The organism is Chryseobacterium sp. CS3K3.1, assembly GCF_059515165.1.
Window position 1 is genome coordinate 1 of sequence record NZ_JCAKRV010000022.1, and the last position, 100,141, is coordinate 100,141.

Annotated in this window: 85 protein-coding genes and 1 pseudogene; 32 read left to right on the plus strand and 54 right to left on the minus strand. The window is 35.5% G+C overall.

From position 1 onward, the window contains the following. Nucleotides 1-38: 38 nt before the first annotated feature. The 5 genes from AC5YGI_RS18305 to AC5YGI_RS18325 form a co-directional block, all read right to left on the minus strand. Nucleotides 39-257, minus strand: a complete 219-nt coding sequence (locus AC5YGI_RS18305) for a hypothetical protein (protein ID WP_496169169.1) — start codon at nt 255-257, stop codon at nt 39-41. 64 nt (nt 258-321) lie between these two features. Further along, a complete protein-coding gene (locus AC5YGI_RS18310; RefSeq protein WP_496169170.1) occupies nt 322-837 on the minus strand; it encodes a hypothetical protein in 516 nt (171 codons plus the stop codon). Nucleotides 838-991: 154 nt separating this feature from the next. Continuing rightward, nucleotides 992-2,413 (minus strand): LuxR C-terminal-related transcriptional regulator, encoded by a 1,422-nt coding sequence (locus AC5YGI_RS18315; protein ID WP_446105635.1) that lies wholly within the window; start codon nt 2,411-2,413, stop codon nt 992-994. An 86-nt stretch (nt 2,414-2,499) separates the two neighbouring features. After that, on the minus strand, nt 2,500-2,943 hold the full coding sequence (locus AC5YGI_RS18320) for a hypothetical protein (protein ID WP_496169171.1): 444 nt from the start codon (nt 2,941-2,943) through the stop codon (nt 2,500-2,502). Between the two features lie 132 nt (nt 2,944-3,075). Next, nucleotides 3,076-3,273: a hypothetical protein gene (locus AC5YGI_RS18325; RefSeq protein WP_496169172.1), complete on the minus strand. Its 198-nt coding sequence runs from the start codon at nt 3,271-3,273 to the stop codon at nt 3,076-3,078. Nucleotides 3,274-3,785: 512 nt separating this feature from the next. Here AC5YGI_RS18325 and AC5YGI_RS18330 point away from each other — a divergent pair. Continuing rightward, nucleotides 3,786-4,124, plus strand: a complete 339-nt coding sequence (locus AC5YGI_RS18330) for a helix-turn-helix domain-containing protein (RefSeq protein WP_496169173.1) — start codon at nt 3,786-3,788, stop codon at nt 4,122-4,124. 298 nt (nt 4,125-4,422) lie between these two features. Here the strand turns inward: AC5YGI_RS18330 and AC5YGI_RS18335 are convergent, their stop codons facing one another. The 3 genes from AC5YGI_RS18335 to AC5YGI_RS18345 all read right to left on the minus strand — a co-directional run bounded on the left by AC5YGI_RS18335 (nt 4,423) and on the right by AC5YGI_RS18345 (nt 7,635). After that, nucleotides 4,423-5,994: a M20/M25/M40 family metallo-hydrolase gene (locus AC5YGI_RS18335; protein WP_496169175.1), complete on the minus strand. Its 1,572-nt coding sequence runs from the start codon at nt 5,992-5,994 to the stop codon at nt 4,423-4,425. 133 nt (nt 5,995-6,127) lie between these two features. Beyond that, a complete protein-coding gene (locus AC5YGI_RS18340) occupies nt 6,128-7,285 on the minus strand; it encodes a hypothetical protein (protein WP_496169176.1) in 1,158 nt (385 codons plus the stop codon). A gap of 173 nt (nt 7,286-7,458) precedes the next feature. Further along, nucleotides 7,459-7,635: a BF3379 family histone-like protein gene (locus AC5YGI_RS18345; protein WP_002978882.1), complete on the minus strand. Its 177-nt coding sequence runs from the start codon at nt 7,633-7,635 to the stop codon at nt 7,459-7,461. Between the two features lie 463 nt (nt 7,636-8,098). Here AC5YGI_RS18345 and AC5YGI_RS18350 point away from each other — a divergent pair, with 463 nt between their 5' ends. The 3 genes from AC5YGI_RS18350 (at nt 8,099) to AC5YGI_RS18360 (ending at nt 10,996) form a co-directional block, all read left to right on the plus strand. Next, entirely contained in the window at nt 8,099-8,614 is a 516-nt protein-coding gene (locus AC5YGI_RS18350) for a hypothetical protein (protein WP_330746677.1), read from the plus strand. A gap of 173 nt (nt 8,615-8,787) precedes the next feature. Further along, nucleotides 8,788-9,702: a helix-turn-helix domain-containing protein gene (locus tag AC5YGI_RS18355; protein ID WP_496169179.1), complete on the plus strand. Its 915-nt coding sequence runs from the start codon at nt 8,788-8,790 to the stop codon at nt 9,700-9,702. 88 nt (nt 9,703-9,790) lie between these two features. Further along, nucleotides 9,791-10,996, plus strand: coding sequence for an MFS transporter (locus AC5YGI_RS18360; RefSeq protein WP_496169181.1), 1,206 nt, complete (start codon nt 9,791-9,793; stop codon nt 10,994-10,996). 121 nt (nt 10,997-11,117) lie between these two features. On the opposite strand, the gene sph is transcribed toward AC5YGI_RS18360, so the two are convergent. Then, entirely contained in the window at nt 11,118-12,686 is a 1,569-nt protein-coding gene (sph, locus tag AC5YGI_RS18365) for a sphingomyelin phosphodiesterase (RefSeq protein WP_496169182.1), read from the minus strand. A 253-nt stretch (nt 12,687-12,939) separates the two neighbouring features. Between sph and AC5YGI_RS18370 the strand changes: the two genes are divergently transcribed. Together AC5YGI_RS18370 and AC5YGI_RS18375 are read left to right on the plus strand one after the other, a co-directional pair. Beyond that, complete coding sequence (locus AC5YGI_RS18370) at nt 12,940-13,416, plus strand: MarR family winged helix-turn-helix transcriptional regulator (protein WP_330746681.1); 477 nt, start codon at nt 12,940-12,942, stop codon at nt 13,414-13,416. Further along, the gene (locus tag AC5YGI_RS18375; protein WP_330746682.1) at nt 13,413-14,255 is read left to right on the plus strand and encodes a universal stress protein; all 843 of its coding nucleotides are present in this window, start codon (nt 13,413-13,415) and stop codon (nt 14,253-14,255) included. The genes AC5YGI_RS18370 and AC5YGI_RS18375 overlap by 4 nt, the downstream gene beginning before the upstream one ends. 15 nt (nt 14,256-14,270) lie before the next feature. Here the strand turns inward: AC5YGI_RS18375 and AC5YGI_RS18380 are convergent, their stop codons facing one another. Together AC5YGI_RS18380 and AC5YGI_RS18385 are read right to left on the minus strand one after the other, a co-directional pair. After that, nucleotides 14,271-14,867 (minus strand): Crp/Fnr family transcriptional regulator, encoded by a 597-nt coding sequence (locus AC5YGI_RS18380; protein WP_330746683.1) that lies wholly within the window; start codon nt 14,865-14,867, stop codon nt 14,271-14,273. A 109-nt stretch (nt 14,868-14,976) separates the two neighbouring features. Next, on the minus strand, nt 14,977-15,333 hold the full coding sequence (locus tag AC5YGI_RS18385; RefSeq protein WP_110011155.1) for a winged helix-turn-helix transcriptional regulator: 357 nt from the start codon (nt 15,331-15,333) through the stop codon (nt 14,977-14,979). Nucleotides 15,334-15,451: 118 nt separating this feature from the next. Here AC5YGI_RS18385 and AC5YGI_RS18390 point away from each other — a divergent pair, with 118 nt between their 5' ends. From AC5YGI_RS18390 to AC5YGI_RS18415, 6 genes are all read left to right on the plus strand, one after another. Continuing rightward, entirely contained in the window at nt 15,452-16,054 is a 603-nt protein-coding gene (locus AC5YGI_RS18390; RefSeq protein WP_330746685.1) for an FMN-dependent NADH-azoreductase, read from the plus strand. Nucleotides 16,055-16,208: 154 nt separating this feature from the next. Further along, entirely contained in the window at nt 16,209-16,634 is a 426-nt protein-coding gene (locus tag AC5YGI_RS18395) for a RidA family protein (protein ID WP_330746686.1), read from the plus strand. A 444-nt stretch (nt 16,635-17,078) separates the two neighbouring features. After that, nucleotides 17,079-17,525 (plus strand): hypothetical protein, encoded by a 447-nt coding sequence (locus tag AC5YGI_RS18400; protein WP_110011158.1) that lies wholly within the window; start codon nt 17,079-17,081, stop codon nt 17,523-17,525. Then, complete coding sequence (locus tag AC5YGI_RS18405) at nt 17,522-19,597, plus strand: GMC oxidoreductase (RefSeq protein ID WP_330746687.1); 2,076 nt, start codon at nt 17,522-17,524, stop codon at nt 19,595-19,597. Before AC5YGI_RS18400 ends, AC5YGI_RS18405 begins: the two co-directional genes overlap by 4 nt. A gap of 4 nt (nt 19,598-19,601) precedes the next feature. Beyond that, the gene (locus AC5YGI_RS18410; protein WP_496169186.1) at nt 19,602-21,056 is read left to right on the plus strand and encodes a ferritin-like domain-containing protein; all 1,455 of its coding nucleotides are present in this window, start codon (nt 19,602-19,604) and stop codon (nt 21,054-21,056) included. Between the two features lie 18 nt (nt 21,057-21,074). Then, nucleotides 21,075-22,601: a peroxidase, FMP-type gene (locus AC5YGI_RS18415; RefSeq protein WP_496169187.1), complete on the plus strand. Its 1,527-nt coding sequence runs from the start codon at nt 21,075-21,077 to the stop codon at nt 22,599-22,601. 66 nt (nt 22,602-22,667) lie between these two features. Here AC5YGI_RS18415 and AC5YGI_RS18420 read toward each other — a convergent pair whose 3' ends face one another. The 5 genes from AC5YGI_RS18420 to gnd all read right to left on the minus strand — a co-directional run bounded on the left by AC5YGI_RS18420 (nt 22,668) and on the right by gnd (nt 28,935). Beyond that, entirely contained in the window at nt 22,668-23,306 is a 639-nt protein-coding gene (locus AC5YGI_RS18420; protein ID WP_330746690.1) for a TetR/AcrR family transcriptional regulator, read from the minus strand. A gap of 689 nt (nt 23,307-23,995) precedes the next feature. Beyond that, nucleotides 23,996-24,625, minus strand: a complete 630-nt coding sequence (locus tag AC5YGI_RS18425) for a TetR/AcrR family transcriptional regulator (protein WP_496169188.1) — start codon at nt 24,623-24,625, stop codon at nt 23,996-23,998. Between the two features lie 662 nt (nt 24,626-25,287). Continuing rightward, on the minus strand, nt 25,288-25,998 hold the full coding sequence (gene pgl / locus AC5YGI_RS18430) for a 6-phosphogluconolactonase (RefSeq protein WP_496169190.1): 711 nt from the start codon (nt 25,996-25,998) through the stop codon (nt 25,288-25,290). Between the two features lie 25 nt (nt 25,999-26,023). After that, the gene (gene zwf, locus AC5YGI_RS18435) at nt 26,024-27,505 is read right to left on the minus strand and encodes a glucose-6-phosphate dehydrogenase (RefSeq protein ID WP_330746692.1); all 1,482 of its coding nucleotides are present in this window, start codon (nt 27,503-27,505) and stop codon (nt 26,024-26,026) included. A gap of 11 nt (nt 27,506-27,516) precedes the next feature. After that, nucleotides 27,517-28,935, minus strand: a complete 1,419-nt coding sequence (gnd, locus tag AC5YGI_RS18440) for an NADP-dependent phosphogluconate dehydrogenase (protein WP_496169191.1) — start codon at nt 28,933-28,935, stop codon at nt 27,517-27,519. A gap of 253 nt (nt 28,936-29,188) precedes the next feature. On the opposite strand from gnd, the gene AC5YGI_RS18445 reads away from it, so the two are divergent. Further along, nucleotides 29,189-29,548, plus strand: a complete 360-nt coding sequence (locus AC5YGI_RS18445; RefSeq protein ID WP_330746694.1) for a prevent-host-death protein — start codon at nt 29,189-29,191, stop codon at nt 29,546-29,548. A gap of 171 nt (nt 29,549-29,719) precedes the next feature. Here AC5YGI_RS18445 and AC5YGI_RS18450 read toward each other — a convergent pair whose 3' ends face one another. Next, a complete protein-coding gene (locus AC5YGI_RS18450) occupies nt 29,720-30,169 on the minus strand; it encodes a response regulator transcription factor (protein ID WP_496169193.1) in 450 nt (149 codons plus the stop codon). A gap of 627 nt (nt 30,170-30,796) precedes the next feature. Here AC5YGI_RS18450 and AC5YGI_RS18455 point away from each other — a divergent pair. Together AC5YGI_RS18455 and AC5YGI_RS18460 are read left to right on the plus strand one after the other, a co-directional pair. Beyond that, on the plus strand, nt 30,797-33,619 hold the full coding sequence (locus AC5YGI_RS18455) for a T9SS type B sorting domain-containing protein (RefSeq protein WP_496169195.1): 2,823 nt from the start codon (nt 30,797-30,799) through the stop codon (nt 33,617-33,619). A 50-nt stretch (nt 33,620-33,669) separates the two neighbouring features. Continuing rightward, on the plus strand, nt 33,670-34,107 hold the full coding sequence (locus AC5YGI_RS18460; RefSeq protein ID WP_330746697.1) for a hypothetical protein: 438 nt from the start codon (nt 33,670-33,672) through the stop codon (nt 34,105-34,107). A 65-nt stretch (nt 34,108-34,172) separates the two neighbouring features. Here AC5YGI_RS18460 and AC5YGI_RS18465 read toward each other — a convergent pair whose 3' ends face one another. After that, on the minus strand, nt 34,173-35,453 hold the full coding sequence (locus AC5YGI_RS18465) for a helix-turn-helix transcriptional regulator (protein ID WP_330746699.1): 1,281 nt from the start codon (nt 35,451-35,453) through the stop codon (nt 34,173-34,175). 393 nt (nt 35,454-35,846) lie between these two features. Between AC5YGI_RS18465 and AC5YGI_RS18470 the strand changes: the two genes are divergently transcribed. Continuing rightward, nucleotides 35,847-36,986, plus strand: coding sequence for a T9SS type A sorting domain-containing protein (locus tag AC5YGI_RS18470; protein WP_330746700.1), 1,140 nt, complete (start codon nt 35,847-35,849; stop codon nt 36,984-36,986). Nucleotides 36,987-37,167: 181 nt separating this feature from the next. Here the strand turns inward: AC5YGI_RS18470 and AC5YGI_RS18475 are convergent, their stop codons facing one another. After that, nucleotides 37,168-38,562, minus strand: coding sequence for a helix-turn-helix transcriptional regulator (locus AC5YGI_RS18475; RefSeq protein WP_330746701.1), 1,395 nt, complete (start codon nt 38,560-38,562; stop codon nt 37,168-37,170). A 240-nt stretch (nt 38,563-38,802) separates the two neighbouring features. Here AC5YGI_RS18475 and AC5YGI_RS18480 point away from each other — a divergent pair, with 240 nt between their 5' ends. Both AC5YGI_RS18480 and AC5YGI_RS18485 read left to right on the plus strand, forming a co-directional pair. Continuing rightward, complete coding sequence (locus AC5YGI_RS18480) at nt 38,803-41,802, plus strand: reprolysin-like metallopeptidase (RefSeq protein ID WP_330746702.1); 3,000 nt, start codon at nt 38,803-38,805, stop codon at nt 41,800-41,802. A 342-nt stretch (nt 41,803-42,144) separates the two neighbouring features. Further along, a complete protein-coding gene (locus tag AC5YGI_RS18485) occupies nt 42,145-43,380 on the plus strand; it encodes a PKD domain-containing protein (RefSeq protein WP_496169197.1) in 1,236 nt (411 codons plus the stop codon). A 243-nt stretch (nt 43,381-43,623) separates the two neighbouring features. On the opposite strand, the gene AC5YGI_RS18490 is transcribed toward AC5YGI_RS18485, so the two are convergent. Together AC5YGI_RS18490 and AC5YGI_RS18495 are read right to left on the minus strand one after the other, a co-directional pair. Beyond that, entirely contained in the window at nt 43,624-43,953 is a 330-nt protein-coding gene (locus AC5YGI_RS18490; RefSeq protein WP_496169198.1) for a helix-turn-helix domain-containing protein, read from the minus strand. A 244-nt stretch (nt 43,954-44,197) separates the two neighbouring features. Beyond that, the gene (locus tag AC5YGI_RS18495) at nt 44,198-45,622 is read right to left on the minus strand and encodes a helix-turn-helix transcriptional regulator (protein WP_496169199.1); all 1,425 of its coding nucleotides are present in this window, start codon (nt 45,620-45,622) and stop codon (nt 44,198-44,200) included. 697 nt (nt 45,623-46,319) lie between these two features. Here AC5YGI_RS18495 and AC5YGI_RS18500 point away from each other — a divergent pair. From AC5YGI_RS18500 to AC5YGI_RS18525, 6 genes are all read left to right on the plus strand, one after another. Further along, the gene (locus tag AC5YGI_RS18500) at nt 46,320-47,018 is read left to right on the plus strand and encodes a hypothetical protein (RefSeq protein WP_202838725.1); all 699 of its coding nucleotides are present in this window, start codon (nt 46,320-46,322) and stop codon (nt 47,016-47,018) included. 91 nt (nt 47,019-47,109) lie between these two features. After that, nucleotides 47,110-47,532 (plus strand): transposase, encoded by a 423-nt coding sequence (locus tag AC5YGI_RS18505; RefSeq protein WP_496169200.1) that lies wholly within the window; start codon nt 47,110-47,112, stop codon nt 47,530-47,532. 557 nt (nt 47,533-48,089) lie between these two features. Further along, the gene (locus AC5YGI_RS18510; RefSeq protein ID WP_330746709.1) at nt 48,090-48,677 is read left to right on the plus strand and encodes a TetR/AcrR family transcriptional regulator; all 588 of its coding nucleotides are present in this window, start codon (nt 48,090-48,092) and stop codon (nt 48,675-48,677) included. 94 nt (nt 48,678-48,771) lie between these two features. Continuing rightward, on the plus strand, nt 48,772-49,578 hold the full coding sequence (locus AC5YGI_RS18515; protein ID WP_330746710.1) for an SDR family NAD(P)-dependent oxidoreductase: 807 nt from the start codon (nt 48,772-48,774) through the stop codon (nt 49,576-49,578). Between the two features lie 271 nt (nt 49,579-49,849). Continuing rightward, entirely contained in the window at nt 49,850-51,148 is a 1,299-nt protein-coding gene (locus tag AC5YGI_RS18520; RefSeq protein WP_496169201.1) for an epoxide hydrolase family protein, read from the plus strand. Between the two features lie 42 nt (nt 51,149-51,190). Further along, a complete protein-coding gene (locus tag AC5YGI_RS18525; protein ID WP_496169202.1) occupies nt 51,191-51,649 on the plus strand; it encodes an organic hydroperoxide resistance protein in 459 nt (152 codons plus the stop codon). A gap of 107 nt (nt 51,650-51,756) precedes the next feature. Here the strand turns inward: AC5YGI_RS18525 and AC5YGI_RS18530 are convergent, their stop codons facing one another. Both AC5YGI_RS18530 and AC5YGI_RS18535 read right to left on the minus strand, forming a co-directional pair. Beyond that, complete coding sequence (locus AC5YGI_RS18530) at nt 51,757-53,556, minus strand: hypothetical protein (RefSeq protein ID WP_496169203.1); 1,800 nt, start codon at nt 53,554-53,556, stop codon at nt 51,757-51,759. A 121-nt stretch (nt 53,557-53,677) separates the two neighbouring features. Next, nucleotides 53,678-54,085: a 5-fold beta-flower protein gene (locus AC5YGI_RS18535; protein WP_496169204.1), complete on the minus strand. Its 408-nt coding sequence runs from the start codon at nt 54,083-54,085 to the stop codon at nt 53,678-53,680. 146 nt (nt 54,086-54,231) lie between these two features. Between AC5YGI_RS18535 and AC5YGI_RS18540 the strand changes: the two genes are divergently transcribed. After that, on the plus strand, nt 54,232-54,717 hold the full coding sequence (locus AC5YGI_RS18540) for a hypothetical protein (RefSeq protein ID WP_496169205.1): 486 nt from the start codon (nt 54,232-54,234) through the stop codon (nt 54,715-54,717). A 177-nt stretch (nt 54,718-54,894) separates the two neighbouring features. On the opposite strand, the gene AC5YGI_RS18545 is transcribed toward AC5YGI_RS18540, so the two are convergent. The 3 genes from AC5YGI_RS18545 to AC5YGI_RS18555 are packed head-to-tail and all read right to left on the minus strand — an operon-like array spanning nt 54,895 to nt 56,127. Next, entirely contained in the window at nt 54,895-55,227 is a 333-nt protein-coding gene (locus AC5YGI_RS18545) for a helix-turn-helix domain-containing protein (RefSeq protein ID WP_446105599.1), read from the minus strand. Further along, nucleotides 55,206-55,622, minus strand: coding sequence for a helix-turn-helix domain-containing protein (locus AC5YGI_RS18550; protein ID WP_496169206.1), 417 nt, complete (start codon nt 55,620-55,622; stop codon nt 55,206-55,208). Before AC5YGI_RS18550 ends, AC5YGI_RS18545 begins: the two co-directional genes overlap by 22 nt. Before the next feature lie 37 nt (nt 55,623-55,659). Beyond that, nucleotides 55,660-56,127, minus strand: a complete 468-nt coding sequence (locus AC5YGI_RS18555) for a hypothetical protein (protein WP_496169208.1) — start codon at nt 56,125-56,127, stop codon at nt 55,660-55,662. 481 nt (nt 56,128-56,608) lie between these two features. On the opposite strand from AC5YGI_RS18555, the gene AC5YGI_RS18560 reads away from it, so the two are divergent. Together AC5YGI_RS18560 and AC5YGI_RS18565 are read left to right on the plus strand one after the other, a co-directional pair. Next, a complete protein-coding gene (locus tag AC5YGI_RS18560) occupies nt 56,609-59,617 on the plus strand; it encodes a ligand-binding sensor domain-containing protein (protein WP_496169209.1) in 3,009 nt (1,002 codons plus the stop codon). Continuing rightward, nucleotides 59,610-60,248: a response regulator transcription factor gene (locus AC5YGI_RS18565; protein ID WP_330746720.1), complete on the plus strand. Its 639-nt coding sequence runs from the start codon at nt 59,610-59,612 to the stop codon at nt 60,246-60,248. Before AC5YGI_RS18560 ends, AC5YGI_RS18565 begins: the two co-directional genes overlap by 8 nt. 260 nt (nt 60,249-60,508) lie before the next feature. Here AC5YGI_RS18565 and AC5YGI_RS18570 read toward each other — a convergent pair whose 3' ends face one another. Beyond that, nucleotides 60,509-61,639 (minus strand): phage tail-like protein, encoded by a 1,131-nt coding sequence (locus tag AC5YGI_RS18570; RefSeq protein WP_330746721.1) that lies wholly within the window; start codon nt 61,637-61,639, stop codon nt 60,509-60,511. Nucleotides 61,640-62,833: 1,194 nt separating this feature from the next. Here AC5YGI_RS18570 and AC5YGI_RS18575 point away from each other — a divergent pair. From AC5YGI_RS18575 to AC5YGI_RS18595, 5 genes are all read left to right on the plus strand, one after another. Then, entirely contained in the window at nt 62,834-65,821 is a 2,988-nt protein-coding gene (locus AC5YGI_RS18575; protein WP_330746722.1) for a ligand-binding sensor domain-containing protein, read from the plus strand. Further along, nucleotides 65,814-66,449, plus strand: coding sequence for a response regulator transcription factor (locus AC5YGI_RS18580; RefSeq protein ID WP_330746723.1), 636 nt, complete (start codon nt 65,814-65,816; stop codon nt 66,447-66,449). The genes AC5YGI_RS18575 and AC5YGI_RS18580 overlap by 8 nt, the downstream gene beginning before the upstream one ends. 827 nt (nt 66,450-67,276) lie before the next feature. Next, the gene (locus AC5YGI_RS18585; protein ID WP_496169211.1) at nt 67,277-68,566 is read left to right on the plus strand and encodes a reprolysin-like metallopeptidase; all 1,290 of its coding nucleotides are present in this window, start codon (nt 67,277-67,279) and stop codon (nt 68,564-68,566) included. Nucleotides 68,567-69,119: 553 nt separating this feature from the next. Further along, entirely contained in the window at nt 69,120-70,793 is a 1,674-nt protein-coding gene (locus AC5YGI_RS18590; RefSeq protein WP_330746726.1) for an SGNH/GDSL hydrolase family protein, read from the plus strand. Between the two features lie 174 nt (nt 70,794-70,967). Further along, entirely contained in the window at nt 70,968-71,771 is an 804-nt protein-coding gene (locus AC5YGI_RS18595; RefSeq protein WP_330746727.1) for a hypothetical protein, read from the plus strand. A gap of 183 nt (nt 71,772-71,954) precedes the next feature. Here the strand turns inward: AC5YGI_RS18595 and AC5YGI_RS18600 are convergent, their stop codons facing one another. The 27 genes and pseudogenes from AC5YGI_RS18600 to AC5YGI_RS18730 all read right to left on the minus strand — a co-directional run. Beyond that, nucleotides 71,955-72,812, minus strand: a complete 858-nt coding sequence (locus tag AC5YGI_RS18600; RefSeq protein WP_330746728.1) for an EboA domain-containing protein — start codon at nt 72,810-72,812, stop codon at nt 71,955-71,957. 92 nt (nt 72,813-72,904) lie between these two features. Next, on the minus strand, nt 72,905-73,735 hold the full coding sequence (locus AC5YGI_RS18605; protein ID WP_330746729.1) for a hypothetical protein: 831 nt from the start codon (nt 73,733-73,735) through the stop codon (nt 72,905-72,907). A gap of 56 nt (nt 73,736-73,791) precedes the next feature. After that, nucleotides 73,792-74,370 (minus strand): hypothetical protein, encoded by a 579-nt coding sequence (locus tag AC5YGI_RS18610; protein ID WP_496169213.1) that lies wholly within the window; start codon nt 74,368-74,370, stop codon nt 73,792-73,794. Further along, entirely contained in the window at nt 74,357-74,917 is a 561-nt protein-coding gene (locus AC5YGI_RS18615; RefSeq protein WP_446105588.1) for a hypothetical protein, read from the minus strand. Before AC5YGI_RS18615 ends, AC5YGI_RS18610 begins: the two co-directional genes overlap by 14 nt. Before the next feature lie 20 nt (nt 74,918-74,937). Continuing rightward, nucleotides 74,938-75,492: a hypothetical protein gene (locus AC5YGI_RS18620; protein WP_330746732.1), complete on the minus strand. Its 555-nt coding sequence runs from the start codon at nt 75,490-75,492 to the stop codon at nt 74,938-74,940. 28 nt (nt 75,493-75,520) lie between these two features. Continuing rightward, nucleotides 75,521-76,108, minus strand: a complete 588-nt coding sequence (locus AC5YGI_RS18625) for a hypothetical protein (protein WP_330746733.1) — start codon at nt 76,106-76,108, stop codon at nt 75,521-75,523. Between the two features lie 46 nt (nt 76,109-76,154). Then, nucleotides 76,155-76,652: a hypothetical protein gene (locus AC5YGI_RS18630; RefSeq protein WP_496169214.1), complete on the minus strand. Its 498-nt coding sequence runs from the start codon at nt 76,650-76,652 to the stop codon at nt 76,155-76,157. Between the two features lie 21 nt (nt 76,653-76,673). Next, complete coding sequence (locus tag AC5YGI_RS18635; protein ID WP_496169216.1) at nt 76,674-77,534, minus strand: DUF4138 domain-containing protein; 861 nt, start codon at nt 77,532-77,534, stop codon at nt 76,674-76,676. Next, entirely contained in the window at nt 77,531-79,888 is a 2,358-nt protein-coding gene (locus tag AC5YGI_RS18640; RefSeq protein ID WP_496169217.1) for a TraG family conjugative transposon ATPase, read from the minus strand. Before AC5YGI_RS18640 ends, AC5YGI_RS18635 begins: the two co-directional genes overlap by 4 nt. 45 nt (nt 79,889-79,933) lie before the next feature. Beyond that, the gene (gene traM, locus AC5YGI_RS18645) at nt 79,934-81,106 is read right to left on the minus strand and encodes a conjugative transposon protein TraM (RefSeq protein ID WP_496169218.1); all 1,173 of its coding nucleotides are present in this window, start codon (nt 81,104-81,106) and stop codon (nt 79,934-79,936) included. 4 nt (nt 81,107-81,110) lie between these two features. Next, nucleotides 81,111-81,518 carry a M23 family metallopeptidase gene (locus AC5YGI_RS18650; protein WP_330746739.1) on the minus strand — a complete coding sequence of 136 codons (408 nt, stop codon included), beginning with the start codon at nt 81,516-81,518 and terminating at the stop codon, nt 81,111-81,113. Between the two features lie 133 nt (nt 81,519-81,651). Further along, nucleotides 81,652-83,340, minus strand: coding sequence for a type IV secretory system conjugative DNA transfer family protein (locus AC5YGI_RS18655; RefSeq protein ID WP_330746740.1), 1,689 nt, complete (start codon nt 83,338-83,340; stop codon nt 81,652-81,654). A 381-nt stretch (nt 83,341-83,721) separates the two neighbouring features. Next, complete coding sequence (locus tag AC5YGI_RS18660; RefSeq protein WP_330746741.1) at nt 83,722-84,411, minus strand: hypothetical protein; 690 nt, start codon at nt 84,409-84,411, stop codon at nt 83,722-83,724. Nucleotides 84,412-84,459: 48 nt separating this feature from the next. Continuing rightward, nucleotides 84,460-84,720 (minus strand): hypothetical protein, encoded by a 261-nt coding sequence (locus AC5YGI_RS18665; protein WP_496169219.1) that lies wholly within the window; start codon nt 84,718-84,720, stop codon nt 84,460-84,462. Nucleotides 84,721-84,925: 205 nt separating this feature from the next. Further along, complete coding sequence (locus AC5YGI_RS18670; protein ID WP_454511894.1) at nt 84,926-85,174, minus strand: hypothetical protein; 249 nt, start codon at nt 85,172-85,174, stop codon at nt 84,926-84,928. An 859-nt stretch (nt 85,175-86,033) separates the two neighbouring features. Next, nucleotides 86,034-87,014, minus strand: coding sequence for a hypothetical protein (locus AC5YGI_RS18675; protein ID WP_496169220.1), 981 nt, complete (start codon nt 87,012-87,014; stop codon nt 86,034-86,036). 1,648 nt (nt 87,015-88,662) lie between these two features. Continuing rightward, on the minus strand, nt 88,663-89,385 hold the full coding sequence (locus AC5YGI_RS18680) for a carbonic anhydrase family protein (RefSeq protein ID WP_496169222.1): 723 nt from the start codon (nt 89,383-89,385) through the stop codon (nt 88,663-88,665). Nucleotides 89,386-89,440: 55 nt separating this feature from the next. Continuing rightward, nucleotides 89,441-90,076 carry a peroxiredoxin gene (locus AC5YGI_RS18685; RefSeq protein WP_496169224.1) on the minus strand — a complete coding sequence of 212 codons (636 nt, stop codon included), beginning with the start codon at nt 90,074-90,076 and terminating at the stop codon, nt 89,441-89,443. A 230-nt stretch (nt 90,077-90,306) separates the two neighbouring features. Further along, nucleotides 90,307-91,317 (minus strand): NAD-dependent epimerase/dehydratase family protein, encoded by a 1,011-nt coding sequence (locus AC5YGI_RS18690; protein ID WP_496169226.1) that lies wholly within the window; start codon nt 91,315-91,317, stop codon nt 90,307-90,309. Nucleotides 91,318-91,381: 64 nt separating this feature from the next. Continuing rightward, complete coding sequence (locus AC5YGI_RS18695) at nt 91,382-91,957, minus strand: Crp/Fnr family transcriptional regulator (protein WP_446105574.1); 576 nt, start codon at nt 91,955-91,957, stop codon at nt 91,382-91,384. A 95-nt stretch (nt 91,958-92,052) separates the two neighbouring features. Further along, complete coding sequence (locus AC5YGI_RS18700; protein ID WP_496169227.1) at nt 92,053-92,700, minus strand: response regulator; 648 nt, start codon at nt 92,698-92,700, stop codon at nt 92,053-92,055. Then, nucleotides 92,697-93,431 (minus strand): sensor histidine kinase, encoded by a 735-nt coding sequence (locus tag AC5YGI_RS18705; protein WP_446105573.1) that lies wholly within the window; start codon nt 93,429-93,431, stop codon nt 92,697-92,699. Before AC5YGI_RS18705 ends, AC5YGI_RS18700 begins: the two co-directional genes overlap by 4 nt. A gap of 604 nt (nt 93,432-94,035) precedes the next feature. Continuing rightward, nucleotides 94,036-95,469, minus strand: coding sequence for a hypothetical protein (locus tag AC5YGI_RS18710; protein WP_496169229.1), 1,434 nt, complete (start codon nt 95,467-95,469; stop codon nt 94,036-94,038). 10 nt (nt 95,470-95,479) lie between these two features. Then, a complete protein-coding gene (locus AC5YGI_RS18715; protein ID WP_496169231.1) occupies nt 95,480-98,284 on the minus strand; it encodes a COG1470 family protein in 2,805 nt (934 codons plus the stop codon). 9 nt (nt 98,285-98,293) lie between these two features. Next, a complete protein-coding gene (locus AC5YGI_RS18720; RefSeq protein WP_496169233.1) occupies nt 98,294-99,094 on the minus strand; it encodes a fimbrial biogenesis chaperone in 801 nt (266 codons plus the stop codon). A gap of 79 nt (nt 99,095-99,173) precedes the next feature. Beyond that, nucleotides 99,174-99,719, minus strand: a complete 546-nt coding sequence (locus tag AC5YGI_RS18725) for a peptidoglycan-binding protein LysM (RefSeq protein WP_496169235.1) — start codon at nt 99,717-99,719, stop codon at nt 99,174-99,176. 82 nt (nt 99,720-99,801) lie between these two features. Next, nucleotides 99,802-100,141 (minus strand): annotated as a pseudogene (locus AC5YGI_RS18730) (peptidoglycan-binding protein LysM); the annotation flags it as partial.

Consider the following 100,141-nt stretch of genomic DNA (forward strand, 5'->3'; position numbering starts at 1 on the left):
TTTAAGCTCAAATAAAATTATTAAACACTATAATTTATCTACTTTAGTCGTCGTAAAGACATTTGGGTAACAGGACCGGATCCTGTAGAACCTGAGCTTAAATATCTGACGATTACATCCACTGTATTAGACAGTCTGAAAGAATAGGTATGAGAAGCTAACATAGGAATTGAGGTAATAAGAGTATAGGTCTGCTTTGGTCCACCTCCAACTGAAGTTGATGATCCTGCCCAATAAACATCATTAACACGCGCCACCCAGCTACTACTTGTATCGTCCCATATGCCTATTACTGGAATCGTAGGTTGATTACTACTATCATTACTTGTTGATACTACTATCATTACTTGTTGATAACTGCGCATTCATCATTATCTGATATACTCCATCTGCAGAAACTTTAAATGAATTAGTGGATGGTGAACCTGTATACAGATTTTCATTATCTACAATTTCATTATTTAAACTTCCTATAGCAACCGGAATACCACCATTGGAACCAGCTGTATACGTAAAATCATTAGTCATTTGTACTATGATTTCCTGGGCGACCATAAACTGACCGTTTACAACAATCACCGTTCCTGTAGAACTGGGAACACCCGCAATAGATTGCCAGGTAGGAGCATTACCCGGTCCATTAGACTTAAGTACCTGCCCGGCAATTCCTGCCGAACCTGCGGTGGAAGCAGTCCCTCCCACATTCAGTTCATTGACAACCTGCAAAGCTCCGTTAACATGCAGGGACTTCATAGGAGTAGAGGTATTAATTCCAACTTGGGAATGATAAAATAAGGAACCAAAGATACTGGTTATAAGGATGGCTTTCTTTTTCATAATATTGTATTTTAAATTGTATGCAAAACTAGAACACAACACCGCTTTTACAGCATAAAACCACATACATCACAGGTACATCATCCAACAACAACATTTATAAAGCTCTAAAAATCAACACCTGTACACCTTAAGAAAAACAGCAAATCTATTTTTACGTACTACTGTCATCCTGGTCATGAGAAAGGTTTTTAAAGAAAAAATACAGATCAACATCTGAAGAAATATTCAATTTTTTCCTGAGTCTATGCTTTTTATTCTGGACAGACCGATGTTCCACAAAAGTATATTGTGCGATTTCTTTTGATGTAAACCCCAACCAGATCATTGCACAAAAAGCCAGATCAGATTTTGACAAATTAGAATTGATTAAAAGTAATTCTTTTATAAAGTCCGGATGTGCTTCCTGAAATTTATTGAGAAAAACAGGGTCATTTTTTTTAGCCAGCTCAATAATACAATCGTAGGAATTATTAAGTTTCTCCTTTAAAACATCTGTTTCAAATTCTTTTTGTTTTATGATGTCTTTATTCTGTTGACAGTGGATGAAGGCTAAAATCAGAATAACAATAAGACTAAAAACTACACTATTATAAACAAAAAATATATTCTTCTTTGAAATATTTGCTGATTCTTTTTCCTTCATCATGTCATCAACAGAAATATTGATACTTTCATTACAAACCCTCCTTAAACTGTCATTTAGCCTTGTATATTTTTCAAGGTATTCTCTTTCTCTCTCCAGATCATTTAAAACCCGATAAGTATCGGCTATTTTTTTGTACAGGAGAGGAATATTACAAACTCTTTTGGTTCTTTCTAAAATGGCTACAGACTTTGTATAGTACAACAGCGCTTTTTTGTACTCCTTTTTTTTATTAAGAAAATTACCATACAAGTAGTAAGTCTGCCCTCTTTGGACATTCCAGTAATCCATTTTCTGCAGCAGTTTCAATGCATTATTCAAATAATATGAAGACGAATCTGTATTCTCCTTATAAACCATATAATGATTTGCTATCGATGAATTAATTACCGGAGTCGATTTTATATTTAATGCTTTATGCAAATAAATCAGTGAAGAATCATGCCGATGGATATCATATAAGAAATCTGCCCTGTTGGCAAAAATACCTGATAATATTTCCTTTTCATTGGGATTGGAAATCAGCTTACCATAGTAAATAGATTGCGAATTATATTTCAAAGCTTTTGTATATAACCCAATAACATAATTAATCTGTCCATATTCGTGATATAGCCTGGCAGATAAATAAACATCATTAATTTTTTTGATTTTCCTTTCAGCTTTCTGAAGATAATAAAAAGACTCTTTATAGTCACCAATAGCTGCGTAAATATTGGCAATATTGATATAACCTAAAATCTCTCCTTTCAGATAATTTTGATTTTGGGAAATAATAATATATTTTTCATTGAAAGAAATTAACTCTTTTTTTTCACCTCTTAATCTTAATTTCTCGGATTTAATTATTAATGCATTGTCTATTTGGTCCGGAGTATAATTTTGAGAATATAAGACAGTAAAAATAGACAAATGGGCAAATACCATCATTAAAAATTGAAATATTCTTTTTATGCTCACTCTGATCATATTGTATATTCAATTGCTGTTCCGTTGTTACTAGCAGATAAATCTGCTTATTCTTGTACTTTCTGAAAAATTATTTTTTTTGAATCAGGTTTTTGAATGATAACAATGGTGTTGGGGATAGTCATGAAACTCCGCTGACCTCCTTTAATCACTTTATAAGAGTATACTATATTCTGACCTTTCTGCTGAAGGCTGACAGGGATAATCTCCACTTCCAGATTGGTTTTCGGGTAAATAAGAGCAAGTACATTTTCCTTTGAAAAATCAATAAGTGTTGGTTTCCCACTCATGCCCATTGTTGTTGCGGCCCCAAAAATCAAATCAAATTCTTCCTGTGAAGTAATTATTTTTTCAGTTAATTCTTTTTGATCAGTGGTATTTTTAACAAAATATTTCTTTGCTGATGTATAGGGAATATCTTTTTGAGAAACATTTACAGCACACGAAAAAGCTATTAGAGTACTTATTAAAGTCATGATGAAATTTTTCATTTTTTTCCAATTTATTATGTGTTAAAAGCTATTGTAATTACTTAAACAGATAGTAATCAAAGCCGGGCCCGAGGGATTACTTAGAAAATATTAGATAATCCGATAAAAACACATCCTGTTTCTATAATCGTATTACAGCTTGTAAGAAAGGATAATTTTAGTCTGGGCGGCAGTAATTCTTGGTAACAGGATACCATCGTTGATAGATGACTGGGTTGAATTTCCCGTTACATTTATAGTAATTTTAGAATTTGAAGTATTAATCCCGCCCTGAGAATACATCTCCAGCGACAATAATACAAGCAAGGTTAATACAATCTTTTTCTTCATAATGTTTTTTGTTTCACCGTAAAAGTATAAAATAAGCATTATGCTGCATTAAATGACACATACATCACAGATACAGCACGATGGAACATGCATTATTTCAAGCAAATACTCCTGACTTATACTAAAAGACAAACAACTGTTATCTGTAAGCAATTTTTGTGTTTTTTGACATTCACTAAAAGCTGTATAGATGATGTATACAAAATATTGCAGCGTATAGAACAGTACCTATATTTTTGCAAAAAACACAAACTATATACTTTCTATTAACTCACAAATCATTTAGTTGATATTAAGACCAGATACTAGAGTTGTAACTGACATTAAAGAATAAACTATTGTAAAATTCAAAAACAATTTTACTTTATTATTTGGAATATTAAAAGCATTCTTTTAATTGGTTGAGACACTCTCTTTAATTAATTTATAAACTCTAGTATTCTTTTTATTAGATAGAGCTCACTGAAAAGAAAGAGCTATAAAAACGGAAAATTTATATTATTATATTACAAATGGATCATCACAAGCAATCTCACTCAATGACGCCTGATTATAAAAAGATTTATATTGATCTTGTCGACCTGAAATATCCTGAGAAAAAGGATGAGTGTGCAAAAATTTTATCGAAGCAAAACCTTTCAGCGTTTGATGTAATAGAAATTAACAGAATAATATTTAATTATAACCAGGACATCAAGACAAATCAGTCTCATCGTTCTTACAATGAAGAAACGATACACAAAATCCTTGAATATCAAAAAAAGAATTATCTTAATAATACGCAGCTGGCCCTGCATTTTAAGTTGAGTCGTAATACCGTTGCAAAATGGAAAAACTTATTCAGTATGTAATCAATTCACGTCCTCTATAAATTTATTATGACATTCATTCCTGATTAAAATACTGTGCTTTTATTGGCTTGTTTAAAGGGTATATTGAGGATATAGCAGAACCTTAGCACTTCCGATTATTCTGTGAGGGATATTCCTTTTTGGGAAAATTCATAATAACAAATGCCGTTATTGACTACAACATATATAACTACAAATATATGTTGTAAGCAATAACGGCAAAAAGAATATACCAGAATATGGTGTGATATGTAGAGATTTAAAACCAGCCTTCTTTAATGTTTTTTCAAAGAAAGAACTATTTATAATCTTTGGAACTTCTTCGAGGTTCTTTTACTTCCGGCCATTTTACCGCCTCTCCTTTTTCGTCTTGGGGCATTACTCTTTTTTCTCTGTTACTGAATTCAGGATCCTCGGAAGCCATATAAGCCAATGCCGCTGTTAAAATCACATTATTTTTCACCTCATCAAAAACGATCTTGTCATAGGTATCTTTCGTAGTATGCCATGTATATCCGAAATACCCCCAGTTCAGAGAACCTAAAGAAATTCCGGGCACTCCTGCTGCCACGAAAGAAGCATGATCGGAGCCTCCACCACCAGGCATTCCTGGAAAATCTGTCTTGATGTGGCTTCTTACAGCCTTTGGAACTCCATCAAGCCATCTTCCCACATAATCATAAGCTTTTACAAATCCTTGTCCACTGATATTAACCACTCGTCCCGTTCCGTTATCCTGATTAAAGGCAGCCTGTACCCCTTTAATAATCTGAGGGTTGTCTGCAACAAAACCTCTTGAACCGTTTAATCCCTGCTCTTCACTACCCCAAAGCCCGATAACAATAGTTCTCTTGTTATCAGGATAATATTTTTTCAGAATTCTCATGGCTTCCAGCATGGTAATCGTACCGGTACCATTATCTGTAGCTCCCTGAGCTCCGTCCCATGAATCAAGGTGAGCAGAAAGAATTACATATTCATCAGGTTTTTCTTTCCCTTTGATCATTCCGATCGTATTAAAGCTTTTGGCTTCGGGAAGTATTTTTGACTGGGCATCAATTTTAATTTTAGGCCGAGTTCCTTTTTCTGCCATTCTGTAAAGCATTCCATAGTCTTCCAAATCGATATCGATCATTGGAATTTTGGTAGTTTTTGCGCCGAATATTCTGTTAGCTCCCATAATACCCGTCCAGTTTGAAATGGCAATGCCTGCCGCTCCTGCTTTTTCCAATGCTTCCGGAAGGCTGTTATTATCATAGCCGATATTCTTTATATAGGCTGCAAAATCTTTGACAGCCTGATCTTTTTCGGCTTTAAGTTTTTCATACAATTCCGGGGTTGCAAATTCTTTGATCTGTTCATCAGAACGTCCGATTTTCTGGTATTGAGCCATCAGCACAATTTTTCCTTTCACTGAAGGAAGCCATTGATCAAACTCAGCTTTAGAAGACACTTTCGGAAGAGTAATTACTTCTGCTTCAATGGCTTTTTTTGTAGCCGGACTCCATGCCAGCTGAGTTGCTGAAAGAGATTTTATGCGCGGATAGGTCATATCAACATGAGTGGTTCCTCTCTGCCATCCTTTCCATGTTCCGAATTGCTGAAGATTGGCATCTACTCCCCAGGAGCGAAGTTTATTAACACTCCATTCATTTGCTGCCAGCATTTCGGGAGTTCCCACAAGACGAGGCCCGATGCCATCCAACAGTTCAGATGCCAGGTTTTCAAGCTGGGAATTATTATTGACTTCATCTACAAAACTTTTTACGATAGGGTCTAGTCTTTCTTTTGGATCAACCTTTATCTGAGCCCATGAAAACTGGGCAGCCAGCACTACTGCAGGCACTGCAAAAAATCTATTTATCCTCATAATATATATTGATTGGTTTAAAGATAGTAGAAATTGGGGAAATGAAAGCAAAAAACTCTTTAAACAATATACTTTAAAGAGTTTTTTATATAATAAATTAAATTGATAAAGAATATAATTAGAAATATTTCTGCTATTTGGATCCAAAATCAGGTAATTTCCTATCGATAAAAGCTTGCTCTTCCCTGGAAAGTAAAATTGTATTATTTTTATTTTCTTTCACCTGAACATTATCCCAAATATTTTTAGTAAAATCCACTTTAGGGACAAGTCCTTTTTCTTCTGATTTTTTAAAGGTATTGTATATAAGCTCCCTACTGCTCTTTCTTTCATGTTTAACCCCTTTGTAATATGCAACATATTTATTCCCTTCAAGTCTGCTCATCGCAGGAACATACATTCCATCATTTTTATAAAAATCGAAAACAAGTATTGCATTTCCCAGTTGATAATCATATTCTTCCCCCTCACCTGTTTTTCTTTTCATCATCGGATATTGATCCTGTAAATAATGGATCTCAAAATAGGTAATTACTTTATCTGCTTTATTAAATTTAAATTCGCCTTCCATTTCAATTCCCAATCCCGATTTAATACTAAATGTAACCAATTGTTCATTGCCTTCTTCGAAGATCATCCATCCTGAATATTTTGAATCTTTATTTTTTAAATGAGCCAGCACCCGTGTTAATTCAAAATTGAAAAAAAAATTCCCCATATATTCTTCAGAAAATTCTTTTAATCCTGCGGTAAAAATACTGTCCGACTTTACATTTTTAAAGCTTTTCACATTATTTAACTGCATTTGCAGGTTCTTATCATAGGATTTATTATGGTTATAATAATTGGCCTTACTCCACAATTTAGTCTCCGCAATTACTAAAAAATAAAGCTTATTATTATCACTCTTTTTTTCTTTGTAGATTACGTCATAAAGAGATGGATCACTGTAATATCTCTTTCTATAATTATCACTTACGTCTTCAAAGAGTTTTCTGATATCGATTTTTGCTAGTTTTACCTCTTCAATTTTTTTATAAACCCGCTTTAGTTTTATAACAGAATGAAATTCATGAACTATTGTCTTTTGGAAACCGGAAGCAGAAATTTCAAAGTTCACAGCGCCTTGTTCAACCGGTGCAAAACCATCTTCATTGGTATAAACAATCTGATTCTGTAAAAGAATTCTTGCATTGAAAATAGGCTTCCCGTTTTCTGCATCCACAACTTTTAATTTCTGCCCTGAAAAAAAATTAAAAAAGAGAATAAACAGCAGATAAAAATATTTCATAATATACCATCATTGATGTTTCTAAAATACAAATTATATAAATGGTATGTATTCAAACAAAATAAATTAACATTGGATTTAAAAAGCATCAACATAAAGGTATGATAGGATCGAAAGTGATCAGGAAAATAAAGGTATAAAAAAACCGGCTTCAAAAGCCGGCTAAAGGTGAATTATTTCTTAGCTTCTTCTACAGAAACTTTTCTGAATTCTTTGAACAATTTGCTTAGTTCTAAAGCTGCTTTACGAGCTCTTGTACCAGCTGCTTTGTTTCCTTTTTCCGCTTGTTGGTTTGCCTCAGTTGTGAACGCTTCAAATTCTGCGTTGATTTTTTCAATTAGTTCTTTCATTTATTTAAAAATTTAGGCTGCAAATATAGGTTTTATGGCGATTCCAGCCTAATTGTGTTGAAAAAAAATAGTGGATTTACTCATTTTTTCTGAGTCTTTCTTAAATTCAATTTAATTTTTAAAATAAAATCAAATTATTGTAGAAAATAAACCATGTTATTCGTTGTCACATAGAGCATCAATGAATATTTAAATAAACTATTCAAAATCAATAAGAACCGAAGAAACATCTAGAAAAATATTCTTAAAAATTTTATCTGTAAATTATTCATTTTCCTTACTTCATACGTATTTGATTACGTTGCTTTAAAACTGCGGTTCTTTATATTCCTACCAGAATTTTATACTAAAATTTTAATGATATAGGACAATTTTAAACAAATAATGTCTGTACCGCTGATATTTTACCAAACTGTATCCTTTTTGAATGGATTAATCTTATATTTTTGAATAAAAAAATTCCATGGATATCATTTCAAAATTTACAGTAGGTTCTGAAGAGGGAATTTCTGATCTTATAGCCATCATTGATTCTTCCGTTTATGCATTACACAAAGAATTTGTAACTGAAGAAGAAATCAAAAGATATATTCACAACGAAATAGACCCGAGAAAGATGATCAATGACCTGAACGATCTTTCCAACCAACTGATCATGATGTATGCAGATCAGAAACCCATCGGATTCAGCATTATAAAAAGCGGTTCGGTACATCCGGGAATTCCTGACGGAAAAAGAGCTACAGAAATCAGTTTTGTAATTCTTTCAGAGTTTGATCTTCCTGAAACACGACAGTCTCTCTGGAAAAAATGCAGGTCAGCAGTGAGCTTTACGGATATTATATGGATCAATATCCTGGATCATGATCCGATCGCAGACTTTTTAAAGGAATGTGGTTTTATCGCTGTGAGCAGTTCAAAAGCCGGACCTTTTCAACTGCCGTCTCATATTTTGGAACTGGAGATTAATAAAAGTTAATCGGCTGCTTTTAACCATAGGTTTCATAGATATTTGCCTATATAATAGTATCAATCATTTTTTTAATTCTGCAACTATTGAGGAAGACTATTATTTTAATTTCTATTATCTCATTTAAAATGCTCTTAAGTAGACAACAGTTTACTTATCTTTGATTTTTATAATTTTTACTTATGAGTGATCAGCTGGAAACGATAGAGGATTATTACAGACGTATCCGTAAAAATCAGATCAAAATGTTTGATTCTGAGGATTTTGAAATGGGAAAATCCCACTTCAATATTTCTATGCGGAAATACTGCAGTTTTAAAAGCCCTTACAACCGCCGTGATTATTACAAAATAAGCTTTATTATTGGAAAGGGCACCATTCATTATGGTACTCATCAGCTGTTTATAGATGGTCCTGCCCTGTTTTTTCCTTCTCCGAGCATTCCGTATTCATGGGAATGCGGGAGCGATGTGCAGGAAGGATATTTTTGTTTATTCAATCAGGAATTTTTTAATGGGAATTCTGAGTTCAATCTGTTTAAAAAAACGTCGATGTTCAAAGAATGGAGTAAGCCGGTTGTTTTTTTGACGGAAGAACAGACTCAGCTGGCAATGCTTTATTTTGATCAGATTTACAGAATGAATAACTCTTCCTATCCTTTCCGCTGCAGTAGTATCAAAAGCAATCTTGCTTCTGTAATGCATCTGGCGCTGGAAAACCGTGTGGAAGACATCAATCCTAGTGAGCTTCCCGCAAATGTACGTCTGTATAAGCTATTTGATGAACTGCTCAACAAACAGTTTCCGTTGGATTCCCCTGCTTATCCGCTGGCCTTAAAAACACCTTCTGATTTTGCCGCGCACCTGAATGTACATGTCAATCATCTGAATTCTTCCGTGAAATCTGTAACTAATCTTACAACCACACAGATCATTAAAGAAAAGATGTTTGAAGAGTCTAAAAACCTGCTGAAGTATACGAATTGGGATATTGCCCAGATCGGTTATACTTTAGGATTTGATCAGCCTGCTCATTTTAATAATTTCTTTAAAAAGCATGCACAGACTTCGCCCTTAAAATTTAAGAACCTGTCATAATATTTGATTTTTGTAATTTTTACTTTGTCTTTTAAAATCCGGTTTTGTATTTCTTGACTTATTTTTGCAATGTAAAAAATGAATGAATATGTTGAGAGAAGCATCTGAACAACGAATCAGATTAATTACCATTATGGCTTTCGTGTCTATCCCGCTTTCCGGGTTTGTCACGGATATTTATTTACCATCGTTCCCATCTATGGCCAAAGAAATGATGGTTTCGGAAAAAGATATTCAGATTACCCTGACATCATATCTGTTGAGCTACGGGATTTCCCAATTATTTGTAGGAGGAATTCTGGACAGCATCGGGCGTTATCGTCCCAAATTGATAGCCTTGTTTCTGTTAATACTAACCAGTATTTTAATTACGATGACCAACAGTATTCTGCTGATCTGTCTGCTTCGTATTCTTCAGGGAGCTGCAGTTTCAGTACTCGTTGTGGCTACGCGTGCTATTTTTGTAGATATTTATGATGCGGAAAAGGTAAAACATTATCTGAGCTACTTTACTATTGTATGGTCCTGCGGTCCTATTCTGGCCCCTTTCCTCGGAGGATATCTTGAGAAAATCTTTAACTGGCATGCTAATTTTTATTTTCTGGCAGCATATGCAGGATTTCTGTTCCTTTTTGAGTGGTTTTTTAGCGGGGAGAGCCTTCCTCAGAAAAAGAAACTGGATCTTTCAGAGAACATCAGCCTTTATAAGATGATGCTTAAAAACAGGATTTTCATGTTGGGGATTTTCATTTTAGGTTTGAGCTACTCTATCGTGATGTTATTTAATATTACCGGGCCATTTATTATAGAAAATACTTTTCATTTTACACCGGTAGTGATTGGATATTGTACATTAATCTTAGGATTTTCGTGGATGATTGGAGGTTTTATAGGGAAACGCAGGCTGACTCTGGATTTTAAACCAAGAATATTGCAGCCTATTTTACTTCAGCTGATCCTGATCGCAGGCCTGATCATCACCAGTTACTTTGCAGAAAACCTGTTCATTATGATTCCTTTTGCCTTTTTTATTCATATCTGTTCCGGAATTTTATTCACCTCCTTTTTTACGACAAGTATGCTTTACTTTCCGAAAAATGCAGGTACAGCCGGCGGACTGATGGGTGGACTGGTTTATGTAATCACTTCTGTAACAAGTTTTATCATCTCTGTAAGCGGAACGGTAACAGATCAAAAAGGTCTTTCCTGGCGCTACCTGATCATTGCATGTTTCCTTTTGGGGATCATTCTTATCATGCACCAAGCCGTTAAAAAAGAAAAAGCAGAGAATTAGTCTCTGCTTTTTTAATGGATACCTTTCAATATTCTTGTTATTCTTGTTTTATAGTGACAATAAGCGGCTACCAGAAGGCAACCGCTTATTAAATCCTTACATCAGTTTATAATACATAATTCTAAAAAGGCTGTGCAACGGTATTATTCATTTCAACTACGAATTGTACATCCGGAGTTAAGCTTGTTCCATTCAGATAAATCCAGTCTGTTCCTGACTTATTATAGACCTGAAGATAATATGTGTTACCAAATCCTGTTGTATCCTTGAAAGCAACGGTATCTCCATTTTCAATACTTGTTGAAAAATTCCCTGGTTTTTTCTTGACAATTTGAATTCTCATATTATAAGTAGTCTTTCCATATTTTGGATAAAAATAATAACTTCCACTGCCTGAAGAATACCAATACCAGAAATGATTAAGCCTTTCGCTGCTCTCTACCCTAACGTATCCTTCTTTCAAATCAAAATAATTGTCAGAATCTCCGATATTCACAATATTAAACCAGGTTCTTGCATCGCTTGGCAGCAGAGAGGAAACAGTTAGCCAATCATTGGGTGTTGAAAGGTTCGAGCTGATATATTTCCCGGTGGCTACAGATCGCAATGAAATACGGTCATACTTTCTGAATTTCATACTTTTTGTTGGTGTTTTCGGGTCTGAATAAACATTGGCCTCTACAGGATAATGATCCGAATATTCTGTCCAGTGATATTTAATTCCAGCTATATTGGTATAGGTCATAAGGTTTGAAGCTACAGGATCGAATGCAATATTTTGCCAGCTTGGAGGAACAAGATGATCATTGGAAACCAGAATATAATCAAGATATTCTCTTTTATTGTCCGGGTAAGGATAATGGTAAGAAGCCATGGTATTGGTTTTTGTATCCCATGAATATTTTAATCCTTTATAGGTAGGAGCATTCACATTCAAGGTCTGCAGCATACTGGAATATTCGGGAGTATCTTTTATAATGTTGAAATCTCCACCATAAATTACCATTTCATCTTCAGGGATATTCAAACGGTCAACAAATGATTTCATCATTCCCAACTGCTGTTTGCGGATTTCCACATCTCTTCCGTTACAAGACGGCTGTGTAGACTGTGCATGTACTGCTATAAAGTGGATACGTTTTCCTCCTTTTACTATTCTGGCGTAAGCAAAGCCTTTCAGACAGTATCCATCAAAATCACATCCTGCAGGAAAGATAAACTGATCCATTCTTTCAATAGGATATTTACTGGCAATCATCACACCTCCGTCTTCAAATCCTCCGGAGATGATCTCACGCCAGTGACCGAAAGTATTGTTCCATCCATTTTTTGTGCGTCCCACTATTGGAGTCTGATAAGGAAAAGTGGGAAGAAGTTTTTCTCGCAGCTTATCGGAAGCTGCATTATCGAAGCACTCCTGAAGCATCAGTACATCATAGTTCTTCAAAAAAGAAGCTTCACCAATTTTCTGAGCTCTGGCCTGTTGTGACCATTGTGTCATACCAGACACTGCAAGTTCTTTCAACAGGAATGTATTATACGATAATACTTTGATGTTTGGAAAAGAACCTCTCATGGCATTTTCCTGTGCATTGGGGAGAGTCTCATCTTGCTGAAACTGATCTGACCTACACGATAAAAGGGTTAATAGACAAAGTACCGGAAGAAACCGGAATAATGAAAATTTCATTTGATTCATAAGTTTTTAAGTTAAAATTGTTTTGTTTTGCTGTGGCCAAAGTAAAATTTACAGTATAAACAAAAATGAACTGAATATTATCTAAATAATAATTTTCCGGTTCGTCATTTAACTATTAAAAATCATCATAATCTAATGGCCTAATTAGTTTCAATTAAAACTAATTTTTCGTATATTTGTTAGGTTAAGACATGCTAAAAACCCTCTTGACAGGCGCTGTAGCCTTCCATATTATTATAAAATTATGCCCGCAAAACAGAATAACATATCGGAACTTGCTCTGGAACTTGGCCTGGCAATGAGTGAAATGAAAAGCCGTCTTCGGCAGAAAATTCAGACCATTGTTAATGAATATGATCCCGATTTGTCTTTTGAGCTGATTGAAATCCTGGGATTGCTTTCACGAAATAACGGCATCAACCAGCAGGAAATTGGAAATAAAGTAAGCAAAGACAAGTCAAGTATCACCTATCTCATCAACAGCCTTGTGAAAAAGGATCTTGTTGAACGGATAGCTGATAAAAAAGACAGGAGAAATAAACAGATCTTTTTAACTCCGAAAGGTAAACAGATTGTAGAAACCGTTTATCCATGGGCATTGGATCTTTATAAAAAAGCAGCTGACGGTATTGATGAGAAAGAGATCAGCAAAGCACTGCTATTGGTAAAAAAAATGACAGCCAACCTGGAGGAATCAGCATTAAAACATGATACAATATGAGAACAATTCTTGTACCTGTTGATTTTACATCAACTACGGAAAATGCAGTAAGAGTTGCCGCAGACTGGGCAAAAACCTACGAATATCAAAATATTATCCTGTTAAAAACTGCAGGAGAATCAGAATTTGATTATCTGCATATTGCAGAAGGACATTCATTTGTCAATGAAGAAAGTATCAATAACCTGCTGCAAAGGACAGAATTGCTATTCGATCAGCTAAGCAGTATTATCACGGAAAAGTCACCTGAAGTTAAAGTTTCCAGTGTTTTAAGTGATTGGACTCTTACCAGAAGTATTAATGAACTTTTAAAAAACCAGCCGTCTGTAGAACTGATTATTCTGGGAAGTGATGACCAGACTTCTTCTACCGATAGTTTTGTTTCTGAGAATATTATAAGTATTGCCAGAACAAGTCCTGTGAAAACATTAATTGTTCCCAGCAGCTACCATTATTCACCTATTAAGAATATATTTATTCCTTGTGATATTAGAGGTATTAAAAGGCTAGAAAGACTGTTTCACCACAAATCTGTTATTCATAAACAAGATGTCCGTCTTTCATTTCTCAATATCAACACCAGTGAAAAAGAGAACGAAACGCAAAAAAGAGAACTGGAGGACTACATTCGTGAGCATTTAACGGAAATTCCGAGCAGTATTCATTATTCTCATGATGAAAATATTATTAAAGGTATCCTGAACTTTGCTGTATCAGATCAGGCAGACCTTATTATAGCGCTACCCGGTAAGCACAGCTTTTTGTATTATCTGGCAAGCAGAAGTATTTCCGAAGGAATTTATCAGAACACCTCTCAGCCCGTTTTAATTTTAAAATAACAAGAAAACTGAAAGCTAATAATAAATCTTAGCATTTTCAATTTTAACCATGTTCAGCTCTTCCATTTTCTTAACATAGCGGATCACCGTCTCTACCCGAAGGCCGCTTAAGGTTGCTATTTGCTGTCTGGTATAAGGAATCAGAAATGAATAAGGTTCTTCAAAACCGAAATATCTTTTAAGGTGATCGAAAAGCTTCGTGAGCTTTACAATAGGATCTGAAATTGCCAGAAAGCTTGAAATCATATATCTGAAATGAAGTCTGTCTGCGGTATACTTATTTATTTCAAGCATTAATAAAGGGTTTTCCACCAGGAATTCCAGGAATCTTGTTTTGGAAAGCCTGATAATCTCACAGCTGGTTACCGCAATGGCATTTACAGCATAATGGTGATTGGTAAATAAATAGCTTTCACCTATACAATGCCCGTCAAAGGGAAGCCCATGAACAAACTCTTTTCCGTCTTCCAGAAATGTATTGACTTTCACAGTACCCTCTCTGATCTGAAAATAATATTTTGCTGCGGCGCCTTCCTGAAAAATAGTATCTCCCGCTTCATAATTTTCCAGACTGGCTCCGAGGGAAAATAATAATTCTTCATCTATGATCATCTTACCATTATTAATTTGAGTAAAAATACTTAAAGAATAAGCAATGTTGCAACTTATTAAATACCACAGAAACGGTAATCCTTTTCTACACTGCTTTTCTTATATCTTATTAAGTTGTAATTTTCTTCTTGTGTTTGGAACCCCAATCTGCCAAAGCAGCAATCACATCTTTCAGGGATTCACTATACTCTGTGGGAACATATTCTACCAGCACCGGCTTCTGATCCGTAATCACAGTTCTTTCCACCAGGTGATTCACCTCCAGCTTTTTCAATTCGCTGGATAAGACTCTTGCCGAAATTCCATTGATAGTCCGCTGTAACTCATTGAAGCGGGTATGTCCGCCTAAAATGGCAATCATTACTCTGATGGTCCACCGCCCACCCAAAACATATAAAGCATCCTCAGTAGCAGCCAGATGAGTACTGCATTGCGGTCTTGAATACACTATTTTCTCCTCTTCCATTCTTTTATTTTTACTGATTACTAACCTAAATGTTATTACTAACCTTTTGGTAACTACTATCTTTTTATTAGTAAATATAGATAATTTTGAAACATCAATTTTAAAAAAAATAAAAAAAATGAAACGTGTACTTCATATCATTTCAAGCCCGAGAAGCGAATCATCAATCAGTAAAAAACTGGGTAATGCTGTTGTAGAAAAAATTGCAGCAAAGTATCCTGACAGTGTTTTTAAAAAGCGTGATCTGACCAATCCACTTTTTCCTCATCTGGAAGAAGCACATATCAATGCATTTTTTACTCCAGCTGAAAACCGCACTGCTGAACAGCAGGAAATCGTAAAACTTTCAGACACGGTAATTGATGAATTACAGGAGGCTGACATTATCATTATTGAAGCTCCCCTTTACAACTTCAGTATCACTTCTACATTAAAATCCTGGCTTGATCATATTGCCAGAGCAGGAAAGACATTCAGCTATAGCGAAAACGGTCCTGAAGGCCTGGTAAAAAATAAAAAAGTATACCTTGCCTTTTCAAGTGGCGGAGTCTATTCTGAAGGGGAAAGACAGGCTTACGACTTTGTAGTTCCTTACCTGGAAAAAACGCTTGGATTTATGGGGATGACGGATATTTCCGTTGTCCGAGCAGAAGGACTTTCTGTTCCGGTGATCCAGGATACAGCCCTGCAAAAAGGGATTGAAAGTATTGTTGTAGAGTAAAGACTAAAAATACTGTTCCTTTGAACAGTATTTTTTTTGCATCAGAATTTTATTATTGATGAAAGTATGTAAAGAATTAAAAATATTTCCCTCAACATATGTAAAGTTTTTTTCAATTTTTTTCGCTCATTTTTACTTTATTAAATAAAAGATTATGGAAAAAAATAAACAGCCTAAACTGATCAATCCTGTTGAATTATTTGATCCCAGCCCTTACGGCTTCTCTCACAGTATTGCTGTGAAATCTCCATCAACGATGTGTTTTATATCCGGACAGAGCGGCGGCGTGGGGGGAAATCATGTGCTGGCAGATGACTTTAAAACTCAGGTTCAGGATGCTTTGAAAAATTTACAGATTGTTTTACAGAGCCATTCAATGACATTTGAAAATATAGTTAAAATCACCTTACTTATTGTAGATCACAACCAGGAAAAACTTGAAATATGGGCAGAGGAAGCCAGAAAAGTCTGGAAATCTTCGTTCCTGCCTACGAGTACGCTTATTCCTGTAAGCCAGCTGGCTTTGCCGGGAATGATGTTTGAGATCGATGCAATTGCTGTAAAACAGCTGGCCACCTAGAAATATCTGATAATGGTATTATAATTCTTCCCTTCGACCTTATTTATTTAAATACTGCCTGAATATTCAATTCAGGCAGTATTTTTATCTATCCCAGGCAATCGTCACTGTTTTATCCGATATATTTCGATAACAGATACCACATTATTTAAAATAATTCTAAACTATGTGAAAATAAAATCTCCTATAAACACTTCAAATAAAGGATTTGTTACAAAAAATTAAAACACTGTTAATTCAAATTACGTAGAAATACTGAATCTTATCTGCCGGGATGTGATTAATTTCGAATAAACAAAAACTGATACTATGGATCGCTTGAAATACAGTCAATCATTTCTGAAAAAGAGGTGTTATCTGAAATATCCGGCAGCTGTAGATCAATCAGCTTGATAGCCTCCTGTTAAAAGGAGTTGAAGATATTGAATCCAAATTTTTTACGAAATGAATATTATTAACAAAATTCTCAACGTCGACGATTATTATTTCGACGTGTTCATGTCTATCTCGGAAGCGCTTACCGGGTTTACGGTAAACGAACTGCAGTCAACAGGGCTTGCAGAAACCTATTACACTTATGTTTTAAAAAGCCTGGAAGCAGCCACTTTCGTAGAATTCCTTACGGTTTCTAAAAATATCCTTGAAAATTCTTCCGGTGAAGAGGAATTAAAAAAGGCTATTCAATCTGAAATTATTGCCCATCCGGGAATGAATGACATTTCAGGAAAAGTAATCACCATGTGGTATCTGGGAACCTGGGAAGGAGCGTATATCAATGATCTGTCTTACAAGGAAGGTCTTGTCTGGAATCTGATGCATTCACACCCGCCGGGAGCCAAACAGCCGGGCTACAAATCTTGGAATATTAAACCTGTAAACACCCACTCATGAATCCAACCCATAACAAAAAAGATGTGATCATTGTAGGAACAGGGATCGCAGGGTCATTAATCGCAAAGCTATTATCCGACCACGTATTTGACACAACCAAAGGAAAAATGGTCCATCGTGCAGATGCCGGAAAATCCGATAACATCAGGGAAATATCAATCCTAATGTATGAAGCTGGCCTGGAAGCTGGTATTGAGCTGGATTCCGTGTCCTCAATGACCACTTATAATGAATATATCCGTACTTTTTACAGAGAGGAAGCCAAAGTACCCAACTCTCCTTATCCGAACTTAAAGCAGGCTCCTTCTCCCAACGTTCTGGATATGGAACATATTGTTCAGCCGTATCCGGATAAAAAAGGGTATCTCGTTCAGTTCGGGCCGATGCCATTCGCAAGTGATGCGATACGGGTAGGCGGCGGAACTACTCTTCACTGGCTGGGAACTACACCAAGAATGCTTCCCAACGATTTTAAACTTACCGAAAAATACGGCATCAAGATTCCAAAGCCGGATTCTGAGGAAAAAGCTCCTGTCGACTGGCCGATAAGCTATGAAGAATTAAGACCTTATTATGAGATGGCTGAGTTTGAAATCGGGGTTTCCGGGGATGTTTCAAGACAGGAATATCCAATTACAGAGAAGACGGAAGAATATTATGGAAACTATGTATTTCCGATGGAAGAAATTCCCCAGAGTTACATGGATCATAAGATTATTGAGGGACTTAAAGGGACAAGTGTAAAGCTGAGTTCAGGAGAGATTCCTTTAATGATGGTGCCTTCTCCACAGGGAAGGAATTCCATTCCAAATCCAAAATACGGAAAAACGAAGATCATTAAAGCAGAGTCAAAGGATTCCGGTTATAAACTGGTTTTAGACAGCTCTGAAAAAGAAGAATACAAAGCTCTTGGTTCCGTGTGGAATCCTTATATGGGAGAACGCTGTGAAGGGAATGCTTCGTGTGTTCCGATCTGTCCTGTTCAGGCGAAGTACAATGCGTTAAAAACATTGAAAAAGGCTTTATATAAAATAAATGATAATGATAACCTGAGCCGTAATCCATTCATGCAGATTCAGGCGCAGAGTGTTGTTTACAGGCTAAGCATTGATCAGAATGATAGTCATAAAATTTCAAAAGTCCATCTGAGAAAATATATATCAAAAGAAAAAACCGATTTTGTTGAAGAATCTATTGATACTTCTGATGCCATCGTCATTCTGGCAGCCAATGCTTTTGAAAATCCCAAAATTCTGTTGAATTCCAAATATACAACTCCAGATGGTGTAAAAACAGCAGCCAACAGCAGTGATCAGGTGGGGAGAAACCTGATGGATCATATGGTAATGCTTACCTGGGGACTTTTCCCTGAACCGGTATATCCGTACAGAGGTCCAGGTTCTACGACAAATATTTCTTCTTTCCGTGACGGAGAGTTCAGAAAGAACTTCTCAGCATGGATTTCTCCGCTTGACAATTGGGGCTGGGGCTGGCCGGCATTTTCTCCGGGTTCTGATGTGGCAGAATTTATCGAAGATAAAAAGTTTGGGTCAGAATTAAGAGAAAAGCTCACCGACAGACTTTCAAAGCAGGTATTATTTCATTTTGAAATTGAACAGCTCCCGAATCCCAATAACAGAGTAACCATTAATGATGAGTATCTGGATGTTCTCGGAATTCCACGCCCTGTTATTCATTATGAACTGACAGAGTACGAAATGAAAGCTATGGAACAGGCAAAAGATGCTTCGGATCAAATGTTTAAAAGATTAAACATTACGGATTCTACAAAATATACTGAGAAAGACAAAAACTCTGTGATATACAATGGTAAAAGATATTCTTACAATGGTGCAGGGCACATCGTGGGAACTCACAGAATGGGTTCTAAAGCTGAAGAATCCGTAACCAACAGCTACTGCAAAACCTGGGATCATCCGAATTTATACGTTGTAGGTGCGGGAAATATGACCACACTGGGAACATCAAATCCTACTTTAACATTATCAGCATTCACAATCCGTTCGGTAGAATCCATCCTTGCTGACCTTGAAATTCAACTTAAAAAATAACAACATGAGACAAAGACTTATCAATAAAACAGTTCAACCACAGGAAACATTATTAACAGCAGGCAGGATGGCTTCCAGAAGTGCCGCGGTTACAGAAGCTATTTCATTACCTTCTTTATTATTTGATTCAACATTAAGCAAAGAAGACTGGATAGAGGGATTAAAGAATCACAGTAAAACAGTAACTAATCTTTTACTGAATGATCAGATTGGTGACTTCAATGCCTATCTGGAATCTCAGTTCGGTTCAGGAGTTTCAGAAATGAAAAGAGAGGTAACAGAAGTTGATTACAAACCGGTTTTGCAGGACCTTCTGCAAACTGCCATTCTTATTGAACATTCTACAATTCCACCCTATCTTACAGCATTGTACTCGATCAAAGACGGAACCAATGCTCTGGCTTCACAAATTATCAGAAGTGTGGCTGTAGAGGAAATGCTTCACCTGATTATGGTTTGTAACGTATTGAATGCCATCGATATTCAGCCTTCAGTCAACAAAAAGGAGAACTACCCTGTTTATCCTATGAAATTACCGATGAACGTTGATTTCTATGTAGGGTTGGAAACATTCTCAAGCAACAGTATTGCCACGTTTATTGCCATTGAAAGTCCCAGTGCATCTGTGGTAAAAGCTCCGAAATATGATGATGAAGCGGAGATTTCTGAACTATACTCTCAAAGAGCTGCCGTACAGGAAAAACACCTCTGGACTCTTGAAAACATGAAAGGTTTCATCATGGAAAATGTACACACCATTGGTGAATATTATGACGTATTATTCTTTTATATCGTTGTTTTCCAAATCATTGCTTACTATAAAGCACATGGGACACTTCCGACAAACTTTGAGGAATTAAATACCGGAGGAATTTTCACAGGAAATCCGTCAAAACAGATCCGCCCTGAGCAATATTACGGAAGCGGCGGGAAACTTCATTCTGTAGAGGCTTTGGACGGAGTAATTGCTGTTTTCCAGGAAATCAAAGGGCAAGGTGAAGGTGCAGATGATTCTATTTTCGATGTAGATCCGTCCCAGTTTGAAGAAGGGGTTGAACTGGCTCATTATTTCAGGTTTAAAGAAGTTTTCCATGAGCATTTCTATCTGGGAGGAAACTACGAGCCTTTCATGGATGAAAATGGAATGATGCCTGTAACCACTCCGCCTACAGGAAAAGATCTTCCGGTAGACTGGAACGAGGCTTATCCTATGAAACCTAACCCTAAGCTGGAAGATTACATCAAAAACAAAGAATTACATGCTCAGGGCGTGGAATTTAATAAAACCTACAAACGTTTGTTAGATGCTATACAAAGCGCTGTGGAAGGAAATCAGAGAGAACTGGAAAAATCCATTATGTATATGTACGCTCTGAAAGAACAGGCTGTAAATCTGATGAAACAACCGTTGGATGCTCAGACCAATGCGGGGCCAACATTCGAATACATCGACCTATAACCATAAAAACGATATATCATGCTTAAAAGAAAAAAAGAAAGCCTGGAAGCCGGAAAAGAACAGCTGTTCCGCAGAATGCCGGGACAAAGTGAAGTTAATCTGGCTGAATTAATGGACGGATATTCTAAACTTCTTATTGATGATCCGGTAAGACCATTCAGGGAAGACAACCTGCAGGCTATTGAGAATAATGTGGATTATGGAGTTCTGGCTGCCCTGGATGGCACATGGGTAAGCTATAATGTCAATTATAATAAAGATGTTACCAACCCTTCGTTAGCAAGCGGAGTACATACAACCATCATGCCTTCTCCCGGAACCAATCCGGGGACGATACCCGGAAAGTTCGCTTTTACCAGTGAAGAATATATTGAGAAATTAACATTTTCCATCGTTCCCGGCGGAGTACGTAACCGTGGCGGAGCGAGTGAGCTTTTCTGCGGAGCAGTTAAGTACGAACAAAGCATTAAAAGTGTTAATACAATACCGGGACAGGATGCGCTGAAATATACCCCAATCCACGAAGAAAACGGAATGTACCTATGGCTGAGTGATGTCTATAACCATGCAGCAACGAAAGAATCTATTGAAAGAGACCGCGGTATTCATGCCGTTTTAGCAGAAGACGCAAAGTACGGATATACCGGCGAATACAGAGACGAGCCTTTGCTAAGGATAACACCGGACGGAGAACCCAACCCTCAATACATTCTTCAAAGCCAGCTGCAACCGGGACAGCCTTATTATGAAATCATTCCGGCACAGGAAATAAAGCCGGGAGCAGGGCTTGATGGTCCTTATTTTATCCCGGACTACTCTATCTCCCGAAGCGGTGTTATTCCGCATGGAAGCACCATTACTTTGCTTGGAGATATCATTCCTCAGAATAAAGATAAGACAACGTACTATTTAATTGAAGGTTCACCTCAGTTCCCTTACGGTAAAGAGGCTTGGGAAACCAATCATCTTTCCATTTCACGGACTATGGGAAATGCCGGAGTAACTCCGGAAGAAATTATTGATCTTGACCAACCGGCACCGGCGTGGGTTCATGAAAAACTTAATGATGATAATGATCCCGGCTCCAATAAGATCTATACCCAGAGAATTCTTGCAGACAATTTATATCCTTACTCTGTACGGCCTGACCTGAGGCTCAGGGATACGTTAAGAGGCCAGAAAGTCAGCAATCATGTTCATGTGAGAATGTCTTCAAAAATGAAAACAGGAGCACAGGGAGGCGTGTTGAATGTTCCGTTTGTCAATCGTTTCGTTCCAACTGTTGAGGTAGATATGGACATGTGGATCGAAACGGTGATTGAAGATGGAAAAGAGATTCTTCAGCTGCAGTATGAGCAGATTGTATTTTTTGAATTTGATTTCGGGAATGACGGAGGTACCACGAGCTGGCCTCATATCCAGGTAAATACCCTTCGAAAGATACAGGATATTCCTGAGGATCAGAGAAAGGTAATTGAAGAGCAGTTCTTTAATACCGGAGTAAATGCCGGTGCAGCTTCTGGCTGTCCTTATCATAAAGGATAGACTACCATAAGTATCATATAGAAAAGGGGCAATAGTTTGTCCCTTTTCTATGTTCTTTAAATTAGATTAAAGATTATCGTGGGTTTGTTGTACCATGAAAGATATTGCCTTTTTGATTTTTTCCCGTCCTTCAGGCGTATTGGTATCTATACCACAGAAAATACTTCCGTTCAGAGACGAAAACATATTCAGGTAATACAATCCTGAAACCATGATGGCCATAATAGAACGGTAAGTATCCATTTTATCTTTGAAACGCGACTCCATCAATAATTTGAAGATATATTCTCCGTTTTCCTCCTGAGTGTCAATCAGTTTCTTTAATGATTTGCGGGGTTCAGAAATAGTCCACAACAATAGTTTTTGAGCTTCTTTATTGGCGTATACGTAATCAAACTGGGAAAGCAGCATATGCTCGATAAATTCTCTGCCTCCATCTTCAAGATTCGGTTTCATCTTTTCCACTTCCTCGCTGGTTACTTTTACCCAGAAATCCTGTGTACGAACATATTCGTCCATGAGGCCATCCATTCCGCCAAAATAGGTATAGATCATTTTCTTATCTACCCCGGCAGTCGCAGCGATATCATTAATCTTCAACCCTGCATGTCCCTTCGTTTTCAGTATTTTTCCAACGGCGTCCAGAAACTTTTTTTTGCTGCGTTCCTTATTCCTAATACTACCTGATGCTGACTTTCTTTCCATGACTAAACATTCAATATACAAGATACAAGTTTAAGAAATTTTTTTTTATTTTAGACACTAATTAGTGTCTAAAACAATCTGTTTGTATATATTTGTACAAACTATAACCATTCAATATACAAAACACTATTGAAATTGAGAATTAAAACTATTCAGATTGTATCGTTAGTTCCCTCAGTTTAAAATATTTCGAACAAAATGACTGAGGTAAAACAACAGCAGCATCATTTTTTACAGTGATGCTGTTTTTTACATAGCAAATAATGGCTTGATATTAAATAATTATTTTCTACAGATATCCTTGATCAACCCTTCTTTGTTATTAAAAACACTATTTTAAACTATTTCATAGACTTAGCTTAATCAAAAGCATCGATAAAGAGAAATTTCTACATCAATACTAAAAAATAACATACTGATTTTCAATAAATTAAATAAAACAATGAAAAATATTACGATTTTACACACTTAGCAGTGTCTTATTTTATATATTTGTACAAACTAAAACCATCTACATATTTTAAAACACTTTTTAGGTTGAAAATAAGACAATTCAGATTGTATTATTTTAGTTCCCTCACTTTATGAGAATTTCGGATACGAAACAACTAAGGTAGAAACACAACTTACATACAGACCATTAGATTTCTAATGGTTTGTTTTTTTATAAGTTCAAATTCCAAAAGGTTCTACAGGTTTTTGCACGTATTATGCAGCAGAAAAGAAACAGCTTTTTTTATTTCATCCCGTCCTTTGGTTGTGCTTATATCTATTCCGCAGAAAATACTCCCATTGATTTCAGCATACATATTCAGGTAGTATAATCCTGAAGTCATGATCGCCATGATGGCACGAACATTTTCAGCATTATTCTTAAAGTGGAAATCCGTTAAAAGCTTAAAAATATATTCTCCGTTTTTTCCCTGAGTTTCGGTGAACTTTTTTAAAGATTTACGGGATTCTGATAACCGCCAAAGCAATAGTTTTTGTGCCTCTTTGTTGCTGTGAATATAATCAAATTGAGAGAAAAATGTGTTTTCCATAAAGGATCTTCCTCTATCGTCCACCTGGGGTTTTATTTCCTCAATCATTATTTTACTCCAGTAATCCTGTGACTCTATATACTCATCTATCAGACCATCTATTCCTCCAAAATAAGAATAGATCATTTTCTTATCGACCCCGGCTGCAGCAGCAATACTATTCACTTTCAAGGCAGTATATCCTTTTGTTCTCAGTATTTTTCCAACTGCATCCAAAAATTTTTTTTTACTGCGTTCCTTGTTCCGGATATTTCCTGCCGCTGACTTTCTTTCCATGGTACACTTTTCAATCGTACAAGTTTATGAATTTTTTTTCATTTTAGACACTTTTTAGTGTCTAAATGTATATATTTGCATTAACTAATAACCATTTTATATAAACAGACAATCAGAGTTGTGAGATTGAGAGTGATTAGATTGCACCGTTAGTTCCCTCAGTATACATATTTTACTATTCCATTACTGAGGTAAAACATTACCACAGCATCATTATACATGATGCTGTTTTTGATTAATAAGGGTATTTTTTTAGTTTTTGATCAGTTAAGGCTTAATTTTTCAAATTTCATAATATCATACAAGCCCCTTTAATAAAGGGTTTTCTTCACATTACCAGACTGTTGATCATTTTTTTTATATTTTTTTTCATATTAGACACTTACAAGTGTCTTATTTTGTATATTTGCTTCAAACTAATAACCATTTTTACATAGAAACACTCATTGAGTTGAAAATTAAAAGTTTCGAATAAAAGCAACTAAGGTAAAAACATTAAATGCAGCAGCATCATGAGTTCTCTAATGGTGCTGTTTTTCATTTAGAACTTTAATTTAGTTGAACCTACGGAAAATTGTATATACCGGGAATCCGGTATTAGAATAGTTGATATGAAGAGAGACTGCCCAAGGACAGTCTCTTATTTTTAAATTGAAGTTGTATTAGCCTTTTGCTTTCTCATCTGTAAAAAACTGAAATCCATTCTTCTTCTCAATAAGCTGCATTGGATATAACGAAGGATTATATTCACCATTCAATACTTCATTCAGTGCATGCTTTTTAGATTCCCCGAATGCAATAACCAAGATATTTTCAGCATTATTAATGATGGGTGCAGTCAATGTAATTCTGAACATTTCCTGAGGCTTAAGATAATAAGCAGATACCCATTTTTCTTTTTCATTTAAAACATCTTCGCCTGGAAATAATGAGGCTGTATGGCCGTCATCTCCCATTCCTAACAGGATAAAATCAAAAACACCTTCATCACCAAGAACAGTTCTTATCTGCTGTTCATAAGCTTTTGCATAATCTTCAGGAGTTATTCCTTCGGCATACATAGGAAAGATATGGCTTTGGTCAACCGGAACCTTACTGAGAAGTGCCTCATCTGTCATCCGGAAGTTGCTCTTATCATCGCTTAAAGGAACCCATCTTTCATCTACCCAAAAAAAGTAGACTTTATTCCACTCTATCTTTTCTTTATATTCCGGTGTTGCCAATAATTTGAAAATAGCTTTAGGGGAAGAGCCTCCACTTAATGCCACCACAAAACGGCCATTTTTCTGAATAGATTTTTTTGAAAGATCAACAAATGCATCTGCTGCCTTTGTATACAGTTTTTCCAGATCGTCAAATACTGTGATATTCATTTTTTCTGTTTACATTTTATTTTGTTTATACCCAGCTGTGCCCTTGTCTTTCCACCAAAGCATTAACATCTTCCGGACCCCAGCTTCCTGCTTTATAATTTGGGAAAGATAAATCTTTGTTATTTTCCCATGCTTCCTGTATGGTAGTCACTACATCCCATGCCTCTTCCACCTGATCGGAACGCATAAATAAGGTAAGATCTCCTAAAAGAGCATCCTGTAACAAGGTTTCATACGCTTCCGGAGTATCTTCTTTACAGGCAAAATTATCGAAAATCATTTCTGCAGGTTTCAGATCCAGTGTCAGCCCTGGTTTTTTGGTCATGAACTGTAATCTGATATCCATCATGGGCTGAATATTAATGATCAACCTGTTGGCAGATAAAAGATGTGGGCTGTCTGAGAACGTTGAGTGAGGAAGCGGCTTAAACTGAATGGTAATGTAAGAATGCTTTTCTTTCATTTTCTTTCCGGTACGGACATAGAAAGGGACATCCTGCCATCTTTCGTTATCCAGATAAAATTTAATCGCTGCAAAAGTCTCTGTATTGGAATCCGAAGCAATTCCATCTTCCTGGCGGTAGCCTTTCACTTCCACTCCGTTGATGGTTCCTTTTCCATACTGGCCTCTTACCGCATAATGATCAACCTGATCGGAAGATATTCTCCGAATTGATTTCAGAACGTCAACTTTCCGGTCTCTGATTTCACCTGACTGCAATGAAGCCGGTGGTTCCATAGCCACCATACACAGAATCTGCAACAGGTGATTCTGAATCATATCTCTTAACGCACCTGTCTGTTCGTAGAATGCTCCTCTAGTCTCTACTCCAACTTCTTCCGCTACCGTAATCTGTACAGATTCTATATATTTATGGTCCCATAAAGGTTCAAAAATAGAATTTCCAAATCTGAAAGCCAGTATATTCTGCACCGTTTCTTTTCCCAGATAGTGGTCGATACGGTAGATCTGCTCTTCTTCAAATGTTTTAGCCAAAAGGCTGTTCAATTCAACAGCAGATTGTTTATTGTGACCAAAAGGCTTCTCGATAATGATACGGTCTTTTTTCGGATCAGAAGCTAGTAAAGTCGTTTTGATATGATTGGATATTGTAGAAATAAAGTTGGGCCCGATGGATAAATAAAACAGTCTGTTTGCTCTCATTCCGTAAACGGTATCGAAATCCTGCAGTTTCTGCTGCAGATTTTCGTAAGAACTTTCTTCATCCAGCTGATGCTGAAAGTAAGTAATATGAGCCTGAAAACCTGCCCAGTCTTCGGAAGTCACTTTTTTTCTTGAGAAACTTTCAAGGTTTTCTTTGATATAATTTCTGAAATTTTCGTTGGTATTTTCAGCTCTTCCCAATGCTACAATATTGAAGCCTTTGGGCATTCTGCCATCGATATATAAGTTGTAAAATGCCGGAAAAAGTTTTCTTTTTGCCAGATCGCCTGTAGCACCAAAAATAACAATAGTTGTTGGCTGCAAGACTTTATTTTGATTCATTTTTCCGAATTTTAGTTGTTTGCACTCTGCCAGGAAGTATGAAAAACTCCTTCTCTGTCAATACGCTGATAAGTATGAGCTCCGAAATAATCACGCTGAGCCTGGATAAGATTCACGGGAAGAGATTCTGTAGTATATGCATCAAAATATCCTAAAGCTGTCTGAATTCCCAGGCTTGAAATTCCGTTGGTAGCGGCATATCCAGCTGTTTTTCTTAAACCTTTGATTTTTGATTTTACCAGTTCTGAAATTTCTTTATCAAGCAGAATATTAGAAAGGTTAGGGTTTTGGGTATAAGCGGAATAGAATTTTTCCAGCAAAACTGAACGGATAATACATCCTCCTCTCCAGATTTTCACAACATCTTTCAATGGAATTTCAAAGCCGTATTCTTCAGATGCTTTTACCAGTAAGGATAAACCTTGTGCATAGCTGATTAAGGTAGAAAGGAAAAGAGCATCGCCAACCTCCTTAATGAATAATTCTGTATTTTCAGGTTTTACAATTTCGTTATCGGCATATATTTTTGAAGCCTGAACTCTCTCGTTTTTATAAGCAGATAAAATTCTTGAAGTTACCGCAATATCAATGGTAGGAATAGAAACTCCGATTTCCATGGCCTGTTCTGAAGTCCATTTTCCTGTTCCTTTCGCTCCTGCTTTATCTAAAATCTGATCTACAAGATAGCCATCTGTTAATGAATCTTTTTGTGTGAAAATATCTCTGGTAATTTCAATAAGGAACGAGTTCATTTCGCCGTTATTCCATTCTTTGAAAACCTGATAAAGCTGTTCATTATTTAAACCTGCTCCTCTTTTAAGGAGATCATAAGCTTCACTGATCAGCTGCATTATGGCATATTCAATACCGTTGTGTACCATTTTCACATAGTTTCCGGCAGATCCTTTTCCCATATATGCTGTACACGCTTCGTTGTCTACTTTGGCTGCAATGGCTTCCAGCATCGGTTTCAGAAGTTTGAATGCTTCCAGATCCCCTCCAGGCATTATACTTGGACCTGTTCTGGCCCCTTTTTCACCTCCTGACACTCCCATTCCCATAAAATGCAGTTTTTTAGATGCCAGGTCAGCAACACGTCTGTTGGTATCTTCGAAATAAGAATTTCCTGCATCAATCACGATATCGCCTTCGCTTAAAAGCGGGGTAATATTTTCCAGCACAGCATCTACAGGTTTTCCTGCAGGAACCATAAGAATAATTTTTCTTGGAACTTCCAATGCGGATACAAACTCTTCTAAAGATCCTGTACCTTTCACCTTCATTTCTGAAGCAGCTCCGCCTTCTAATTCTTTAACTTTCTCCTGATCAAGGTCGAATCCTGCGATTGAAAACCCGTTGTCAGCGATATTATAAAGCAGATTCCGCCCCATTACTCCAAGGCCAACCATCCCATAACTATATCTTTCCATTATATTGGTATTAATATGAATTTTTGTTATACAGAGAATAAAATTACGGAAATGCCTATAATGAAAAAAATAAAAGGAAAGAAAATGTTTGTTACACTTTTGTTACGTCCTCATTTATAAGCCTCTAATATTCACATTTTCATATGATTTTGTGTTTATAGAATAAAATTCAATCATTAATATGGTAATGATCTATTAAAACAGTCTGTTTTTTGGCATAATTAAACTTATATTTGCCAAAATTTATAAAGTAATGAACTATAAACTTGAACTCAACACTCAGGAGCCTAATTCTAAAATCGTTTTTAATAACATCATATTTGATTCGTTCAAGATTAATATAGTTGAAAGATATATCGGTTCCATGAAGGCTCGCCCTACGTTATGCGAAGTTTTATTTAAAGTAAGAACTCTGGATAATGTACTTATTAACAGAAAAGATGGTAATATAAGAGTAAAGATAAAGGGTGATGATTTTGAAACGTATCAGAAATTATCACGCGACCTGAATTCTTATGAATACAAAAACAAACTGATTAACAGAAAAGAGGTAGAACAGAATTATGTTCATTTCATCCTGAGTTTAGTGATCACAAATTATCAGCTTAACTAAGCTGGCCGGGTATTTTCCCTCTGAATTTTGCGGAGGGAAAATTCTCGTACGTTAGTTTAGTAAGGACATAGAAACAACTGTTTTTCAAAGCCTTGAAAAATAAGATTATAAAGAGAAGTACATTTTGTTTCTCGGTACTTCCGGACTGGAAAATGTTTTAAAAAGTAAAGTTTAAATCAAATTATCCGTTATTACGTAGGATATTGCTTCAATTATATTTTTCACTCCAATTCTTTCAAACAATTTGCTTCTGTGAAACTTTATTGTACTGGGCGACACAAACAGTTGTTCTGCGATTTCTTCTATTTTTAATCCCTGGAGATACAGCCGTATGATCTCGATTTCCCTTATCTTTAAGGTTATTTTGCATTCTTCTGTCCATTTTCCGGTAAAGAGATTATATTTCCAGTAGGTTTCTGAAGTATTGGATATAATCCTGATATTTCCTGCATTCCTGTTCAGGGAATAAGACACCACACAGACTATTTTGGAAATTTCACCATGATCATCCAGTTCTATAGGGGTGATCCTATGGTTAACAAGCACATCTACACTGTTGGTATACTTAAGATGGAAATCATAGGTAATAGTGTGTATTTTTTTTCTTCGGGTGACAGGCATTCAAAAAATTTGAGTCCGTAAGTATTTACTTTTCTTAGTATAATTATATTCAGACTTAAACCTATTGTAGAAAATTACTTAAAAGACAAAAAACACCTGCTTTTATTGGATTTTCAACATTAAGTGAAATTTTTAAACACAATATACACACAAAAACAGGCATTAGATTGAATATTAAAAAAAGAATTAAAATAAAAATCAAGTACTCTCTTTACTGATAGTGTTTGAACAGAGGTTCCCTTCAAATTAATTCATCAAGCTTTGATTTAAAACTATACAAAAGTATAGTCAGTTTATATTTTTATTAAATTATTTTTATCCAAACAATAAAATGGAAAATGCTCTAAGAAAAAATATAAAAATGAAATAAATTTTGCCAGTTATAATCAGACCATTAACAAGCCATTAGGTGCGCGATCTTGTATCTAAGGTATCAAACGGCATTCATACGTTTCTGAAAAGATTCCCTCTTTTTCAGTATTTTCTTATTTTTTCAGACAATCCAATGATTACTTTTTAATAGAAATGGTATATTGAAATATAACAATTAATAAAAAATTAATAATAAAATCATAATCGTTTTTAAAAAAAGAATTCGTAATTTTTAGAACGAAAATTTAACGATGCATGAAAAGTATTATATTTTGTTTATTGTTCCTTCTATTGAGTCCTCCTCTTTTAGCACAAAGAGATACAGATCATTGGTTTGCACCTTATTACGGGTCTGTAAATTATACGCAGGCACTCTATCTTTCTACCGATTCTGCAACTCCTTTTGTTGTTACAATTAACAACAATAATGTCCCAATAGGTAATGTCACCATCAGTAAAGGGTCTCCTCAGACCTTTGTGGTGCCGGCTAGTATTATAGCAGCTAATGTTGCTTCAAATGCATTCACTACTATCAATAAAGGTTTATATGTACATGGAAGCAAGCCATTTTACTGTTCATTAAGAATGGTAAGCGGTACTGTACACGCTGAAATTATAACAAGTAAAGGAAAAGCCGGTATAGGCAAAGAATTTTTTGTAGCCGCAACTCCTACTACTTCATCACTTAACATATTTAACTTCTCAGCAGGCATATTGGCAACAGAGAATAATACCGTTATCACCACTACTTGGAATGGAAATGTAACTTTCTTTGGAGGAACACCTGCCACCCATTCGCAAACAATCACTCTCAACAAAGGACAATCCTTTATTTTTGCCGGAGGTCCTGGAATAGGAGGTCAAAATATATCAGCTTTTATTGGAGCTAAAATTGTTTCTGATAAACCGATTACCCTTACCAACGGAAATATCAATGGAAATTTTGGAAACAACACCAGCATGGGATCTGATGCGGTTCTTGATCAGGCTGTACCTACGGATAGGCTTGGTAGCACCTTTGCCATAGTAAGAACAAGATCTACCGATCCGGATCTTGAAGGTGGTATCATTGTAGGAACAGAAAACAATACACAAATATTTATTAACGGTTCCAACACTCCTGTTGCGACCATCAACAGTGGGGAATTTTACAGAGTTTCAGGAAGTAACTATGTGCAGCAGGGAAATTCCGGACATTTCAATATGTTTATTACGACTTCAAAAAATGTCTATTTATATCAGTTGGTCTCTGTAAATAACAGCAGTGCAACGGTTGGATTCAACTATATCCCGCCATTGAACTGCTTTTTACCCCGAAAAATTGATGAAATCGGGAAAATCAATGAAATGCCAACAGGACCAGGGGTAACAAGCACTGTCCCAACCGGCACTGTTGTAAAACTGAATATTTTAACGGAAACCGGAGCCAATGTCACGGTAAACGGCATTACTCCCACTGCCGCACAAGGACCTTTCCCATTGACAGGAAATAGCAGCTGGGTAACATATGCTATCCCATCCATCACTGGAAATATAACTGTAGTTTCTGATAAAGCTGTAACAGCAGGTATTAATGGTGGTTACAGCACATCAGGATACGGGGGTTATTTTGCAGGTTTCTCTTCCATCCCACTGATTTCAAAAAAGACCGGAGACTGTATTCCGGGTATTGTATTGGAAGTAAATGACAGCTATGATACCTACCAATGGTTTCTCAACGGAAATCCTATTAACGGAGCCAATACCAATACTTATACTCCAGTGGCTGCGGGAAATTACACCGTGAAAATTTCAGTAAGCACTTGTCCACCGGCAACCACCCCTGTCTATAAAGTATACACATGTCTTCAGGAATCTACAAAAGCGATTACTGTTTGCGAAGGAAATCTTACGATGGTACCGGAATTTACCAATTCCACCCAAACTTACGTTCCGAGTACAGTAACGATTATTACTTCTCCAACAAACGGTACTGCTACCATTGATGCAGCAGGAGTAATTAATTATGTTCCCAATTTCGGTTTTCTGGGTACTGATACCATTGTTTATAAATTTTGTGGGAATGATCCGGAATTTACAGATTGTGAACGGGTAACTGTAACCCTTACTGTTTCTGAAAGCCCCATTGTAAAAGATGCAGCTTTAAGATCATGTTTCCAGCCATCCAATCCGTTGTTTGGGTTATTTGATTTAACAACGGCAGGAGTTAATGTACAACCGGGAATTACTAAGCAATACTATCCATCTCCTACTGATGCGCATAATGGGACAAACGAAATTCTGACTCCCACCAACTACATTGCTCCTAACGGTTTGGTTTACATTAAGGTAAGCAATGCCAGCGGATGTTATAAAATTGCAAAAGTAACTCTCACGGTTATTCCTCCCAGCTATTCAGAAGCATTAAAGGATAAAATTATCTGTATGGAAAGTACAACCATATTAGATGCAGGACCAGGCTATACCTCTTATGAATGGAGTACTGGAGCGACAACACAGTCCATCAAAAATGCAGGGGTTGGGGTCTACTGGGTAGATCTGAAAACCAGAGAATGTACTACCAGGCAAACAGTGAAGGTTTATGCTTCTGAAAACCCTGTTATTTCAGATATTAACATTAACAATAATACGGTTACCTTAAATGTAATTGCAGGTACAGCGCCTTATCAATATTCGATGGACAATATCAACTGGCAGAGTGAAAACATATTTACCAATATATCCCGCGGAAGCCATACTTTCTATGTAAGGGATTCATATAACTGTGTTCCTGTACAGGTAGAAATTACGGTTCCTAATTTAATAAACATCATCACCCCTAACGGTGATGGAATCAATGACGTACTTGATTATTCTGCTTTGGCAAATAAAAGTAATTTCACATTCGGTATCTACGACAGATATGGAAGCAGAATTCATACAGGAAGTAAATTAAACGGATTCAAATGGGACGGAACCATGGATGGTAAAAAAGAACCTACAGGAACTTACTGGTTTGAAATGGGCTGGAATGAGAACAACACAAAACAAACCCCAATAAAGTATACAGGATGGATTGTAGTAAAAAACAGGAACTAACACCAGCCTTCCATGGTAAAATATCCAACATTTAAATTTCTATTTTTATTATGAAAAAGTTATTGTACATACTCTTCATTATTAATTCATTATTACTGTTGGGCCAGAAAAACAGTAACATACAATTTGCGGTTTACAATGATGCCGTTGGAACCAGCAGCATGTTTAACCTTTACAAAAGCAGTATTGAAAAATTAAACGTTTTTAAAACCAAGGCCAGTCTGCCTTCTCATTTAAAAAAGTTTGACTATCTGGCTGACAACGGTTTAATAGAGATCACGTTTAAAAAAAATGAAGGTTATCCTGATAGTTTATCGCTGGAAATGCTTAATGAGCAGAGCGATCTTCCTAAAGACAGACCAGTGTTTATAGAAGGATATCAATTTAATGATACCTCTACCCGGATCTACAGTGAAATGATCACCAACATTGAACTTAAAGATTGTAATGGATTGCAATGCATCCATATTTCCACCATAAGAAATTAACCACTGGTTTTTAATCGGGAATTAATTTACTACGGGGACTATTTCGAAATGAAATAGTCTCTTTTTTATTTTAATAATTTAGAAAACCAAACATAGATATCCATATCAACGGGAATATCCAGTTTTTTTCGCAAATTGTATTTCTTGGTCTGCACAGTTCTTACTGAAGTATGAGTATACCCGGCAATTTCCTTGGTAGAGAAATTAAGATAAATGTAGGCACAGAATCTTACTTCTGAAATTTTTAAAGGCGAAACCTTCAGAAGCTCTTCAGAAAAACGGGGGCAGTATTCATTGAAACGGGTTAAGAATTCAGCATTATTTTCTTTAGCAAGTTGTATAACTTCTTTAAAAATACATTCCTGTACCGGTGGTTGATGAGGAACATCAAGTGTATCCAGGTTTCTGCTTTTATATTTTTTATAGTAAAACCAGAAAAGGAAGATGAAAAAAACACCTATTACAATGGTTCCCGATAACAGCCATATCAATCTTTCTGTAAATTCCTTCTCCTTTTTGCCTTCAAGCTCATCTCTTTTATCAATAAAATCTTTTAAATCATAGCTTTGATGCTCCCCAGCAGTTTGAATATCCAGTAACATATCTGCATAAAAAGCAGCGCTGTCTTTTTCATTTATTTCCTCATAGAGGTTTTTCAACTCATTGGCTACAGGTTTTTGATGAGGCACATTCTTAAAGTGATTGTTCGCAATTTTTTTACAGATCCATAGGTATTGCTGTGCATTTTCAAAGTCTTTTATTGTTCTGTAATATTTTGCAGCGTTAAACAAAGTAAAGTACAAAACGCCTTTATCACTTGTTTTTTTTAAATCTCCCAATGATTCCTGTACATAGATCTTTGCAGAATCAAGCTTACCCAGATCAACATACACTGCCGCCAAATATGCTGTTGTTTTATAACTCCAGGCTAATTTGGTTTTATGCATTTTGTATTGATTATTTTTATTTTCTCTGTATATTTTGGAGTATTGATAGGCAATTTTAATCTTCTTTAATGCCTTTTCGGTATCGCCCATTTCATTATAAAACCCCGCGTACTGCCAATTGATCAGATAGGTATAGTAAGCATTATGCTGCTCCAAAGTCTTCTCATAAATTTCATCCATCTGCCGTAGCGCAGTAACCCGTTCTCCCAAATTATAATAAAGTAAAGATTTTAAAAGATTGAGATATAAAACAATTTCAAAATCTGTTTCTTCATTAATTAAGTTTTCATTCTCTACTTTCCCTATATAGTAGAATGCTTTTTTAACATCATTATTTTTGTTGTAAATATTGGCAATCTTAAGATATCCTAATGCGATGCAGTCCTGGTAGGAATTCATCCGGCAAATTGTTATAATATTTTCAATTTTTTCTATTTCTTTTGGACCGGATGTACAAAATTCAATATCAAAAAGAATATTCTTCAACTGTTCTTCAGTTTGTTGTGCGTAAAAAAGGGAAGAAATTAAGAAAAGCAGAAAACTTAGATTTTTTATCATGAGTACCCCATACTATTTAATGCAATATTAATACTATAACAATTCAATAAAAGACAAAATATATACGTATTACATACACAATACGCAAATACAACAATTAAAACCGATTTATATTACACAATTAACAATTACTTTTGACCGGAAATTACTTCATTATTTAACTCCACAACAGAAATCAATAATATTCTAAGGCCAGCTCATAACTTCTTAACTCAAAATATACACATCAATTCTATGAAAAAATTACTACCCTATTTCTTTTTGTTCTCTGCAATATTTGCAAAAGCACAGAATGACAACTGCTCCGGAGCTACTCAAATAACTGTTGGAACAGATTTTACCTCTGGAGCCGTTATCTCAAATAATACAGCTTCCTCCACAGACAATACATTGCCTGTTTGTAACCCGGATGCTGTAGAAAATGTCTGGTTTAAAGTGGTGGTTCCGGCTAGCGGAAATTTAACAGTAGAAACCCGCTCAGTTTCAAATTCGTCATTTGATGATTCCGTACTTACAGTGTATACCGGAGACTGTAATTCTTTAACGGAAATTGCCTGTGATGATGATAGTGGAGAAGGCTCATTTTCAAAAGTCAAATTAAGCGGTCAGACTCCCGTAACTACTTTATACATAAGTGTTTGGAAGTACAGTTCAAATACAGAAAATGGAGAATTTCAGGTTTCTGCCTATGAAGTTTCTCCTCCTTCTAATAATAATTGTGCAGGTGCTACAACCTTGACAGTAGGAACAGACTTTCCTTCAGGTTCAGTCACAGTCTCTAATTCAGGTGCTACTACAGACGATGCTCTTCCCTCCTGCAATCTGGATTCAGTTGAGAATATATGGTTTAAAGTTGTCGTTCCGGCTAGCGGAAATATAACCCTGGAGGCTCAGGAAGTTTCAGGATCCCCGTTTTCTTCTCCGGTGATTTCAGTATATAGTGGTACTTGTGGAAATTTAACAGAAATCGCTTGTGATGTTACCAGTAGTCAGAACTTCTTACCATTGGTTTCATTAACGGGGCAAACACCAGGAACTACTTTATATGTAAGTGTATGGAAGTACAATTCCTCTACAGACGATGGAGAGATTCAGATTTCCGCTTATGACAATACAATCTTGTCTACTCATGAAACTTTGAATAGCAAAAATAAGATCACCGTATTGCCTAATCCTTTCAGCGATGTTCTTAATATTTCAGACATCTCAAAAGTCAAATCAGTTACAGTTACTGATGCATTAGGAAAACCCGTTAAAACAATTGAAAAACCTTCATCTCAGTTGTACCTGAATGATTTAAAAACAGGATTATATCTTGTTACTTTAAAAATGACAGACGGAACTACAAAAACGATTAAAACAATTAAGAAATAGCACTTTTTTTCAGAATCAGAAAATAGTTTTTAATATTTAGGATATCTACTATCTGCAGGTTTGTGTTATTTTCCTGCAGGTTTTTTAAAAAACTTTGAAAGTTCAAAACACATTATACTTTTTCACATTTGCACAGAAGCTGTTTCATGAATGAGATAGCTTCTGTTTTTTAAGATCAATTTTATTTCAGTAATTTGGAAAACCATACATAAATATCCATATCACTGGGAATATCCAGTTTTTTCCGCAAATTATATTTCTTAGTTTGTACAGTTCTTACGGAGGTAAATGTATAATCTGCAATTTCTTTAGTGGAAAAATTTAGGTATACGTAAGCACAGAACCGTATTTCTGACATTTTTAAAGGAAAAATTTTCAGGAGTTCTTCTGAAAAACCAGGACAGTATTCATTGAAACGGGTTAAAAATTCCGGGTTATTTTCTTTAGCGAGCTGGATGACCTCCTTAAAGATACTCTCCTGAACAGGTAACTGATGAGGCACATCCATCTTATCCAGGCTTTTACTCTTGTGTTTTCTGTAATAATACAGGGAAAGAACAATGAAAAGAATACATACAGCAATACTGACTGATAGTATCAAAAAGAGATTTTTTGCCTCTTTTTTTCTTTTGCTGGTTTCCAATTCGTTTTGCTTATCAACAGTGTCATTTAAAATCTGGTATTGCTCGCTGCTTGAAGACTCTATATCCAGCAGCCAGTTGGAATAGTAGCCAATACTGTCCTTTTCTCCCAGGCTCTCATACAGAGCTTTAAGTTCATCAGCAACCGCTATTTGATAATTTTCACTTTTATAATAATTTGTAGCAATATTTTTGGAGATCCAAAAATAATGCTGAGCCTGCGGGACATTTTTAACCGCTTTAAAATATCGTCCGGCATAGAATGAAGTAATATATTTGATCCCGATATCATCTACTTTTTTTTCATTCCGTATCGCTTCATCAATGTAGATTTTTGCTGAATCCAGTTTATTCAGATCTGTATAAATTCCCCCAAGATAAGCAGATGTCTTATAGCTGTTACTCAACCTGTTTTTATCAATCCGATACCGGTTTCCTTTATTCTCTCTGTAGATCTTTGAATATTTATATGCTATTTTGCTATACTTCAATACGAGATCCTTTTTTTTCAACTCATCATATTTACTGGCATACTGTCTGTTAATCAAATAAATAAAATAGGCATTGTCCGTTTTCATTGCATCATCATAAATTTCATCCAGCTGCTTAAAAGAAGCCACTCTCTCCCCCAGCTTCTGGTATAAAAAAGACTTCTGTAAATGGAAATAAAATATGACTTCAAAGTCTGTATTGGAATTGATAAGATTTTCTTTCTCTACTTTATTGATATAATAGAAAGATTTTTTCGTATCATTCAGTTTGTCATAGATATTGGCAATCTTAAGATAGCCCAGCGCAGTACAGGTAGTATAGGAATTTTTCTTACATACTTTAATAAGACTGTCAATTTTTTCTATTTCCCGAGGTCCGGCCTTAGAATAATCTATATCAAAAATGACATTCTTCAGTTCTTCCTCTGTATGCTGTGAATGCATTAAAGAAGAAATAAATAAGAGCCAAACAAATAGTCTTTTCTCCATAACTCTACCAAAAACATAAATATAATATTAACACTACATCAAAGCAATATCGCCCGAAACACATACGTATTACATACTCTATCTAACAAAACAGCAAGTAAACATCGTTTGTATTACAAAATTAGCAATTACTTTTGAATACCCGAATTTTATATTCAATCTTCAAATACCATTGTTAAATACCTAATTTTTAAAATGAGAAAAACTCTATTATCATTATTTTTGATATCAGGATTCTGTCTTTCCAATGCTCAGAGGTGGGAACCCGCTTCACAGAAAACATCCGATATCAGAAGAGAGGTTAAAATCAAGTTTGCATACAAAACTGATATTAATGCTTTGATACAGTTATTAAAAAATGCTGAAGAAACCGGAGCCAATGCAAAAGCTGTCACCATCCAGCTGCCAACTGTAGAGGGAACCATTGAAAAGTTTGCCGTGTACAGCAATCCTGTAATGGAAAAATCACTGGCTGAAAAATATGGATTGGGATCTTATGTAGGGATCGGAATTGATGATCCGTCCAAATATGTAAGGTTCAGTACATCCCCTACAGAAATACAATCAATGATAATCAAAGATGGTATCTTCCAGTTTATAGAGCCCATTACTACGGATAAAAAAACCTATGGTGTATTCTATAAAACTGAAAGAACAGATTCTGAACATGGCTTTAGCTGCAGTATGGAAGGAAAAAAGGAACTGGATATTAAATCCTTGAAAAAATCCGGAAAAAACAAACTTGCAGGAATCAATATTACCGGAAGACCTGCCGCATCCATGTACAGAACTTATAGACTTGCTTTATCTGCAACAGGTGAATATACAACGCTTTTTGGAGGGGTACCGGGCGCACTTGCCCAGATGAATGCTACCATGACTCGTGTCAATGGTGTTTTTGAAAAGGAATTCGCTATCCATTTGAATATACAAAACCTTCCCAATATTATCTATGCCAATCCTGCTAATGATCCTTATACCGGTAATTTAAATACACAGCTGCAACAAACTTTAACCGCACAGGTAGGTAATGCAAACTATGATATCGGACACGTCTTTAATGCGGCAGGAGGAAATGGTAATGCAGGCTGTATAGGTTGTATATGTACCGATCCATCTGTAGCGGAGCCACAAGGTAAAGGTTCAGCTTTTACACAAAATCAGAATCCTGCGGGAGATACATTCGATATAGATTATGTAGCCCATGAGATGGGGCATCAACTTGGAGGCAACCATACATTTTCTACAGTTACAGAAAGTTCAGATGTCAATGTAGAACCGGGAGGAGGTACAACCATCATGGGATATGCGGGAATTACAGCCAATAATGTTCAGATGAACAGTGATGCCTATTTCCATTATTCATCAATCAATCAAATCCTTACCAATCTTGAAGGTAAAGTGGGATGCGGTGCCGCTGAAAATATTGCCAATAACGCTCCTGCCATCACTCCGCTTATTTCTTATCATATCCCTAAGGGAACAGCCTATTATCTGGATGCCAATGCAGTGGATGCCAACGGAGATCAGCTGACGTACAACTGGGAACAATATGACAGTGTGGGAGCTACAAACTCTATTTCAGGGGACAGCGGATGGGGTTTTAACCCTGAAGGATCTCTTACCCGTTCTTTTCCAGCAGTTGCCTCTGGCAGAAGATATTTCCCGAGTCTTCCTATTGTGATGAGTGGTAAATTAACTAATAAAGACACTTGGGAAACGGTTTCGTATATCCCAAGAGTATTACACTATGCTGTAACGGTGCGTGATAATAATCCAAACAGACCATTAACTATTTCTGCTGAAAATACGGTTACCGTTGGAAATGACGGACCTTTCAAATTTAAAGGTTTAAGTACTTCTTCTACCCTTTATAATAATGCATCCAACACCATTACATGGGATGTTGCCAATACAAATCAGGCTCCCTATAACGTTGCCAATGTAAAGATTGAATATACAACTGATCTTGTTAATGGTTCCGCATGGACAGAACTGGTTGCTTCAACTCCGAATGACGGTAGTTTTGATATACAGATGCCGGCAACACTACAAGGCAATATTAAGCTGAGAATTTCGGCGGTAGGAAATATATTTTACACAGTTTCTCCTACTGTTACTATTGGAGCGGCTCCTACTACTTTAAATAATCCCCCAACCGGACTTGCTGTATTTGAAAATGATATAGTAAAAACCTCAGCAACCGTTTCATGGAATCATGTACCGGGAGCAACCTATTCTATCAATTACAGAAAGGCAGGAACGACAAACTGGTCTAATGCTGCCAGCCCTGTTAATTCAGTATTCCTGAATAACCTTGAAGATGAGACCTCTTATGAAGTTCGTGTTGCATCCGTGATTAATAATGTTGCCGGAGCATTCTCCCCTGTTTCTAATTTCAAAACAAAAGGGCTACGCACAGGATATGATTACTGTTTGATGACTACGGGAGGCAATACAACAATTTCGCCATATTTCAGTGGTATATTAAGGGTAAACCTGGCTAATGTCAATGTAACAGGTAATGGAACTACCGTGCAGCATACTTATAAAGATTATTCAGAAGATCCTACGAAACTGATTCAGCTTACACAGGGAGCACAATATAATCTTAATTATGTTGTTTATGCTAATCGTGCAGGAGGAAACTTTCAGGATTGGGTACAGGTATGGATTGATTACAACAGAAACGGAGTGTTTGAAAATTCAGAAAGAATAGGTATTAATGGTGCAGTACCTAATGCCAATGAAGCACACCTTGGAAGCTTTGCCTTTGCTGTTCCGGCTAATGCTTACAATGGAGACAAAACATTAAGAATGAGAGTAGCCAGTGGTTTTTTTAATGCTTCAGCTGATGCATGTGCAAGTCCTTTCGTAAATGCCAATGGTGATATTATCTCTCATGGTTCGGTATGGGATTTTTCTGTAAAAATTAATGCAGCACTTGGGGTTAAAGAATCTGTTCAGTCATCTTCTGATCTTGAAATCTACCCTAATCCTGCCGATACATTTGTAGAAGTAAAAAAACTTAAAGGAAAAGCAGATTACAAGATCTACAGTGCAGACGGAAGACTTGTTCAGGAAGGGAAGCCGGATGGCCAGAGAATCAATGTTGCTTCCCTGATAAAAGGAATGTATGTGATCTCTGTAAAGGATGACAAGACTACTTACACTACGAAATTAATCAAGAAATAGTTAATAATTAGTACCGTGTACCTGTAGGTTATTCGAGATGCCTGCAGGTACTTTTTTCAAGATTTATTAAACTAATACAGCCCAATCATTAACTCATTATAAATCAAAAAAATCTCTAACAAAGTAAATACATTAACATTTTCATTTTAAACACCTTTTAATGTTGTACCTGCAGTATAGATTGGGTTTCCTGCAGGTGCTTTTTAAAAGGTTATCATTAAAAAAAGGATAAAGCAAAATATATAAAAAAACATTTTTTAATCAGAGTTTGTGTTGTGTACCTGCATAAGAAGTGGTTTTCTGCAGGTACCTTTTTTAAAATAACTCTCAAAAAAATACTCTATGATAAAAAAACTACTTTTTCTGATATGCACTGGTTTTTCAGTCTTATCATTCTGCCAATCCGATGAAGTTCTGTTTATCGGAAACAGTGTGACGTATTTTAATGACATGCCTGAAATATTCAAAAATATAGCGGCTTCAAAGGGGAAAAATCTGTCTGTAACAACACATACTCCCGGAGGAACCGGATTTGTAAATCATGTGGATGATCCTTCATTGTATCAAAAGATAAGATCTAAAAACTATAAATATGTCATCATGCAGCCCGGAACCGGTGAATCTGCGGGACATTCCTACCCTGTTGCAGTAACTGCTGAGCGCGGTCGGAAAATCAGAGACTCTATTCGTAAATACAGTCCTTGTTCAAAGATATTTCTGTATGAAATTCCTTATGGAGTACCCTCTGCGAATGAATACAATACCTATTTCGCTTTTCAGCAGAAAATTAAGGATTCCATTACAAAGATGTCTAACCTGATGCAGGTGGAAATGGTTCCTGCCGGAGAATCTGCAAGACATTACTACAATTCTTCCCAGGATCTGGCTCTTCACGGGTCTTATAACGATATTCATCCAGGGCCTAAAGGAAGTTATCTTGTAGCAGCTTCTATGTATTCTGCGATTTTTCAGGATCATGTTTTTCCGTCCACTTTTTATAACGGACTGCCTCAAAACACGGCTGAAAATTTTCAGAATATTGCAGATCTTGTTTTTTTTAATAATCCGCCACAATGGAACAGTAACGCGTTTCATCTTCATTCGGATTTTATAGCAGGAATTAATGGAACAACTGTAAATTTCACCAATCATTCCGCCAATTACACATCTGTATCATGGAACTTTGGTGATGGCATCACTGATTCATCATTGAACCCTGTGCATCAATATACTGCACCGGGAAGTTATACAATCTCGCTTACGGTCATGAAAAATTCCTGTGCTGAAACTTTCAGTAAAACAATTACTATTGGTTCTCTGGGGACTGCGGATATGAAGGTACAGCCTGAGCTTACATTTTACCCTAATCCTGTGAAAGATTTCTGTCATATCAAAAGTAAAGAGAAAATAAAGGACATTATGGTTTATGATATGGCTCAAAGAAAGCTTTCTGACTGGAAAAACCTTCATACTTATGATATACAATTAGATTTTTCAACTTATAGTAAAGGCGTTTATATGATCAGTATTCTTTATGAAAACGATCGTAGGGAAAGCATTAAAATCATGGTCAAATAAATGCGAAAAGAGAACTCGTCTGAGTTCTTTTTTTTGTTGTATTATGAGGTAATCCATTTACAAAAGACTATCCTGCAACCACTTTTTCTGCATATACCACTCCTTCATAGCAGGCATTGTAAATTGCGTTCAATCTTCTAAAACAGGAAGCAAATGTACCATTAACATAGAGATATAAAACGATGGTCTGCAAGGATATCTTTCTCCATAAATTGGTTTTTCACTTTTGAAACACACAAGATATTACAGGAGAAACAGTTTTTTCCACTTGGCAATGGTATTCCTGCTCAATTTAAAATATCTTGCTAATTCAGCATTATTCAGTTTATTATTTTTCTGATAGCTTAGAATTTCCAGAATTGCAGCTTTATCATAGGAACGATGTCTTTGATTGGCAAATTCGGTTTGTTTATTGGCTTTAGGAAAAAGAATATTGTTAATGGTAATTACATCTTTTACTGAAAATATGGGTTTTGACAATATAGATTCACATTCTTGTTTTTTTGCAGGGTATTTCAGACGTACAAGGTCTTCATATATCCTTTTATAATCGGGAGATTCGGGTTTGTGCATAGATTCTTTATTCTTAATCAAAAATCCCCGGAAAGGGGGCAGTGTGGCTGGTCTCCGGCCAATAATAACTAAACATGCTTCGCCACAAAAACTATATTTTAATAAAAAATTCCGAACAGATCGATTTTCTTTATTGTTATAATTCTCTTACAGCACAAATTTGCTTTATTCTCCTTTCGTCTCAAAAAAAACAGGTATGACACAGGTATTACAGTGAGTTAATCCCGGTACAAATCCACTAAAATTATCTCAAATTAAGCATCCAGAGATAAATATCCTCATCTGACGAGATTCCTAATCTTTTGCGTAAACGGTTCTTTCTTGTCTGTACAGACTGAGGCTGAACAAAAGTATATGCTGCAATATCTTTGGTGGAAAAATTAAGAAACAACATGGCACAAAACTTGAGCTCAGTACTTTGCAGCTGAGGTTCAATTTTCATCAGTTTGGGTACAAATTCAGGATAAACCTCCTGAAAACGGGTAAGGAATTCCGGATCATTATTTTTTGCCAGCTGTATTACCTCTTCAAAAGCTATATTTAATTTTTGATTAAGCTCCTTCGTTTCTATTTCCCTGACATTTAACATCTTATTCTTCTTTTTTATTCTTTTATTAATCATAAAGAAAATAACTGCCAAAATTCCAATCCCTCCAATCATGATATAGAGCAAAAGATGATTTTCATTTTTCAGATTTTTTTGTTTTTCTTCCACAAGAAGATCTACTGTATCTTTCAGATTATTATCGTCTATCTTTTTTAAACTGTCATTGAGTCTGCTGTATTTAAGCTCATATTTATTTTCATTATCAATCTGCCCGGTTTTTTCGTATGATCTGGATATTAATCCGTACAACTCTGATAATTTTCTGAAGTTTTTTGCTTTTGCAGCAAGCACTATGGCCTTTTCATAATTGACAATAGCTGCATCATATTGCTTTCTCGCATCACAAATTTGCCCTAAAAGCTTATATGTTGCAAAATTATTATTCCCCCAGTCAACAGCTATAGACTGGGCAAATTTTATATAATACTCCGCAGAATCAATTTTATTTTCATTAAGTTTTGCTTCGGATAAAAGGAGCATAGCTGCTTTCAGACTGGTATTCATCCCCGTATCCATTTTTTTTGATTTTTTCAATTCATCAACAATTTTCTTTCCATAGTAGGTAACAGAGTCGTACATTTTTTTCTCAAGATAATTTCTCCCTACCTGAACCAGAATCATTCCCTTAATAGCATGCCTGGTAGAATCATTTTTTAAATCATCCGCCATTGTCAGATTCTTTTTCAACTTTTTTAACGATTCATCATACATTTTAATTCCTCTGTAATTGATGCTGTATAATATATTCATGGAAATTTCCTGATCTTCAGCATTCGAGTTTTTGAACTCAGGTTCCATCATTTTTAAATAATAATTGCTTTTATTATACCTGTATTGCATGGAAAAAGCCAGTGCTAAATTATAATATGCAGATAATTTTCCTTCCGCATAATTAATATGTTTAGCATCATCCAGTATTGAAAGATTCAATGTAATCATATCATCTGTCTGGCCATCTATAAGAAGAGCATTAGACTCCTCCAGCCTTTTATCAATAGTTGCTGTGGTAATTTTAGGCTGTGCAAACAGCAGTAACGGGAAAAACAAAATAATAAATTTCATAGTGTATCAAATATGTGTAATATATATATGCATATAACATGTATAAAAGTAAAAATTTATTAATTTAATATCAAAATAAGAATTTTAACCTAATAAAAACCAATACCAATAAAACTTAATATAGATCTTTCACATGCATCTTTACTTCTTTTCAGGGGCAATGATAAAATATTTACATAAAAAAATGCCCTATAGAGCCATTACATACATATGACATACCTATGACATTCAATAGTATTGATGCTTTAGCTTATTTTTCAAAGTTGTGATCTGATTCTTATTTGAGTCTCAAAGTATTCATCCTTATTCCCTGATCAAATGAAAGAAATCGGTGTGATAACAATTGGATAATAAATTTTTACTTTCTGCAATTAAACCCACTTATAAATATGAATACAGCGAACATCCTGAGCCTGATTCTATTCCTTATACTCATACAACACAGACTCATTAATTCCTATTAAAAGTATAATACAGTGAACAATTTTAAGACATCTATACTTTTTCATTAAAAAGAATAAAACACTCATTACCAATTAATTATAATAATGTCATAGCTATGTCATAGGTGAAATTTTGTACAACATAAAGCCTGGAATGTAATATTGCACCAACAAAACTTATCCATCTGATTTCCAACAAATCCCGGTTACGATCAATGGATCATGAGTTCAAAACAAAAAAAATATATACATCTATGAAAAAATTTTTATTAGCCACAGCTTTACTAGCTTTTTTGAATGTGTATTCACAGGTTGGTATGAATACTACAAGCCCCAGTGCTACAGTTGATGTAGTGAGTAAAGGAAACACCAATGCAACAAAAGCTTTAGAAATTAATGACAGTACCAATAAGGAACTTCTAAGTGTATCTGATGATGGATCAGTGCGCCTGGAAAATTATAAAAACTTCAGTTTATTAGGCACTGATGTTAATGGTAACCTGGTGAATGGGACAACAGCAAGTATTCCTTCTATTGTAGGAATTGCCACAGGGATTGCGTCAACCAGTGACCTTTCCGCCAATACGGAAGCTAAATATAATTTTACTGTGAACAAAATTAATTCTGCAAATCTATCATATAGCTCAGGTAACTTTACCGTATTGAAAGCAGGATATTATGGTATTTCGCTTTATACAAAAAAAGATGTCAGTATGAACTCTCCTACAACCGGAGGAACAGTACAAACCTTTATAAAGAAAACTGTTGGAGCTGCTACAACTGAACTCTCAGTAAATCAAAATGGCTTAACGGATAATGTTTCTTTTGAAGCCAATACTATAGGAGTAACAGCATATTTTAATGTTGGTGACATAATAAGCTGCAGGGGTAATTACACAAGACCTCACAGATTAACTACAGCTTCATTGAGCATTGTATATTATGGTACCTAATCAATTTCCTTTATAGAATACTTTATTTTTAAACTATAAAAGCCACTTTTAAAACCCTCACAAAAGTGGTTTTTATCCTAATCCGTTGATTATGCTTTTTAAAGACATTCACATTGGTGCGCTAATACAAAAACGGGTACAGGAAACCGGATTCTCTTCAGACAGGCTCATGAAATTCATGCAATGCAGCTGTGAAGAACTGTCTGAGATGTACAAAAGCAAGTCATTGGATGCAGAGGTTCTCCTGAAATGGAGCAAGCTTCTGACTTATGATTTCTTTAGAATCTATTCCCAACATCTGCTGCTGTATTCACCTCCCCTATCTTCAGATTATTATCAAAAATCAAGAAAGGAAAAAACGCAGCTTCCGGAGTTCAGAAAAAATATCTATACTATAGAGATGATTGATTTTATTCTTGAGCTTTTAAAAACAAATGAAAAAACAAAACAGCAAATTATAGAGGAATACAGAATTCCCAAAACTACTTTATACAAATGGATCAGAAAATACTAACCTTATTTATCCATGATCATCAATGAAAAATTTTACTTTGATGCCTGCATCTGATCTCCCTCTGGAAAGTGTATGTTCATCCTTTATTTTTCACAAATTTCCGATTCTATTAACACAGATAAAAAATATAAGATTTATTAAAAACTTCGGCATTACATGTACTTCAGAAATATAATCAGGACCATCAAAAGCAGCAAAAACTCTCAATGATTGAGAGTTTTTTCTGCAGTTCAATTTTTAATAATCTGCCTTTGCTATTTCAAACTTATTGATTTTCGCTTGTTTGCTATATAGTGAAGTTTGAAGGAAGTCCTAGTTGCCGATAAAGTTCGCGCAAAGTACGTACATTCAGGTTACCGTTTACGTTTCATTCAATTTCGGATAAATTTAGAAATTTGATTAAGTATAGCCACTGTAAAGATGAAAATTATATTCCAGCAATTTCCTTTCTATCAGTAAATTGAAACAGATTTTCAATAATTTTTCATAAAAAAATCAAATAAAATTTGTTTTTATGACCAATCGGTCATATATTTGCTTCGTTATTCAGTATGATCATGGCAAAAGGGGAAGAAACCAGACAATTCATTATAGAAAAAGCAGCACCTATTTTTAATACAAAAGGGATTGCAGCTACTTCTATGAGTGATATTATGGAGGCCACCAAGTTGTCTAAAGGCAGTATGTATGTTCATTTTGAAAATAAAGAAGTACTTGCCTGTGCCGCTGTTGAGCACAACATGCAAATGCTGACGGAAAGACTTCAAAGAAACTTAAGCCAATACAAAACTTCCAAAGAGCAGTTGTTTGCTTATATTGATTTTTTCAGTGATCCCAATCACCCTCCGGTAGTTGGCGGATGTCCCCTATTAAACTTTGGAACAGAAGCTGACGATACCAATCCGGTGGTTAAAGGAAAGGTAAACCGTGGCATACAACAGGGAGAAAAACTGATTTCCGGTATTATAGAAAAAGGAATTGCCAATAAAGAGTTCAGAGCAGAATGGAACGCGGAAGATTTTGCAACAGTTTTGTTTGCCATGCTTGAGGGTGGGCACTTAATGTCAAGAATGGCTGGCAATAACGATAAAATGATCACTATTGGAAACAGCCTGAAAAAAATTATAGAGGAAAATACGGTATAATTTTTTTATTCAAAATATGACCGATCGGTCATTTAAATTAAAAACAATATTGCATAAAAATTATAATCACAACAATCAATTAAAAAACAAAACAATGTCAAAAACAGTTTTAATTACAGGTGCATCAAAAGGTTTCGGAAAAGCATGGGCAGAAGCTTTTTTAGCAAAAGGATACAAAGTGGCAGCAACAGCCAGAAATGTAGAAACACTTCATGATTTAAAAGAAAAATATGGAGATTCCGTATTGACTTTACCCTTAGATGTAGATAAAAGAGAGGAATCATTAGCAGTTGTTCAGAAAGTACATCAACACTTCGGCAGCATTGATATCCTGATCAATAATGCAGGATATGCATTAACAGGTGCAGTGGAAGAAACCAACGAACAGGAAGCAAGAGCACAGTTTGAAACGAATTTCTTTGGAACTTTATGGCTTACACAGGCAGTACTTCCTATCATGAGAGATCAGAAAAGCGGCCATATCATTCAGGTGTCTTCTATTTTGGGATTAGCTACGCTACCAACCATGGGGCTTTACAATGCTTCCAAATTTGCTGTTGAAGGATTAAGTGAAACTCTTGCCACAGAAGTAAAAGAATTTGGAATCAATGTAACGTTGGTAGAACCTAATGGCTACGCTTCCAATATCTGGCATACAGGAATTAATACGCAAAGTAATCCGGTTTACGACAACATTAAAAAAGCATTCTCGGAATCCGAAACATCTTTCGGAAGCGTTGAAGCGACAGCACCGGCCTTGATAAAGTTAGCAGAAACTGAAAATCCTCCATTACGTTTATTACTTGGAAAAGTAGCGCTTCCATTTGTAAAACAGAATTACGAACAGCGTCTAAAGGTTTGGGAAGAATGGAATGATGTATCTGTAGAAGCTCACGGATAATTTCCAAAATGCATTAACAAAATAAGCTCCGTTATAATAAAACGGAGCTTATTTTTTATCTTTTTTTAAGCCGGTAAGGCTCTCTTTTTCCGTAGCACTACTTCCCATCAGTCTCCTATTTAAACCATCTTCCTGTTCACCATCTGAAATGTCTGTTTCGCTGTGAAATATGACTATTTGAACACATTTCTCGTTTCCCAGGCGTATCTCAGGGTATAATTTTGTCTCATCAAAAAAGAAAAACAGATTTAAAATCTAATACAGCAAAACAATGAAAACAACAATTTCAACAATCCTGTTAGCAGCAACTTTTATCTTAGGCACGCCTGCTATTTCTAAAGCGCAAAAAATTGAGGCTACCACTCTATCATCAAAAAATGATACCAGTATCCGGCCTTTTCACATCAGTATCCCGCAATCTCAGCTGGATGATCTTAAAAAACGGATTTCCGAAACCCGATTCCCGGATAAGGAAACGGTGAAAGATGCTTCCCAGGGTATTCAGCTTGAACAGTTAAAAGAGCTGGTCACCTATTGGGGCAATGGGTACGACTGGAGAAAGGTGGAAGATAAGCTGAATTCACTTCCCCAATTTGTAACAAAAATTGACGGGCTTGACATCCAGTTCATCCATGTACGTTCAAAGGAACAGAATGCTATGCCTGTGATCCTTACCCATGGCTGGCCGGGTTCTCCACTGGAGTTTATCAATACAATAGGTCCATTAACAGATCCTGTTAAATACGGAGGAAAAGCAAGTGATGCCTTTGATGTGATTATACCAGCTATTCCGGGATATGGTTTTTCAGAGATTCCTACTGAGCCTGGCTGGAACCCGGACCGTGTTGCCCGCGCATGGGATGTACTGATGAAAAGACTCGGCTACAAAAAGTATGTTTCTGAAGGTGGCGACCATGGTTCCGTTATTTCTGATGCATTAGCAAAACAGGCTCCTTCTGGCCTTTTAGGAATCCACCTTACCATGCCGGCTACTATTCCTGCCGAACTTGTAAAACCGATCAATGCCGGTGATCCCGCCCCGTCAGGACTTTCTGCCTCAGAAACAAAAGCATACAATGCAATGAGTACATTCTTTGGAAGAAATGCAGCTTACGGAGGAATGATGGTAACACGTCCACAGACAACAGGATATCTGCTTTCTGATTCTCCAACAGCCTTAGCAGCATTCCTTTACGAAAAAATTGCAGAATGGAGTGAAAGTGATCTTCATCCCGAGAATGTCATTGGCCGTGATGCTATCCTCGATGATATTACCCTTTACTGGCTTACCAATACGGGAGCGTCTTCTTCACGTTTCTATTGGGAAAATAACAAGAATAATTTCAGTGCCGAGGCGCAGAAGACGAAAGACATTAAAGTTCCTGTAGCTATTTCGGTATTCCCTCATGAGATTTACCAGGCTCCGGAAAGCTGGTCGAAGCAGGCATATCCTACTTTATATTATTATCATAAAGCTTCAAAAGGCGGACATTTTGCAGCCTGGGAACAGCCGCAGGTCTTTACGGAAGAGCTTAGAGCCGCTTTCAAAGAGTTAAGAAAAAAACTTTAACAATATCAATCAACAATATCGTTTAATCTAAATAATAAAAATATGGAATTAAATACCATTCAGGAAGTAGAAAATACAACAGTAATCAATATCAGTAAAGTGTTGTATTCCGGTAATGTCATCGTAACCGGAGGCCGTAACGGAGAAGCAAAAAGCAGCGACGGAAAGTTAGATATTGAATTAACCTCTCCCGGTTCAAAAGGAAACGGAACCAATCCGGAACAGCTATTGGCAGCAGGATGGTCGGCATGTTTTATCGGGGCTATGCATTTGGCTTCTGCAAAAATGCAAATTGATCTTCCTTCAGACCTGTCCCTAAATACCTCTGTAGACCTTGCCACCAATGATGACGGATTTTTCCTGCAGGCTCACCTACAAATCCTTCTGCCAGGCCTTGCAATAGATGAAGCCAGAAAAGTTGTGGAAACCGCTCATGCAACATGTCCTTATTCAAAAGCAACCCGCGGAAATATTAATGTAAAGATCGATATAGTGGTGTAGTTTTCAGAATGTTTATCTCATTTTGATTAAAGCCTTCCCTGCCAAAAGCAAGGAAGGTTTCTTTTGCTGAGATCTGTCTGATAATCCGGATATAAAGGTCTGTTATATTAATTTCCAAAATTGACAAAATGAGGAACATCCGTGGCAAAGCTGTTCAATGGTAAAAGATTATTCCTGTTACTGTTAAAGTCAAAAACAGAATTATTATCAAAAGGGACACGCGGATAATACATGAAAGAAATCTGAATCCTGTTGAAAACCAGATAAGGATTATTAATTAAAACACCGATCCCGATTTTTGTATTGGCCTTAGTTTTAAACAGCTTATCATCAGGCATTCCGAGCCAGCCCACTGCAGTCGTTAAATATGGACTGAAGTGAAAATTCTTCCAGGTTTTATTAATAAACAATTGAAGCTGATACCTCAGCACTATTTTTTTTGTGCCGATATAATCAGAATTATAAACGGGGAACTCGTCTGTAGAAGAAAGGTTGATTCTATCCTTATACGAATAATTATGCTGTGGATTTCCCAATGCCAGTGTTGGAGAGAAGAAATGTCTTGCTTTGGCAAATTTCCAGTCCATGAGGTTTGTAAAATAAGTTCCGTCAAAACGGAAAGATTCTCTGTTCTGGCTGTCTTCATTAAAAAATCTTCCAAACTGTGCTTTCACGGTGAAATACCCCAATCTGGTAAAACGGCCATAAGATGCAGAAATTCCCACATACGGATTCACTTCTTTATTTCTTGATAAGCCTCCGGCAATGACATTGACAGAATTACCATAAGCAATATCCTCCGGCAAATCATACTGGAAAATATTTTTCTGAACCGAAAAGTTTCTCTGAATAAACCCTACAGACATCAGGAAACTGTTGTAAGAACTGAAATATTGATACTGATCGATTCCCGGGCTGTCTTTGTACTTATAGTTCTGAAATCTTCCTATGATGGCAATATTACTGGAAACCTTCTCTTTGGGATCCGATGAAACCGGAATCTGATAACCTCCCCATAAATCCTGACTGTACACTTTGATCTGAACTTCGGGAAAAGTGGTATCTGTATTTATCGGAAGTAAAACTTTCCGCATGAAATATTCAAATGTAAAACCTCCCGCCCATTTCGTCAAAGGGGAAAAAAAGTCTCTTCTGAGGCTGAAATTAATTCTTTCATTTTTCGAAAAGTCCCGTTCTCCAAGAATCTGGGCATTGATATAGGTACCAAAAAGATTATGGGTAGTATAGCTGCCTAAAAGATAATCCTGCTTTTCTTTGGAATCGTTTCTATAAAGAAAGTCCAGTGTGTGTCCCAGTCCCAGCACATTTTCTTCCGTAACTCCCAAACCGATTTTACTTCCGGAATAGCTGATTCTCGGCTTCAGACTCCAGGAATCCAATACCTTTACCACAACATCTATAGAATCCTGACTGGAAGTACTGTCGGAAACACTGATATTAACTCTGTTGATAAAAGGCATTGTTCTCAGCAAACGTTCAGATTCGTAGAGTTTTTGGGCGTTGTACTCTTCTCCTTCTTTAAAAAGTAAAAAATTATTGATTGTTGATCTTCTGGTACTGGAATGAAGATGATCCTTTATCCAATCATACCATTTACCTATTTCCTTACTGTCATTAGAGCCATATCCAAAAGGGTCAATGGTTTCTATCCTGACATTCCTGATAATTTTTTTGTTATAAGTATTTTGTAAAAGCTTTTCAGTATTGGACTTCACGGAAGTGGAATCCGGCTCTCTACGAAATATAAAACGGTGAATGAATTTGGTAACTTTTCTCTTATCTGAAAATTCTTCTATTTTATAATACAGCGAATCTTTCTTTTCCTGTGCATTTAAAAAGAAAAAACCGCTTAAAAGGAAAATCAGAGTTACAGTCGTTCTAGCCATTAGTCATCAAAAATTCAATAAAGTTTGTTGTATCAATTTGCAAGCCAATAAGGGCTGATCATAGATAAAGAAACAATTTTTATGAGAAAATAGTGAAAGCAGGCCCTTATCATCATTTTTTCTACATCTTAAAAAAGAAATAAACCACTGCAACCCATTCTTTTTTTATACCATGAGCGTAGCCTATTGTGCTGCAGCTGGCATTTTCAACGGTTCCATCCTCTTTAATATACCCCAAAGTAGAGCGGCTGCTATTTTCTACTGTTCCATCTTCCTTTACATATCCCACTGTGGAACGGCTTTTATTTTCAATGGTTCCATCGTTTCTGATATAGCCGATTGTAGAACGGCTGCGGTCTTCAATAGTACCGTCACTCCTGATATAACCTACGGTAGAATGGCTGCTGTTCTCAATCGTTCCGTCACTTTTAATATATCCTAAGGTGCTTCGGCTGGCGGATTCAATGGTTTGTGCCTTTGTCAGTATCATGCCTGTTACTGTGACCATTAAAAATAGTATTTTTTTCATCCCTTTTTAAAGTTTTACCTCATTCTAAGTTAAGATTCTCTTTTTAATTTTCTAAACAATTTTAAAGCTAATTTAAATCATAAAACAAAGGCATTCGATACATTCCTTTTTTTGTTATTTTTACTCATTATAAATAAAAATAATACATGAAAAAATTCGTACTTACGGGAATAGTTATTACAGGAGGCTTTCTAACAGCAAAAGCACAGTGCAAGCCGGTGACCTCTCTTGCAGAAAGTTTTGATACATGGAAAGATATCCATAAATGCTGGACTGCCCAATCCGGGAAAGCGATGCTTTATGCAAGTGACAAAAGAATTATATTCTACTCCATGAGCAATCCGGGAGAAAATATGTATCTGGTAACTCCCGAAATTAAAGCCGGAACCTATACGCTGTCTCTTGACCTTTCTGATAACGGAGGAGAAACAACATTAGAACTTTTTTCAGTAGATAATCCTTCTGATATAAAGACCTATACGGCAATTACCAAACCTTCCAAAATAACAGGAGAGAAAAAAACATTTACGGTTTCTTTGAAGAAAGATTCACATTTAGGGTTGAAAGTGATGCTGAACGGAGTACATCAGGCTGTTTATATGGATAACTTGTCTCTACAGGCAAAGAAATAGATGCAGGATAAAGCCTAAAGATTATCAACAACAGAGCTTACCATTTGACAATAAAAGTCTCCAATAGCTATTATTCAAAAAAAACAGCTCATATCAAATGCAAAAACTTAGAGTGAAAATTTCACTCTAAGTTTTCTATTTCTAGTTGTTAAGAACGCAGTAATTACCATACACGGATTATAATAAGAAAATACGTCTCCATTTTGTAACAGTATTTCGGCTTAATTTAAAATGTCTGGCGAGCTGGCTGTTATTTAGTTTATGTTTTTTTTGATAGGCAAGTATTTCAAAAATAGTCTCTTTATCATAAGATTTGAATTTTTGGTTCTCGGATAACCTGTCAACAAAAATAATATTATTAACTTTCAAAACATCAGATAAAGACATGGATTCTTTTGACAGATATCGCTTTACATTTTCCCATTTATCAGGGCATTTGGACTTGATGAAATCATGATAAATCTTTTTATAATCAGGGCCTGTATTTATTATCTGTATTTGCTTATCCATTTATTTAATGTTGACTTGGGAATTCCGTAGTGATTAATGATTTCCTTAGTAGTTCTTTGTTTATTTTCTAAAAGTTCCATCATATAGTCTATGATTTCCCTGGTATATAAACTTTTGCGGAACTGAGGCAGTTTTGATTGTACTCCGTTTTTATTTTGGCTGGCAATGGGAGCGTATAATATTAAATGATGGGAATAGAGACGAAAAAAGTCATATTTTAATAATTTTGACCATTTAAGAAGTATCTCCACATCCAATGATTTCTTAGAATACATTTCCAGAATCTCATTTTCTGTTGAATGTAAGAATCTGCAGATCCTGTTCATAGTAATATCCTGTTCATTGACAAGTTCATATACCAAAGCACCGATATGAATGTCTTTCAAATTTTCCATCTTAAACTAATTTATCTGTATTCAAAAAGCAATTTTTTTATAAGAAGTAAGTTCCTGTTCTATCTTTCATTAAATTGTTGGATATATCTTTTAAAAGCTGATTGACTTCATTCTCACTACAAAACGTGATATCAATATTTTTTCTTAATATTCTTCCTGAAGAATTCAAAAAAAGAAGGATTAAGTATTTTCTAAAAGTCTGTTCCTTTATTTCAATTCTTACAATTTTCTTTTGCGCCGTTTCTAAAACAAAACTTTTTCCTCTGTTTGAAGGCCATTGATAGCTTTTGATGGAAATCATCTTTCCGGAATGCTCATATTCGAATATAAACCGGTTCTTTAAGAATCCATATACGAGTACCAGCAAAGTCATCAAAGAAAAAATTTTTAAAGTAAGGATGTATTTCAAATACATGAGAATACCAATGCACAAAAAAAGCAGTGCCAACGCAGCTAAGTGAACAGTCATATAATGATCTACTCTTTTTTTATTATTTATTTTCATCACTCTTTAATTATCAAAATTGTGTCTATTATTATTTATTTTCTCTGACCTAGCAGCCGTGCTAACAAAAAACTTTATATTATAATTTTAATCATACTTAATTTTCTATTTACATTCATTCACTTATTACTCCTCTTTTGTTTTTTAAGACAAACAGACTTCATTCATAATTTAATCAGTCAAAACATATTATTTCTTTTAAAATCATAAATAAAAAAATCTCAGTTTAGTGAAATATATACAGAATTTTGTTTAAAAAATTTGAGAATTTATTTAACTTTCAGCTGTTAAAGAAAGCATTAAAATCAACGACGCAAATATCTGATAATCTTATAAAAACGTAAAATAATCCATGTAAAAATAGATTAGCAATATTGTAATTTTTAATTGTATATCATGTAGTTTTTAAATGACATTTAATTCTTTCAACAATGATTTATTTTTACTACATTTATAATTATTCAATCTAATAAAAACACAAATGCATCAACTCCCTTTACTGTCTCGTACAGCACTTATAGTGTTACTATTATTCTGGATACAACTTTGTGATGGCCAGCAGGCAGCTTCTGTATGGTATGACACGGATAACGGCCTTCCCCAGAATAGTGTAAAAGATATTATGAAAGATAAATACGGATTTATATGGCTGAGTACAGAAAACGGGTTAGTGCGCTATGATGGATATAATTTTGTTGCCTATAATCATCTTAATCTTAAAAACAACAGATTTACTTCTTTTTTTGGAAGTATCGAAAAAGATTCCATTTATAATTCTACAGCTTATACTGAAAATATTGTTGTAGTGTCCAAAAGAAATGTGAGTGCTTTCCATCATATGAACAGCTACACTAAAAAAATACTGAATGAAAGCAGGTTATATGGATTATTTGTAAAAAACGGAACTCCTGAAAAAATAGATCATAAAAACTTCTTCCTTTATTTTGACAAAAAGAACTCCTATCATCTGTTTAATAATGGAACTATACAGTATAATGATAAAAAGACCGCATCAATAAAGGAGCTGCATAAGCATTATATCGCCGATACTTTTTGTTTTGGACAAGATATTTTTATTATCCACAAGAAATTAAAAAAAATCATTAAAATTTCGTCCGGGCAAGCCAGTTATTTAAGTGCTTCAGAGATTTTCTTCCGGAAACATGTCAAAGTATACTGGAGCCAAATCAACAATCAATGTTTTATCTTTCATCATAATTCATTGTATAAGGTCTCCTATCAAAACAATGAGATCGGATTAAAAAAAATGATAGACTATAATCTCAATGAGAATTCTTTAGCATCTGTTTATCATGATGAGGTTAATAATAAATTATATCTTGGAACATTATCGGACGGGTTAAATGTAGTAAAGTTTAATAATTTTCGTGTAGCCAACCGGTCAAACAAATCTTATGAAAATATTTTTTATTCTATACTTCCTTTTGAAAATGATAAAGTAATTACTTCATCAGGAGATGTATACAATAAGGACGGGCTGGTAAAACAGTATTATTTTAACACTACAAGCAAATATTTTTTATTTTATGATTCACAAAAAAATATTTTTGTTCAAAATGGTATTTCACTGCTTCGTTTTTTCAAAAATTCCGGTTATTCAGAACATGAATCCTTATATTTTACAAAAACAGCACCTTATGTTTTCAATGTCAATCACTGCTATGCTATCACGTTTCACCTGCCTTCATTACAATCAAAACTTTGCTTTTATAAAGATTCTGTTTTCAAAAAGCCGTTTTTACAATTTTCAATTCCCAATATCGTTACATCGGTTCAGGAGCTGAGTAATGATCAATGGCTGGTAGGAACCAGGGATGCTTTGTATTCGATTAAAGGTCCATCATTTATTCTTAAAAAGATTTCTTCCGATCCGTTACATGTAAGAGAAATTACCAAAACAAAGGATGGAAATTTTTGGATCATGACTCAGGGAAATGGCTTCTTTCTATATAAAAAAGGCCAGCTCATTAAAATGCCTGAAGATAAAAACGGACATCTTTCATTTTCGCACACCATTCTGGAAGACAAAAACGGTTTTCTCTGGATCAGTACCAATAATGGTTTATTCAAGGTACTGAAAAATAACCTGATGCAGTATTCTCAAAACAATAAAATCTCACCTAACTATTACCGGTACAGCAAAGAAGACGGCTTTAATACCAATGAATTCAACGGAGGATGCTCTCCAGGTGCTGCAGCCCTTCCCAATGGATATTTTGTATTTCCTTCCATCAAAGGGCTGGTATTTTTTGATCCTGAAAAAATAAAAAGCTATTACCCTAACAACTTTTTTTTGGAAAGGGTTATATTTTATGATTCCAAAAGCACTATAAAAAGACAGAATATTAATCTGGAAAACAATTTTTATAAAGCGGTTATTTTAGTAGATGTTCCCTATTATGCTAACAGGGCTAATCTCGTTATCGAAGGAAAGCTGAAAGGTTCTAAGAACGAAAAATGGGAAAGGATAAGCAGTGATGGCAAATATTACATCTCAAACCTGGAGCCGGGCCAATATCAGCTTATGGTGAGGGTATTGACCTCACCAAAAGGAAAATACATCTATAAAACCATTAATATTAATGTAAAATACCTGTTTCATCAAACCCTTATCTTTAAGTTCTTTATCCTTTTATTATTGTCTCTTATTGCATTTACATTCTTTAAAATATGGATAAAAAGACAGAAACAGAAAAAAAGAAAACTTGAAAGAATTATTGCTATCAGAACCCGGAAACTGTCACAGACAGTTTCAAAACTGGAATACACCAAGGAACAGCTCCGAAAAGAGAGTGTACAGCAGAAAAAACTATTGGAAACAATAAGCCATGACATCATTACACCCGTAAAATATTTATCTATTACAGCCCAAAAGCTGTATGAGACAGACGAACATGACCGCTATATACAAAAGAAATATTTCGAAAGCTTCTACACCTCTTCTTTAGAGTTTTACAATTTCGTGAAAACGCTGAAGGAATATGCCGAAATTTATAATATTTCTGAAAAAAATGAAATCTATAATATTTACGAGGTGGTAGAAACTAAAAAAGCCCTTTTTGAAGGCGCGGCCAAAGAACAAAATACTCTTATTATCAACAATATTAAAAATCCGACTTATTCGAAAAACAATCAGAATGTGATCGCTGTTATCATTCATAATCTCATAGATAATGCGGTTAAAAATACCACTAATGGAGTTATAGAACTTTCTACTATTGAAGATAGCAGGACCTTTTTTCTGGAGGTGAAAGATACGGGTAAAGGAATGAGCAGAGAACAGATGAACTATTATGTGAAAATTCAGGATAATATTGAAAATGAAAAGCTTGTTTTACAAAAATACAGTTTAGGATTACATCTTATCCTCCAGCTGCTTATGATGATTAATGGTAAAATTGAATTTAAAAATAATATCCCCAACGGAACAATCGTATCAATTAAAATAAAAAAACAAAGAGATGACTAAAAAAATTATTATTGCCGATGATCACTTCGTAGTAAGATTAGGCACTACCCTGATTTTGGAATCCCACTACAAAGATGTAAAAGTTTCCTGTGCAGAATCCTATAGGGATCTCACAGAAAGATTATATGCAGAGCCTTTTGACCTGCTGATTCTGGATATCAATATGCCAGAAAGCAAATATTTGAGCATGATCGGTGAAATAAAATCGATACAGCCCAATCTTAAAATCCTTGTTTTTTCGGTATATGACAATGATATTGCCGTACAATATATCATTGAAGGTGCTGATGGATATATTAATAAATTATCAGATGAAAATAATATCCTGGAAGCTGTTCAGCAAATTTTTGACACCGGAACTTATTATTCCCCGGATATTGTAAAAAAACTCGTTTCATCTGCCAAAAAGGACACTCCCATCAACCCCCTTGAAATATTATCAGAAAGGGAAAAGGAAATATTTGACCTGCTGGTGAAAGGATATGGAAATATTGAAATATCCAACGAACTCAATCTTCACCTTTCTACCGTGAGTACTTATAAAGCAAGAGTTTATAAAAAACTCAACATTAAAAACACTGTTGATCTGGTACGGTTAGGAGATAAAAACCAGACCCACAAACCTAAATAAGCTCCCGATAGGTAATGATCCCAAAGAAAGATCAGCTGAAGGATATATTGAGCAGATAAAAAAAAGAGGCTGTCTCAAAAGTACCCCCTCTCTCGGACTCCTGCCTGACAACTTTTGTCATTTAGGAAATTCTCAGAGCGTTAATTTACCTTTTGAGACAGCCTCTTTTTTTTATTGTATTTTAATAACTTACACAATACAGGGATAGTATCTTTTTTTATATTCTTTCAGAATAGTAAAATAGTAAGACAATTGCATTGCTATTTTTTTGATTTAATTTTCTTTTGTAATTTTTGAGTCAAGGTAAATAGCTTATTAATTTGTTCTTTTTGCAAGTCAATTTGTTTTTGCTGTTCTATGACATGTAAATACAATTCTTCTACTTTTTCCAGCGTTTGGGTTGATAATCGGGTAATATCAAAAGAATATCCATCTTTTGTTTTCTCTAACTCTTTAATAGAAGTTACCCCAGGTAAATGCTTATTATCCTGAATAAACTTTTCTGTCTCATAAATAGTTGAGAATTTATAATTTGAATTAATATTTGAGACCCCGTTAAAATACTTATCAAATACATAATCCGGATAAGTGACTGTTGTTGTTGCAATACTTCCATTTACTTTTAATTTCACCCCTGGGGTAAAGGTTGTACTGGCATATCCAACACCAACATTTGCGGCAAAAAAAGAATTTCCATCCGGTGCAATACGGAGTTGTTCACTACCAGAATCTCCGCCGACAGGTGTTGTAATAAATAAAATACCACTGGGCACCGAAGTATAAGCTGTTCCTATTGATAAACTTGTACTGTTTCCTGCAGCCTTGATTTGTGCTGCTGAGTTGGTATCTGTAAAAATATGCATACTTGGATTGCCTCCATTCGTTAAGGATATTGTTGCTCTGGTACCAGATCCGGAATCCTGGATAATACCAAGGCCTACACTATTATTAATGGTTGTCGTTTGTTGATTCACAAATTTCAGATCCTTTCCATTTTGGGAAACCGTTCTGTTATTGGTAAGAGTACCATCTGCATTATAAATATTATTATAGATCAGTTTTCGCCATACCGTACCATCAAAATAATAATACCCAATCCCATCAATATTCACTCTTGGCCCGCTATTATCACCCGTTGAGATATCTGTAATAAATATCAATGCTCCTTTTTGGTCTGCTCCATAAAGAGCATCTCCTTTAGCAGAAAGCTGTGCCCGAGTAAGTCGTGGTGCCTGAAGTCCGTCAGGATCAGCAGCGCCCAGTTTTCCATTGACATCCAATGTGGAGTTAGGAGTTGAAGTATTAATACCTACACCTGCCGTCTGTGCAAAAACGCCAGCAGAAGTTACCAACAGGGTTACTGTTAATAAAGTTGTTACATTTTTTTTCATTGTTTTTATATTAGTGTTTAAATTTTTTCTGAAGTGGATCATACGAGATAAGCCGGCACATATGACTCTTATGTCAACTTGTGCGCTATCAGTATAAAAAAGAAATATCTGTTTGCTTAAAAGATAGAATAGAAAAGGCTTTTTGCTTAAGTATGAACAAAAAGAATAAAATTTTTACAGAGGCTTTATAACCTTAGATAAATGTATTGTTTTATAGGATTTTTTTCTACTTTCTGAAGTTTAAATATATTTTATTATTATTCCATTTGCATTTTTATCATTATTGATTGCACAATTCTTATATCTTAGAATTGAACCGTTTATTTTAATGATGGTACAAATTTAATATATGAGATCTAAAAAGCTGAACTACTTTATGTAAAAACAAATCGTCACTTGTGTAGTATTACATCTTGTTTATGTAGTTTAAAATTTACAAATATCTGTAAATGCTTCCAATATAAATAAACTGACAACCGATGCCATACTGCCCGCCCCGCTGATGATATAATGCAGAAGAAAACGAATACCAGGATTTTCATTCGTCCTGGATAAAAATAAGCTTACGCAAACAATTCACCATCGTCTCAGGCTTCTCATTACATACACTTTTCTTTCAGAAACTCTCTTTCTGTCAAAAGTTCTATTATCAATAGATCACATTTACTATTTTTTATAAAATAGAAATGAAAATTTAAAACACTTACTGAAGACTGACAATTAAAATTGCATTATATGTAGTTTTATAACTACAGGTTTAAAAAACGCTTATAGAGAACATTTATGTACTTTTGCAAAAGCTATGTAATTAATATTATATTGACAAAAATAATAGAGCGTTACTATCAAATTTTTAAGGGACTCTCCCCTTTAAATATAAAAATCAGCTAATTATTCTTCTGATATTGATTGATTTTATTTTATGACCAGTGTCATTTATTTTATCAGAGTATCAAAAACTATTCAACAGAATATCAAAACAGATAAGTACAGAACATTAAAGAATACAAAGTTTACCAAGTATTTGATTAATATCTGCAGCTTACTCTGAAAGCCTTAGAAATTGATGTAATGATTATTTTAAATGTAAAAGCATCTGGTTTTAAAATGACCCTCAACATTTCTACCTGCTTTTAAAATTGCTGATTCTTACAATTTTATACCATGAATACTTTATAATGACAAGTATTAAAAATGTTTTATAAACAACTTATATTTCTGTTTTTCATCAGTATACAGCTGTATTACAGCCAGCAGCCGGCTTCGGTTTGGTATGATACAGATAAAGGACTTCCTCAGAATAGTGTAAAGGATATTACCAGGGATAAGTATGGATTTATCTGGATCAGCACAGAAAATGGATTGGTACGTTATGACGGAAATAATTTTGTCACCTATAATCATCTTAATTTTAAAAATAACAGATTCACTTCTTTTTTTGGAAACGCAAAGAAAGATACTATTTATATTACAACCGCTTTTGATGAGAATATCGCGTTGATATCTAAAAGAAATGTGAGTATCCTGAGCCACCAGCAGGGCTGCCTTCAAAGAGTATTACGGGAAAGCAGATCGAACCTTATTTTTACCAAGAATACAATAGACGATAAGTTTGAAGATGAAGATTTCTTTATTTATTTTGGTAAAAACAACTATTATCATTTGTTGCATGACGGAACAATACAATACAGGAATAACAAAATTAAAACGCTGAACAATCTTTGTAAAAACTATATCTCAGATACATTTTGTTTTGACAAGACGATTTTTATCATTTGCAGATCTTTAAAAAAAATAATCAAAGTTTCTGCAAACCGGATTACTTACCTTGATGCACCTGAAGTATTTTTTAAGAATGATACAAAGGTTTACTGGAGCCAGATCAACAATCAATCTTTTATTATCCAGAATCATACATTGTACAGAATACATTATGAGTGTAATAGCTTTAGTTTAAAAAAATTAACAGATTATGACCTTAATAAAAATTCCCTATCTTCCATTTATCATGACGAAGTGAACAATAAGCTGTACCTTGGTACATTATCCGACGGATTGAATGTCATAAAATTCAACAATTTTCATGTTTCCAACAAATCAGATAAATCTTATGAAAATATATTTTATTCAATACTTCCTTTTGGAAATGATAAAGTAATAAATTCCTTAGGTGATGTATACAATGAAACCGGACTGGTAAAAAGGTATCATTTTAACACAACCAATCATTTTTTTTTGCTGTATGATACTGAACAGAATATTCTTGTTCAGCGCAGATCAGGCTTGGTACGTTTTTTTAAACAGTCTGATTATTCTAAAAGAGAAAATCTTGCTTTTAAAAATGAGCCCTCCCGTGCCTGGAAACTGAGAAATTATTGTATTGTAACGGTTCACAAGCCTATTTTAAAATCTACTCTTTCCTTTTATAAGGATTCCTGCTTTAAAAATCCTTTTTTGCAGTTTTCAATTCCCAATATCGTTACATCGGTTCAAGAGTTGAGTAATGATCAATGGCTGGTAGGAACCAGGGATGCTTTGTATTCAATAGAAGGTCCATTATTTATTCCAAAAAAAATTTCTTCCGATCCGTTACATGTAAGAGAAATTACCAAAACAAAGGATCGGAATCTTTGGATCATGACCCAGGGAAATGGCTTCTTTCTATATAAAAAAGGCCAGCTCATTAAAATGCCTGAAGATAAAAACGGATATCTGTTATTTTCGCACACCATTCTGGAAGACAAAAAAGGGTTTCTCTGGATCAGCACCAACAATGGCTTATTTAAGGTACTGAAAAGCAGCCTGCTGCAGTATTCCAAAGACAAAAAAACGTTGCCCAGCTATTACCGGTACAGTAAAGAAGACGGCTTTAATACCAATGAGTTCAACGGAGGATGCTCTCCGGGAGCTGCAGCCCTTCCCAATGGAAATTTTGTATTTCCCTCCATCAAAGGGCTGGTATTTTTTGATCCTGAAAAAATAAGAAGCTATTACCCTAACAACTTTTTTTTGGAAAGGGTTATATTTTATGATTCCAAAAGCAGTATAAACGGACAGAATATTAATCTGGAAAACAATTTTTATAAAGCGGTTATTTTAGTAGATGTTCCTTATTACGCTAACAGGGCTAATCTCGTTATCGAAGGAAAGCTGAACGGTTGTAAGAATGAAAAATGGGAAAGGGTTGGCAGTGATGGCAAATATTATATCTCAAACCTGGAGCCGGGCCAATATCAGCTTATGGTGAGGGTATTGACCTCACCGAAAGGGAAATATATCTATAAAACCATTAATATTAATGTAAAACACCTGTTTTATCAGACTCTTATTTTTAAATTCCTTGTTATTCTAGTAGTAGTCCTTATTGTATTTACTCTCATTAAAATAAGAATAAAAAGGCAGGAACAGAAAAAAAGAGAACTTGAAGAAATTATCGCCATAAGAACCCGGAAGCTATCACAGACAGTTTCAAAACTGGAATATACGAAGGAGCAGCTCCGAAAAGAGAGTATACAGCAGAAAAAACTATTGGAGACGATAAGCCATGACATCATTACTCCCATAAAGTTTTTATCCATTACAGCCCAAAAGCTTTATGAGACAGACGAGCACGACCATTATATACAAAAGAAACATTTTGAAAGTTTCTACAAATCTTCTGTAGAGTTTTACAATTTCGTGAAAACCCTGAAGGAATATGCAGAGATTTATAACGTCTGTGAAAAAAATGAGCAGTATAACGTCTACGAAGTTGTGGAAGCTAAAAAAGCTCTTTTTGAAGGTGCGGCCAAAGAACAAAACACTCTTATTATCAACAATATTAAAAATCCGACTTATTCGAAAAACAATCAGAATGTGATTGCTGTTATCATTCATAATCTCATAGACAATGCCATTAAAAATACCACCAATGGAGTCATAAAACTTTCTACCACGGAAGATTGCAGGACCTTTTTTCTGGAGGTAAAAGATACAGGTAAAGGAATGAGCAGTGAGCAGATGAACTATTATGAAAAACTGCAGGATAATATTGAAAATGAAAAGCTGGTTTTACAAAAATACAGTTTAGGATTACATCTTATTCTTCAGCTGCTTATGATGATCAATGGTAAAATTGAGTTCAAAAACAATATTCCTAAAGGAACTGTTGTGTCCATTAAAATTAAAAAAAAATATGACTAGAAAAATTATTATTGCCGACGATCACTTCGTAGTAAGATTAGGCACTACTCTGATTTTAGAATCACACTACAAAGACGTAAAAATTTCATATGCTGAATCCTACACGGAGCTCTCGGATAAGTTATATGCTGAACAATTCGACCTGCTAATTCTGGATATCAATATGCCGGAAAGCAAATATTTGAGCATGATCGGTGAAATAAAATCGATACAGCCCAATCTTAAAATCCTGGTTTTTTCAGTGTATGACAATGATATTGCCGTACAATATGTCATTGAAGGTGCTGATGGGTATATTAATAAATTATCGGATGAAAATAATATCCTGGAAGCTGTTGAGCAAATTTTTGAAACCGGAACTTATTATTCCCCGGAAATTGTAAAAAAACTCGTTTCATCTGCCAAAAAGGACACTCCCATCAACCCCCTTGAAATATTATCAGAAAGGGAAAAGGAAATATTTAACCTGTTGGTGAAAGGGTATGGGAATATTGAAATATCCAACGAACTCAATCTTCATCTTTCTACGGTGAGCACGTATAAGGCAAGAATTTACAAGAAACTGAATATAAAAAACACCGTTGATCTGGTCCGGTTGGGAGACAGAAATCAGGCCTATAAAAAATAACCAATTGTATTTGTTTTAAACATGATGTGGGACTTTTAACAACCTTAAATCATTAAAAACCACAATAAAAACCGTCAAACATGTCATTAAATAACTACATCTCTCATCACTTTTTAAGCGAAATTATTGTATAGCTTTGCTTCAGGAAATGAACCTTTATGAGCATGAGACAAAATGATAAAAATATACTAATCTATAACCTGGATGTAAGGTTTCAAATAGGCATTCATTCTATTTAGCTGCCTGTATTTTTACGATGATACAGGATTAAGATGGGCTCATTGAGCCCATCTTTTTTATTCTACCCAAAATCAAAACTACTTGTAAGGCTATTTATAACTGCATTGATGTGGTTTAATATCTACAATTTATATTTCTTATTCCTAAGCTATTTCAATAGCTTTGTCAAATATTAAATTGTTTATGTATACTTTACTGTTAATACTCAAAGTAAATAAAAGTTAGAAGGACTTCTTTAAGTATAAAAAATATATCCACATGGTCAATTTCCGATTTTTAATACTATTGCATTATTCATAATACTAAATTTCATCATTTAAGCCTTATGGTATTGAAGTCGGAATAAGCCGGGAAACTTTTTAAGGATATAGTGTATTATTAGTATGTAAGTGTACAATGAAAGATGGGCGTTCTGCCCATCTTTCTTTTTAATCCCGTACCAACATATCCACCCTATATTCAATTCACTAAAAAACATGACAATCCTGCCCATTAATATCTTCATAAGAGTAGTTTAATCTTTACGACTATCTTTTTTTATCCCATCATTAAGCAGCTAAATTTGTCACCAGTTAAAGAATTATATTATGAAAAAAATTATGATTTCAATGGCTTTTGCTGCCACTCTATTTGTTTCATGTCACAATGAAAACCTTGAAACAAGTTCTTCTGCTAACAAAGGTGTCGTAACCAATAATGGCAGTATGTACAAAATTTCAGAATTACCATTAATACCAGAGTTTGCAAAGCCTATTGAAAAAGAAGGAGAAGTAAGAAAGTTCGCCCTTATCAAGAATGATGGTACAAAACTCAATTTTGAACTTATAAGCAACAAAGCGACTCTTTTTGGGAGAATGAGAACCTTTATTGGAACAGTGAATACAAGGGGACAAAATAAAGAAAAAGCCATTATGATTGTTGGTAAAAATGGTTTTGATTTATTTTATACGGATCAGAATCAGGATTATAGACTGAAGGGTAATCAAGACCTCAATATTGGTTTGCAAAAAGGAAATCTGGGAATCAATCCTAATCACAGAAAACAGTTTCTGGCTTTGGCTCAGAAAAAAGGATTAGACGGAGGTCATTTATTACACGAAGCGAATAAAAAACCTGTAGATGATGATAAACGCTATGAGATAGCAGTGGAAAAGTCAAACTATTATTCCTTAATTAATGTAACAGCTACCTTACAGAAAAAAGGTTCAGGTAAAAATTATGGAAAATGTAATGTAAATTCTTTTCCCTTTACCCCTTCTGAAAAATCATATAGCAAAAATTCAGGGTCTTTGCGTTCGTACAATATTGAGATCGCATTTATTGAAAGTGGCTTTGATTTTGATTCATCTTACGCAGCTCTCTTAACCTCACTTAAATCAGTAGATTTAGGATTTGAAAAAATCTTGCCGAATGTTACCCAATATCCAGGACGTCCTAATAATCCAGATTTCCCATTATCTGTAGAAGATGAATTGAATTATAACAATGCATTTTCTAAAGTATATAGCGCAAGTGAACAATTAAATAAACTTACAAATTGGATTGAAACTACAAAACCTCATAGCCCGGGAAAAGTAGTTCGGGTTGCTTTATATGAAAGTACATGGGATTCTTCTACATGGGGATTAGGTACTTTAGGCCTCGCATGGCTAAACCAATATAGATATAGTGGCAGTATTCAAAATAGTGGTCGTAAACGTTCATCATTGATAGTCTGTGATGATTATAGTACTACCTTAGCACATGAATGTGGCCATAACTTAGGAGCTACACATGTAGAAAGCAGCTCTGACGTGATGTATAAAAATGCCAATTATATCCATTCGCATTATGATGCAACCAACATTTCGAACATAAAAGGATCACTTACCTATTAATATCATATACGATACGACAGGATATAATCCGAACTTTATAAATAGTACATTGCAAAAAAGGATGAGCAGTTTTGTTCATCCTTTTTAATTTAACAATAACTAAATCTTGCTTATAATAAGATAATAATTCAAGAGGTTTGCAAAACTTAATTCACTACAAAGCATCAATAATAATGTTTGCCAAAGCTCTAGTTTAGAAGGCAAGCTTACGATATAAACAGTATTTTTTGTAAGTCCTTGTGAAAGGCCAGCTTTTTGTTCCTTTTTCTTCTTCATCTCTACCTAGAAAAGTTTAATTTTTTCAGACTCGACATTTCCGGTTTCCCTACCCTATTTCTTACCCATTATTCTAATTTTTGAGTTGATGTCAACAGATACAATTTTATTGCTTTACAACCCTATTAACTTTGTCAATTCCTTTAATTTATAACTACAAATATGTAGGTTTAAATGGACATAAAATATATGGGCCTCTTCCCTCAAAAAAATAAATTTGTGTATACATAAACACATAGGATAGAAATACCTATCCGGTAATTTAATTTTCCTAATTATGATAGATCGAATAGTAATTTTAGGAGACAGTATGTCTGACTTCGGTATTAAAAAGAATACCATTATGGGTATGGTAGCAAGGGCTGCCGGTGCGATGCGTGTGAATGCGGTGGGACGTTTCAGCGACACAAAAAACTGGGCTGACTACATGTGGGAATGGTCTGGTGGTGAGAGTTTGATAGATGGTAAGGATAAGAAACAAGCTGATGCCTTAACGGCGAAACATATGTCCCTGAAAGAGTCAAATCATGGGAGCCCTGATAACAGATTATCATTCGTCAACTATGCAGTAGGCGGTGCAGTAGTGAATGAAAGGGAAAAACTGGCACACAAATTAGCACTGACAACTATACTGGAGCAAAAAGAAAAATATTTCAAAGAATTGGACAATGAGACGTCTAAAGCTAAAAATACGTTGCATATCGTCTGGATTGGTCTGAACGATACTGTTACCGATGGTAAAGACGCTTCGAAAATGAAGGCAATCGTTGATCAGATCAAAGGTATGACTGATGAAATTCGAGCTCGCGTTGCTAAGGACGGTGGCAAAGCCTATTTTATGGTGGTTAATAATCCTGCTCCTGAAGAAGCTGTGCGTTACACCCATGCAGATAAAGACCCTAAATTACGTGCAACAGTAGATAAGGCACAGGAAGCTACTTTGGAGTTTAACAAGCATCTCAAAGAAGCATTTCCCAATAAATATGATGATACGATGGTGGTTGATATGTATGAAGCACTTAAAACCAACTTGTATAATTTACGTCTCATAAAAGCAGCACAGCACCGCGGAAGAAAAGTACAATTCAACAAGCCGGAGGACAATATGGATACTTCACTTGCGAATACCCTGAAAGAATTTAAAGAAATATATAAGGATAAAGGAGGTAATGAAATATTTAATGAAATCCAGCCGCTTCTGGATAAAGCACATAAAAGTGATAATGAGATTAGACTTCACAGGGAAGTTGGTGATTTAATCATTAAGAAAATGGCTGAAGGTCACAAATCTGCTGAAAAGCTTGAAAGCATAAAGGCTGTTAAAAATGCATTAATGGCTACCGGAACATATCCGAGTCAGATCGAATTTGTAACAAAGTATTACCAGCAAATCAGACCCGAAAAACATCAGGCAGATATTGCGAAACTTCGCGGAGAACTTGACAAGGTATTTTCTGAGAATCTTGTCAAACAGCTAGATGATAATGTAAACATCTCCAACACAGGATTATATGATACAGTTGGTTCTATATTGAATGACGGACTCAATAAAGGAGGGCAGAACAGAGATAACAGTACTTTCAGAAAATTATTAGATAATGTTACCGCTAATAATCTTGGATTTGTAGCGACATCGGATGGGGCCCATCCTACTCAGGCAGCTTATAAAGCGATTGCTTTAACTATGGCCTCCCATCTTAATCAAGGCTTTTCTGTTTTGCCAAGTCCCGATTTTATAAAGAATGCACAGGATGCACTGGTTGAGGCTGAGATTTTTGAAAAAAAGGTAAATATTCCACTTAGCCGATCAAATGATATATCAGCTTATACCACTCCTACTGTGAAGGCAGATCCAAAGGCGGTTCTCGCTTCTGAAACGCTAAAACAGCAGCAGCAAAAGGAAATAAAACAAGAAAAGCCTAATACTAAGACGCATCATACCAGCCTTTAAAGTAAAAACGGAAGCGATCTGAGATATTAATTAACTGTTAGGTAAAGTTTACAACGCTATTATAATACAAGTATACTTAGGATTTAGGTCTTACATGTCATGAATACGTTGTAAACTTTTACAGTTATTCAATAAAAACAACAATCAGTTTTTTACAACTTTAATATATATAACATGCCTCAAAGAGAAGCCGAAGAATTACACAAACGTCTGGAAAAAGAAGCCCATGCTCATGCGCAACAGAAAAATTTGAATGAGAATACTGATTTAAAAAATGAAAACGAAAAAAAGGATATCCCACCAACAGAAGAGTCCCGGAAACGAAGAGGCTTCCTCAATTCTGTCTCCAAAAACGCTTCTTTCATTAAGAAATCCTTAAAATATTCTGCGATTGGACTGGCTGCAGGATTTGCACTTGGATTATTTTTTCCACCATTAGGAATAGCTGTCATGGCCATTTCTGCAATAGCCGGCAGCATCGCTATAGGTACGAAAATAACGCACAGTTTTAATAATTCAAAATCAGATAAAAGTTATACTCAAGAGAATACTGAAACAAAGGCTGAAATACTTCGTGAGATTGTCCGGGAATTAATGGAAGAAAAGTTATCCAAGGATAAGGAGGAGATTAAACAGCATGATAAAAAGAATGGTATTGAGGATAATTTGAAACAGGATATTGAAAGATTAACAGGCGGCCCGGAAAGGAAAACAGAAAATACAACAGGAAATGGTATAGAGAATAGAATGGTCCGTGACCAAAAACTACCTTTTGATACTAATGCAAAGAACGTAGGCACCGGTAATCGTAGAAAATCTGCAACACATACTGATGAATCCAGACTAGCAATGTTTACTAAGCCATTAAACAGACTTAATCCTGATATAAAACAACATGCTCAAGCTTCAAAGCCCAAAGTACAGCAGGAAACGCAAAGCATCAGTAAAAATATGGGAATGAGACGAAATACATTATAATGTCTGTAATAATTTATCTTTCCAAACCTTGGAGAAAGTGAAAATGTAAGGAATGTATCTTACAGACCGAATAATTGAAAAGTTATTCCGGAAAAATTTGAGCTTTGAACACTCAAATTTTTCCGGAATTTTACTGCTTAAGCCTTGTGCAAAACAGATAAGAATTTGGATTGATCCGTATCTTTATAGTTCTTTATTCTGGATGTAATATTGTTCTCCGATATAGTTCCATAAAGTGGTATTTATAGGTCTTAATATATTGTTGCACGTGTTGGAAGCACTTTCTCTGAGTACAATGATGGCTGCGTGTTTTGACAGTGAATCACCGGATTCGATCACTTTCAGCAGATCTGAGGTAATCTCTCTATTGACAAATCCTTCCATCAACCGCCATATCTCCGGGGATACTGTTTTTCTCTCAGACCATCTTTCGTGAATATATCCGGTGGTGATGAAAGCCAGCTGTTCGTTTTTACGCAGATCCAGATTGATGATCTGGTAAAGCGGGCGCCCCATCAACAATGCTTTAAGAACCAACTGATTCCAGGATTGCTGAGACAGGTATCTGGCGGCAAAAGGATTTAAGAGAGCTATAGCATCAAAAACAGAAGTAATATTGGTCCTGATGCCCTCTTCAACGAGTGGTACAAACTCATACGCATTTTCAAGGAAGAAAATTCCTTTGTATATACTAATCAGTTCACTGATATCTGCTGACTGCGTAAGCTTTTTTACTATAGCTATATTCTGATCTTCAGGAACACAAACCATCAATAAACATTGGCAGAATTGCTGAAGGTTCCAACGGCCGGAGGTAAGGCCCGGATAAAGCTGCTCAAGGGTAATTTTTTCAGATGGACTCCATTCTGGTGAAACGGATGGAATTACCTGGGAAATCCGTCTGAAGTTCTGAAAGAAAAGAGTTTCATTTTCAAATAGCATCACCGTTTTCATCCAATCCATCTGGTTTTTTGAAAGCCTTGTTTGGATCAGTGAATATATTAGCTCGCTGGAATTATTTTTAAAAACGTTCTCTGTCATCTCAGTGGTGCTTTTGGATTGTATATAATGGATCATGCGTTGACCTTTCAATTAAAACTAAATACATTTCTTTCAGATTTATATTTTCCCTTTTATTTACCAAAGACTTTGCCTGGTAAACCTCTCAAAACGGAACCTGCCTTATTACTAAATTTATTACCAGATTCAGGATCTACCAGAAGATTCGCGAATTGCGGAACTTTTAATATCATAAATATCATTACAAGCTGAAGAGCAACAGAAAGGAGAACATTAGTAAATTCTGTACTTCCAATAGGTAAAAGAACAATCATCACTTTCAAAATCGTTAATATGGGCTCCCACAGCAGGATAGAAAGGAAACCAAAGAACCATGTCTTCAGAATTCTTTCATTAGATATAATAAGTGAAAACGGTAAAACAAAAATTCCTAAAACATAATAGACAAATATCATCAGTAATTGTCTCAATAATATATAGGCTCCAACACAAGAAGCAACAAGATAAACAAGAATATGGAAAAATTCTAAAAAAGGATTGACCTGCAATACATCATACACCCCATTTCCATCTGCTCCTTTTGACTGCACATGTGATATTCCCTTTTGAAAGAGGTTTTCAAACTCAGCAGGACTACGCCCTGTCACTTTATAAGCCCCATGTTTTACTATATCTGATAAAATATCCACGGTATCAAATAATAACAATTTGACCAAAGGAATGTATAATGTAATCACCATGAGAGTAAGAATGGGTCTTAAAAGCGTTTCCCGTCCAATCTTTTCATCCGGATCCGACATGGCTTTCATTACTTTATACCCAACATAAACAAAGGTAAATGTAACAGCTATGAGAAGAACATACGGTCTCGACTCAGTAATAAATAGGTCAAAATTGGTTTTAAGAATTTTCCTATAGTCATTTAGAACTTGATTTATTGTCATTTACTTTATATTTTTAATCATCACTGATTTTTATATTTTGCTAATCTTATTAGAAATTATTTAATTAAGACCTTATTGATTACCGACAGGGATTGGAGGTCTTTCTTTATAGACAAAACAGTGGCTCTGATTTTCAAAATCCTTGTTAAAAGTTTTCCAAAAACAGTATAAAACTGCCCTAAACCTCCGGAGAGAAGTCCTGATGCCAGATATCCTTTATAGTCACTTTCAGCTTCCTCTAAATATCTGTTTTCAATGGCCAGTTCTTCAGATTTCTTTCCGAGGGAATGTTTAATAAATAACGGATTGTATTTAATGATACTGATCACCTTTCTGAGATCTTTTATATCTGTTTTGGTTGTTTCAATCGTAGCTATAGAAGCAGCAGCAAGCGCAAGGCTTTGTACACTTTTGATGCTCTTTTTGTCATCAATCTCTTTTTCCAGCTTGATGAGCTTTTCAAACAACTCATTCTGTTGGTCTTTTAAAATAATTTCTGCTGCTAATCCTGCAATAATTCCCGTTTTGGTTATAGCAACGGTTTTATCCTTAATATCAAAGGCATATGTCTGTGCCTTAAAAAAACCAATGCTAAAAAGAAGCAGCAATGCGGATATTGGTTTAATATGTTTCATCTTCCAGTGTTACTCTTATTACTTTATCTAAGGCCTGCTGAATGAAACGCAGTCTTTCTCCTTCGGGAATATAGTTGCTGGTATCCAGATAATTGGTAATATTTTTTTTCTCGGCATCAAATTTCTTCTTGAATCTTCTTCTTACCAAAGCATTGGAAAGTTTACCACTCGAAAGCGGGGAAACTGCCACGATCGGATATTTATCTTTTATATAATCATAACTTGTTCCGGATAAAAATTTCAGTATATCGTCTTTCTTTGAAGTTAAACCAGATGATATCCGGGTAAGTTCCTGATTAGGTTCTATATAAATATCTTTTGTCCTTTTCAGAATACCCGTTTTTCCTACGGCATATATCAAATTTAGCTTTCTGTGGGCTGAGGCCATATCTTTGTAATACTTCTTTGACAGAACATCATTAGCAGCCCAGGGTACAGGGATATCAATCGTCACAAGCTGAGCTTTGGGAAATACAGATAATAAGAATACCCCTACGAGAAATACCTTACCACTGAATGATTTGAAATTAATATACAGTATATTCATGACTTAAAAATTTAGATTAACTATTTAGTAAACTGCCGGACTATTTTCCTCTTCAACGTACTCTCCTTGATATTATCTTCTACCCTATCAAGCTGCCGGTTAATCGCAGACAACGATGTTCTCAGGTCTTCATACAGGTTAAATTTTTCTCCCAAAATGACCGCTTTTTCACCATTTAAGAAATTGGCAGACATATTCTCAATCTGGCTGTCTGCTGACTGCAGATACACCTTATTTTCTTTCTTTTTTGAATAATACAGGAAAGAAAGCTTTTCATTATCCTGTCTGAGTTTTAGGGATCTGTCCTGGACATTATTGATAATACTATTTACCGTAAACAGCCAGGTAATACCAACATAATATGGAAGTCTTTTTCTATACTCTTTTAAAAAATCTTCAGTTCTTTTCTCTGTTGTTTCTTCCCTTCCCTTCAAAGCATATTTTTCTATAATAATCCCAACTGAGCCAATATTAGACGGGACGTCTGAAATCGGACCAATAGGATTATTGGCAAAAGGCTGAGAATAAGCTCTTATTGAAGCAAATAATAACAGTACTATCAGAAACCTGTACATATTGAAATAAATTTATATTTGATAAAAACTAGAATATAATCTCAAGCTTCTTGATGAATTTGATAAGATCCGGATGACTTTGTACCAGAAGTACCAAAGCAGGCAAAGCCATCACTCCAATAACTTCCTTGTCATTTTTAGAATATACTCTTACCAACTGATCCCGGATTCTGTAAATTTCCTGTCTTTCGGCGGCCTTTATTTTTGAGGCATCCACATTCTGGATAGAAAGAAGCGCAGCTTTATTTAATGCTAACGATTGTAAATAATCTTTCTTAACATTGGTTATATAAGGAAGTGTTTTAAACTGGTTCAATAGTACAGGTCCTATCCCTAAAATTCCGGTCTTTACAGATTTAATCGTACTATTTTGTTTATCAAATTGAGCTGACTTTTTATAATTCCTTTCTAAAAATTCTTCATCATTCTTAATCATTTCTTCCAGGTAATTATTTTGCAGCTTTAGCTGTATAGCTCTTGCCGCGGTATGTCCAGCAATTTCTTTAAGCTTTTTCCTTGTATCTGAATCGGTATTATTCAAATGGATAGCAAAATGTACAAACTGAGCTGAAAACAGCTGAAATGTAAAAAAACACAAAATGGTTAATACTCTCATAATACTGTGTTGTTAAAATTTATGATATAGGTGTAAATATTTGATATTATTTGGGTATCAGGCCTAACCTGTAGAATAAATTACTTTGTTCTGCTTCATATTTCATCTCTTCCAGCTCCTGAATCAGAAAATTTAAAGTACTCATAAATCCTGCATCCAGCTTTTCCCTGTTTCCGCGGTTGATCTTTATCCCTACTCCAGCTATAAAGGCATCTTCCAATATGCTGTTCGCAGCTTTAATATATGCCAGTTTCTTTCTGCACTTGCTTTTCTTAATGGGATTAAAATAAGGATTGCAAACCTTGGAGTACTTAGAAAAGTTGATGAGGTCTTTTTTAGAAATGGTAGTCCTGGCCGCATTTTCGACTTCATTGATGGCCTCAATTTTAAGCAGTTCATCCCGGCTTTTTTTGGTCGCTTTTTCATAGTCATCAGTGGCATTATTTTCTAAATACCTTACCCCCAGACCTATGGGATCAATGTATGGCAACTGTCCTTTATATTGTAATGAAAAAAACAGCAATAGCAGAATCAGGTATTTCATAACTGAATACGTTAAATATCTTTATATATACTCGGGAAATAGAAGTTTCTTTCTGGGAATACGGATATTGACGCTTCTGCCACCGGCATGCTCTCCTACTTCCAGGCTCAGTATCTCATCTTCATTCAATGTAAATTTGTCAAAGATGAAGGTCAGAACCCTTGTTTCCCCCAGTTTAATATTTCGCTGCTCTCCACAGGATTTTACAGGCGTCAGTATTCTTTCCTGATAGACATAATCTTTCTTCGCAGCATTATTTTTCTTAAGTTTTGATCTGAAAAGAATCTGGTCTATATCCAACGTGATTTTAGACGTATTATAAATTTCTACGCGCAAGACAATTTTATTCTGAAAGTTCCTGTAATAGATTCCGTTTAAAGTAAGGTTCAATCCATCTTGAGTATCTTTAATTTTTACTGTGGAAGGCGCACTTTCAGAAAGCATACACAATTCCTGAAGATCTTGTGCTGTCCTTTCTTCCTTTTCAATTTTGTAAATATTTTCCTTTGCAAAATAATCTATTGTGGTAATGGTTTCAATCGCTTTATACGTTGTGATATCCGGATTTCTGTTATATTCCATATCAATAGAATAATAGCTTCCTTTACCATTAATCACGGTAAGGTTCGCCTGCCGGCTCTTTAAGTCTTCCAACTCTTCACCGGTATGCTTTAATTTGAGCATATTCCCAATGGTATCTGCAACGAAATAAGCAGATCCCACATCCACATATTTTATTTTTTCATCAAAAATAATGTGTGTGGTTTTCACATCTGAAACGTCAATGGCCTGGCGCTGAGATAAAGGTTCCAGTATTTCCTGGGCAAAAGAGACCTGAGAACATATAAAAAATAGAATAAATAATATAACGTGTTTTTTCATTTCTTTTGAGAATTTAAATCAATAAAATCATTAATAGCCACCGACATGTTTCCTTTGGCTTCGTATATTCCGCGGATTACTTTGTTTTCATCAGCATTGGAAGAATAACAGGCATATCTTTCGGGAGATACTTTTACTTTATATACATTAGACATACTTCCTACTTTAACATACACCTCACCTTTATCTGTAGAATAAAGCTTTTGAAGATCAGATTCACTCAGTGACAAATATTTGGAAAACTTATCTTTGGATGCCATTTTCTTTTTATGGGAAAGCATAATCAGGGTATCTGTATTATTCACCATGGCAGGTCCGGCAGCTGTATCCAGGATATCTTCCAGATCCTGGGTTGCAATGGCTACTTCTCCATAAAATTTACGAACGGTCTTGTATAAATACTTGATAAACTCTGCCATCTCTCCTTTGGAAATAGGCTTCCAGCACTCGTCTATAAATATTGATTTTTTTACTCCCGGGATCTTTTGTATCTTAGTCATCACCAGATTAATACACAACATGGTAACTAAAGGGAACAATGTCGGGTGATCTTTGATATTGTCCATTTCAAATACAATAAAACGCTCGTGAATCAGATTGGCTGGTTCTGCTGCATTGAGTATATCTTTATAATGTCCGTCGTAAAAATCTCTAAGTGAGAGTTTAAAGCTGACCTTGTCAAAATAAGTTGATTCTTCTTCAACAGCCGAATTTTCTGAGATAAACTCATAGAAAGTAGACATACTAGGAAAAACATCATTTTTAACGACATGCTCGTAATAAAGATCCAGATAGGTGGACAATATCTGTTTTTCTTCTCTTGAAGCTCCTTCTTCTCCTTTCCATAAGAAAAAGATCAGTGACAGGAGAAACGTTTTCTTATCTATATTAATTTCATCTTCATCATAGTAATAGAAAGGATTAAACTGTAAAGGTGAGTTTAAGTCATAGGTAAAGTAAACTCCTTCCACCAGTTCACATAACTTTTTATAGGAGTTTCCGATATCTATCATCACGATATGGTGGCCCTGCTCATAATACTGACTCGCAATGTGATTGATCAAAAATGATTTTCCGGTTCCGGAAGGTCCGAAAATCAATCTGTTTCGGTTCACGATGATTCCTTTTTTAACGGGCTCGTCCCATAAGTCAAGACGTAACGGAGATCCGTTTTTACGGTCACAGAAAAGAATTCCATCTTTATTGCTTTCGTAATAGGATTCAAAATTCAGCAATGAGGAAGTCTGCTCGGATATCCCGATAAATTTATGATTCTCCGAAATATAGGCTGGCGCTCCGGGACAATTGTTCATATATAATTCATTGAGCGCATACTTCACCTGATAAGGTGTAATTCCCAGATCTCTGAAGGCGTTTTCCAGTAAGTTTACATCATGTTCCAGTTTCTTTTGCGAAACATTCCAGACGATTACACTGAAATGCTGATAAACAAACGTCAGTTCTCTTTCCAGTACATCTTCTACAAGATCTTCCACCTGAGAATAAGTAACCTGATTTTCTCTTGAAAGGATCGCCATACTTTTAAACTGATTCATTTTGGTCTTCAGGGAAGAAAAAACTTTTTCGGAATCTTCAATAAAAATCACCTGGTTGTAGATATGGTTTACATCCAGCCCTGTAGATACCGGCTGTATAAAAGGAATTCTGAAATCGGTTTTTGGGGTAGAATATTCAATACTTTTGATGGTACTGTTAATGGTAATAGGAAGCTGATTATTGGAAGAGATAGTATACAGTTCTGCGAATTTATTTCCTACCTGTAAGTTCTTATCAAAAAACATGTCCCTCAGATTGGTCTCTCCTTCTTTCGAAAGAGACAAATATTTTCCTAACAGCGCTATAATCTGATTATTATTCAACCTTTCTACTGCAAAAAAACCTTCTTTCGTTAAAAATGAGAGACTTGATTCTACAGCCTTGATAAAATCATCTATTCCATCTAAATATTTATTATACTGGCTGGAATTATTAAGTATGCTTACTTTACTTTTGGAGTCCTTTATGATGGTGAGATAACACTCGTGGCTCATTGTTGGCTTTTCATGGAAAAACCTGTTATCACTTGCTGATAAAAAATTAGGGCTGTCCGACACCTGCTCTTTGATAGAGTCTACAAAAAAGAAATCCTGTTTCTGCAATATTGTTCCGGCGGGTAAAGATCTGATTACTTTGTCAAAAATAACACTGATCTGCTCAATCTGGTCACTATCAAGCGAATATATCTGAGGGAGCATCACTTTATACACTAAGCCGACATCTCCTTTTTTACTAATTAACAAATCATTGTCTACCGCTAATATGTTAAAAGCCTTTTTGATATCTATATCTTTCATAATCTTAGGAAATAATTTGTATTTTACTTCTACAATAAGAACGCTCTAATTAAAACCAGAGCCATTATTTGAGGATCTTATATTGATCCATAACTGGTATTTTTTAGGTAAGAACACTCTCCTTTTCTCAAAAACTTCTTTGCTTATTTCTTTTCCTGCTGATAAAATGGCCAGGTTTTTAGCCTCCTTTAAATCTATCCCGGTATTGGTACCACCACCTAAAATAGAACCGCCGGCATTGGTTCCTCTTTGAATGGCATAATCAAAAACATCCTTCGATACTGTTGAAGGGATTTTAAGCCACGAATGATTATTCACCTGAATACCCTGTCTTCCGTCATAGTCATAAACGCTAAAGTTTAACTGGAACAGAACATTATCTTTTTTATAACTTTCAATATCAATATTAATCCGGTCTTCCCCTAAGGATATTCTTCCATAGATAATTGAATTCTTTGGAATTAGCAGTCCGCCCGGGACATCTGTAAGCCTCATATCTTCTTTTATTCTTATAGGAATGATATTTTTATCTAATATCCTCTTCTGCTCTATAGTTTCTGAAGGAATCAGCTGTAAAATTTTCTTGTTATTTCCGGCTGTTGTTCCCTGGAAAAAATTCTTTTGATCCCGAACATCGTTTTTAACCAGCTCCTTTTTACTTTCCCTGTTTTTGGGAATATCACCGGAATCCAGAGCATTACGGGAGGCAGCCCCTTCCGTTAATCCTGCACGGATCTTATCCTGCAGCGCAAATATTTTGTTAAGGCTGTTTTCAGAACCAGATGCATAGTCGGAGCCATATCCTGAGCTATACCCGGAACCGGAAGAGTAGCTTCTTCCCGGTGAAGAGATGTTGGATAAAGCTTTCATATAGCTTTCCTGCCTTTTGGCATAATCATTTTCTTCCGTTTTGCCGCTAAAATTCTGAAACTGTTCCTGCAATAATTTTTCATCTTCAGGCAGTTCTGTATCTATACCATACTTTCCGTCTTTTGAAAAGTACTTTTTTAGATCTCTTTCATCCTGATTATAAATTTCTAATTTTGATTTTTCTTCAAGCTGTTTCTCATCTACATTAGGAGTTACAATCAACTTATCATCAGACTCCTTTATTTTTGGGAACAGGATCAGGCTCATCATCAAAGTAAGAGTACCTAATGCAGCCACAAAAACAACCCCAATAATGATCTTTTTTTTCTTGTCAAGATTTGCAAACATATTTTTATAAACTATTATTACACATGATATTCAGAAATAATAAAGGGTTAATTTTTTTACCTTCAATTATTATTTCGTAATGGAGATGGGGACCAGTGGAATGTCCTGTATTTCCACTTAACCCTATCAACTGTCCGGGCTTTACCAATTCACCCTTCCCAACAAACAGGGTCATTAAATGTCCATATCGGGTTCTGAAGCCTCCCTCGTTATCTATTAAGATGGTATTGCCATATCCTCTTTCGTACATTGAACTTAAAACGATCCCGTAATAGGTAGAAAATACAGCAGTTCCCTGAGGTACGGAAAAGTCAACTCCATGATGCTTTTTAAATACTCCGTCAACAGGATGCTTTCTGTACCCATAATGCGATGAAACAGTTTTATGATAGGATTCAACCGGCGGAATCATCTTTTGTGATTTTAATCTCTGGTAAGGAAATACTATAAAAAAGATAAAACACACAGGAAGTATCCTATTCTTTTTACTAAGTAATGTATACATAAGGTGTTATCATCATTGTATGTTTTCTCAGTTAAAAAAATCAATTCTCTTGTGTTTCCACTTGTGACGACAGTTCACCACCCATATCAGCATTTTCCTCCTGGGAAATTCTATACAATTCGTTTTCAATAAGAATATCAACCTCTTTTACAATTCTTTCAAAATTCCCATTGAGAACTTCATTGATCATTTCTCCTTCTATAATGGTTGGTATCTTATTCTTTATCTGATCTGTACGCTTCTCTACTTTTATTTTTCCTCTGAAAATCTTCCGGTTAATTTCTTCTCCGAAATTATCAGCAACCACTCCTACAAATTCTCCCTGAGAAAGCTGGGATATCGCAGATACGGGAATGGCATATTCTAAATTCTCATTAATAGAATATGAATTATTCGTATCAATGGTTACATTTTTTAATTTTTGCTTTTTCTTTCCGAATATTTCCTGAAGCTTGCTTGCCGTTTCACTTCGTACTGAACCACTAAAAATATTACCTACGATATTAAATATTGTTTCAGCTACTTTATCACCATAATCACGCTTCAGCTGTTCAAGATCCTGCATTCCTATGGTTGTTGAAACTTTGTTGGATCTCGCAGTAGCAATCAGGTTATCCAATCCCATAAAGTACATGGTGGGAAGCTCATCCAGGATCACGGAACAAGGTTGTCTTCCCTGCTGATTAATTTCTTTCAGAAGCTGGGTAACCACAAGCCCTAAAGCAGGAGAATTGGTTGTCTGGGTACTTGGTGAATTAGCAATAATTAATATGCATGGACTTTCCGGATTGTTGATACTTAATGAAATATTCTCTTCAGGAAAAACATTATTACCCATTACCCAGAATAATTCCTTGGTTGCCAACTGAGACAGCGGTATCCTCGCAGACGCTGTCTGACCAGAAAGCTGCTCGTAAGCCTGCTTGGCTAAAGCATCTGCAAAGGGAGTCATAAAGAATCTCAGTTCTGAGTACTGACCAAAAACTTTGAATACTTTTTCATCCGGCAGCGAAGCTAAAGATATGGCATGAGGCAGCGTACAGAATTTCCCGTCTTCATAAATTCTCAGGAAATAAATACAGGCCGCGAAATACGAAATCGCTGATTGTGCAAAGAAATCTTTTTCCGTAATCCATTCTTTATTCAGATTAAACAGGATGGTTTGTGATGCTTCGATGGCATCTGCTGCTTTTCTGATCAATTGAGGATCCAGAGGATTCACAAAATTAGATTTCTCCAGATCATCCAAAGAAACCACACAAAACCGCGGTTCAATTTTATATTGTTCTTTGTAATATTCATAAAAAGCAAATGTTTCTTTGGCCAGTGCAGGAAATTTGAAATCATACACCATCATCGAAAATTGCTTCTGAATATGCTGTCGTATATATTCTTCAACTACAGAGTAAGACTTTCCTGATCCCGGAGTTCCGAGAACCATCGTGGCTCTGAAAGGATTCACCACATTAATTACCCCGTTTTCTGTTTTAAAATTTACAGAATAAGGATTTTTCTTAACGACTTTCTCTTGTTCAAAGATTTGATTTTTATCATTAAACTCATCCTTCTTATCATAAAAATTGAAGTATTTTCTGAATTTTAAAAAACCAACGATATAAACAATGTAAGAAACAAAAGATATGATGGTATAAGAGATTATTTCAATCTTCACAACCGATATACTTAAGAAAATGATAAGAGATGATCCTACTATGATAATATTCTTCATAAAAGAAGAATTTTCTCCCACTTCTCTCTTTACTTCAAACCCAAAACTACAAAAGGAAACAATGGCCAGACTTACTGTTCGTAATAATAAAGGATTCTTAATAAGCGGGAAAGTTTTAAATAGCTTTATAATGAATATATTGATATATTCGTTGCCCAGTCCTTTCTCAACTATATATATATATTTCGAATAATAAATATCTACTAAAATAAACAGTATACTTACTAGAAAGGAAAATATAATTAATATATCTAAAGAATATTTATCGTTTTTCATTACATACAAATTATAACAGAATCCCGTTGCTGAAATTCCAGATTATCATCAATACTTATCAATCCAAAGATTTTATAATACAAAAGTGTATCACTGATCCTCTTCCTATTGGGAATCTTCTTCATTATCAGCGGCCTCCGTCTTTACCCCATTGCCACCATCGTTAACGGAAGCATTTTCAAGGCCTTTACTTTTGAATAAATAATTTTCTATAAGTAAACCATGAGGATTATTTTCAGTTCTTGCTACATTATATAAATCGAATGATGAATAAAACAGATTTTTTGTACTCACATTCTGATCAACTCTGGAGACGCTGAGCTTTCCATAAACAGATGCATGATAAGGATATTCTTTATCGTTAACTTTTATAGAATCTATTTCCAGTTTTTGAACCAGGTTCTGCGATTGTATCCTCGCAAAATGCCCGTTGGCCTTAAGAGATAAATACAATTGCTTTCCTGAGTTTCCAATCAGATAGAGGGCCTCATTGATATTTTTATCATAACTGAACTGATCGTATCCAAAAAATAACCTGTGAAACACTTTAATCTGGTTCTTGATCTCAGGCAGTCTGTAATTTTCGTAGTCCTGATCATTATTCATAGAGTTTGCAATGGCAGCCTGTCCCTTTTCAGTAATTACATAGATCTTTTTAGTAAAAACTTTACTCACGTAAACAGCCCAGACCGAGCTGGAAATAATAGCTATAATTGTAATAGAGAAGCTAAGAAATAATGCTTTTTTAACTAAAGAGTAAGTAGAAGGAATTTCACGTAATTTTTTTAAATCCATTGGTATTTTAATATTGATAAATGATGATAGAGATAAAAGAGAAGCATTTTATCTGAATATTTTAACTTTAAAAGAAGCTTTTCTGCAATTTTCACATAAGGGATACTGATTTTCATCGTTATTTTCTGACAGAGGAGCAATATTAGCCACCTTAACATTCTGCCCGCTTTTACATTTCACACACGACATAGCATCGGTATTAAATAAGTGAAATCCAACAGGCACTGCATTTTTTCCAGCTTCTGCTGAAGCGGACTTCAACCTTTCTTCTTCAGTATTTGAAGGTTCAACAAATGATTTAAATTCCATAGTTTAAGTAAATACGTTCTTAATGGGCATAAGATTAGAATATCAGCCACAAACAAAATTTCAGAAAAATTGTAAAAGGGATAGTATTGAATAAGTGTATGCGTTACCTATTCAATTCCTGCAGAAGTAAGGAGTGCCAATTAGATTTAAGCTATATTAAATAGCGTATAGCTTAAATCTAATACCGGTTGAAAAGTGCTATATGCTAGATGAATACATGAGTAATGACATCAACCAGGCCAAAAATAGCTAACCCTATCACAAAGCGGACAAAATTCTTTTGGGCCTGTTCGTTACCCTGCATGTACTGAACAAAGATCAGGAAAGCACCCACCACAGCAAAAGCTGCCACACCTGCATTCAATGAAGTTTTAAGAGTGTTTGTCCATCCATTAATTTTTGCATCAATTGCTCCAGCACCGCCGCCTCCCTGGGAGTATAATAAACTACTCATTGGTAATAACAATGCGATCAGGCTCCTTTTATTAAATTTCAAATTTTTCATTTCTGCTCTATTTTAAAACTAAATTTTAATTTTATTTGTTTATTTTTATCTGTAACCCGAATATCTGCTGAAAAATGGTTCCCTGTTTTTTACCATCATCCTGCAGAATTATATCAGTCTGTCAAAACTCTTCTGATAGTTCAGACTGATTCAGTTACTTTTTTTGATTCTCTATTTTCCTTTGAATTGATACTGATCAGATTTTCTAATTTCTCATCAAATCTGATGCATTGTACTCCCATCTTAAAATCAAAAAAAAATTCTTTAAACTCCCCTTTCCTGGGGTACTTTTTTATGATGTATAAATAGAGGATAGGAATTACTAAAAACACTAATGATACCAGTACCTTTTTAAATACAATAAAAAGGAACAACATCAGACATATAACAACGATCATAGCGGTGATAACGGGATAACCAAAGACTAAAGGAGTCCTTTCTAATGTTTTTGGAGTCTTATATTCCATATAATTTGTGTTTATTTTAATCTAAAAAAATCTTTATCATTACAAAAAATTCACTTATGGAAAATCTGTTCTGATCATAAAGGATGGCAGGCCAATTACAAACCGGATACAATTTTTATCAGCCTGCTCATACCCAACCTATATTGATGAATACTAAATGTCTTAACAATTATAAAACCTCAGATCAAACAGCGGCATACAACTTCATCGTCTCTTTCCATCCGGCTTTTTACCGTCCTGCTGTGAATCCTTTGAGTATGCAACAAATTAATGATCATATAGAAATACTATTTTTAAATCCAGAAGTACCTGATCTATAGTACATTTTTTTGCTTGTGCTTTTAACGCAGTTTTGGTGATTTAGGAGGAAGCGCAGGAGCAACGTTAGCCTCGGCTTTAAGAGTTTTAGGAGGAAGTTTTGGTGCTGATTTAGGAGAAAGTCTTGGTGGTAGCGCAGGTGCATTCTGTGTTTCTGTAAACTTTGAAAGATCATTTTTACTCGATTTAAATTGACTTGCATTTGCATATATATCTTGATTCACATTTGCATATATATCATCTTGTACATATGATGCGTTTTCCTTATCACGTTGCTTAGATATCGCCGCTTGCTGCTCAAGCGCTTTTTCTATCGCATTGTTAAGCTTTTCCATAAGTTCCTTATTAAGCCCTTTCGTTGCTAACATCCCGGTACTATTCGGATTTCTACTTTTGGTAAATACTTCAATATTTTCCTTACTGTCATCAACAAAAATATTTTTAACATCAATCAACCCTTCAATACTTGCTCTTTGTGCTCTTTCATATTTTTGTATTTCTTTATTCTTATCCTGAGCCATTTTAAGCTTATTTTCCTTGACAGTCCCACCACTAGCGATAGGAACAACAATCATTGGAATATCGTTTAACTGAGTTAAGCCCTTTATTTCATTTATTGCCTTAATTGCACCCGGAAACATAGAGGCTGTTAATATAGCAACATCAACACCTTGCTCTTTACGTTCTTTAACAAGTTTATTCAGGCTCTGTCCTTCAAAAAAATCAAATGTATGTTCAGGTTTTGCAGGTTTTCCTTCTGCTTTAAGTTTTTCATTTGTTTCTTTAGCATCATTTCTAGCATTCATCAATGCAGTCTGTACCGCCCACTTAGAACTTGGTGTAATGGGGGCTTTACCCATAAGCTCGTCCATTAACTGCCCTTTTGTCAATCCAGGAATATCATTGTCTTGATACTTATTTGTATATCTCATCATAGTATTATGAAGATGGCCATCAAATTGTGTATTATCGAAGTCTAAAAAGACATTTGTTTTTGTTTTCATTTTTTATACTTATTTATTGACACTGATTATTTAAAATAGCCCCCAATACATTTATTTTAAGCAGATCATCTATTGCGCAACGTGTCATTAAAATCCCCGCTATTGTGTAACTATTATCATTTGCAAAATTAGGAGGTGTTACAATCCACTGAAAATTAATACCGTAAGAATAATCCGTAATGTATGTAGTTTTTATTCGTGTTGGTAAACTGAAAAAAAATGACATGATCTTAGGTTAAAAAGGTCTATCGCAAGAAGATTATCCATTACACAAAATGTAATTATAAAGATCAATTGATTAAGTATTAACAATCTGTAAAACTACATAATTCGATAATTAACAAAAAAATAAGACCGTAAGAATAAACAGCAACGCGTGTAGTTTTTAATCGTGCTAATAAGCAAAAAAGCATACACTATCACTGATGTTATTATAGTATTCGGCAGTAGTTTAATCTATATACAAAACCACCACATATATTTTCATCCCGGCCGCATAATAACCACAACTAATCAACTGTATTACAGTCGTTTAATCAATACTTTTGCCCACTATACAATATGCCATTGATCTGGAATAAATAGGTACTATGAACGATTTACCTTACTATTGCAATTGTAACTGCATCCGTTGTTCTTTTTTCCTATTTGATGACGAGTCTCAGAACCAATAACAATTGGCAGGAAAAACGATTACGACCCATACAAATGACGGCAATCAAAATGAAAGTATTGCATATTCTTTTTAAAAGGAATTTCAGAAACGGAAAGAATCTTGTCAAAAAAGATAAGAGTCACGGAAGATAAACCAACTTTGATAATGAGAAAAAATTACCGCATGGTCTTTTCAGGAAACAAAATCTAACAATGAACTGCTTACATTATACAGCCTTATTCATCATTAAGTATATGAAAAACAAACAGAAAGACAATAAATAATGTCATCCATGTAGTTTTATAACTACTGGTTTTCATCTTCCAATGATAACAATTTTCCTAAATTTACATTATAAAAATCACTCATTATAAATATTTTTCTTCACACCAAATAGTGCTTTGGGTTCAAAATAGTCTAAGACTAATTTTCAAAAAAATCTGTAACTGAACTAACCTTACCAGGAATGGTATATTTAGATGAAATGAACCCATGGCCTATTTAACTGATTTTTATATTTCAACAAATATCCTTTTTTCAGAGAATTACGAACCAGGCTGAGAAGCTACCCATATGTCAAAAACGGCAATAAAAAAAGCAAGTGTCAGAACACCTGCTTTTTTTTCATCTCCTACGATTACGATTGATTAACTTTTCTTCCAGGACTTGCCTTATTAATTTTTAATCTTGTTGAGTTTTAGAAATTGATCCAAGCTGTATTTTCCAGCACCAAAAGAAAAAAAAGTAAGGAGCATCAGAATATAATATAGAGGAATTTCAAAACCATTATCTCCTGCATCAAAACCATTTCCAAAATGTACCGTGACAATAGCAATAATCATCGTATCAAACTGTCATAAAAACTGAAACTCCAGAAATAAAAAATCCGGAGATTTTTTTCTCCGGATCTGATATTGCTTAATTGTATACCAACTTATTTCAGGCCTGACATTTTTGAGTATGGATGAATTCGAAATAAATTAACAGTCTGAATTATTTTACCAACTGTAATATTCCATCTGCAGGGCTATACAATGTTCCAACAATTTTAATCTTTCCATTATCCTCCATTTCCTTAAGGATCGGACTTTTTTTTCGTATTTCACTGAGTGCTATTCTTACATTATTCTCAGAAACGAACTTAACAAATTCATTGTTCCTTGAGTTTTTCATTCCTGTAAAACTCAGACTTATATTGACCGCTGGTCTTATTCTGTAAAGTGTTGCTGTAATATTACCAAACCTGACATTGTCAATTGCTGCTTTTACCACTCCACAATGTTGATGGCCCATTACCATGATAAGTTTGGCACCCGCTACCGCACAGGCATACTCAGTACTTCCCAATACATCTTCATCTACAAAATTTCCTGCCACACTTTCAACAAAAATATCTCCCAGCCCCTGATCAAAAATATCCTCCACGGGAACACGATTATCTGAACAACTTATAACGACAGCTTTGGGAGACTGCCCATTTACAAGCGTTCTTGTGCGTTTTGTATGATTTCTTACCGTTACCGTTCCCTCCCGGAATCTTTTATTGCCCTCCATAAAATCTTTCAGAACCTCTTCACCTGTTAATTTATCCTGCTGTTCTTTTGTTATGATTTGAGGAGAAGACTTTGACGGGCTTTCTCTATTCTCTGCCTTTTTGCATGAAACCGCCAATCCACAGAGTAACAGACTTAATAAAATATTTCTTTTCTTATTCATTATCAGATGTGTTTTTTACATTCTCTTTAAACCCGGTTACCTTCAGAAGGACATCTTATTTATCAGGATGCGGTGTATATCTTAAATAAGGTTTGATTTCTTTAACACCTTTCGGATATAATTTTCTTGCATCTTCTGTAGCAATACCGGGAGGAATAATGACATCATCACCAGCTTTCCAATTAACAGGAGTGGCTATAGTATGTGTATCCACCAACTGCAAGGAGTCTAAAACACGTATTATTTCATCAAAATTCCGTCCTGTAGATGCCGGATAAGTAATCATTAAACGAATTGTTTTATGGGGGTCAATGATTAATAAAGAACGAACTGTTGCTGTAGTGGATGCTTTTGGGTGAATAAAATCATAAAGCTTTGAAATGGCAAGATCATCATCAGCAATGATCGGAAACTGAACGCAAGTCATTTGGGTTTCATTAATGTCATTTATCCAATTCTGATGATCTTCTACCCTATCAACACTTAATGCAAGAACTTTGGTATTGCGGTTATCAAATTCAGTTTGCAGCTTTGCTGTCATTCCCAGCTCCGTAGTACATACAGGTGTATAATCTGCAGGATGAGAAAATAAAATTCCCCATGAATTCCCAAGGTAATTATAGAAATCTATTTTGCCGGCAGACGAATCGGCCTGAAAATTTGGTGCGGTATCTCCTAATCTAAGTGACATAATTATTTTTATTTTAATTTATCCTGTTATTTCTATCGCAAAGTAAGTTCTGCAGATATTTTATTATTGTTTTGAATTATTTGCAAAACTATCTATAAACGGATGGATTAAATAATTTGGCTTGTAGATATTACACTATAATAATGTAAATATTAATCCCTGTCTCGCTTGTATTATTAAAGACAAAAATTTGAAGGTATAATCAAAATAAACCTCATCGGGACTGGTGATTACAGCAAATTTTTATGCTCCATCAGATAGGACAAAGCTTCTCTTACGGCCTGTTCAGGATTTTTCGGATTAAAACCCAATTCATTTCTGGCTTTGGAAATATCAAAATTCTGTTGTAGTCCTGAAAACATAGCAATATCCTTTGTGGTTAATACAGGAGGTTTTCCACTTATTTTAGCTGAAAGTTCCATGAATCCGGCAATGGTATAGAGAATAAATTTAGGAACAGAACCCGGCACTTTGATTTTCAGTTCCGGATAAAGCTTTTGAGCCAATCTGGTAGTGTTGGTAATAGTCATGCATTTTTCATTCGCTAAGATATACCGTTCCCCTGAACGTCCTTTCTGAGCTGCAAGGTAACATCCTTCGGCAACATCCTTTACATCTACCCAATTAAGGGTTATTTTGGTGTCCATTGGTATTTGTTTATTTAAAATTAACTTCAGTACACCATAGGACACATTCAAAGGAAGAAAAGCTTCGCCTCCTATCATTGCTCCCGGCATTACAGACACCAGTTCTATTCCTAATTCCTCAGCGAGTTGAAAAGCCAGTTTTTCGCCATCGTTTTTCGAATTATAATACATATCCCGGCGGTCAGGATTATACCCGTTACTTTCTTTAGCAGGAAGATGAGTATAATCCAAAGCTGCAATGGAACTTACATACACGATTCTTTTCACGCCCGCTTCTGCAGCAGCTTCAATCGTATTTCGGGTTCCGTTCATATTGACATCGTAGATTTCCTTTTTTGGATCTTTAGCCCACAATTTAAATGCTGCACCTACAGCATAAAATGTATGAACCCCCTGAAGAGCCTTAACAAAGGAAACTTTGTCCGTAATGTCAGCCTGAACTACTTCACAGTTCAGATCCTTGAAATATTCTTTATTTTGGATACTGCGAACGGATGCCCTTACATGAAATCCTTCTTTTATTAGTAATCTTACCAGATTATTGCCCAGATGACCGTTCGCACCTGATACCAATACTAAGTTTTTGCTTGTCATATCTTTTGATTTTAAATGATAGTGCAAATTTCAGTTTTGCTCATTCAAAATCACTTCACAAATGTTACCTAATAATCTGCTTGCGGATACGGCTCAAACTTTTTGGATTCATCCCTAAAAAAGAAGCGATATACTGCATCGGGACATTATGCAGAATTTCAGGATTTTCCGTTATCAACTTTAAATAACGCTTTTCAGCGGTCAATGTTGCAAGATCCTTTGCCCGTTTTTCATTGTAGGACAACGATTGCTGAAATACCAAAAAACTGAAATCTTTAAATGCAGGACTCTGCTGGATAAGCAGATCGAGATCAGCCTTTGTAATGCGTAAAAGCTCACATTCGGTAATGCACTCGAGATTTTCTTCAGATTTATTCTGATTGACAAAGTTGGTATACGATGTAATGAAACCGGGAGGACAGTTGATATGGGTGGTTATCTCATCTCCTTTATCATTGTAATGAAACAGCCGGACGAAACCTGAAACCACAAAATACAGGTACTGCGGTATTTTTTCTTCTTCCTCGATTATTCTGTTTTTTGGATATAATACAGGTTCAAAATACCGATTACACAGCTCTCTTTCTGAATCTGAGAGTTTTACATTTTTTGAAATAAGTTGGTTCAGCTGATTATGCATAGCATTACAAAAATATAAACTTCCGGATTAAAATCCATTATCATCTGAAATTGGCAACTTTCCAAACAAGATGGTGTTCTTTTGTGATAGCATTTTTACTGATTATACAGTCGGAGAATTTCCACCAATTCGGGTATGGATCGTATTTTCAGCTTCTCAAACAACCTGACTTTGTATGTACTGATCGTCGATGAATGGAGATTCAGCTGATTAGAAATTTCTTTGAGGGGAAGGCCTTCCGCAAGCTTATTGGCAATTTGCAATTCGCGGTCTGAGAGGGCTTCAAAGGGGGAATTTTTTGCCGTGCCGTTTAACGATTCTAAAAAAATCGATTCCTTTATATTATCACTGATATATCGGCCTTTATTAAGCATCGCCGCTAAAGCAGTCTCAATGACTTCAGTGGAGCTCAGCTTGCTTAGATAGCCACCAGCTCCCATTTTCAGATAACGCATCCCATACAGCTCTTCATCCTGTGAAGAAAATATCAGAATTTTTAATTCAGGCTGATGAATTTTTATATAATCTATTGCTTCCTGAACAGTACCATTAGGCATATTAACGTCCATAATGGCCAGATCGAATTCTTCTTTCAGAATTAATTTGTAGAGCGATTTATAATCCTCTACCTCTGAAATTATAGCATCAGGCAGGAGTCGTTTAATCGTCTGTATCAAACCCATCCGGACGATACCATGATCGTCTGCTACAACAATGCGAATGTTTACTTTTGAACCCATCATTCTATAAATTTACGTAAAAAAAGAGAAACCGTGGTACCTTTATTTTCAGTGGAAATGATCTGGATGTTTCCTTTAAGCAAGGATATAAAATTTTTTACAATTTTCAAACTTAATCCCACTCCTTTCTCGCCAGCAGTTCCCAGAAATACAGGATTACCATGAGTGTAGATCGCAGGCAAATACTTTTCATTTATTCCCGTTCCGGAATCAATTACAGAAAGTACAACCTGATCATCTTCTGTACTTTCCTGTAAATAAATATCTTGCCCCGGAAAGGAATATTTTACCGCATTGTTGAAAATTTTGTCCAAAACATATTCGAGTAACACGCGATCGCTCGTAAGAAATGCATGATGATCTCCTTTAAAGTAAAAATTGATGTTTTTTTCTTTTAATTGAGCAGCGTATTTTTCTTCCAAATAGTGAAAGAGATCCGTCACCATAATTGTAACGGGTTTAATCTTAAATTCCCCGTACTGTGTTTTTAGCCAGCTAACACTATCCTGAATCGTTTGCAGATTCTTCCGGGCATCACGTTTTATCTGCGGCAATAACTTAAAAAAATCTTCCTCACTTATGGTCTTTTGCTCCAGCTCTTCGATAAGCCACAGAAAGGTTCCAAACAGTTCTTTTGAGTCATGAGACAATATCGAAATCAGTCCGTTCTTGAAATTGATTTCGTTTTCAAGTCTTTCGATTTTTAATTGTAGTTCGTTGATCAAATCATTCATAAATTCAGTATCACGGTTAGAAGCTGTTTGAATTATTTTTGAAAGAAGGCAGAAAGAGTTATGTTGTTTAAATACTGATAAAAACATATAGTCCAGACCTTTCTTTCAGGAGCTGGCAAGTTATAAAAAATATCATATCAGTGAAAAAAAAATCAAACGGGATTTACCTGAAATAATACAGGTCCTGTTTTATTTCACAAAAAAGGCTGTGTCAGATTCCATGAGAATTTTAACTCTGGCAGACGGTTTACCGGTATTATCGAAAATAGAGAAAAGGTGAAATATAGAACAGTACCAACAGATTACAGATCACAAAAAACTGAATGATACAAGATAAAAATGGCAGCCTGAAGTGGCAATCATTGATAGCCAGGCACCCAAAATACATCTACAGGTAGTGAAAATTACAAGGAGCGAAGGAAAAACTCATCAAAGGAAGAAAAAGTATCTATGGAGATACTTCAGGAAATTTTTTGGAAAGTTTTGTAGTTCCGGCCAATTGCGACCAGCGAAGAACAGCCATAAATGCCGGGACTAAATACGCTAAGAAAACGAGTTATTGGTATTAAACGGATCTATAAGAAAACTATTTCAGAAAGTAGGGTTAAATTGCCGTAAAACTATAATACACATTGACAGAGTAAGTGGTATTTTCCTTCCCTACCAAACTTTGGGCACCCGCAGGCGATATGGTATATCTTACGTTTAGTCCCCGGTCCAGAACCGGAGTTCCGTTAAAGAGTATTTTTTGTGGAGTTTTGGATAAGGGTACATTTACAGAACTTCCGTCCAATCCAATTTGTAAAATGTTGGAGTTGATGTCGGTCTGCAGGCCGCCTTTCTTGAAATAATTTTCGTCCGATTTTACATAGAGCTCAAAATTTTCATTATTAGACAACATAATCTGGTTGGGAATCATCTGTGACTGGCCATCCGTGTAATGGGCAGCGGTATTAAAATTGAAGTTGACATTGCGCCCGGAACTGGGAATGGTGATCTCTGACAGAGGAAGCACCTTTAGCTGAACAGCCGTATTTTGCAAGCTGTTAATGGAGTTATCTGTACTGCTGGCATTGAAGTTCAATTCAAACGTATAGGTTCCGGCTTCAAAAAAGAAGTTTTTAAAATCTTCAGCAGACACATAAAGCTGGGGGGTAAAACTGTTCCTGTTTCCCGCTACAACACTGAAGTTAGCAGCCGAAAAATTCTGAAAATCGGCAGATAAGGCCTTGGTGGTAAGTGCAGATCCGTTACTACCCAATTTAATGCTGGCAATATTTCTGGTTCCGGGAACACCTTTAGAGGACGTGAACTGGACATTTGTGGAAACTGCTTTCGCCCAAAAATTAAAATCAACCGTATTCGCGATTTCCGTATTTCCAAAATCCCATACCCGCGTGCCTGTACTGCGGTAGTCATTCAAAGATGAGATTTCTATATATTTTGTTAAAGAGTTTGCAATCCATCGTATAGATGAAGGAATGACTAAAATTGTTTTAAAATTACGGGGCGTGAAGTCATTATAATTCTGAGTGATATCCATGGAGTAATTCCCGGCCCGGAAGGCATTGGCTGTAAATTGTGAGGCAGGAATTTTAAATGTAAAATTGATGTTTCCGCGGTTGAACCCTCCACCGATACTGATGGATGGCGGTTCAAACCATTTTACAGCGCTTGTACTGAACGACTGAAAACCTGGTAAATAACCTGAAAGTCCGGTATAGGGCAGCTGCCCGCCCATACTTTCCAGCTGCCACAGAAGAGCGGATGCGGGTAATGTGAGTGAGGAAGAAGAATGAGTAAAATTTGGCCCGGAAACAGAGGTAAATGTAGGAGCGATTGGGAGTAATCCCAAAAAGGCATAATCCCAGTTGGTTCTGTTGGCGTTCGTCATTACCCTTGTAGGTACTGAGGTAAATTCGGTCCTGTTAAAAATATTATTTTCAGGAACCGACAGGTACACATCCTGAGCTTTCGTGGCTGCAGCCCCGCAGAACACGGTAAAAATTCCTATTAGAAAAGCCCTCATCTTTTTCATACTTTTAAATTTAAAACTTTTTCACCTTAATGGTGGTGTCTTTCTTCTTATATTCAAAAACCAGAGTTTTTGAGTACCCTTCTTTTGTCACCTGAATAGTTTGGCTGGGTTGTGTATAGCTGTATTTGTCATTTTCAATATAGATGTTATATTTTCCATCTTTCAGGAAAAATTCAAACTCATTTTTCTGGTTCACCACTGCAGTATAGATCGTGCCATCTTCACTTTTTGCATACACCACTATTCCGGTTACATCCGTTTCCAAAACATCGTAAGCTTGTTTGATCTCTGTCAATTTCCCACTTACCCTGATGTTTTTTACCATGCCCACTTTGCGGTTAATATTGTTATGGACCATAATGGCAGTATCCATCATCAACCGGGCACCCGCACTTTCGTTTACTTTCAGCGTGTAAGTACCTTCGGGCACATTCTGAAAAACTACTTTTCCATTCTTATCCGTCATCGCTACATAATTGTCCAGTTTTACAATTTCATTAGCAAGTACTGCTTCGCCGGACTCCAGAAGTCCATTGAAATTTTTATCTTCAAAGAACTGGAAAGCCACTTTATGATTTCCAAGAGCTGTAGCGGTGGTAAAATATTTTCTAATCCCCACTCTGAACTGGTAATAACTTCCGCTGGTTGCATATTCAGCGGTAGATTTATACCCGGAAAGATTAAAATACCCTGTGGTGGACCAGGAAGGCGAAATCTTATATTCCAGATTACCTGTGATATTGCTGTTTAAATTTTGATACAGTTGCGAATAGAAGGTTCCTGCTGAAAAAGATCCGGTCAGATTATGGTTAAACATCTGGAAATTATATGAGGCGTATACATTGTAGTTGGCGAAATTACGGTTTACATTATAATAAGAATTTAAATCAAAGACACTTGTTGCGTTCCATTGGGCGGTTCCGTTGAGGGAGAATGACTTATATCTGTAAGACAAGGTTGTTTTCAAACTGTTGAACCAATCTGGTTTATCATTCTCTTTTGAATAAGAATATTCCGCCGTAAGGTTCAATCCGTGAGCACCTAAAGTAGTACTGATGTTGGCTTCCAACCTATAGGAAAAAAGTTCCTGTGATGTGTAAAAATTAGCTGTTTTTTGCTTTTCAACCTTTGGAGACAGTAGAAAATTCCATTTCTTTAAAGAAAACTGATACCCTAGTCCCAAAGCTTCTGTACTGTTGAAATAATAACGCAAATTAGCGGTGTTCCCAGGTTGGATGGGCTCGCTCTGGAAACTCAGGAACTCTGGCTCTATCTGCGACTTCTGATATTGTATAAAAGCGCGCTGAGCAGCAGAAAATTGACGGCCGATCCGCTGATTTGAGAAAAAAGATCCCCTTTTGATCCCTGCATAACTTTTGGTGGCAAAGGAATTGAAAGACTGTATCTCCCATTTCCCTATTTTCCCCTCGTAATTGGCTCCCATTAATGCTCCTGCATTTTCATCGTTGTTCAAAAGACCTTTTTCGTGGCTCACTCCTACCTCCGTGCGGATGGTGTGTTTATCATTAATTAACAATGATGTTACCGCATTCGCTACCTGCGTATCTACGTTAAAGCGCGGATCATGATCGAATATATAAGACACTTTCCCGTTGAAAGATTTAGCATTTCCAAAAGCATATTTTGTACCCACCATGGTAGATCCTTCTGTTTGCTGGAAAAAAGTGCCATACAGGTTGTAATTATTTTCCAGCGCAAGAACTTCAATCTGATTATTGTTACCAAATCTGGTAGAAATTTTCCCGCCTCTTCCGAAAACCGGGTAATCGTAATCGCTGCTGTTAACATTTCCCAAGCGTAATACCGTATTTTTTCTCTCCAGTTCCAGCCAGGTATCATACAGGTTATACAAGCCGTCTTCAACATAGTAATCTGCACCGATATTGAAACGCGATTTTAAATTGTCAGACACGCGAAATGCTGTATTTCCCCTCAATTGAAGATAATTGAAACCTGAACTATTTTCATTATAGCTCATTTCCGCAAAGTTACTTCCGCTCACCGCTTCATTTCCACGGGCAATCTGTCTGTTATGTGATAAAATAACTAAGTAGAGTGTATTGCTTCCCACAATTTTATTATCAAGCAGATCTGTGACAATTGCATTAATATTAAATTCCGGATAAAGTGTATTCTGTTTTCTGACGGCAATTTTAATCTCAACTGTTTGCTTTTCCAGACCTTCCAGAGATACGGTTTGTTGTTTTGGCAAAATTTCCAAACCATCAGGAATGGATTGCAGATCAATCTTAACGGTGCGTTTACTGTACCCCTGGTTTTCTACAGTCAGCAGAATTGAGGATTGAGGTAAAGCAGGATTAATGAAATTTTCGTAGTTGGCGGTATAAATTGCGATGTTTTTGTTCTCGCCCTTAGCAACGAAGAACGAGGTACTAGCAGTTCTGGTAACCGCTGGGGCGGCGTAAGAAACCTGAAATTGGATCTTATTGGATCTCAGTTTCATAAAATCCACGTTGGCAATCAGTTTCACAGGAAGATTTTTAGACTGACCAGCGCCTAAGGTAAAGCCATTTTTGGGATAGAAAAGCAACCCCGGATAGTTTTCCTGAGGAATAATATTCTGAATAATAATCTCTTCAGAACTTTTATTCTCTATGATCAGGAAATTAGTAAAAGTAGAACCCTTTTCAACAGCTAAACTGTCATTTTCAAAATGGATTTGAATATCCTTTTTTTCCTGCGCAAAGGCCCACGAAAAGTGTAGAAGAACAAATACAAAAAATAAGATTGTTCTTCTCAGGACTGACATCGATATTCCATTCTGTGGTTTCAAAGCTTACTATTAAAATTTAAAGTTTTTTTCTCCTACACGTAAATCATTGGATTCTGCCATTTTGACGATAACCACACCAAGGAAGTTCCCTGAAATGTTTTCAGGTAAAGAAAACTGAACAACCTGATTGGTATCCGGAAGCATGGAGATTGAAATTGCGGGTAATTTTATTTCTTTGCCGCTGTCTGTGTTGGTAAGTTCAAACTCAACGGTAGCATCATTGATGGTGTTTCCGTCATTGTGAATGCTTACTGCAACTTTTCTGTTCGCTGCATTTTCATTGCTCACCTCTGCAATATTGGTAATATCCAGACTTTTCACATGGTTTCCCGGTGGAGTATAAAAGAGGTGAAGTCCCACCTCAAATAAGGTGATAATACCAATACCATTCTGAACACGTGCCTTATCTGCCTGCTGAGGAAGTTGGGTAAAAAACAACATACTGTTCGTAACGGCAGATTGTGACGCATTTGCAGGAATCTGCATGGTTACTGCAATCTCCTTTGTACTTTTCGCAGGAACTGTTACAGTGTTTTCTAAGGTAGATACCCAGGAAGCATTAGACGTTTTTGAACTGCCTGCATCAAGATAAACCTTATTTCCGTCTTCTTCTCTGAACCAGTCTTTATAGTTGAGATTAAAGACATAATCCTTATCCGAGCTGTTCTGAAGCGTGACCGTCTTTGTTACTTTTTCTCCAGGATTACCGGTAAAAAACAATCGTGTAGGCGACATAGAGATACTTTGTGCCAGAAGCGAAGAAGATCCTGTGAGGATAAAGAAAATGAAAAGGTGAATGAATTTGTGCATGGTGTAAATAGTTTAATAATAAAAGATTCCCAAAACTACTGAAAACATAGCAAAAGGAACCTTTTAAACTAATTTTTTTTTATAAAGCAGTCGCGGTATACGTTACTGTTTGTGTATAAGTTCCGGCTGGTTTTCCTAAAATATCAGAAGATGATGATTTTGCTGCCGGAATAGTGTAATCCAGGTTCAATGTTAAGGCACTTCCGAGAGGAGCATTGGCTACTAAGTTTTTTTCTCCGGGGGATAAAACCACTTCGCTTTTTGTTCCGCCCATACTTCCGGGAGCTTCTGCAGCTTTGATTGTTAAAACATCCACTGGGATTGAGTTCGAACCATTGAGGAAATTCGGACCGCCTGCTTTTACTTTTACATTAAAGTTCTTTGTGGAAGTAACTTTTAAAGAGTTCGCTTTGGTAATTGTCTGATCAGAATTATAGTCTGCTGCAGTAACATAATTAAAGGCAACTATACCACCAATTGCTGTACTTCCTGCATCGATAGAGATGACATCGTTCAGGGTAATGTTTGCAGCTGTGGTTGCGGTTGTATTCTGAGCTTGAATATTGTTAGTTCCAAATATAATTGTTCCAAAAGTTAAGGCTGTGATTGTGATTAGTTTTGTCATGGCAGTAATATTTTATTGTTATTTTTATTTAATTGTTCTTGATGAACACTGCAAATCTACAGCGGTGATAAAAGTTTTTTTATTATAAAGCTGTTGCAGTATATGTTACTGTCTGCGTATAAGTTCCGGCCGGTTTTCCTAAAATATCAGAAGATGATGATTTTGCTGCTGGAATAGTGTAGTCCAGGTTCAATGTTAAGGCACTTCCTAGCGGAGCATTGGTAACTAAATTCTGATCCGTTGCAGATAAAACGACAGTATTTTTTGTTCCGCCCATGGTTCCGGCGGCTGTAGCTGCTTTGATCGTCAAAACATTAACAGGGATTAAGTTCGTTCCATTCATAAAATTAGCACCTCCTGCTTTTACTTTAACATTAAAGTTCTTCGTGGAAGTAACTTTTAAAGAGTTGGCTTTAGTAATC

Coding starts and splice junctions, on each gene's coding strand:
- AC5YGI_RS18310 (WP_496169170.1), bottom strand. CDS start 837: ATGAAAAAGAAAGCCATCCTTATAACCAGTATCTTTGGTTCCTTATTT.
- AC5YGI_RS18315 (WP_446105635.1), bottom strand. CDS start 2,413: ATGATGGTATTTGCCCATTTGTCTATTTTTACTGTCTTATATTCTCAA.
- AC5YGI_RS18320 (WP_496169171.1), bottom strand. CDS start 2,943: ATGAAAAATTTCATCATGACTTTAATAAGTACTCTAATAGCTTTTTCG.
- AC5YGI_RS18325 (WP_496169172.1), bottom strand. CDS start 3,273: ATGAAGAAAAAGATTGTATTAACCTTGCTTGTATTATTGTCGCTGGAG.
- AC5YGI_RS18330 (WP_496169173.1), top strand. CDS start 3,786: ATGGATCATCACAAGCAATCTCACTCAATGACGCCTGATTATAAAAAG.
- AC5YGI_RS18335 (WP_496169175.1), bottom strand. CDS start 5,994: ATGAGGATAAATAGATTTTTTGCAGTGCCTGCAGTAGTGCTGGCTGCC.
- AC5YGI_RS18340 (WP_496169176.1), bottom strand. CDS start 7,285: ATGAAATATTTTTATCTGCTGTTTATTCTCTTTTTTAATTTTTTTTCA.
- AC5YGI_RS18345 (WP_002978882.1), bottom strand. CDS start 7,635: ATGAAAGAACTAATTGAAAAAATCAACGCAGAATTTGAAGCGTTCACA.
- AC5YGI_RS18350 (WP_330746677.1), top strand. CDS start 8,099: ATGGATATCATTTCAAAATTTACAGTAGGTTCTGAAGAGGGAATTTCT.
- AC5YGI_RS18355 (WP_496169179.1), top strand. CDS start 8,788: ATGAGTGATCAGCTGGAAACGATAGAGGATTATTACAGACGTATCCGT.
- AC5YGI_RS18360 (WP_496169181.1), top strand. CDS start 9,791: ATGTTGAGAGAAGCATCTGAACAACGAATCAGATTAATTACCATTATG.
- sph (WP_496169182.1), bottom strand. CDS start 12,686: ATGAAATTTTCATTATTCCGGTTTCTTCCGGTACTTTGTCTATTAACC.
- AC5YGI_RS18370 (WP_330746681.1), top strand. CDS start 12,940: ATGCCCGCAAAACAGAATAACATATCGGAACTTGCTCTGGAACTTGGC.
- AC5YGI_RS18375 (WP_330746682.1), top strand. CDS start 13,413: ATGAGAACAATTCTTGTACCTGTTGATTTTACATCAACTACGGAAAAT.
- AC5YGI_RS18380 (WP_330746683.1), bottom strand. CDS start 14,867: ATGATCATAGATGAAGAATTATTATTTTCCCTCGGAGCCAGTCTGGAA.
- AC5YGI_RS18385 (WP_110011155.1), bottom strand. CDS start 15,333: ATGGAAGAGGAGAAAATAGTGTATTCAAGACCGCAATGCAGTACTCAT.
- AC5YGI_RS18390 (WP_330746685.1), top strand. CDS start 15,452: ATGAAACGTGTACTTCATATCATTTCAAGCCCGAGAAGCGAATCATCA.
- AC5YGI_RS18395 (WP_330746686.1), top strand. CDS start 16,209: ATGGAAAAAAATAAACAGCCTAAACTGATCAATCCTGTTGAATTATTT.
- AC5YGI_RS18400 (WP_110011158.1), top strand. CDS start 17,079: ATGAATATTATTAACAAAATTCTCAACGTCGACGATTATTATTTCGAC.
- AC5YGI_RS18405 (WP_330746687.1), top strand. CDS start 17,522: ATGAATCCAACCCATAACAAAAAAGATGTGATCATTGTAGGAACAGGG.
- AC5YGI_RS18410 (WP_496169186.1), top strand. CDS start 19,602: ATGAGACAAAGACTTATCAATAAAACAGTTCAACCACAGGAAACATTA.
- AC5YGI_RS18415 (WP_496169187.1), top strand. CDS start 21,075: ATGCTTAAAAGAAAAAAAGAAAGCCTGGAAGCCGGAAAAGAACAGCTG.
- AC5YGI_RS18420 (WP_330746690.1), bottom strand. CDS start 23,306: ATGGAAAGAAAGTCAGCATCAGGTAGTATTAGGAATAAGGAACGCAGC.
- AC5YGI_RS18425 (WP_496169188.1), bottom strand. CDS start 24,625: ATGGAAAGAAAGTCAGCGGCAGGAAATATCCGGAACAAGGAACGCAGT.
- pgl (WP_496169190.1), bottom strand. CDS start 25,998: ATGAATATCACAGTATTTGACGATCTGGAAAAACTGTATACAAAGGCA.
- zwf (WP_330746692.1), bottom strand. CDS start 27,505: ATGAATCAAAATAAAGTCTTGCAGCCAACAACTATTGTTATTTTTGGT.
- gnd (WP_496169191.1), bottom strand. CDS start 28,935: ATGGAAAGATATAGTTATGGGATGGTTGGCCTTGGAGTAATGGGGCGG.
- AC5YGI_RS18445 (WP_330746694.1), top strand. CDS start 29,189: ATGAACTATAAACTTGAACTCAACACTCAGGAGCCTAATTCTAAAATC.
- AC5YGI_RS18450 (WP_496169193.1), bottom strand. CDS start 30,169: ATGCCTGTCACCCGAAGAAAAAAAATACACACTATTACCTATGATTTC.
- AC5YGI_RS18455 (WP_496169195.1), top strand. CDS start 30,797: ATGAAAAGTATTATATTTTGTTTATTGTTCCTTCTATTGAGTCCTCCT.
- AC5YGI_RS18460 (WP_330746697.1), top strand. CDS start 33,670: ATGAAAAAGTTATTGTACATACTCTTCATTATTAATTCATTATTACTG.
- AC5YGI_RS18465 (WP_330746699.1), bottom strand. CDS start 35,453: ATGAATTCCTACCAGGACTGCATCGCATTAGGATATCTTAAGATTGCC.
- AC5YGI_RS18470 (WP_330746700.1), top strand. CDS start 35,847: ATGAAAAAATTACTACCCTATTTCTTTTTGTTCTCTGCAATATTTGCA.
- AC5YGI_RS18475 (WP_330746701.1), bottom strand. CDS start 38,562: ATGCATTCACAGCATACAGAGGAAGAACTGAAGAATGTCATTTTTGAT.
- AC5YGI_RS18480 (WP_330746702.1), top strand. CDS start 38,803: ATGAGAAAAACTCTATTATCATTATTTTTGATATCAGGATTCTGTCTT.
- AC5YGI_RS18485 (WP_496169197.1), top strand. CDS start 42,145: ATGATAAAAAAACTACTTTTTCTGATATGCACTGGTTTTTCAGTCTTA.
- AC5YGI_RS18490 (WP_496169198.1), bottom strand. CDS start 43,953: ATGCACAAACCCGAATCTCCCGATTATAAAAGGATATATGAAGACCTT.
- AC5YGI_RS18495 (WP_496169199.1), bottom strand. CDS start 45,622: ATGAAATTTATTATTTTGTTTTTCCCGTTACTGCTGTTTGCACAGCCT.
- AC5YGI_RS18500 (WP_202838725.1), top strand. CDS start 46,320: ATGAAAAAATTTTTATTAGCCACAGCTTTACTAGCTTTTTTGAATGTG.
- AC5YGI_RS18505 (WP_496169200.1), top strand. CDS start 47,110: ATGCTTTTTAAAGACATTCACATTGGTGCGCTAATACAAAAACGGGTA.
- AC5YGI_RS18510 (WP_330746709.1), top strand. CDS start 48,090: ATGGCAAAAGGGGAAGAAACCAGACAATTCATTATAGAAAAAGCAGCA.
- AC5YGI_RS18515 (WP_330746710.1), top strand. CDS start 48,772: ATGTCAAAAACAGTTTTAATTACAGGTGCATCAAAAGGTTTCGGAAAA.
- AC5YGI_RS18520 (WP_496169201.1), top strand. CDS start 49,850: ATGAAAACAACAATTTCAACAATCCTGTTAGCAGCAACTTTTATCTTA.
- AC5YGI_RS18525 (WP_496169202.1), top strand. CDS start 51,191: ATGGAATTAAATACCATTCAGGAAGTAGAAAATACAACAGTAATCAAT.
- AC5YGI_RS18530 (WP_496169203.1), bottom strand. CDS start 53,556: ATGGCTAGAACGACTGTAACTCTGATTTTCCTTTTAAGCGGTTTTTTC.
- AC5YGI_RS18535 (WP_496169204.1), bottom strand. CDS start 54,085: ATGAAAAAAATACTATTTTTAATGGTCACAGTAACAGGCATGATACTG.
- AC5YGI_RS18540 (WP_496169205.1), top strand. CDS start 54,232: ATGAAAAAATTCGTACTTACGGGAATAGTTATTACAGGAGGCTTTCTA.
- AC5YGI_RS18545 (WP_446105599.1), bottom strand. CDS start 55,227: ATGGATAAGCAAATACAGATAATAAATACAGGCCCTGATTATAAAAAG.
- AC5YGI_RS18550 (WP_496169206.1), bottom strand. CDS start 55,622: ATGGAAAATTTGAAAGACATTCATATCGGTGCTTTGGTATATGAACTT.
- AC5YGI_RS18555 (WP_496169208.1), bottom strand. CDS start 56,127: ATGAAAATAAATAATAAAAAAAGAGTAGATCATTATATGACTGTTCAC.
- AC5YGI_RS18560 (WP_496169209.1), top strand. CDS start 56,609: ATGCATCAACTCCCTTTACTGTCTCGTACAGCACTTATAGTGTTACTA.
- AC5YGI_RS18565 (WP_330746720.1), top strand. CDS start 59,610: ATGACTAAAAAAATTATTATTGCCGATGATCACTTCGTAGTAAGATTA.
- AC5YGI_RS18570 (WP_330746721.1), bottom strand. CDS start 61,639: ATGAAAAAAAATGTAACAACTTTATTAACAGTAACCCTGTTGGTAACT.
- AC5YGI_RS18575 (WP_330746722.1), top strand. CDS start 62,834: ATGTTTTATAAACAACTTATATTTCTGTTTTTCATCAGTATACAGCTG.
- AC5YGI_RS18580 (WP_330746723.1), top strand. CDS start 65,814: ATGACTAGAAAAATTATTATTGCCGACGATCACTTCGTAGTAAGATTA.
- AC5YGI_RS18585 (WP_496169211.1), top strand. CDS start 67,277: ATGAAAAAAATTATGATTTCAATGGCTTTTGCTGCCACTCTATTTGTT.
- AC5YGI_RS18590 (WP_330746726.1), top strand. CDS start 69,120: ATGATAGATCGAATAGTAATTTTAGGAGACAGTATGTCTGACTTCGGT.
- AC5YGI_RS18595 (WP_330746727.1), top strand. CDS start 70,968: ATGCCTCAAAGAGAAGCCGAAGAATTACACAAACGTCTGGAAAAAGAA.
- AC5YGI_RS18600 (WP_330746728.1), bottom strand. CDS start 72,812: ATGACAGAGAACGTTTTTAAAAATAATTCCAGCGAGCTAATATATTCA.
- AC5YGI_RS18605 (WP_330746729.1), bottom strand. CDS start 73,735: ATGACAATAAATCAAGTTCTAAATGACTATAGGAAAATTCTTAAAACC.
- AC5YGI_RS18610 (WP_496169213.1), bottom strand. CDS start 74,370: ATGAAACATATTAAACCAATATCCGCATTGCTGCTTCTTTTTAGCATT.
- AC5YGI_RS18615 (WP_446105588.1), bottom strand. CDS start 74,917: ATGAATATACTGTATATTAATTTCAAATCATTCAGTGGTAAGGTATTT.
- AC5YGI_RS18620 (WP_330746732.1), bottom strand. CDS start 75,492: ATGTACAGGTTTCTGATAGTACTGTTATTATTTGCTTCAATAAGAGCT.
- AC5YGI_RS18625 (WP_330746733.1), bottom strand. CDS start 76,108: ATGAGAGTATTAACCATTTTGTGTTTTTTTACATTTCAGCTGTTTTCA.
- AC5YGI_RS18630 (WP_496169214.1), bottom strand. CDS start 76,652: ATGAAATACCTGATTCTGCTATTGCTGTTTTTTTCATTACAATATAAA.
- AC5YGI_RS18635 (WP_496169216.1), bottom strand. CDS start 77,534: ATGAAAAAACACGTTATATTATTTATTCTATTTTTTATATGTTCTCAG.
- AC5YGI_RS18640 (WP_496169217.1), bottom strand. CDS start 79,888: ATGAAAGATATAGATATCAAAAAGGCTTTTAACATATTAGCGGTAGAC.
- traM (WP_496169218.1), bottom strand. CDS start 81,106: ATGTTTGCAAATCTTGACAAGAAAAAAAAGATCATTATTGGGGTTGTT.
- AC5YGI_RS18650 (WP_330746739.1), bottom strand. CDS start 81,518: ATGATTCCGCCGGTTGAATCCTATCATAAAACTGTTTCATCGCATTAT.
- AC5YGI_RS18655 (WP_330746740.1), bottom strand. CDS start 83,340: ATGAAGAATATTATCATAGTAGGATCATCTCTTATCATTTTCTTAAGT.
- AC5YGI_RS18660 (WP_330746741.1), bottom strand. CDS start 84,411: ATGGATTTAAAAAAATTACGTGAAATTCCTTCTACTTACTCTTTAGTT.
- AC5YGI_RS18665 (WP_496169219.1), bottom strand. CDS start 84,720: ATGGAATTTAAATCATTTGTTGAACCTTCAAATACTGAAGAAGAAAGG.
- AC5YGI_RS18670 (WP_454511894.1), bottom strand. CDS start 85,174: ATGAGTAGTTTATTATACTCCCAGGGAGGCGGCGGTGCTGGAGCAATT.
- AC5YGI_RS18675 (WP_496169220.1), bottom strand. CDS start 87,014: ATGAAAACAAAAACAAATGTCTTTTTAGACTTCGATAATACACAATTT.
- AC5YGI_RS18680 (WP_496169222.1), bottom strand. CDS start 89,385: ATGAATAAGAAAAGAAATATTTTATTAAGTCTGTTACTCTGTGGATTG.
- AC5YGI_RS18685 (WP_496169224.1), bottom strand. CDS start 90,076: ATGTCACTTAGATTAGGAGATACCGCACCAAATTTTCAGGCCGATTCG.
- AC5YGI_RS18690 (WP_496169226.1), bottom strand. CDS start 91,317: ATGACAAGCAAAAACTTAGTATTGGTATCAGGTGCGAACGGTCATCTG.
- AC5YGI_RS18695 (WP_446105574.1), bottom strand. CDS start 91,957: ATGCATAATCAGCTGAACCAACTTATTTCAAAAAATGTAAAACTCTCA.
- AC5YGI_RS18700 (WP_496169227.1), bottom strand. CDS start 92,700: ATGATGGGTTCAAAAGTAAACATTCGCATTGTTGTAGCAGACGATCAT.
- AC5YGI_RS18705 (WP_446105573.1), bottom strand. CDS start 93,431: ATGAATGATTTGATCAACGAACTACAATTAAAAATCGAAAGACTTGAA.
- AC5YGI_RS18710 (WP_496169229.1), bottom strand. CDS start 95,469: ATGAAAAAGATGAGGGCTTTTCTAATAGGAATTTTTACCGTGTTCTGC.
- AC5YGI_RS18720 (WP_496169233.1), bottom strand. CDS start 99,094: ATGCACAAATTCATTCACCTTTTCATTTTCTTTATCCTCACAGGATCT.
- AC5YGI_RS18725 (WP_496169235.1), bottom strand. CDS start 99,719: ATGACAAAACTAATCACAATCACAGCCTTAACTTTTGGAACAATTATA.